Source organism: Kitasatospora sp. NPDC088134, assembly GCF_044741705.1.
Classification (GTDB): Bacteria; Actinomycetota; Actinomycetes; order Streptomycetales; family Streptomycetaceae; genus Kitasatospora.
The window spans coordinates 201,849-294,226 of record NZ_JBIUTD010000009.1 but is presented as its reverse complement, the minus strand read 5'-3'; the positions used below and the strand labels follow the sequence as shown (position 1 = coordinate 294,226).

Here is a 92,378-nt window from a genome sequence, read left to right as displayed (position 1 = left end):
GCCCGTCGTTGATCCGGATCCCGCCCGAGGACGTCACCTGGAACACATGCCCCACCCCGTTCACCATCACCGACGTCACCTGACCCGCCTGCACCGCCGACCCCGAAGGCGGAGCGGGGTAGGGGTCGATGCCGTCGTTGGTCAGCCCGGCGGTGCCCGCGCAGCTCCACTGGCCGGGGCCGGCGGCGCGCAGGACCTTCTCGGCGATCAGGATCTGCTGCTGCTTGGTGGCGAGGTCGGCCCGGGCGGCGTACTGCCCGCCGCCGTAGGCGAGCCAGGTGCTGGAACTGAACTGCAGGCCACCGTAGTAGCCGTTGCCGGTGTTGATGCTCCAGTTCCCGCCGCTCTCGCACTGGGCGACCCGGTCCCAGGTGCTCACGGAGGCGGCCTGGGCCGGTGCGGTCGCCGCGAGGGAGCAGCCGAGGGCGGCGAGCACGGCGGTGCCGAGAAGTGCGGACAGGCGGGTGCGGGTCTTGCCGGGCATGCGGAGTCCTTGGGTGAGGAGGAGGAAGCGGTTTGTGGTGCCGGCTGGCTCGGGTGGCGCGGCGTCGAAGGTCAGAGGTTGTACCAGCCGCCCCAGGTGGACCTGCCGTAGTCGGCGTCCTGGCTGTGGGTGAGGCCGTCGGTGGTGGAGGCGAAGAGGTGGACGCTGTCGCGGTCGGCGGAGGCGGCGAGCTGGGCGACCAGGCTGCCCGGCCGGGTGGTCCAGCCGTTCCACCGGCCCGCGGCATAGTCGCCGTCGACGGTGTGGAAGAGGCCGTCCTCGGTTCCGGCGTACAGGTGGACGGTGTCGTTGCTGCCGGCCGCCGCAAGGGAGGTGACCAGGCTGCCGTCCAGGTCGTGCCAGCCGTTCCAGGCGCCGGCGGTGTAGTCGCTGTCGCCCGTGTGCAGCCGGCCGTCCTGGGTGACCGCGTACAGGTGGACGGTGTTGCGGGTGACGGCGGCGGCAAGTTGGGAGACCTGGCTGCCGCCCAGGTCGTGCCAGTCGGTCCAGGCGCCGGTGGCGTAGTCCTGGTCGGCGGTGCGCGGCACGCCGTTCTCGCGCAGGACGGCGTACAGGTGCACGGTGCTGCCGGTGGCCGCGGCCGTGATCGTCTCGATCCGGCTCCCGGGCAGGTAGTGCCAGTCGGTCCAGGCGCCGGTGGCGTAGTTCTGGTCGGCGGTGTGCAGCAGGCCGTCCTGGGTCACGGCGTACAGGTGCACGGTGTCGCCGGTGGCCGCGGCGGCGAGGGAGAGGACCAGGCTGCCGGGCAGTTGCCGCCAGCCGTTCCAGGAACCGGCGTCGTAGTTCCCGTCGTTGGTCTCCAGGTGGCCGTCGGCGGTGACCCGGAACAGGTGGGCGGTGTGCCCGGTCATCGCCGAGGCCAGCTGCGGGCCCTGCGGGAGCGGAGCGCCGCCGGTGAACCAGCCGTTGCCACGGGCCTGTTCGAGCGCGGTGGAGAAGGCGCGCGCGATGCGGGCGTAGCCGAGGTCGTTGGGGTGCAGTCCGTCAACCATCTCCGGGTTGGGGGCGTTGTAGGGCACCAGCGCGGGTGCGTCGACGAAGCCGAGGTGCCTGCCCTGCTGCTGCTCGGCGGGGGCGAGCTGCCGGAGCCGGTCGTTGTACTGGGCGATCTGACCTGCCGTCAGCTGGTTGTTGAGGCCGGGCGAGGTCGGTACGAGGCCCTGCAGGATGACGGTGATGCCGGGACGGTCGGCGAAGATCTGGTCGATCAGCGCCGCCGTGCGGTCGGCGGCACCGGCCTGGGTCCCGTGGTCCAGGTCGTTCGCCCCGATGTGCAGCAGCACGACGTCGGGACGGGCCATGGCGAGCCAGCGGTCCACGCTCGCCCGGATCTGGTCGATCGCGTACCCGCTGTGGCCCTCGTTCTCCGAATCGGCCATCGGGCCGTTGTGCATCGAGCCGACGAAGTCGACGGAGTACGAGGACTGTTGGGCCGTCAGATCGGCCAGGGGCTGGCGGTAGCCCCCGCCGGTGGCACTGCCGACGCCCCAGGTGATGGAGTCGCCGAGCGGCATGACGCGGACGACGTGCGGCACGGCGGTGGTGACTGCGGCGGTGGTGGCCGCGGCGGGGACGGTCACCTGGGCGGCGGCGGGAACGGCGGCGGCTCCGGTCACGGCCAGCAGGCCGGCCGCGGCCAGGGCGGTGAGGCGCTTCACGGGTTCTCCTGGAACGGGGACGGGACGGGGCGAGAAACAAAAAGGGAAAGGCGGCCCGGGGCGGTGTTGAAGGCGCCCCGGGCCGGATGGTGGGTCAGAGGTTGTACCAGCCGGCCCAGGTGGAGTTGGTGTAGTTGGCGTCCTCGCTGTGGGTGAGGCCGTCGGTGGTGTGGGCGTACAGGTGCACGGTGCTCCCGTCGGCGAGGGCGTCGAGCTGGTCGATCAGGCTGCCCGCCTGCGTCGACCAGCCGCCCCAGCTGCCCGGGGCACTGCCGTCCGCGGTGTGGAACAGACCGTCGTTGGTCCCGGCATACAGGTGCACGGTGCTCCCGGTGACGGCCGCGGCGAGGGTCTTGACGTTGCTGCCGTCGACGTTGCTCCACCCGCTCCAGCCACCCGCGGCGTAGTTGCCGTCGTTCTCGTGCAGCAGACCGTCGTTGGTCACCGCGAACAGGCGCACCGTGCTGCCCACCGCCGCGGCCGCCAACTGCTTCACATTGCCACCCGTCAGGTCGTACCAGCCGGTCGAGAAGGTGTCGGTGGCCGGATCCAGGTCCGCGCTGCGCGGCGCACCGTTCTGCAGCACCGCATAGAGCCGGATCCTGCCCGCCACCGTCACCGCCTCCAGACTCGCGACCTGGCTGCCCTCGACGACGTGCCACCCGCCCCACGTCCCGGTGCTGTAGTCACCGATCGCCTCCCGCAGCGTCCCGTCCTGCATCACCGCGAACAGATGCACCCGACTCCCCTCCGCGGCCGACGCCAACGACGACACCTGGCTGCCGTCCAACGACTGCCAACCGGTCCAACCACTGCTCGGGTAGTGCCCGTCGTTGATCCGGATCCCGCCCGAGGACGTCACCTGGAACACATGCCCCACCCCGTTCACCATCACCGACGTCACCTGACCCGCCTGCACCACCGACCCCGAAGGCGGGGTGTCGTCGCGGCCGCCCTTCGGCGAGGCGTAGCCGCTGACGTGCTGGGAGCCGTAGTAGCCGCTCGCGCTGATCACACCGCGGCTGACGACGCCGCTCTGGTTGCCGCCGATGGTGCCGATGGTGCCGTCGGAGTTGACGCTGGCGACCAGGGCGACGTGCTGGGCCCAGCCGGCGCCGTTGTACTCGAAGACGACCGCGTCACCGACGTGCGGGGTGCTGGAGAGGCCACCGCGGTACTCGGCGAAGCTGGCGGCGCGGGCGTCGAGGCCGGAGACGTCGACGCCGTCCTGGGCCCAGACCCACTTGGCGAAGTCGGCGCACCAGTTCTCGTTCGCGCTGTTGTAGTAGCCGTAACCGCCCGCGCTGTTCTGGCCGGAACCGGTGTTGCCGAGGTTGGCGGCGGCGATCCCGATCACCGTCGTGCCGACGGAGGCGGAGGCGGGGGTCGCACCGAAGGCGAGCGAGAGCGGGAGTGCGGCGGTGGCGGCGGCCAGGCCGATGCGGGCGAGCTTGGAGCGGCGGGCGGAAGGCATGACGAGGTCCCCCTCGGGATCATTGGGTCGGTGGCGCGGCAGACGTGCGGAACAACTCGGTCAGGTGTCCCGGTGGACAGCCGCCTCGCAGGAGCAGCGGTCCGTGCACACCGGGACGAGCTACTGACGCCGTGGGCCGGTGTGGCTGAACTCCGTTTCGGTGGCGAGTGGTTGACACCTCATCCGGTTCGCCGTCCAGTCCGTTCCCCGGCGGCGATCACCAGCTTCGCGGGCTGCGGGGCCCACCGGAAGGCGTTCCTGCTGTCCTCAATCGGACTGTCCGGAAGCAGACAGGAAGACATGTCCATGCCATGAATGACGTCCTGCCGCCGTGGCTGCGGTCGAGCCACCGGCCGACGGGCCGTCAGGCCGGGGCGGGTTCCAGTTCGGCCCGGCCGGCCGCGTCGGAGAGCTTGAGCAGCAGGGCGACCAGCAGCCAGTTGGCGGTCAGCGAGGAGCCGCCGGCGGCGAGGAAGGGCAGGGCCTTGCCGGTCAGCGGGATCAGGCCGGTGACGCCGCCGACCACCACGAAGACCTGGAGGGCGAGCGCGGCGGCGAGGCCGGTGGCGAGGAGTTTGCCGAACGGGTCGGTCAGGCCGATCGCGGTGCGCAGCGCCCGTTGCACCAGCAGCCCGTAGAGCAGCAGGACGGCCATCGAGCCGGCCAGGCCGAGTTCCTCGCCGACGGTGGTGAAGATGAAGTCGCTGCGCCCGGCGAAGCCGATCAGGAACGGGCGGCCCTGGCCGAGGCCGGTGCCGAGGACGCCGCCGGAGCCGAGGCCGAACAGCGCCTGGGCGGGCTGGTCGGAGATCAGCGCCGGGTCGTGCACGGGTTCGTAGATGTCCAGGGGGTGCAGCCAGGCCTCGACCCGGCCGTGCACGTGCGGTTCGAGGTCGCCGACCACGGCCGCGCCGCCGACAGCCATCAGCAGGCCGATCACCACCCAGCCGGTGCGCTCGGTGGCGGTGTAGAGCATCACCACGAACACCCCGAAGAAGATCAGCGAGGTGCCGAGGTCGCGTTCGAAGACCAGCACCAGCAGACTGACCGCCCAGATCGCCAGCACCGGTCCGAGGTTGCGCCCGCGCGGCAGTTGCAGGCCCCAGAGCCGTCGGCCGGTGAGTGCGAGGGCGTCCCGGTTGGCCGTCAGGTAGCCGGCGAAGAAGACCGCGATGGCGAGTTTCACGAACTCGCCGGGCTCGAAGGAGAGCCCGCCGAGCTGGATCCAGCGCTTGGCGCCGAAGGTGTCGCCGGGGAAGAACGCGGGCGCGGCGAGCAGGGCGAGCGCCCCCGCCATGGTCAGGTAGACGTACTTCTGGAACAGCCGGTGGTGCCGGACGGCGACCAGCAGTACGGCGGCGGCCGCGCAGCCGATCACCGTCCACTGGACCTGGCCGGGCGCGGCGGGGAGTTTCTGCCAGTCGCCCTTGGCGGCGTGCCAGAGCCGGTAGGAGAAGTCGAGGCGGTCGAGCAGGACGAGGCCGAAGCCGCTGAGGAACACCGCGAGCGGCAGGATCAGCGGGTCGGCGTAGGGCGCGAAGCGGCGCACCGCCAGGTGCAGCAGCAGGGCGAGGCCGGCCAGTGCGGCGCCGTAGGGCAGCAGTCCGGGCGGGGGTGCGTCGCGCAGCGCGTAGCTCGCCGACGTCCAGCCCGCCAGGCACACCGTCACCGCGAACGCCAGCAGCAGCAGTTCGCGGCTGCGGCGACGCGCGGCGCGGCGGCGGCCGACGCTCCGTGCTCCGGCTTTCATCCACCCTCCCCCGGTCGGTAGATTCTACAACGGTGTAGATGTTGAGCCCGGGGGCAGGTACCGTCCGGCCCCGGGACGACGACGCCCGGGACCCGCCCGCGGGTTCCGCCGCCGGTACCGAAGCCGGCCGCTCCCCCTGTCCGCCCGTGAGGAGAACCACCGGCATGCACCGGCCCGCAGCAGCAGCCGTCCCCTGGCACTGGTCGGCGCTGGCCGACACCTGGACCCTCGAACCGGTGGTCGCCGCCCTCGCCGCCCTGCTCGCGGCCGGCTACCTGGCCGGGGCGCGCCGGGAACGGGGCTGGCCCCCGTACCGGACGGCGGCCTTCCTCGGCGGCCTGGCGCTCTGGGTCTGGACCACCTGCTCCGGCCTGGGCGCGTACGAGCGGGTGCTGTTCGCCGACCGGGCGGTGCAGCTGGTCCTGCTGCTGATGCTGGTCCCGCTGCTGCTCGCGCTCGGCGCGCCCGTCTCGCTGCTGGCCGCGACCCTCCCGGCGGCGGGCCGGGAGCGGCTGCGGGCGCTGCTGGCCGGGCGGACCTCCCGGGTGCTGATGTTCCCGCTGGTGTCCACCGTGCTGCTGCTCGCGCCGCCCTGGCTGCTCTACTTCACGCCCTGGTACGAGCACACCCTGACCAGCGGGCCCTGGAACACCGGCTTCCACCTGGTGCTGGTGCTGATCGGCCTGCTCTACTTCTGGCCCCGCCTGCAGCTGGACCCGGTCGCGCACCCGTACCCGCTGCTGATCGGCGTGGTGATCAGCTTCGTCGAGGTGGTCTTCGACGCCGCCCTGGCGCTGGTCCTGCTGTACGGCGGCCACGTGCTCGCCGAGCCCTACTACGCCTCGCTCGCCCGGGACTGGGGCCCGACCCCGGCCCGGGACCAGTTCGTCGGCGGCAACGCGATCTGGATCCTCGGCGACCTGGTCGGCCTGCCGTTCCTGTGCGCGCTGATCCGCCGCCTGATCGTCACCGGCCGGGCCGAGACGGCGGCGGTGGACGCGGCCCTGGACGCGGCGGAGGCGGCCCGGCCCGTCCCGGTGGCGGTGCTCTCCGAGACCTCGGGCCCGCCCGCCGGCGACCGGCCCTGGTGGCTGGACGACCCGAACCTGCGCCACCGCTTCGGCGGCCGGGACTGACGCGCCCGGACCGACGGAACGTCAGCCGAGCAGCGCGGCGACCTCCGCCAGCGAGTGCACCCGCGGCACCTCGACCACCTCGCCGCTCGGCTCGCGGTCCAGCCAGATGCCGAGCAGCCCGGCGGCGGTGGCCGCCCGCGCGTCCACGTCCAGGCGGTCGCCGACGTACGCGGTGCGCTCCGGGGCGACGCCGAGCGTCCGGCAGGCCAGGTGGAAGATCTCCGGGTCGGGCTTGGCCCGGCCCGCCTCGGCGGAGGCCGTGGTGTGCGGGGCGAGTGCGCCGAGTCCGATGGCGTGCAGCTTGCGGCGCTGGATGTCGCCCTCGCCGTTGGTGATCACCCCGAGCCGCCGGTCGGCCGCCAACTCCCGCACCGCCCGCGGCACGTCCGGGTAGGCCCGCCAGGACCGCTCGTAGCGGCGCAGGTACCCGGCGAACCAGGCGTCCGCCCGCTCCACCGGCCACTCCCCCAGCCCCAGGTGCGCGGCCAGCCCGGTCGCCCGGCTCCGACGCTGCTCCTGCAGCGTCAACTCGCCCGCCAGGTACCGGTCGTACTCCGAACGTTCCAGCTCGCGCCAGTGCCGCAGCACGCCGTCCCGGTCCAGCGGCCGCCCGGGCAGCTCGGCGGCGGCCGCGGCGAGCACCGCCGCCTCGGCCGCCCCGTCGTGGTCCAGCAGCGTCCCGTCGAGGTCGAACAGCACCGCCTCGATCACCATCCAGCCCCCTCCTCCGCGCTCCGGGCCAGGACCGTCCACCCTACCTGCCCCTGACATTCCGTCACCACGGGGCCACCTTCCGGCCCCGCCGGGGCCACGCCGCGCTCACCCCGCCGTGCTCGGTCCGCCGTGCTCGGCCCACCGCGCTCAGCCCGTCCCCGCGTCGAGCTGGAGCAGGGCCCCGGCCAGGGTGCGCGGGCCGGTGAAGCGGGCCGGGTGGGCCTCGACCAGGGCGGTGACGGGGTGCCAGGTGCCGTGCGGGCCGGGAGCGAAGGCGAGGGAGCGGATCTCGTGGCCGGTGGCGGGGTGGTGCAGGTGGAGGGTGCCCTCGGTGGTGCGGGTGAGCCAGTGCGGGGTGCGCAGGCCGGAGCGGTAGCGCTGCCAGTGGTGGTCGGACCAGCGCAGCTCGGGGACGGCGTCCGGGCGGGGCAGCAGCATCGGGGCGAGGTGCGCGGGCACGGGGCGCAGCGGGGGCGGGAAGGCCCAGGCGGGGAGGGGTTCGGTGGCGGCCAGCCAGTCGGCGGGGATGCCGTCGAGGCCGGTGCGGGCCGCGACCACGCCGCCGGTGATCGCGGCGACGGTGTCGACGTCCCCGCCGGCGGCGATCGCGTCCAGCACCGCCCCGGGGTAGTCGGTGAGCCGCCGCGCCGCGCACCACAGCGCGTAGGGGACGGTGTCGGCTGCGCTGGTGCGGCTGCCGTTGCCGAGGACGGCGGCCACCGCCCGGACGTCGGACTGCGGGAGCAGCCGGGCCGCTTCGAGCAGGCCGGTGCGGACGGCGCCCGGCGGGGTGAGCGCGGCGGTGTCGGCGAGCAGCCGGGCGCCGGTGGTGGGTTCGGTGCGGGCGCGGGCGGCGAGCGCGGCGGCGACGGCCACCGCGATCGCGCCGTCGACGGCCTGCGGGTGGGTGTGGGTGGGCAGCGCGGTGTCGGCCGCGGGCCGGACGGCGGCGGCCGGGTCGTGCGCGTACGCGGCCCCGAGCGGGGCCACCCGCATCGCCGCGCCGTTGCCGAACGAGCCCTGGCCGTCGAAGAGTTCGGCCGCCAGCGCGCGGGCGTCGCCGCCCTCCCTGATCAGTCGGAGCAGCCGGTTGGCGGCGGGCCCGTAGCCGCGGTCGAAGTCGTGCCGCCGGGCGAAGGCGTGGGTGAGGTCGAAGGTGTCGATCGCGCCGCGCTCGCGGTGGGCGGCGTGCACGGAGCAGGCCATCTCGGTGTCGTCGGTCCACGGCCAGGGGCCGGGCGGGACGGTGCGGGCGGCGAGGTGGGTCCGGGCGGTGGCCGGGACGAAGAACTGGGCGCCGAGGGCGTCGCCGACGGACAGGCCCCGGAGGGCGTCGAGGGCGGGGCCGGGGTACGGGGTCGGTGGAATGGTCATACGTGTCCCACCGAACCGTGCCGGGGCCCGCGCCGTCAAGAGGGTTTGTAGCCGTCCTGAACCCGCTGAACTCCGGCCGGGCGGGTCCGTTCAGTCCCGCTGAGCTGCGATGATCGGCGGGTACGTCCCTTTCGTGTGAACGGTGGTGGTCCCCGTGGTGGGTGCGGTGCTGATCCTCGTCCTGGTGCTGGCCCTCGGCGGCTGCGCGTGCGTGCTGTGGGCGGAGCGCGGCGGCCCGGCCTGGACCAGGACGGTGTCCCGGGCGACGCTGGGCGCGGGCGAGCTGGTCCGATGGGCCGCGCGCGACCGTCGGCGGCGGCACCGCTCGATCGGCGGCAACTCCTCGGGCGACAGCGACTGCTGACGGTCCGTCAGTCAGGGTCGGCGACGCCCAGCGGGTCGGGGGCGGCGGTCAGCAGTTCGGGGCCGTCGGCGGTGGCCCGGTTGACGGCGGTGGGGACCGCCCGGACGGCGAAGTCCTCGGCGGGGGTGTCCAGCAGGTGGCGCAGCTCGGCCCGGTCGGTGTTCGCCGGGTCGAGCCAACTGTCCAGCTCGGCGCGGGGGATGAGCAGCGGCATCCGGTCGTGCACCCGGGCCGCCGGGCCGGTGGCGGCGGTGGTGAGGACGGTCGCGGTGGCGAGCCAGGCGTCCGGGTGGTCCTCGGGCAGGCCGGCGTCCCGCCAGAACTCGTACAGCCCGGCCATCAGCAGCACGCCGCCGGTGGACAGGAAGTACGGCTGCTTGTAGCCCTTGCGGCCCTCGGCGGCGGGGACCGGCCGCCACTCGTAGTAGCCGTCGGCGGGGATCACGCAGCGGCGGGTGGTGAACGCCTTGCGGAACGAGGGCTTCTGGTCGACGGTCTCCGAGCGGGCGTTGATCAGCCGGGCCGCGCCGGACCGGTCCTTCGCCCAGGACGGCACCAACCCCCAGCGCAGCGGCCGCAGTTGGCGCACCACTTCGCCGGTGTCCGGGTCGACCCGCTCCAGCACCGCCGGGACGAGGTCGGTCGGCGCCACGTTCCAGCTCGGCGCGAGCGCCTCGGCCGGGTCCCAGCGTGTGACGTCGAGCAGCGAGACCAGCGTCTCGGGTTCGGTGGTGGAGACGAAACGACCGCACATGCGTCCCACCCTGCCACCGAACGCCGACCACCGCACGCACCCGCCCCCGGTCCGCGCCCCCGAGCCGCCGCCGGTCGCCGGACTACACTCCGCGCCATGGACCACCATCCGCCGCTCGACGCCCTCGGCCCGTACTTCGCCGTGCGGACCGGCGAGCCGCCCGCCGGGTTCCGGCCGCTGGCGGGGCTGTGGGCGCCGGACGGGCCGCTGGGGGCGCGGATCGCCGAGGTGGCACGGGTGCTGGGCACGGACGAGCGGCGGGTGGCGGCGTCGACGGCGCATCTGGGGCTGGCGGCCCGGCTCTGGTCGGTGGCGCTCGGCACCGCCGTGCTCACGGGCCGGGTGCCCGACCTGGACGGGGCCCGGTTCGCGCTGCCGCCGCAGGGCCCGTTCGACCTCTGGCTGCCCGCCGAACCGGGACCGCCCGCGAGCGCGGCCGCGCTGCACACCGCCGTGGTCGACCGCCTGCTGCTCCCGCTCGGCGCCGCCACCGGCCTCGCCCCGGGGCTGCTCGCGGGCAACGCGGCCTCCGCCCTGGTCGGCACGGCCCGCCAACTCGCCCGCTTCCCCGGCCTGGGCGCCCCGGCCGCCGCCCTGGCCCGCGACCTGCTCTCCTCCCCCGCCCTGTCCGGCGCCGGCACCGTCACCCCACCGGGCGGCCCGCCGGCCTTCCGCCGCACCTCCTGCTGCCTCTACTACCGCGCCCCGTCCGGCGGCCTGTGCGGCGACTGCGTCTTCACCCGCCCACCGGCCGTCCACCGCTGAACCCCGGCCGGTCCGGACGACCGGTCCGGGCGGCGCCGTCAGTGCCGCCGGTCGGCCAGGTGGGCGGCGAGGACGGCGGGGGCCTCGGCCAGCGAGGGGCCGTACCAGGTGAGGTGGCGCCCGGGGAGCAGGGCGTACGGGAGGGCGGGGAAGGCTTCGGGGCCGTCGGTGGCGGTGAAGGCGTAGGGCTCGTCCGGGAGGATCAGCAACTCGGGCGCCAGGGCGTGGAGTTCGGGCAGCGGCAGGCGCGGGTAGCGGTCGGGGTGCGCGGCCGGGAGCAGGTCGACGCCGAGGCGGCGGAGCAGGTCGGCGGCGAAGGTGTCCTGTCCGAGGACCATCCAGGGGCGCCGCCAGATCGGCGCGACGGCCCGGACCCGGACCGCCGGCGGCTCGAACGCCCAGGCCCGGCGGGCGGCCACCAGCCAGTCGGGGCAAGGGAGTTGCAGGGCGTCCACGAGCAGCCGGTGCAGTGAGTCGAGGGCCTGGTCGAGGTCGCGGACGCAGGTGGTCCAGACCGGGAGGCCGGCGGCGCGGAGGGCGGCCAGGTCGGGGGCGCGGTTCTCCTCCTCGTTGGCGATCACCAGGTCGGGGCGGAGCGCGCGGACCGCTTCCACGGCGGGGTTCTTGGTGCCGCCGATCCGGGCGACGTCCAGCCCGGCGGGGTGGGTGCACCAGTCGGTGGCGCCGACCAGCAGGCCGGGGGCGGTGACGGCGACAGCCTCGGTGAGCGAGGGCACCAGCGAGACCACCCGCCGGACGACGGCGGGCAGCCGCACGTCCTCGCCCTCGTCGTCCGTCAGCAGCCGCTCCATGCCGGACACGCTAGCAGCGGCCCGCGGGCGCACCCGCGGGCCGCTGCTTCGCCGACGGCGTTACTTCAGGTAGGGGCCGTCGGTGCCGATCTTGCCCGGGGCGGCGTTCCTGCCGCCCAGGTCGAGGACGTAGACCCGCAGGTTGCCCTTGCCGGGGGCGGCGACGGACAGGGTGCCGTTGGTGACGGTGCGGACGTCGCCGGTGACGGCGTCCTGGTAGGTGCCGTTGGGGACGCCGGTGAAGGTGGCGGCGTCGGTGACGGTGACCAGCGCGAAGGAGTCGACCCCGCTCGCGGCGTCGGTGTAGCGGCGCTTGAAGGACATGCCGCCGCTGACGCCCTCGGTGGAGTACTGGCCCATCTGCAGGGCGGGGATCGCCCGGCGGATCTGGTTGAGCCGCTGCACCTGCTTGACCAGCGGCTGCTGGAGCGTGCCGGCGACGGCGCCGTCCGCCGCCGAGACCACCGAGAAGTCACCGGCCGTCACGTTGCCGGCGATCTTGTCGCCGTAGTAGGCGCGGCCGGTGCTGGCGAGCGGGCAGGACGGGCCGCAGTCGATCTGCTTCCCGGCCTGGAACTCGATCTCGGAGCCGTAGTACAGGGTCGGGATGCCGCGGAAGGTCCACATCAGCGCCATGTTCTCGGCCCAGGCGTCCGTCCCGCCGGTGTAGCGCACGGTGGACTTGTTCGGCCCGTAGTCGTGGCTGTCGACGTACACCACGTTGTAGGTGGCGTCGTTGGTCGAGTCGTCGGAGTCCTTGCCGTTGCCGAAGGCGTTGTGCGCGTCGCCGAAGTTCATGTGCATCCGCATGTCGATGATGTTCATGCCGGAGAACTTCGAGTGGTCGGGCGCGTGGTAGGTGTTGCCGTCCAGGAAGGCGTTGCTGGACGTCGGCTGGTTGCCGGTGCCCGACTGCTCCTCGTAGGTGTACTGGTCGAGGGCGGCCTGCACGTCGTCGGCGGTGTAGTCCTTGCGCTCCTTCCAGGTGTAGAACTGCGCGGAGTGGTTGACCGAGCCGCGGTTCCACTTGTCGTTGACGAAGGCGGCGACCTCGCCGAAGACGAAGAAGTTCTGCGCCTTGGCCGGGCCCCAGTCCTGGGTGACGCGCTGCTGGATCGCGGGCAGGAAGCGCCGGTTCCAGGTGACCCGCGGGACGTGCACGGCGGTGTCGACCCGGAAGCCGTCGACGCCCATGTCGATGTACTTGTTGTAGGCGCCGATCAGGTAGTTCTGCACCTCGGCGTTCTCGGTGTTGAAGTCGGCCAGGTCGTCGGCCAGCCAGCAGGAGCGGGAGTCCTCGCCCTCCCAGTTCCCGATCCAGCACTGATGAAAATATTTAGACGGGAACATGCCCGAAGTCGGGCTCGGCCACTGGCAGTTGTAGAGGGTGTAGCCCTCGGGGCTCTTGTACTGGGTCGGGTTGCCCCAGCCGACGCAGGTCTGGCCGGTGGGCTGGGTGGTGGACCACAGGTCGCCGTTGTAGTACGACTTGCCGCTCTTCGGCTCGACGGTCAGGCCGTCGTACTCGAAGCCGGGCTGCTTCTCGTCGTAGTACCAGGACCACTGCGCGTCCCGGACGCCGTACACGGTCGGCACGAACAGGCCCTTGGCGCCCCAGCGGGAGCTGTGGTTGTAGACCACGTCCTGGTAGATCTTGATGCCCTTGGCGTGGGCGGCGTTGATCAGGTCCTGGTAGGAGGCACCGGCCGACTCCAGGCGCGGGTCGACCTTGTAGAAGTCGTAGCCGTGGTAGCCGTGGTAGTCGTAGTCGGAGCGGTTCAGCACCACGGGGGTGATCCAGATCGCCGAGAAGCCGAGGCCCTTGACGTAGTCGAGCTTCTGCACCAGGCCCTTGAAGTCGCCGCGGAACATCGGGTCGTCGTTGGCCGCGTTGCCGGACTTCACGTCCTGGTTGCCGCCCCGGTTGTTCGAGCTGTCGCCGTCGTAGAACCGGGCGGTGAGCACGAAGTAGATCGGGTCCTTGCGCGGGTCGGTGCCGATCATCTCGCCGGGCGCGGCGGCCGGCGGGGCGTCCCCGGTGGTGGCCACCGCGGCGGCCGAGGCGGCCGAGACGTTCCCGGCGGCGTCCACGGCCCGCACGGTGTACGTGTACACGGTGCGCGGCTCAAGTCCGGTGTCGGAGTAGACCGTTGAGCCGACGTTGAGCACCGAGCCGCCCTTGGTCCCACCGGTGCGGGTGATCTGGTAGCCCGTCACCTTGGTGTCGTCGGTGGACGGTTCCCAGGTCAGCACGATCGAGGTGCCGGTGGCGGCGGCGTTCACGGCCGTCGGCACGCTCGGCGCGGTGGTGTCGGGGACGACCGCCGCGCACGGGTCGGCGGCGCCGCCCGTCACCTTGCCGTTCTGCACGGTCGAAGTGCCCGCCGGGACAACGTAGTTGGCGCCGTTGTTGTTGTCCCAGGTGCCGTTGCCGTTGTTGAACGTGGCCGCCATGGTGGCCGCCGCGCCCAGCGACACCGTCCGCTTGTACCAGCCGGGGCAGGCGAGTTGCATGCCGACGCCGGGCACCGCCGTCCACGCGCCGCCCGCCGGGGCGTAGTGCAGGTTGACGATGTTCCAGCCGACCACGGCCGTCGAGTAGAAGACGGTGGCGCTGTTCCCGGCCGGTGCGGTGGCGCTCGCCGACGGGGAGGGAGAGGAGGACGGGGAAGGGCTCGAACTGGCGCTGGGGCTGGGGCTGTTGGTGGCGGTGGCGCACGGGTCGCCGGTGCCGGTCACGCCGTCCTTGACCGTCACCGCGCCCGTGCCGAGGGCGTAGTTCCCGCCGCCGTTGTTGTCCCACGTCCCGGAGCCGTTGTTGAAGGTCGCCGCCAGGCCGTTCGCCGTGCCGAGAGCGACGGTCTGCTTCACCCAGTCGGTGCAGGCGGGTTCCATGGCCACGCCCGGGACGGTGGTCCAGGTGCCGCCGTTGGGGGCGTAGTGCAGGTCGTAGGCCGCCCAGTTGCGGCTCTTGGTCCAGTAGTACACCGTCGTGCTCGTGCCCGTGCCGCCAGACCCGCTCGGGCTCGAACTCGGGCTGGCGGTACTGCCGTTGTCGGTGCCGCACGGGTCGCTGTGGGCGATCGTGCCGTCCTTGACCACCACAGTGCCGGTGCCCAGGGCGTAGTTCTTGCCGCCGTTGTTGTCCCAGGTGCCGGTGCCGTCGTTGAAGGTCGCCTGCAGGCCGGTGGCGCCGCCCAGGTCGACGGTCTGCTTCACCCAGTCGGTGCAGGCCGCCTGCATGGCGATGCCCGGCACGGCGGTCCAGTTCCCGCCGTCCGGGGCCCAATGCAGGTTGTAGGCAGCCCAGTTGCGGGTCTTGGTGTAGTAGAAGACGGTGGCGGTGTTGCTGCTCGCCGCCGCCGTGTCGGTCACCGCGCCCGCAGTGGCCCCGAGTGGGGCGGCGGACAGCAGGCCGGCGGCCAGTGCCGCCACTGCGGTCAGTACGGCGGCGGTGGGGCGCCGCCGGTGCCGTGCTCGTCTGGTCAAGGGAGTGTCCCTCGGTACGGGGCCGCAGGCGGTGGGGAAGAACTGCCTCGCGGCAGGAAATGGGTGGGGGATCTTGCGCAAGAGCATGCAAGAGCTTCCAGGAGGTTACTGAGGCATGACCGGGCTGTAAAGCCTCCTCGACCCCACCCGTCGGCGGATATTCCGCCCGAAATCCGCCCCTTCCGCCGAAAGATTTTTCCGCAACGACCAGCCCGGCACGGCGGGCACCGGCGGCTCCAGGGCGCGATCGCCCGCTGCGCCACCGGCGGCCGCCGACCCCGGCCGGTCAGCCGATCAGGAAGAAGAGCGTGTCGGAGTAGTGCTCGAAGTGCTCGACGCCGTAACGCCAGGAGTCGTCCTCGACGTCGAACAGTTCGGCGAGCGCGGCCACGTCCTCCCGGCACTCCGGGTCGACCAGGGGTGCGGCGGCCCGGTAGGCGTCCATCGCGGCGCCGGACAGGTCGAGTGGGAAGCAGCCGATGTCGGGGTGGCCGTCGGGCGAGACCCCGAGGTCGGGGAAGCCGGCCGGCGGGCCGCCGAACAGGGCGTGGAAGGGCAGCAGTTCGGAGGGCACCCCGGCGGCCTTGAGCTCGTCGTCGACGTGGGCGAACCACTGGACGGGACGCCGGTAGTGGCCGAGCACGCCGACGTCCGACCCGCTCTGGGCCAGGAGCAGTTGCAGTGCCCGCTTGTGCGCGATCCCGTCCGCCGGGCCGGGCCGGACGATCTGCCCGGTGACCAGTTGCTCCAACGCCTCGGGGACCGGCGGCTCCGACCGCACGCCCTGGCGCGCCAGCCGCTCCTCCAGCGCGACGGCAGTGGGGCGCACCCGCTCCATCACCTCGGCCTGCCGGTCGTTCAGCCGTCCCCCGGAGTTCAGCAGCCCCAGTACCTCGGCCTTGTTCGCGCTCATGTACCTGATCGGTGTCCCCATGCCAGGCGATCCTGCCACCCGGCACCGACGGTGCACGAACCGCCCCCGGCGCGGAAGTCGGCCCGGGTCACTCCAGCGGGTCGCGGACCACTCCGGGCAGGTGCAGGACGGCCTGCAGGGCGATGTACAACTCGGCGGAGTCCAGGCGGCGTTCGAAGGTGCGGCCGGAGAGCTGCTCGATCCGGCGCAGCCGGTAGCGGATCGTGTTGGGGTGGCAGAACAGCACCTTGGCGGCCTTGTCGGCGGAGCCGTCGACGGCGAACCAGGTGGCCATCGTGGTGAGCAGCTGCTCGCGCTGGCTGTCGGGGAGTTCCATCACCTGGCCGAGCACCTGGTTGCCGATCCGGGACGCGGTCGACGGGGCGCTGGCGACCAGCATCGGCAGCGGGTTGGCGTCGAAGAGGGTGACCGTCTCCTCGGGGCGGGCCGAGCTGGCGAGCGCGACCTGGGCCAGGTGCAGGGCCTGCGGGGTCTGGTCGAGCCGGGTGTAGCAGGGGCTGACGCCGACCCGGCGGACGGTCCGGCCGCGCAGGGTGTCGACCAGCAGGTCGATCGCGGCGGCGGCGCGCATCGAGACGATGCCGATGTGCGCGTCGGGGGTGAGCCGCCAGGCCGAGCCCATCTCCTGTTCGCGCAGGGCGGGTTCGATGTCGGGCAGCGCCTGCCGGGCCAGGCCGGGGGCGTGCGCGACGACCACGGCGAAGGTGCCGTCGTACGGGAGGGTGAGCATGTCGGCGGCCTCCAGCACGGAGCCGGGGTTGCCCATGCCGCCGCGCAGCACCACGTCGACCAGGGCGGAGCGCTCCTGGTCGCGGCGGACCATCAGCATCGCGGTGGTCTCGGTGAAGGCGTTCATCATGGCGGTGGTGGACTCCTCGTTGAACCGCCACACGTCGGTCGCCAGGTGCACCAACTCCTCGGCACCGGCCAGGCCGTGGCGCAGCGACTCGGCGGCCATGCTCTCCCACAGATTGGCGAAGCCGATCCGGAACGCGGACTGCACGGTGGCCAGCGGAACGCCCTGTTCGGCCCGCAGCCGTCCGGTGCGGCGGGGCGCCTCCAGGGAGAGCCCCTCCTCGTGGGCGAGCCGGCGCAGGGTGAACTCGATGTTGCTGCGGACGGATTCGGTGAGGTCCCCGGCGGGCAGCGGCCCCGCGGAGCGGTACACGCTCATGGTGTCGCGGATCCGGCGGACCGTTTCCGCGGTGAGCGCGTCCAGGCGGTCGAGCAGGTGGCCGGCCAGTCGCGCGGCCGAGTCCACCGGCGCGTCGGAGAGTCGGGTTCCCATGCACCGAGCCTAGGCGGCTCGGGGCGGCGCGTTCACCCGGCGCGGGGGCGCGTCCGGGGCGGGCACCCGGTGGGGTGCTGGGACGGGCGGGGGCCGTACGGGCGTTCCAAGGGTGAGACCCCCAAGGGGTGTTGACGGTGCGTCAGGCCGTTGGGGGGAGGGTTTTGTCGCGGCCCACAGCGCGGGGCGGGGCCCCGCTGTTCGCCGGGACAGCGTTGTGGCCCGGGGGCCTGCGGGGGCGCGCGGCGGTCCTAGTCTCCTGCTCAGACCGCCCGGAGCCGCCGGGCCGGACCGACCGGAAAGGACGTCCGCGATGGAGAGCCCCGCCGAACTGTGCCTCGACCTGGTGATGGATCTGCTGCTGTCGCCGGAGGAGGCCTTCCCCGTCGCGGCGCGGCTGGCGTACTCCCCCGACGACCCGTACGCGGTGCACGTGTCCTTCCACGTGGACTCGGAGCAGCCGATCGGCTGGTTCTTCGCCCGGGACCTGCTGGCGCAGGGCCTGCTGCGCCCGACCGGCCTGGGCGACGTCCGGATCTGGCCGGCCGTGGTGGACGGGCGGCGGATGGTCACCCTGATGCTCTGCTCCCCGGAGGGCGACGCCTTCCTGCAGGCCCCGGCCGTGCTGGTCGCCCCCTGGGTCCGGCAGACCCTGCGCGCCGTCCCGCCGGGCGGCCCCGCCGAGCGCGACCGGGTCGACCGCGCCCTGGACGCCCTCTTCGCCGGCACCGGCCGCCCCGACCCGGCGTTCTGAGCCCCGGTCGGACGTACGGGGCGTGCCGGGCCCCGGCCCGGCGTGCTGAGCGTACTGGGCCCCCGTCCGGCGCGCTGAGCCGTTCGGTGCCCCGGGCCGGGAACGCTCAGCAGTCCTTGAGCGCGGTGCAGACCGGCTTGGCGAGCGCGGCCAGCAGCGCGGCGTCGTCCTGCTTGCCCCACGGGACGTTCACCGCGCCGCCCCTGGGGACGTCGGTCCACACGTTCAGCTCGACGACCGCGCCACCGCTGGTGGTCAGGTACTCGTGGACCTCGACGGCGCCCGCGCCGGCCTTGCTGCTGGGCAGCGTGACCACGGCGGCCAGCGTCTCGCTGTCGTCGGCGACGATCTTGACGGTGGCGCCCGGCGCGGTGCTCGGGCACGCCTTCACCTCGTCCTTGAGCGCGTTCAGCAGGCCGAACGAGGACTGCTTGGCGGCGCTGCTCTTCGCCGCGCTGCCGAAGCCGGCGATGCTCTCGGACCCGCTCCAGCCCTTGGTGCCGCCGCCGTTCAGGGCGACCGAGTCGACCCCGGGGACGGCGTCCGCCCAGGCCGCGTCCCGCTTGCCCAGGCACATCTCCTCGATCGCGAACCGGTCCCGGGGGCCGCCGCCGCGCGGCTGCCCGACCGCCCACCCGAGCTGCGCGTCCAGCGGCAGCGCGGCGGCCGGCAGCCAGACCGCGAGCGGCAGCTTGGACGTGCCGCCCGAGGCGACCGTGCCGGAGCGCGGGCTCCCGGCCGGGGCGGGCGTTCCGGACGGCCCGCCCGCCGGACTGCTGGCCGACCCGCCCGCCGGACTGCTCGCGGCGGGCGGCGGCGCGGCCGCCGAGCCGGCGGCGGTGGAGCCGCCGCCCTCGGGGTCGCAGGCCGTGAGCAGGGCGACGACGGACAGGCAGGCCGCGGTGACGGCGGCGGGGCGGAGCGGGCGCACGGGATTCCCTCGGTGGACGCGGAAGAGGCGGTCGGGCGGCGGCTCAGTAGCCCCGGGGCGAGCGGTGCGGGTCGGCCTGCTGCACCTTGGAGGCCAGGTCGTGCCCGTCCGCCGACACGTGGTAGCGGCTCTGGATGTAGTTCATCGACGCGGCGACGTTCGCCACCGGGTCGTAGATGTCCGTCGAGGTGCCCTTGACGTGGTACGCCGCGAAGGTGCTCGGGATGGTCTGCCAGCCGCCGCGCGAGCTGTTCAGCGGCGCGCCGTCGGCCTGCTTGGCGCCGTGCGCGTTGGTGTCCCACAGGTTCACCTGCGAGGTGGGCGCGTTGTACGAGGACTCGCGCTTGGCGATGGTCAGCATGCCCTGGGTCCAAGCCTCGCGGGCCTTGGGGTCGGTGATGCCCATCGCGTCGAGCGCCTTGGCGATGTACTCGCGGCAGGCCGCCTCGCCGCTGCCGTACTTGCCCTTGCCGCCGTAGGTGACGTCGCCGGTGGCGATCTTCCCGGCGTGCGAGATCTCGGTCTTCGGGTCATCGCCGTGGTGCTCGGGCTGGTTCGGGCTCTTCGGCTGGCCGTGGTGGCCGCCGCCCGGCTTGTGCGAGCCGGTGCCGCCGCCGGGCTTGTGCTCCCCGGTGCTGTGCCCGGGGCTCTTCGGCTGCCCGGGGTGGCCGCCCTTGCCGGGCTTGCTGACGCCCTCGTGGGCGCGCCGCTCGGCCTCCTGGTAGTGCTTCAGGACGGCGCCGAGCTTCCGGGTGTCCTCCTGCAGGTTCTCGGTGAGCTGCTTCTTGGTGGCCTCCAGGGCCGCCATCCGCTCCTTGATGGCGTCGACCCGTTCGTACACCTGGGCGATCACCGCGCCCGCGCCGAGCACGTTGCCGAGCAGCCCCGCCGAGACGTCGGTGGCCACGGCCTTCGTCATCGCCGCCTTGATCCGGCCGCTCTGCTGGTTGAGTTCACCCATTCGCTGCTGGATCTGCTGGAAGTCCTTCTGGATCTTCGCCAGTTCGCCCAGTTCGACGCCGAAACCCGCTGCCATGCTGTGTCTGCTCCCCCGTAGGACCTGACATCCGCTCAGGTCGGTTATCCCATCACACCCCGCCGGTACGCAATGACCCGCCCCCCGGTACCCCGCCGGACGGCCCGTAAACCTCCCCACCCGGACGGGCTGCGCAGGCACCCCCGGGCGGGTCGCCGAGATGCCCCGCCGGGCCCGGCGGGCGATCATGGCAGGTGCGGACCGCCTCCCGGCGGCCCCGCGTTCGGTTCCGCGCTGTCGACCGGTTCGGCACCCGACCGGAAAGGCTGGGATTCGATGTTCCAACTCCTCTGGATTCTGCTGATCGGCTTCATCCTGGGCGTACTGGCCAAGCTGATCCTGCGCGGGCCGCAGGCCATCCCGTGGTGGCTGACGATGCTGCTCGGCGCGGCCGGCGCGCTGCTCGGCAACCTGGTGGCCGGGTGGATCGGTGTCCGGCACACCGGCGGCATCGACTGGATCAGGCACTTCCTGCAGATCGGCTTCGCGGTCGCCCTGGTCGCGTTCGTCGCCCCGGCCTGGAGCAACTCCCGCACCAACAGGTAGCGGCCCCGCCGCCGCCCGCCACGACCGCCCGCCGCGCCACCCGCGCGGCGGGCGGTCGTCGTGCTCCCCCTCTCCCGGTGGGCCCCCTCCCCGGTGGGGCTCTCGCGGCCTTCCGCAACAGCACGGTCACCGGGCGGCCCGGTGTGTCACCGTCCGGTACCGATGCGGTCCGGAATCGGCGCATCCGCCCCCGCGGGGACGGCCCCGGGCCCTAGCGTCCTGCTCCGTACCTGCCGGACCGCCGCGCCTGCCGCACCGCCGCCACGACCGCACCTGGGGGAACCCGCCGTGAACAGCCGTCCGCCTCTCGCCGCCCGCGCCCTGCTCGCCGCCGCCGCGCTCACCGCCACGCTCGCCCTCACCGCCTGCGACCCGGAGGGCACCGGCGACGCCGCCGCGACCGGTGCGGCGCCCACCGCCACCGCCCCGGCCTCCCCCGCCGCCAAGACCTCCGCCCCCGCCGCCGGCGGGAAGCACGGCCTGGTGGACGCGAAGACGGCCGGCGGGCTGCCCCGGGCCACCGGGACGCAGCAGCTGTCCGACGTGCCCGTCGACCCGGGCGAGATGCGCGACTCGATGCGCCTGATCGAGGCCAACTTCCAGCGCCCGGGGAAGGCCGCCGCCCGCCCGGTGCTGTTCGCGGGCGTCGACAACGTCCCCGAGGAGCCGAGCAAGCGCCGCGAGCACCTCTGGCGCGGCCTGATCGACTACGCGCTGGGCGAGGGCTCCACCGGCACCCCGGGCACCTCCACCCCCTACCCGGCCGGTCCGCTCGGCGGCAACCTGGAGTGCTTCGCGCTCGGCGCGGACGCCCTGTGCGGCTGGGTCGACACCTCCACCGCGGCCGTCGCGCTCTTCCCCGCCACCTCCCCGGCCGACGCCGCCAAGCTGTTCGCCGCGATGCGCGCCGACCTGGAGCACTGACGCCCCGCACACACACTATGACGTTCCGTCAACTTTCTTCAGTGGTACGAGTGTTGACGCAATCCACTCGTTCCGGAAGGCTTCCGGTCCGTTCCCGCGGCCGCCGGGCCGCGGCCGGCCGCGAGGAGACGCCGTGCGCTATTCGGGAGTTGCCTGGACCGGGGTCGGTTTCGAGGTCGCCGTGCTGGACGGGGCCGGGCGGCCGGTCGGACCCGCGGCCCGGTTCGCGGCCGGGCGGCTGGGCTCGCTGACCGACCACCTGCTGCGCCTGCAACGGGAGTTCGCCCGGGCGGGCCAGCACCTGGTGACGGTGGTCGACTCGACCAACGGCGTCGTGGACGGCGCGCTGACCGGCGCCGGCCTGACCGTCTACCGGGCCGATCCGTGGGTGCTGCCGGCCCGGCCCGCGTTCGGATCGGTCGCGGCGGCGGAGCTGGCGGGCGCCGCCGCCCGCGACCTCGGCTCGGTGGTGCGGCTCGAACCCGGCGCCGGCACGCTGGCGGGGCGCGGTACCGAGATGGTCGCGGACATCGACGCCAGCGCCGCCGACCTGGAGCGGATGCGCCTCGCCGGACGCTGCCGCTGGGCGGAACCGTCCGAACTCCCGGTGGTGGCACTGACCTTCGACGACGGCCCGAACCCGCCGTACACCGGCCGGGTGCTGGACGTGCTGGACCGGTACGGCGTGCCCGCGACCTTCTTCTGCGTCGGCCTGCACGCCCTCGCGCACCGCGCCGAGTTGGAGCGGATGGCCACCGCCGGCCACCAGATCGCCAACCACACCTGGTCGCACCCGTACCTGCCGGACCTGTCCCGGTCCGAACTGGTCGCCCAACTGGAGCGCACCGACCAGGCGCTGACCGCCGCGGTGGGCGGCGAAGGGCCCCGGATGTTCCGGCCCCCGTACGGCGGGCGGACCCCGCAAGTGCTGAGCTGGCTGCGCGAGTTGGACACCACCATGGTGCTCTGGGACGTCGAGCCCGCCGACTGGTCGATGCCCGGCGCGGACGCCATCGCCGCGGCCGTCCTGGCGCAGGCCCGGCCCGGCGCGCTGATCCTGCTGCACGACGGGGGCGGCGACCGCTCCCAGACCGTCGCCGCCCTGCCCGCCGTCATCGAGGGCCTGCTCGACCGCGGCTACGGCTTCGCCCGGGTCGACGGCCTGCCCGGCCCCGGCCGAACACCGTCCTGAGCCGGTGAACGGACGACGGCGAACGGACGACAGGGCACCCGGCCGCGGCGCGGCGCCGGCCCGGGCCCCGGGACAGACCGTCCCCGGCGGCCCCAGGGTCTGTCGTCGAACCCCCGGCGCGGCCCCGCAGTGTCCGGTGCGTGCTCTCGGCGTGCCGGCCGGAAGCCCTCGTACTGGGTGTACTCGGGTTTTCGGCCGGTGCGGCGAGAGGGCGTGCCGGGCTCCGTGGGGCAGGCGGGGGTTCGACGACAGGCCCTAAGGTCTGCTGCGACGCACCGTCATGGTGCGCGGGGTGGCGGCGGGATCAGCGGGGTCAGGGGGCTGGGCGTGGCGGAGAACGGCGACGGGGAACCGGCGCGGGTCGGGATCGAGGCGGGTGGTGAGCGGTCGGTGGCGGCCTGGTCGATCGACCGGGTCGACCAGAGCCGCCACTACTACGGCGTCTCCGGGGCGGCGGACGATCCGCTGGTGGCGGTGTCGACGGCCGCCCCGCTCGGCGTCCGGGACGCGGCGGCGCCGCTGCGCGGCCGGGACGGACTGCTGGCCGCCGTCGGGGCCGATCTGCGCGCGCCCGGCGCGGGGCGGCTGGTGGTGCTGTCCGGGATGGGCGGCTGCGGCAAGACCTCGCTGGCGCTGGAGATCGCCGCCGGGCACCCCGGCCGGGTCTGGTGGGTGGACGCCCGCAGCGACTCCGTCCTGGAGGCGTCGCTGCGCGCGGTGGCCCGGCAGGCGGGCGCCGACCCCGGCCAACTCGCCCACGGCGACGCGGCGGACGTCCTGTGGTCGGCGCTCGGCCGCCTGCGCGAGCCCTGGCTGCTGGTGGTGGACAACGCCGACGTCCCGGCCCTGCTCGACGGCCCGGGCCGGCTCGCCGCCGGGACCGGCTGGCTCCGCCCCACCACCGGCGCGGGCACGGTCCTGGTCACCACCCGCGACGGCTCCCCCGCCACCTGGGGGCCCGGTGCCCGCCACCATCGGGTCGGCCCGCTCACCGAGGAGGTCGAGGGCGGGCCGGACGCCGCCGCCCAGATCCTGCTGGACCGCGCCGGCCCCGCCGCCGGCGCCCCCGCCGAGGCCCGCGCCCTGGCCGCCCGCCTCGGCGGCCTCCCGCTCGCCCTCCACCTGGCCGGCACCTACCTGGCCCGGACCCTGGGCACCCCGCCCGCGTACCGGGCCGCCGACACCCCCGTCACCTTCGCCGGGTACCACTCCGCCTGGAACGCGGGCGGCCCCGCCACCCTCGACCACGGCCAGTCCCTGGCCCGCACCTGGTCGATGTCCGTGGCCCTGCTCGAAGAACGCGGCCACCCGCACGCCCGCGCCCTCCTCGAACTGATCGCCTCCTTCGCCGACGCGGACCTCCCCTACACCCTCCTCCTGACCCCCGACCTCCTCCCCGACCTGGACGGCCCCACCCTCTGGGCCCACCTCACCGCCCTGGAGTCGGTCGGCTTCCTCACCTTCTCCACCGCCGGGTCCCTCCCGCTGCTGCGCATGCACCCGCTGGTCCGGGACGCCTCGCACACCCCGCCGACGGAGACGACGGTGCGGCTGCTGGTGGCCGCGGTCCTCTCCGAGGAGATCGGAGAACCGGACGATCCCGCCGCCTGGCCCAGCTGGCAGGCACTCACCCCGCACGTCCTGGAGGCGTTCCACCGCGCGGAAGACCTCCGGACCGGCGAGCTGACGGAAGCCGCCGGCCTCGTTGCCGACCATCTCCACCAGGCCGGACTCCTCGGGCCGGCCCGGGCCGAGTACGAAGCCGTCCTCGCCGCGCAGCGCGAGCTCCTCGGCGACAACCACTCCGAGACCCTGGCCACCCGCCACAACCTGGCCGGCGTCCTGCGGGCCCAGGGCCACCTGCAGCAGGCCAGAGCCGAGCACGAAGCCGTCCTCGCCGTACAGCGCGACCTCCTCGGCAACAACCACGCCGACACCCTGACCGCCCGCCACAACCTGGCCAGCGTCCTCCATCTGCAAGGTCACCTGCCGCAGGCCCGGGCCGAGTTCGAAGCCGTCCTCGCGGCCCGGTGCGAGCTCCTCGGCGACGAGCACCCTCACACGGTGTCGACGCGCGAAGCACTGGCGTACATGGCGGCCGCGAGGTCCCGCCCCTGGTGGCGGCGGGTCTTCGGTTGACGCCCCGTCAGGGGGTGTCGCCCGTGTGGTCCCAGTGGCGGGGGTCGCCCTCGCGCGGGGTGTAGTGGGAGCGGCCGCTTCCGCCGTGGCGGCCGAGGTGGGTGGTGAGGGCGGCGCCGGCGGCGAAGGCGGCGGGGGGCCAGCCGGTGGTGTCGAGGAGGAGGCCGTCGAGGGGACCGCCGACGAGTTCGCGGTAGTCGTGGCCGGGGCGGGGGCCCGGGTCCTCGTGGTCGGCGCCGTAGACCCGGCCGCGGAGCAGCTGTTCGTCGTGGTCGTGCTTCTCGTCCATCCGGCCAGGCTGGCATCCGGGACCGACAGCGGCGGTCCCGGTCAGCGGCGGCGCAGCGCCGGGTCGAGCAGGGCGGGCGGGGTGTCGTGCTTCTCGTCGGGGGCGAGGTCGGTGCCGGGGGCGACGACGGCGTCGATCGCGTCGAGGACGTCGGCGCCCAGGACGGTGTCGGCGGCGGCGAGTTGGGCGGCCAGGTGTTCGGGGGTGCGGGGGCCGATCAGGGCGGCGGTGACGGCGGGGTGGGCGGTGACGAAGCCGAGGGCGAGCTGGATCAGGGTCAGTCCGGCCGCGTCGGCGATCTCCGCGAGCCGTTCGACGGCGGCCAGCCGGGCCCGGTTGGCGGGGAGGGCCGGGTCGAAGCGCTGCGGCATCGTCGCGGCGCGGTGGGTGGTGGCCGCGCGGCCGGCCCGGACGGCGCCGGAGAGCCAGCCGGAGGCGAGCGGGCTCCAGGCGAGGACGCCGAGGCCGTACTCCTGGGCGACCGGGAGGACGTGGGCCTCGACGCCGCGCTGGAGGGCGGAGTAGCTGGGCTGTTCGGTGGCGTAGCGGCCCAGCCGGTGTTCGCGGGCGGCCCACTGGGCCTGCACGATGCGGTGGGCGGGGAAGGTGGAGGAGCCGAAGCTGCGGATCTTGCCGGCCCGCCGGAGGTCGGTGAGGGCGGCGAGGGTCTCCTCGTCGCTCGTGCTCGGGTCCCAGCGGTGGATCTGGTAGAGGTCGACGTGGTCGACGCCGAGCCGGCGCAGGCTGGCGTCGAGCGCGGTGGTGAGCCAGCGGCGGGAGCTGCCGCGGTGGTTGGGGTCGTCGCCCATCGGCAGGCCGGCCTTGGTGGCGAGCACGACGTCCTCGCGGCGGCCGGCGACGGCGCGGCCGACCAGCTCCTCGGACTCGCCGCCGCTGTACACGTCGGCGGTGTCGATGAGGTTGATCCCGGCGTCGAGGGCGGCGTCGACCAGGGCGGTCGCCTCGGCCTGGGTGGTGCGGCCGATCCGGCCGAAGTTCATCGCGCCGAGCGCGAGGGTGCTGACCCGGATGCCGGTGCGGCCGAGGGTGCGGTACTGCATGGCTGTCGCCTCCGTGGGCGGTCGAGGGGGTGCGCGGGCAGGCGCGGGAAGGGCACCGCTCGACTAGACTCGAAGCGGAACCTTGTTCCAGATACGATACGGAACATGGTTCCGTTTGTCGAAGCCCCCGGAGACAGCGCCCCATGACCACCCCGCCCACCCCGCCGACCACCACCTCCCCTTCGGCCCCCGCCCGGGGCCGCCGCTCCGACGCCGTCCGCAACCAGCGGGCCCTGCTCGCGGCGGCCGCCGAGATGTTCGTCGCCTCGGGCGTCGACGTCCCGATCCGGGAGATCGCCGCGAAGGCCGGCGTCGGCGTCGGCACCATCTACCGGCACTTCCCCACCCGGGCCGACCTGGTCGTCGCGGTCTACCGCCACCAGGTCGAGAGCTGCGCCGAGGCCGGGCCCGCCCTGCTCGCGGCCGCCGACTCCCCGCTCGACGCGCTGCGCCGCTGGATCGACCTGTTCGTCGACTTCCTGGTCACCAAGCACGGGCTCGCGCACGCCCTCCAGGCCGACAGCGGCTTCGACGCCCTGCACGCGCACTTCCTCGACCGCCTGGTCCCGGCCTGCGCCGAACTGCTGGACGCCGCCGAGGCGGCCGGCCGGATCCGACCCGGCGTCGGCGCCTACGAGCTGATGCGCGGCATCGGCAACCTGTGCATCGGCGGCGGCACCGACCCCGCCTACGACCCCCGCCGCCTGATCGGCCTGCTGCTCGACGGCTTGAGCAACAGCGCTGGCACAGAAGGAGATTGACGGATCGTCAGCAGGCGCAGGCGATGCCCGAGCGCGGGGCGGTCAGGTCGTCGACGGGGCGCTGCTCGGTGCCGGTCGCGGTGTCGTGGGCGAAGCCCTCGCGGACCCAGTACTCGAAGCCGCCGAGCATCTCCTTGACCCGGTAGCCGAGTCGGGCGAAGGCCAGCGCCGCCCGGGTCGCACCGTTGCAGCCCGGCCCCCAGCAGTAGGTCACCACGGTGAGCGCCGGGTCGATCAACTCCGGTGCCAGTTCGGCGATCCGGGCGGTCGGGAGGTGCAGCGCCCCGGGGATGCGGCCCTGGTCCCAGGCGGCGGCGCTGCGGGTGTCGACCACCACGATGCCGGGCGCACCGGACGTGAGGTCGGCGTGCACGTCCGAGACGTCGGCCTCGAAGGCCAGCCGGGCCGCGAAGTGGGCGGCGGCGACGGCCGGTTCGGCGGCGGGAACGTTCAGGACGGCGCTGTCGATCGCGGGGGCGGCGGGGGCGGTGGTGGACATGCGGGTGCCTCGTCTCTGCGCTCGCGCGCTCTCGGGAGGGGGGAGCCGACCCGGGGTTCCGTCCCCGGCCGGCGTCGACGCGTCCCATTCTGGGCGGCCGGGCCCCGGCCCCACGAGTGGCGCGACCGCCCACGACCGTCAAGATCCCGCCAGCCGTCCCGGCAGCCCTCCCGCCGGGTCCCACCGGCCCTCACGCCAGCCTTCCCGCCGGCTCGGCCCGGCGCGCGTCCGCCCCGGTCGGGCTGCTAGAAATCCCTGGTGGACGATCACCCCGAGCCCCCGACCCGGCGCCTGTTCGTGGCCCTGGCCCCGCCCGACGCGGCCAAGGACGAGCTGGCCCGCGCCCTGCGGCCCGTCTACGACGCCCACCCCCGGCTGCGCCGGAACCGGATCGAGGACTGGCACATCACCCTGGCCTTCCTCGGTGAACTCCCCAGCGGCGCCGTCCCGTTGCTCCGCTCCGCGCTGTCCGGGACCGCCGCCGCCCGCCCGGCGCTGCGGCTGAACCTGCACGGCGGCGGCCACTTCGGCGGGCGCCTGCTGTGGAGCGGCGTCGGTGGCGACCTGGACGGGCTGCACGACCTCGCCGCCGAGGTGCGGCGCCTGGTCAGGTCCTGCGGGATCGACTTCCTGGAACGGCCGCTGCGCCCGCACCTGACGCTGGCCCGGGCCCGCCGCGACGACCCGGAGTCCGTCCCGGCGGCGGCCGCCGGACTGGCGGGCTTCACCGGCCGCGACTGGCACACCGCGCACCTGCACCTGGTCGGCAGCAACGTCGGCCGCGGCCCGGGCCCGATCCACTACCGCGACCTGACCGCCTGGCCCTTCGCCGCCCCGTCCGGCCGCAACCCCCTTGCCGATGAGGCCGATTGACCCGCGCGGTGCGCGAACGTTACATCGGGCCGCCCGCCCCCGAGCTGTGGTGAACGCCGTAGCGGCCGCCGCCGGGACCGGCCGCGGATTGACAGGCCCGGAACCCGCTCGGACGCTGGGGGCGCTCCGCCACCCCCACCCCACCCGTCCGGCCCCGCGGCGTGCCCCGGGACCGGCGCACCCGCCGGGAGGAACACCCCCATGCTGTTCCGCAGCAGACCAGCCGGGCGCCGTCGCCCGCTCGCCGGGGCGGCCGCCGCCCTGGCCGTGGCCGCCGCACTGCCGCTGTCCGTCGCCGCGCTGCCGCTCTCCCCCGCCGCAGCCGACCCGGTCGGCGGCGGCGACGTGACGGTCACCGTCGACGCGGGCGCGGGCCTGGGCACCCTCGATCCGGCCGCGCTCGGCGCCAACACGGCGATCTGGGACTCGGCCATGAACGACCCCGCGGTGGCCGCGCTGTACCGGGCCGCCGGGATCGGCGCGCTGCGCTACCCGGGCGGCTCGTACGCCGACACCTACCACTGGGTCGACAACTCCGCGCCCGGCGGCTACGTCGCCCCGGGCACCGGGTTCGACGCCTTCATGGGGACGGTCCGGGCCACCGGGGCGCAGCCGATCCTGATCGCCAACTACGGTTCCGGGACGGCCCAGGAGGCCGCGGACTGGGTCCGGTACGCCAACGTCACCAAGGGCTACGGGGCGAAGTACTGGGAGATCGGCAACGAGATCTACGGCAACGGGGTGTACGGCAGCGGCTGGGAGCACGACACCCACACCGACAAGTCGCCCGACCAGTACGCCCGGGAGGTGAAGGCGTACGCGGCGGCGATGAAGGCCGTCGACCCGAGCGTGAAGATCGGCGCGGTACTGACCATGCCCGGCAACTGGCCGGACGGCATCGTGGCGGCGGGCGACAGCGGCGACTGGAACCACACCGTGCTGGCCGCCGTCGCGCACGACGTCGACTTCGTCAGCGTGCACTGGTACCCGAACGCCGGTGGCGGCGACCGCTCGCTGGACGCGGTGCGGCAGCTGCCCGGCGAGCTGCGCGAGGTGCGCGACCTGCTGGACCGGTACGCGGGCGCGGACTCGGCGCGGATCGGCATCGCGATGACCGAGGTGAACTCCGACTCCGGCAACGGCGCGCTGACCAGCCGCCCGAACGGGCTGTTCGCCGCCGAGGCGGTCAGCACCGCGCTGGAGAACGGCGTCTTCACCGTGGACTGGTGGGACACCCACAACGGCGCGGGCCCGATCAGCACCGTGAACGGCGAGACCGACTACGGCGACATGGGGATGCTCTCCAACGGCAGTTGCACGGGCGCGGTCTGCGAGCCCGCCGTGCACACCCCGTTCGCGCCGTACTACGGCATCAAGGCGGTGGGCGCGCTCGGCGATCCGGGCGACACCATGGTGGCCGCCGCCCCGGCGGGGCCGGCCGGGGCGGAGGTCTCCGCGCACGCGGTGCTGCGCGCCGACGGCAGCCTGGGCGTGCTGCTGCTGAACCGGAGTGCGACCGCGCAGCACGTGGTCGACCTGCGCTACACCGGCTTCACCGCCGACGCCGCCGCCCCGGCGGTGCTGCGCTGGGCGCCCGGGGACACCGGCCCGGTGGACGCGACCGGCACCGCCACCGCCGCCTCGGCGACCCTGGCGCCGTACTCGCTGACCGTGCTGACGGTCCGTCCGCAGGCCGGCACCGGCTCGTCCGCGTCCGCCGTGGGTGCCCCGGGCACCCCGCGGACCGCCTCGGTGGGCGCGAGCACCGTTGCGCTGGAGTGGCCGGCCGCGACCGGGGCGGTGGACCGCTACGAGGTGTACGAGCAGCTCGGCACCCACACCCAGTTGCTCGGCTCGTCCACCGGCACCTCGGCGACGCTGTACAACCTGCCGCCGGGTTCCCGGCACACCGTCAACGTGCTGGCCCGGGACCGGGCGGGGCGCCTGTCCCGGCCCTCCGTCCCGCTGGCCTTCACCACCGGCACCCCCGCCGACAGCACCTGCGCGGTCTCGTACCGGCTGACCGCGGGCTGGGGCAACGGCTTCGTCGCCGACGTGGCGGTGAGCAACCTCGGCCCGGCGGACGTCGACGGCTGGACGCTGGACTTCGACTGGCCCTCGGCCGGGCAGTCCGTCGGCTCCTGGTGGAACGCGAACGTCACCGCCGCGGGGCAGCACGTCCGGGTGACCAACGGCTCCGGCAACGCCCGGCTCGCGCCGGACGGCGGCACCGCGGCCTCGTTCGGCTTCGTCGGCGCCAACAACGGCGCCAACCCGTCCCCGACGGTGTTCCGGCTGAACGGGACGGTCTGCCGGACCGTCGGCTGATGCCCCCTCGGGTGCCGCCCCGGACCGGTCGACCGGTCCGGGGCGGTCGGCCGGTCCGGGGCGGTGCCGTCAACCCCGGTGGGCGGGGCGTCCTTCGTGCGGATGAACCGGGGGCCGACGGGTTGTGGCGGCGGCGGCCGGGGGCAGAGAGTCGACCGTGGCCGTAACCGGCCGACCGTCCTCCGTTTTCCGATCCCGTGGAGCAAGTGATGTCCTCGACCCTCAAGCCCGGTGAAGCCCTCGCTGTCGACGAGGAGCTGCTGTCCGACAACGGTCGCTTCCGGCTCTCCCTCCAGTCGGACGGGAACCTGGTGCTGTCCGACCTCGGCACCGGGCAGCCGCTCTGGGCCACCGCCACGGACGGCCGCGGCGCCACCAGCGCGCAGATGCAGGGCGACGGCAACTTCGTCCTCTACGGCGGCCCCGGCGAGGTCCTCTGGTCGACCGGGACGGACGGCAGCCCCGACGCCTACCTCCGCCTCAACGACGACGGCAACCTGGTGGTCGGCGGCGACCGCACCCGGTGGGAGTCCGGCACCCGGGTCGCCGACGTGCGGGCCGCCGAACCCGCGCCCGTCCAGGCGTTCGAGCCCGAGCCGCAGCCGGAGCCGCAGCCCGAGCCGGTCCAGCAGCAGACGTACACCGTCCAGAGCGGCGACAGCCTGTGGGCGGTCGCCGAGCGCTTCTACGGCGACGGCAGCCAGTACCAGCGGATCGCCGACGCCAACGGCATCGCCAACCCGGACCTGATCAACGCCGGTCAGACGCTGGTCATCCCCTGACCGCGCCGCACCCCGGCCACCCGGGCGGCCCGTCCTCGCGGCGGGCCGCCCGTCGGCTTTCCCGACCCTGCCCCTGTCAGGCCGCGCAGCCGAGCACGGCCCCGTCGGCGTGCTCGGCGGCGGCCAGCCGGCGGATCAGCACGCCCCGGGCCCGGCTGACCCGGGAGCGGACGGTGCCGACCGGACAGCCCGTCAGCTCGGCCACCTCCTCGTAGGGCAGGCCGAGCAGCGCCGTCAGCACGAAGGCGGCGCGGCGCTCGGCGGGCAGCGCGTCGAGCAGTTCGCCGAGCGCCACCCCCTCCTCGAAGCCGGGCAGGCCGCGCGGCTGGACCCGCTCGGCGGCGGACTGCCAGTCCTCGGTGTCCAGCAGCCGGGGCCGGCACGCGGCGAACCGGTGGCGGTCGACGACGGCGCGGCGGGCGATGCTCAGCAGCCAGGTCCGGGCCGAGGAGCGCCCCTCGAACCGGGGCAGCGCGCGCAGCGCCCGCAGGTAGGTGTCCTGGGTCAGGTCGTCGGCGGCCTGCGGCTCGCCGCTCAGGTGGGTGACGAACCGTCGGACGTCGGCGCGGGTGGCGCGGACGAACCGCTCCACGGCCGCCGGATCGCCGCCGCGGGCGGCCAGCGCCCAGGCGGTCACGTCGCCGTCGTCCTCGCGCCCGCGCACGGCGGCGGGGTGCGACGGCTGGAAGGCAGGGGTCATCTCCGGGTGTCCTCGCTCGGGAGACGGGAGCGGCCTCCGGCGGCCGGTCCTCGAACCCCCGCCGTCGCCCGGAGGACGGACCGGGACCGGAGGACGGGCCGGGCCCGTGGGGCGGGCGGGGGTTCGAGGACGGGCTTCGGGGCCGCGGGGCGGTCCCCGGGCGCGCCGCACCGGCACCGCGGTCGCAGCGTCCGAACATGGACGCGGGCGCGGGCACGGTGGCGGCCGGGGCGGCACCCCGGGGGTGACGGTCCGTCGGGCGACGGGCCGTCAGGCGGCGGCGGACACCGCCGGCGGGCCCCGGGTGGCGAGCGAGTGGACCAACAGCCGCACCCGCGGCCGGAGATGCCCGGCCCGGGGGCGGCGACCGCGCGGCGGGGGCGTCGGGCGGGCGACGCCGAGCACCAGCAGGACGGGCGCGAACAGGCGGGCCGCGGCGGTGCGGGCCAGGCCGTGCACGGCGCGTTCGCCCGCCGCCAGCCACAGGCCGAGCAGCAGCGCGGCCAGCAGGTGCGCGCCGAGCATCCCCAACCCGCCCGCGCCGCCGCCGTGCTGATGGAACGTCAGAGCCATCGCATGCTGCGCCGGCTCCGCCGGGCCAGGGGCGTCGTCGAGCGGGACGACGGCGAACCCGTCCACGGGGGCGAGCCCGGCCGCCTCGGCCAGTTGCGCGGCCCGCTGCCCGCTCACGGGGCCGGCGCCGCACAGCAACTGCGCCCACTGGGCGGCGAGTCCGCCGGGGGCGGGCGCTACGTCCCCGCCGAGCGAGAACACCGCGTGCAGGACGGCCTGGACCCCGACGGTCAGGCCGGTGACCAGCAGCGGCCCGCGCTCCCGGCCGGCCGTCAGCCAGCCCAGCAGCCCGGCCCCGCCGAGCCCCGCGGCCAGCCCCCACCCCGGCACCGGGGCACCGGCGGCGAGCACGTGCGCGACGGCCGCGAGCAGCACGCAGGCCGCCGCGAACACCGCGGCCCGCCCTGCCCGTACCACCCGTCCCGATTCCATGGCGGGCCCATCGTCGCACCCGCCCCGCCCTCCGGAGGCCGTCCGCCCGCGAGTTCCACCCGACCTCGTGAATGTGACTCACATCACACCAACCCTCCGGGAACCCGCCCCTCCCCCGGGCCGACCACTGCTCCGACCCGATCCTCAGGAACAGGAGAACCACCGCCGTGCGCGAACCCGCCCTCCCCCTCGCCACCTTCTGCGGCAACTGCAACTGCGGCTGCCCGCAACTCTTCCTCGACCCGGACGCCCCCGAGGACCGGCGCGTCCGCCTCACCGACGACTTCGGCCAGCAGATCCAGATGAGCCTCGACCAGTTCACCGACCTCATCACCCAGGCCAAGTCCGGCGCCCTCGACACCCTCACCCCGGCCTGACCCCCACGCCCGACCGCGCGTCGCACCCGACCGGTCGAGGCAGCCCACCCCGAGTCGGCGCCGCGTTCCTGCCGCCCCTTCACGAGCCGGTGGGCACCGCGCTCAGACCGCGTTCGAGATCTGTCCGCGTTCAAGATCTGCCGGGGTCGACGGGCCGGCAGGGCGATCCGCCTCGGTGCTCGATAGGACCGGCCGGTCGGAGGGGATGTGATGGTGCAGGTTCTGTACAGCGGGGACCCCGGAGAACTCGAACTTTCCGGGACGCGTCGAGAACTCCTGGCGCTCGGGCAGTTGTTGCGGGGGAAGGCCGGCAGCTGTGACCTCTCGGAGAACCAGCACCCCTTCCCCTACGAGGGGTCGCTGTCCGGTGTCGCGTTCCGGGAGGACCGGGAGCACGACACCGTTTCGATCGTGGCGGAGGACCGGATCCTGTGGATCCGGGGAGGGCGGGAAGCCCTCTACATCCTCGCCGAGAACATCGAGGACTTCGCGGCCGAGGCGGACGCGAGCCATCACTGCCACGTCGACTTCCCGACGTACGACTACATCGCGCCGGAATCGAACCCGCTGGTGATCACGTTCATGAGGTGAGCGGAGAGCCTACGGCCACACGGCGATCGAGCCCGCCGGGCGCAGCGCGGGAAAGCGATCATCGCCCCGGAACGGGCCGGGCCAGTCGCGTAAAACGACGATGCCCTGAGCCACTTCCTTCGCATCCTCGCCGATGCGTCAGCCACACCAAGAGCCTTGTTGGCGGAGGAAGTCGAGATCCGACGATTCGCCAGCAAGGCAATATTCAGGCGGACGACCACGTGTTGATCATGCCATCGTTCGATCTTGGAGTGAGACTGCCATATCAGGTGATTCACTCTTGTTCATGACACCTCTGAACGCCATCGTTGCCCTGTGGATCGTATGGATACTCGTCACCATGCTGTTCATATCGCCGGCATGGACATATACCGTCCGACGCCCCGGTCGACTCATACAGAGCCGGCTCCGCCCGGTGCGCACCCGTGCCGAAAATCGGAACATCGAAAGTGCAGACCGGGTCCGGCTTGCACTGGTGGAATGCAGTGTTCCCGAAGGCGCGCTACTCGACTTCACCATGGTGGCCTTCCGATCCACGGCATTCGGCGTCCACAAGGTCGGCGTGCTGGCCACCTGGGCGGTGCCGTTCCTGTTGGCGCCAGCAGCAGAAGGAGCTGCAGACCCTACTGCACGCCAGATCGCTGTCGTCTACGCCATGATCCTCATCACTGGGGCACTGGCCATTGCCGATGCTCGGGCCACCGCCCGCAGTACTGTCTTCGCCTCGACCACACGGGCAGCCGTGAACGTGGTCGAACTCCTCGCCGCCACCGGTGAGTCCGCCCGCCGGGCGAAGCGCCACCAGAGTCTCACCCAGGCACTCTCCGACGCCATCAACACCCTGTGCCAAGCGGTGCTGACACAGGCGACAGCCCTGTCGGCTCATGCAGATCCGCACGCGAGGGCCGAGAGCATCTCCATCGCACAGCGCCTGGTCGCCAATCTCAAGGACGAGCGCTCAAAGTTCCTCCAACGTCCCGAGGAGAGCAAGACACGCATCGCCCAACTCTGCACAGCCGTCCTTGCCCAAGCCACCCAACGGCACGAGAGCGGACTGCACTCGACCCTGGTCGTCGACCCCGCCGTCCTGCGCCTGGAGCTCGACTGGCGGCCCGTCCGATCGTCACGCCGCCGCGTCGTCCTGGCCGTTGCGGTCCAAACAGCCATGCTCGCCGTTCTGCTTGGCGTCATCATCACACTGACGCACTTTCAGGTCCCGGAGGCCGTGGTCCTGCTGGTCTTCATGCTCGTTGCGGCTCTGTTCGCACGAATCCTGATCGCTCTGGACCTACCCGCCACGGAATGGTTGAGGATCGCCCGCCGCTGACCGGACATCCGTGCACCCCCGCGTCCACCGCACCGGGCCTCGAAGGGCTTGCGCCGCGGCCGGGAGATCATGATGTGGTCAACGTGTACTCCTGGAGTCCGCTCCGGGATGGTTCGGTCGAGTGGAACAGGAAACAGGATGAAGGTCGCGTTCGGGTGGAAGCTGCACGGGGACGGGAGGTCGCCGCGGCCCGGGGCGGTGGTGAAGCCGGACGAGCGGCTGTCCTGGGGGCGGACGGTCGGGCTCGGGGCGCAGCACGTGGTGGCGATGTTCGGGGCCACCTTCGTCGCGCCCGTGCTGATGGGGCTGGACCCGAACCTCGCGGTGATGGTGTCGGGCGTGGCGACGGTGTTCTTCCTGCTGGTGACGCAGGGTCGGATTCCGTCCTACCTGGGCTCCAGCCTGTCGTTCGTCGGCGTGGCGGCGGTGATCAAGACCCAGGGCGGGGACGCGTCGACGCTGACGGGTGCGCTGCTGGTGGTGGGCGCGGTGCTGGCGGCCTGCGGCGCGGTGGTGCGCGGCTTCGGCGCGCGGGTGGTGCACGCGGTGCTGCCGCCGGTGGTGACGGGCGCGGTGGTGATGCTGATCGGATTCAACCTGGCGCCGGTGGCGGCGGGGACGTACTGGCCGCAGGACCAGTGGACGGCGTTGCTGACGATGGTGTTCACCGGTCTGGCGCTGGTGGTGCTGCGCGGGTTCTGGTCGCGGATCGCGATCTTCCTGGGGCTGGTGTTCGGGTACGCGGTGTCCTGGCTGTTCGACCGGGTCTTCGGGCGGATCCACTCGGCGGTGGGCGGCAGCGCGGCCACCGACCACTGGCGGCTGGACTTCTCGGGCGTCGGGAAGGCGGACTGGATCGGCCTGCCCTCGCTGCACGCGCCGAGCTTCTCGGCCTCGGCGGTGCTGGTGGCGCTGCCGGTGGTGGTGGCGCTGATCGCGGAGAACGCCGGGCACGTGAAGGCGGTCTCGGAGATGACGGGCGATCCGCTGGACGACCGGCTGGGCGACGCGATCATGGCGGACGGCGCGGCGACGGTGCTGTCGACGGCGGTGGGCGGCCCGGCGACGACCACGTACGCGGAGAACATCGGCGTGATGGCGGCGACCCGGGTGTACTCGACGGCGGCGTACTGGTGCGCGGCCGGGTTCGCGGTGCTGTTCGGCCTGTGCCCGAAGTTCGGCGCGGTGGTCGCGGCGATCCCGGGCGGGGTGCTGGGCGGCATCACCGTGGTGCTGTACGGCATGATCGGCCTGCTGGGCGCGCAGATCTGGGTGCACAACAAGGTGGACCTGACCAATCCGCTGCACCTGGTGCCGGTCGCGGCGGGCGTGATCGTCGGCATCGGCAACGTGACGCTGAAGTTCACCGACTCCTTCGAGCTGGGCGGCATCGCGCTGGGCACCTTGATCGCGCTGCTCGGCTACCACGGCCTGCGCGCCCTGGCCCCGGCGCACCTGAAGGACCCCGGGCCGGCGAACACGCCGCTGCTGGACGAGGGCACCAGCGCGTACGAGGACTGAGCACGCGCCCGGCCCCGGGGCGGCGGACCATCCCGGGGCCGGGCAACTGCGGTGCAGGTCAGGAGAGTTGGGCGCCCGCCCAGTCGGCGTGGTCGCTGTTGATGCCGTTGCCGCCGTCGGTGACCCGCAGTTCCAGCGTCTTCACCCCCGCCACGCTGATGTCGACCGACTGCGTCGCGCTGCTCGGCGTCAGCACCCCCGAGCTCTGGTACAGCCGCACGCCGTCGCCCCACACCTCGAAGACCACCGACCCGTTCGCCGTGATCTCGTCGTCCACCCCCACGTCCGAACGGAACCGGCTGTAACCGCCGTTCAGGTTGTAGCTGATTGAGCCGTTGGCGTGGGTGCCGATCCCCTTCGGGTAGACGGTGCCGTTCAGGGTCAGCGGGTGGCCGTCGACGCTGCGGTCGCGCTGGACGCTGCCGAAGTCGCTGCGGGCGGTGGCCCACGGCACGTCGCTCAGGTCGGTGGCGGCCCCGGCGGCGCCGGTGGTGACGGTGGCGGTGTTGCTGGCGCCGGAGAGGTTGCCGGCCGCGTCGACGGCCTTGACGGTGTAGGCGTAGGAGGTGCCCGGGGTCAGGCCGGTGGCGCTGTAGGTGGTGCCGGTGGTGGTGGCGACCTGGACGCCGTCGCGGTAGACGGTGTAGCCGGTGACGCCGACGTTGTCGGTGGCGGCGCTCCAGCTCAGGTCGGCGGTGCTGGTGCCGACGGTGGCCGCGGTCAGCCCGGTGGGGGTGCTGGGCGCGGTGGTGTCGGCGGTGGTGCTGCCGGCGTCGGCGGTGACGGTGGCGCCGGGGGCGACCGGGACGCTCACGTAGGAGACGGTCTGGCCGTAGAGGGTCTTGGTCTGCGGGGTCTGCGCGACGCCGTTGACGGTGATCCTCGACGGGGTGCCGTAGAACTGGGCCTCCCAGGTGATGCTGCCGCCGCTGTTGTTGGTCAGCGTGGAGGCGGTGGTGCCGTTGTGCTTGAGCTTGAGGTCGTTGCCGCCGACCTTGAGGTGGTCCAGCTCCACGTAGGGGGTGTCCGCGGTGAGCCGGGAGACGGTGGCGACCTTGCCGTTCGGCGCGTCGGGCTGGACGCCCATCATGCCGTCGACGACGCTGCTGACCGCGAGGAAGGAGATCTCCGGGTAGCTGTCCCGGCCGGTCAGCAGCTTCTTCAGCCAGGACCAGCCCTCGGCGGAGCGGTTGTACTGGTAGAACGTCTCCGGCAGGTAGGAGGTCGCCTCGACGTTCAGGTCGTTGTCGTTGGCGGCGATGAAGTCGAGGTAGCTGCTGGTCCGCGGGCCGTGGTCGCCGAGGCCGGTGAGCATCATCAGGAAGCTGGCCTCGTGGCCCCAACTGCTGTAGCCGTTGCCGGCCGCGTCCTTGCCGCGGTAGTAGCGGTTGTTGGCGGAGTCGAACCAGTTGGCCTCGAAGTAGGCGCGCAGCCGCTCGGCCCGGCCGGTCCAGGTGGCGCTGCCCGCGCTGTCGCCCTTGGCCTTGAGGATGGCGGCGTAGGCGACCATCGACTGGTACTGGTAGCCGAGCGAGTCGCCGGCCGAGACCAGGTTCTCGTTCGGGAACTCGAAGAAGGTGGCGGTGTACTCGCCGTTCTGCTTCTTCGCCACCGGCTGCTCGGCGGCCGGGTTCGCGTCGTTCCAGCTGACCTCGTGACTCGCCAGGAACGGGCCCATGGTGGAGTCGTAGTACGCGGACAGCGTGGGGTCGTTGATCCAGTCCGCGTTGCCGGTCCACTGGTACTGCTTGTACGCCTTGGCCATCAGGTTGAACGGCGAGGGCAGTTCGCGGAAGCCGGTGCCGTCGATGTAGTACATCGCGCCGGTGGGGCTGTGCGCCCACAGCGGCCAGCCGTTCTGGCCGGGGGCCGAGGCGTCGGCGGCGAAGGTCTTCATCATGCTGTAGGTCTGGGCGTCCAGGCCGAGGACGTGCGCGCCGTCCGACTGGTGCGAGATGTCGCGGTTGTAGTACGACTCGCGGCTGGTGTAGGCGCCCCAGTAGCCGGGCTGCACGGTGCTGTGGTCGGCGTTCTGCAGGCGCCACCACTCGGGCTCGTGGCCCATCATCGGGTTGCCCGGGTAGAAGGCCATCCCGAGGGCGCGGTCCTTGCCCCAGTTGAAGCCGTCGTTCAGCGTGCTGTTCGGCGAGTTGATGCTCAGCTGGCTGGTCGGCGCGCCCACGTACTGCTGGACGGTGATCCGGTCGATCCGCGGCACCTCGCCCGCCGAGACGGCGGTCAGTTCGATGGTGTCGCCCGGCTTGAGGTCGACCTTGCTGCTGGTGCGGGTGTCGAGGTTCTTCGGGTCGGTGTAGTCGGTGCCCCAGCGCCGGTTGTTCGACCAGCTGTCCACCTGCACGGAGTTGACGGCCAGCCGGTACGCGACGCCGTTGGCGGTCATGCCGTTGTAGCGGGTGATCAGGTCGTACGTGCCGGCCGTGCCGGCGAACGCGGAGCGGGCCGAACTGGTCTGCCCGGCCACGCCCTTGGCGTAGGTGACGGTCTCGACCGGGTTGCCGTAGGCGCTGTGGGCGACCGTCTCGGTGGTGAAGTTGGTCAGCGACATGCTCTCGGCCTGGAGCACGTAGGGGCCGGCGGTCGACGCGGCGGCCGTCGGCGCGGGGGCGCCCGCCGCGAACGCGGGCGGTATCGCGACGGCGGTGCCGGCCGAGGCGACGAGTAGGGCGGCGGACAGGGCACAGGCCAGTCGGCGCATGCGCGGTCGATCCTCTCGGGGTGGGGGGAGCCCGGGGCCGTGGGGGACGGCGACGGGTGTTGGTGGAACGTGTGGGATTGCGTTGCCTATTGAGGGCTTTCCGGTGAAGATCTGTCAATACGATTGCACTGGACGACAGAAGACTTGCATGCCTCCCATGACTTTTATCCTGCAAGCTTTCATTCAGTATTGCGTGACATGTCACATGCGAGTAAGGTCCGGGCCGGTGCCTTGCCTTCGAGCGGACTCCAGCTCCTAGGGTGACCGCGGCGCGCCCACCCTGGGCACCCGGAGAAGGGGAACCACCATGCGTTACCGCGTCCTCGGCGGCACCGGCATCGAAGTCAGCACGCACTGCCTCGGCACCATGATGTTCGGCGCCGTCGGCAACCCGGACCACCAGGAGTGCGCCCGGATCGTGCACGCCGCGCTCGACCGCGGCGTCAACTTCGTCGACACCGCCGACATGTACTCGGCCGGGGAGTCCGAGGAGATCGTCGGCAAGGCCCTGCAGGGGCGGCGGGACGAGGTGGTGCTCGCCACCAAGGTGCACTTCCCGATGGGCGAGGGCCCCAACCGGGGTGGCAACTCCCGGCGTTGGATCGTCCGCGCCGTCGAGGACAGCCTGCGCCGGCTGCGCACCGACCGGATCGACCTCTACCAGATCCACCGCCCCGACCACCGCACGGACGTCGAGGAGACCCTGTCGGTGCTCGGCGACCTGGTCCGGGCCGGCAAGATCCGCTCCTTCGGCTGCTCCACCTTCCCGCCCGCCGACCTGGTCGAGGCGCACTGGACCGCCGAGCGCCGGGCGCTGCCCAAGTTCCGGACCGAACAGCCCCCGTACTCGCTGCTGGCCCGCGGCGTCGAGACCACCGTGCTGCCGGTGGCCCGGCGCCACGGCATGGGCGTGCTCACCTGGTCGCCGCTCGCCTCCGGCTTCCTGACCGGCCGCTACCGCCGCAGCGGCACGATCGACCTGAGCAGCGGGCGGGCCGCGCTGACCCCGCACCGCTTCGACCCGGCGCTGCCGGAGAACCTCCGCAAGCTGGACGCCGTCGAGCAGTTGATCGAGCTGGCCGAGGGCCTGGGCCGCACGCTGCCCGAACTGGCCGTCGCCTTCCCGCTCGCGCACCCCGCCGTCACCTCGGTGATCATCGGCCCGCGCACCCTCGACCAGCTGACCGGCCTGCTGGACGGCGCCGACCTGGTCCTCGACGACGCCGCGCTGGACCGGATCGACGAGATCGTCCCGCCCGGCACCGACCTCTACCGGGCCGACGGCGCCTGGCAGTCCCCCGCCCTGGCCCCAGCCGCCCGCCGCCGCCCGCTCGCCGAACGGGCCGCGGCCGACGCCTGACAGCGGGTCAGCCCGCGGCGGCCTCCCGCAGGGTCCGGGAGAGCGCGCCGCGCAGGCGGGCGAACTCGGCGCTGCCGCGCAGCGCCGCCGGATCGGTGGCGCCGTCGCGCGGCAGGTCGATCGGCAGGTCGGCGACCACCCGGCCCGGGTCGGCGGCCATCACCAGCACCCGGGAGCCGAGCAGCACCGCCTCGTCCACCGAGTGGGTGACGAACAGGACGGCCGTGCCGGAGCGGGCGGTCAGGGTGCGCAGCTCCTCCTGGAGGCGCTCGCGGGTGAGCGCGTCCAGCGCCGCGAACGGCTCGTCGAGCAGCAGCAGCCGGGGCCGGCCGGCCAGCGCGCGGGCGATCGCCACCCGCTGCTGCTGGCCGCCGGACAGCTCCCAGGTGCGCCGCCCCGCGTACCCGGCCAGACCGACCAGGTCGAGCAACTCGGTGATGCGGTCCGGTCGTTCGGCCCGCGGCAGGCCGTGCCGGGCCAGCGCGAACGCCAGGTTCCCGCCGACGGTGCGCCACGGGAACAGCCGGGGCTGCTGGAACACCAGCCCCGTGCCGCCGCCGGGCGCGGGCGGCGCGCCGTGCACCAGCGCGCTGCCCGCGGTGGCCCGCTCGAACCCGGCGACCACCCGCAGCAGGGTGGTCTTGCCGCACCCGGACGGGCCGACCAGGACGACGAACTCCCCCTCCCCCACCGTCAGCGACACCTCGGCGACGGCCGTCACCGCCGGCGCCCCGCGCCGCCCGCCGTACCGGACGCCCACCCCGTCCAACACGACGGCGGGCGCGGCGGGCACAGCTGACTCGGCGACGGACGCGACGGACGCGACGGCGGGCACGGCTGACTCGGCGACGGCGGGCGCGGGGTCAGCCGGCGGCACGGGACAGCTCCTCCACCGCGAGCGCCTTGGCGAACACCGAGGCGTCCGGCACCGCGTCGACCTTCTGCTGCCCCTTCAGGAAGACCGCGGCGTCGTGCAGGTTGTCGGCGAGCTTCCCGGGCGCGCCGGGCCGGCCCAGGTAGTCGGGCCCGGCCTGCTCGGCGGCGGTCAGCAGGACCAGCTGCTTCAACTGGGCGAGCGCGTCGGCGGGGCTCAGGTTCAGCTGCTTGGCGATCGAGTCGGCGGCCTGCTGCGGGTCGCTCTTCGCCAGCTGCACGGCCTGGTCCTCGGCCTTCAGCCAGGCCGTGACGATCTCCGGGTGGGCCTGGGCGAAGGCGTTCGTGACCACGCCGAGGTCGGCGGTCCGCTTGCCCTGCTCGGCGAGCTGACGGCTGGTCACCAGCACCTTGCCGTCCTTCTCCAGCTCGGTGAGGGTCGGCGTCCAGGTGTAGGCGGCGTCGATGTCGCCGCGCTTCCACGCGGCCAGCGCGTCCTGCGGCTGCAGGTCGACGACGGTCACCTTCGCCGGGTCGACCCCGGCGGCCTGCAGCGCGGCCAGCAGCGAGTAGTGCGAGGTGGAGCCGAACGGCGTCGCCACCTTCTTCCCCACCAGCTGCCGGACCTCGGTGATCCCGCCGCGCGCCACCAGCGCCTCGTTCTCGCCGATCAGGTCGTGCACCCAGAGCACCTTGTACGGGATGTTCAGCGGTGCGGACAGTCCCTTGGTGACGGGGCTGGACCCGGCCAGTCCGAAGTCCACCGACCCGGCCAGCACCGCCGTGTTGACGTCGCCGCCGGAGTCGAACTTGACCCACTTGACGTCGGCGTCCGGCAGCGCCTGCTCCAGCAGCCGCCGGTCCTTCACCACCAGGTCGGCGTTGGGTATCTCCTGGTAGGCGATCCGGACGGCGGTTCTCTTCTTCCCGTCGGCGCTGCCGGACCCGGCATCGGAGCAGGCGGTGGCACCGGCCAGCAGCAGGGCGGCGGAGGCGAGCAGGGCGGAACGGCGGAAGGTCATCGTGACTCCGTTGGGGCAGAAGGAAATTGACGATCGGTCAGGAACGGCCGCGCCACGGCACGGTGAGGTGTTCGACGGCCCGCAGCAGGCCGTCCAGGACGATGCCGGACAGGCCGACCACGAGGATTCCGCCGATCACCACGGCGGTCTGGTTGTAGCGCTGGGCGTCGCGGATCATGCCGCCGATGCCGGGCACGCCGTTGATCGTCTCGGCGGCCACCACCGAGGTGTACGCGACCCCGAGGGCGATCCGCACGCCGGTGAGGATCTCCGGCAGCGCGGCGGGCAGCACCACCCCGCCGAGCAGCGACCAGCGGCCCGCACCGAGCGCCCGGGCGGCCTCCACCAGATCGGCGGGCACCCCGCGCACGGCGGCGGCCGTCGAGGCGGCCACCGGCGGCAGCGCGGCGATCAGCAGCAGCCACACCTTCGGCGCCTCGTCGATGCCGAACCAGATCACCAGCAGACTCAGGTAGGCCAGCGGCGGCAGCGTCCGCAGGAAGGTCACGGCGGGCTCCAGCACCACCGCCACCGGCCGCAGCGTGCCGATCGCCAGCCCCAGCGCGGTGCCGAACAGCACCGCCCAGCCGGTGCCCTGGGCGATCCGGCCCAGGCTCGCCGCCAGGTGCTCGCCCAGCAGGTGGCCGCTGTAGCCGCGCACCCCGTCGTGCACCGTGGATGCCAGTACCAGCTGGTGCCAGACCTCGCCCGGCGCGGGCACCAGCACCCGCGGCCACACCTCCAGCCGGACCACCAGCTCCCAGGCCGCCAGCAGCACCGCCAGGGCCAGGGCGCGCAGCGCGGTCCAGCGCAGCGCGCCGCCGCGCGGCCCCCGGACGGCGGCGGGGCGCGCCGGTGCGGCGACGGCGGCGCTCATGCCGCACCCCCGGCGGCGACCAGGGCGCGCACCCGGGGGACGACCTCCTCGCCGACCCGGTACGCCTCCTCCAGGTGCGGGTAGCCGGACAGCACGAACTCGTCGACGCCCAGCGCCCGGTACTCGGCCAGCCGGGCCGCGACCTCCTCGTGCGAGCCGACCAGCGCGGTGCCCGCACCCTCCCGGACCAGGCCGATGCCCGCCCACAGGTTCGGGGCGACCAGCAGGTCCTCGGCGGTGCCGCGGCCGTGCAGCGCGGTCATCCGGGCCTGGCCGGTGGAGTCCATCGCGGCGAACCTGGCCTGCGAGGCGCGGACCGCCGCCGGGTCGAGGCCGGCCAGGATGCGCTCCGCCTCCGCCCACGCCTGTCCGGCGGTGTCCCGGGCGATCACGTGCAGCCGCAGCCCGTACCGCAGCGTCCGGCCCTGCCCGGCGGCGATCGCCCGCAGCCGGGCGATCCGCTCGCCGATCGCCACCGGCGGTTCGCCCCACAGCAGTTGGACGTCCGCGCGGCGGGCCGCGACCTGCTCGGCGGCGGCCGAGGCCCCGCCGAAGTACAGCGGGACGGGGTGCTCCAGCGCCGGGTCGACCAGCTGCGCGCCCTCGATCCGCAGGTGCGCGCCCGCGTGGTCGACCCGGTCGCCGTCCAGCAGTCCGCGCAGCACCGCCATCACCTCGTCCGTGCGGGCGTAGCGCTCGTCGTGGACCAGGTGGTCGCCGTAGGCGCGCTGCTCGGCCGGGTCGCCGCCGGTGACCACGTTCAGCCGGAGCCGGCCGCCCGCGAAGCGGCGGAACGCGTCGGCCTGCTGGGCGAGCAGGGTGGGGCTGGCGAAACCGGCCCGGAACGCCACCAGGAACCCGATCCGCGAGGTGTGCTGGGTCAGCGCCGAGGCCAGCACCCAGGGGTCCACGCAGCCGAGCCCGACCGGGGTCAGCAGCGCGGCGAACCCGGCCTGCTCGGCGGCCCGCGCCACCTGGGCGAGGTAGCCGACGTCGGCGGGGCGCCGGGTCGCGGCACCGGTCCGGCCCTGCACGGCGGTGACGCCGCCGGGGTCGCGGCCGTCCCCGCCGGTCGGCAGGAACCAGTGGAAGACGGGGGGTTCGGGCGGGGTCGGGGCATGGGAGGGCACGGTGGGTCCTCTTCTCCGGCGGCGGGCCGGGGGCGGGGCAGCGGCGCGACGGCCGCGCGGAGCGGCGACCGGGCGCGGTCAGGACGTGGCAGGGGGACGAATCGCTATCGGCCGGAACAGGACACGGCCGGACGCGCGGTCAGGCGCGGCGACAGGCAGCGGAACACACCCGGAGGAGGTCGATGTGACCCCGGGTGGTGAGAAAGACTCGCTGCGACATGCCGGGGAAGCTACCACGTCCGGGCCGGTCGGAGGCAGGTCGTGTCCGCATCGTGGGCGGCCGCGTCCCGCATGGTGTCACGGGGCGGGTCGGCCGGTCACCGTGACGGTCCGTTGGCTCCCCGGGCCGGCGACCGGACCGGAAGCACGCGTTTCGCCCAAGCCCTTGACCGCCTCCGGTACGTCGCTATCGTCTCCCTCAGTATCCGGTCTAGACCTATGGCCGTCTCCCCGACCTGTCGCACCGGTCGCACGGAGGTCCCGCACGTGACCGCACCCCGCGCCACGGCGGCGTCCGACGTGTCCCCAGAAACCGGCGCGTCCGGACGGCCCGGACCACCCCCACACCTGCGAAGGGCACGGAAACGATGCAGACCAAGAGAAAGGTGACCGTCGCCGTCGGCGCGCTGGTCGCCCCGCTCCTCGGACTCACCATGTCCGCGGGCACCGCGAGCGCGCACGGCTGGGTCACCGACCCCGCCAGCCGCCAGGCGCAGTGCGCCAACAACGTCGTCAGCTGCGGCCAGATCAAGTACGAACCGCAGAGCGTCGAGGGCCCCAAGGGCCTGACCAGCTGCAGCGGCGGCCACCCCGAGTACGCCGAACTCGATGACAACAACAAGGGCTGGGCGGTCACCAACGTCTCCTCCACCCAGACCTTCAGCTGGCACCTGACGGCCCGTCACTCCACCGCGAGCTGGCAGTACTTCATCGGCTCCACGCTGATCGCCCAGTTCCCCGGCAACAACGCCCAACCCCCCGCCGACCTCAGCCACTCGGTCAACTTCGGCAGCTTCACCGGCCGCCAGAAGGTCCTCGCGGTCTGGAACGTCTCCGACACCGCGAACGCCTTCTATTCCTGCATCGACGTCAACATCGGCGGCACGGGCGGGACGACGGGCGGAACGACCGGCGGCACCACGGGCGGGACCACCGGCGGAACGACGGGCGGGACGACCGGCGGCGGCACCGGCGGGACGGGCACCTGCACCGCCCCGGCCTGGGACGCCGGCCGCGTCTACAACGGCGGCGAGACCATCTCCTACGCCGGCCACAACTGGCGCGCCAAGTGGTGGACCCAGGGCGAACAGCCCGGCACCACCGGCCAGTGGGGCGTCTGGGACGACCTCGGCGCCTGCAAGTAACACCGCCCGACCAGCCCGCCCGGCGACCTCCTGTGGGGGAAGGCCACCGGGCGGGCACCACATTTCCCCCCAGGGGCCCGGGAGCGAAACTCCGTCCCGGACCCGCTGGGAGCGAAGCTCTGTCCCGGGCGCGCTGGAAACGAAGCTCCGTCCCGGGCCCGCTGGGAGCGAAGCTCCAGGGGCCCGGGGAACGGCGGGGCCGAGGGGCGGGTGACCGACGGGCCGCGAAGCGCCGACCCCGTTTCGGGCCGGAGGTCTTTTGGCCGACGCCCCGTAGCGCCCCACTGTCCTCCGGCCCCGCGCCTCTCGGCCCCGCCGTTCCCCGGGCCCCTGATTTCGTCCCCTCGTCTGCCGAAGAGTTCCCCCGGGCTCCTACACGCCCAGCTTGGCCAGCAACTTCGCCCACCAGCCGCGCCGTTGGGCCGGGACGGCGGCTGTCGGCGGGGCCGACGGAGGCGGCGGGGGCGTGTAGGTGGGCTGGGCCGGGATGTGGACGGCGGCCGGCGGCGGGGTGGTGATGGCGGGGGCCGCGGTGCTGGCGGTGGGGGCCTGCGGCTGGAGGGCCGTCCGGGGGGTGAAGCGGGCCGGGAGGGCGGTCAGGTGGCGGGACATCCAGTTCCCGCGCCAGCGCAACTCCTCCTCGCCGACCGAGAGTTGCAGGTCGGGCAGCCGGGTCAGCAGGATGTCGATGCCGGTCTCCGCGATCGCCCGGCCGATCTCCTGGCCGGGGCACTCGTGCGGGCCGCTGCCGAAGGCCAGGTGGGAGCGGTTGCCGAAGAGGGGGGTGTCCAGGTCGGGGCGGACGGCGGGGTCCGCGTTGCCGGCCGCCAGGCCGAGCAGGAGCATGTCGCCGGCCTTGATCGCCCGGCCGCCCAGCTCGGTGTCCCCGGTCGCCCAGCGACCGGGGACGAGCATGAAGGGCGGCGAGTCCCACAGCACCTGGTCCAGCGCGTCCGGCAGGGTCATCTGACCGCCCGACAGGTGGGCCCGGAAGCGCCGGTCGGTGAGCACCATCTTCAGCGTCTCGGAGATCAGGTTGCTGGTGGTCTCGTTGGCGGCGAGCAGCACCGAGCGCAGGTGCTGCAGCACCTCGTCCTCGGTGAGCGCCGAGGTGTGCTCGATCAGCCGGGTCACCAGGTCGGGTCCGGGCTCGGCCCGCTTGCGCTCCATGGTGCGGCGCAGCGACTCGACCACGTACTCGTTGCTGGCGTACGCGGTCTCGGTGCCGCGGACCAGGTCGCGGGCGGCCTCGACCAGCCGCGGGCCGTACTCCTCGGGCATGCCGACGAGTTGGGTCATCACCAGCATCGGCAGGTGCTCGGCGAACTGGGAGACCAGGTCGACCCGGCCGCCGTGGCCGAAGCCGGCGATCAGCTGGTCGGCGAAGCGGGTGACGTAGCGCCGCATGCCGCGCCGGTCGAAGCCGTTGAGGCCGTCGGTGACGGCGGTGCGCAGCCGGCGGTGCTCCTCGCCGTCGACGAAGGAGCAGGTCGGCTGCCAGGCGATCACCGGGAGGACGGGCGAGTCCGGGGCGACCCGGCCCTGCTGGAACTCGGTCCAGCGCCGGGAGTCGCGGGAGAACCGGGAGGGGGTGCGCATCGCGGTGAGGTTGGCGGAGTAGCCGAGGACCAGCCAGGCGGGCAGGTCGCCGTGCAGCCGGACGGGAGCGACCTCGCCGTACTCGGCGCGCAGCTTCTCGTAGAAGCCGGCCGGGTCCGCCTCGGCCTCGGGGCCGAACAGGCTGAGCAGCGGGTCGCCCTGCGGGGCGGTGGCGCCGCGGTGGGCGGGGCAGCCGGGCGGCGGGACGGCGGCGCCCGGCTGCGGCGCGTACGGGTCGTACGCGGGTTCTTCGTACGTCACGGGGGGACTCCGGGGAAAGGCGCGGTGCGGACGGGGTGACGGGGGGTCAGCCGACGGGCTGGGCGGCGAGCTCGTACAGGTACCGCATCAGGGCCATCAGGACGTCGCGGCTGGACTCCCGGGAGCGGGCGTCGCAGGCGACGATCGGGACGTGGTGCGGCAGGTCGAGGGCGGCGCGCAGTTCGTCGACGGGGTAACCGGGCGACTCGGGGAAGGAGTTGATGGCGACCACGAACGGCACGCCGCGGTCCTCCAGCCGTCCCAGCACGTCGAAGGAGACCTCCAGGCGGCGGGTGTCGACCAGCACGACGGCGCCGAGCGCGCCCTCGAACAGGCCGTTCCAGAGGAACCAGAAGCGTTCCTGGCCGGGGGTGCCGAAGACGTACAGCACGAGTTCGTCGCTGATGGTGATCCGGCCGAAGTCCATCGCCACCGTGGTCGAGCTCTTGCGCTCCACCCCGGCCAGGTCGTCGACACCGACACCGGCCTCGGTCATGGTCTCCTCGGTGGTCAGCGGGCGGATCTCGCTGACCGAGCCGACCAGGGTGGTCTTGCCGACCCCGAAGCCGCCGACGATGACCACCTTGACGGCGTTGGCCATGCTGGCCGGGAGCAGTTCGGCCTCGCGCGGCCCGCGCACCGGTTCAGAGCCGCTGAAGTCCATGGATGACTGCCTCCAACAGGGAAAGGTCGGGAAGGGCGGCGCGCGGGATGGGCGCCCGGGCCTCGATCCGGCGCTCGGCGAGCAGCTCGGCCAGCAGGACGGCGACCAGGCTGTTCGGCAGGCGCAGGTACGCGGAGATCTCGGCCACCGAGAGCGGGGAGCCGCAGATCCGCAGGATCGCGGCGTGCTCGGGCTGCATGGTGGGTTCGGGGCGGGAGCGGGCGATGATCAGGGTCACCAGGTCGAACCCGGCGGCGCCGGCCTGCCGGCCGCGCCCCCGGCTGATCACGTAGAGCCGTTCCGGGTTGGCGTCCGCCCAGTCCTGGTCGCTCATCCCCGCCCCTCGTTGCGGCCGGCGCCCGGGGGGCACGCCGGCGGGTTCTCCGGACGGTCGGCCCGCGGCCCGGTCGGACCCGCTGCCGGGCCGCGCCTCCGACGCCCGGTCGGTTCCGCGGCCGGACAGCCCCCCGGCGGTCCGTCGGGTCGGGTCGCCCGAATCACGCGATCTGCTCGCCGCTGCGGGCGGGCGTGGTGAGGTGCTCGCCGATCCGGGCGACCAGGTCGCGCATCCGCTGGCCGACCAGCCCGGCGTCCACGCCCTCGTCGGCGAGCACCGCGAGGAAGGCCCGGGAGCCGGCCGCCATCAGGTAGAAGAAGCCGCCGCCGACCTCGATCACCACCAGGCGCATCCGGCCGTCGCCGTGCGGGAACTCGTGGCCGACGGCGTGCGCCAGGCTCTGCAGGCCGGCGCAGGCGGCGGCCAGCCGGTCCGCGGTGTCGGGGTCGGTGCCGTACTGGGCCAGCCGGAGGCCGTCGGCCGACAGGACGATGGCGTGCCGTGCGTGCGGGACGCTCTCCGCGAGGTCCCTGAGCATCCAGTCCATGTTGGTCCGTTGCTGAATCACTTCTCGCCTTTCCCTGCTGACTCTTCACTGGCGTGGCGGCCGCCGGACCCGCCGGCGGACGGCTGGTGGCCGTTGACCCCGTCGGTGAAGGCGGCCAGCCACAGGCCGGGTTGGACCGGCTCGGGGGCGGGTTCGGGGGCCTGCGCCGCGCGGGGCGCCGGGGTGCCGAAGCGCGGCGGGGCGGCGTGGCGGCGGCGCTGGGGCAGGCCGTTGGCGGTGCGTTCGACGACCACGGGCGCGTCGTCCTCTGCTGCGGGTGCGGGGGCCGGCACGGCGCGCGGGTGGCCGCCGGCCCGGGGGAAGGCCGCGGCGGCGGCGAAACCGCCGGCGGGCGTGTGGGTCGCGGCGGGCGCCGGGGCGGGGGTGTGGACCGGGGCGGGCGCCGGGGCCGGGGCGGCGGGGTCGCGGTACGGCTGGCCCTCGGGCTCCATCCGGCGCGGCGGGACCGCGGTGGGGGTGCTGCCGGCGAGCCGGCCGATGCCGTGGGCGCGGCTGGGCGCGGGCGCGGTGGTGATGTAGCGCTGCGGGACGATCAGCACGGCCCGGACGCCGCCGTACGCGGACGGGCGGAGCGAGACCTGGAAGCCGTAGGCGCGGGCCAGCCGGCCGACCACGGCGAGGCCGAGGCGCGGGGTCTCGCCGAGGTCGTTCAGGTCGATGCCGGACTGGGCCTCCTCCAGCATCCGTTCGGCCCGGGCCCGGCCCTCCTCGCCGAGGCTGAGGCCGCCGTCCTCGATCTCGATGGCGATGCCGGTCTGCACCTCGACGGCGGTGAGGTGGACGTCGGTCTGCGGAGGCGAGTAGCGGGTGGCGTTGTCGAGGAGTTCGGCGAGCGCGTGGATCAACGGTTCGACGGCGGGGCCGGTGACGGCGACCTCGGAGACCGGGTGCAGTTCGACCCGGCGGAAGTCGAGGATGCGGGAGATGCCGCCGCGCAGCACGCTGTACAGCGGCACGGGGTTGTTCCACTGGCGGCCGGGGCGGGCGCCGCCGAGCACGGCGATGGAGTCGGCGAGCCGGCCGATCAGGGCGTTGCCGTGGTCGATCACCAGCAGGTCGTCGAAGACCGCCGGGTCGTTGCCGTGCCGGTCCTCCATCTGCCGCAGGTCGACGGCCTGGCGGTGGACGATGGCCTGCACCCGGCGGGCGATGTTGACGAAGGCGCGCTGCGCGGACTCGCGCATCGCCTCCTCGTTGTCGACCGCGTCGAGGACGGAGCGGAGCACGGCGAGCCGGGCGTCGTGGAAGTCGTCGCCGGCGTTGGGGACGTGCTGCTGCTCGTAGGAGCGGAGCACGTCGGTGACGTACTCGCCGCCCTGGAGGCGGGCGACGGCGGCGGGCAGTTCGTTCTTGGCGAGTTCGAGCATGCCGGCCTGCTGGCGGGCCAGCCGGTGGCGCAGCTCCTCCTCGCGGCGGGCCAGTTCCTCCTGCGCCAGCTCCAGCGCGCGGCCGCGGCGGACCGCCTCGAACCCGGCCGTCGCCACGGCCGCCGCGCCGACCAGGCCGCACCACAGGACCGCCGCGGCCCGCCCGGGGGCGCCGGCGGCGGCGAGACCGACCGCCGCGCCGATCACCACCGCGGGCAGCAGGCCGACGAGCACGGCTGCGGGCAGCCGGTTTCCTGGTGACGATCCGGCTCGAAGCATCAGCATCCTCAATACGGTCTGGGACGGGACGGCGGAACGGGCGGGCGGGCCGGGCGGCGCGGCGGGGCCCGGGGCGCGCAGCAGCATAGCCGGTGCGCGATCGGACTGACGGTCCGTCAGCTCCCTTTTCCACCAGGAGGGTTGACCTGGCGGGCCGGGATTCCCGACGCCGGGCGGAGCGGTTCCGCCCCCGCACGCCCGGCTCATAGGCTTGTCGCATCACGCGCTCCCGCGCGCGCTGCGCCGCCGGATTCACCCGGAAGAGCGGTGCTCACGACAAAACTCCGCCCACGACCCGGCCCGGGTGGTAGGGCCGCACCCGGAAGAGACTACTGACGGACCGTCAGTTCGTCATATCCACCGAGAATATTCACGGGGCGCAACACGGTCGGCCCGGTGCGGTTTCACCGGTCCTCCGCGCGCCCGTGGGCCCCTCCTCACCCCCGGTTCACCGGGCCGGGTAGGGGCGCGGCGAACCGCCCGCCCACCGAGGGGAACCCGCATGAGCACCGCACCGAACCGCCCCGACCGCCGCACCCTGCTGCGCGCCGGACTCGCCACCGGCGCCGCGACCGCCGCCGGGGTCGCCGCCCCGCTCGCCGCCGCCGGACCGGCCCGGGCCGCCGACGCGCCCGGCACCGACACCCCGCCTGCCGACACCGCGCCCGCCGGGGCCGCGCCCGCCGACCGGGTGATCACGATGACCGGCCACCTCCCCACCGGCGCGCCCGACTTCGTCCTGCTCCCGGTGGAAGTGCCGCGCGGGGTGCGCGAGATCGCGGTGTCGTACAGCTACGACAAGCCCGCCGTCCCGGCCGGCACCCCCGGCAACTCCTGCGACATCGGCCTGTTCGACCAGCGCGGCACCGAGCTCGGCGGCCGGGGCTTCCGGGGCTGGTCCGGCGGCTTCCGCAGCTCGTTCGCGGTGTCCCGGGAAGCCGCCACCCCCGGCTACCTGCCCGGCCCGGTCGACCCCGGCACCTGGCACGTGGTGCTCGGCCCCTACCAGGTCGCCCCGCAGGGCCTGACGTACTCGGTGCAGGTCACCCTCCGGTTCGGCGAGCCCGGCCCGGCCTTCGTCCCGCAGTACCCGGCCGAGCGGGCCCGCGGCCGCGGCCGGGCCTGGTACCGGGGCGACTGCCACCTGCACACCGTGCACTCCGACGGCCGCCGCCTCCCGGAGGAGGTCGCCGCCGGGGCCCGCGCCGCCGGGCTCGACTTCCTCGTCTCCACCGACCACAACACCACCTCCTCGCACGCCGTCTGGGGCCCGCTGGCCGGTCCCGACCTGCTGATCGTCACCGGCGAGGAGGTCACCACCCGCAACGGCCACTGGCTGGCCCTCGGCCTGGAGCCCGGCCGGTTCGTCGACTGGCGCTACCGGGCCCGGGACGGGCAGTTCCCGCGCTTCGCCCGCCAGGTCCGCCGGGCCGGCGGCCTGGTCGTCCCCGCCCACCCCTACTGCCCGTACGTGGCCTGCCAGTGGAAGTTCGGCCTCCAGGACGCCGACGCCGTCGAGGTCTGGAACGGCCCCTGGACGTACGACGACGAGTCCGCCGTCGACAGCTGGGACGCGGGCCTCGCCACCGCCCTGCACGAGGGCCGGGACTGGCTGCCCGCGATGGGCAACAGCGACGCGCACAGCTCCCCGCAGGTCATCGGCAGCCCGCACAACGTGGTGCTGGCCGACGACCTGAGCCGCCCCGCGATCCTGGCCGGCCTGCGCGCCGGGCGCAGCTGGCTGGCCGAATCCGCCGCCGTGCGGCTGGAGTTCACCGCCACCGGGCACGGCCGACAGGCCGGCATCGGCGAACGCCTGACCGTCCCGGCGGACGCCCCCGTCGACGTCCGCCTCACCGTCTCCGGCGTCCCGGGCGGCACCGTCCGCCTGCTCACCGACGAGGGCCAGCTCCACCAGGAGTCCCTCCCCGCCGACGGCAACGGCACGGTGGTCTGGCGCACCACCGCCTCCCTCGCCGCCTACGTCCGCGCCGAGGTCCGCCACCCCCGCCCCGACGGCACCCCGGGCAAGGGCAACTCCATGGGCCCCGACCTCCCCTGGGGCCCGATGGCCGCCCTCACCAACCCGATCGTCCTGCACACCGCCTGACGGCCGGTCAGCCGCGCCAGAGGCGCACGCCCCCGCCGGCCGCGCCGCGCACCCCCAGCAAAAGCAAAGGTGCACGGCCCGGCCGGCGAGGCTCAGGTCAGCTCCAGCACCTTCCGGCTGCACCCCCTCGCTCCCCCTGCGCGAACTCACGCTCCGCGCAGGACGGTTCAGGTCGACTCCCGTTCCCTCCGGCCACCGCCTTCCGCCCCGCGCGCAGCGCGAACCTCGGGGATCAGGTCAGCTCCAGCACCTTCCGGCCGCAGCGCAGGAAGATCCGGCGGGTTGCGGTGGGCCTGGTGAGGTCGTGGGTGGCGAGGACGACGTGCAGGCGTTCGTCGGCGTCGGTGCGGGTGAGCGGGACGGTGCGCTGCCCGCCGTCGGTGGTCTCGACGACGAGTCTCAGGCCGCCCGCCCCGGCGACCCGGCGGACCTGGTTGAGGCTGGGCAGTTCGCCGGCCGCCTTGACCAGGAGTTCGCCGAGCGTCGCCGCGCCGTGCGCGGCCGGATCGGCGGCGGGCAGCGGCCCGGCCGCGGAGAACCGGCGCACCGAGTAGCGGGCGCGGAAGGCGTCCCGGGCGGCGAGCGCCGCCTCCGCCCCGTGCACGGTGGCGGTGACGGCGGCGGCCAGCAGGGTCTTGACGGCCATCGGGTGGCGGCGGCCGCCGTCGACCTGGGCGAGCAGCAACTCGACCTCCTCGTCGAGCAGTTCGGTCAGGGCCCGGAGGTAGTCGGGCAGCAGCCGGTCCGCGCAGGACATCAGGCGGCCGAACATCTCCTCGGCGGGGAAGGCCAGTCCGACGAAGTTGTTCTTGGACTTGCTCATCTTGGCGCCGGTGCCGTCGGTGCCCTCGATCAGGGCGGTGGCCAGCACCACCTCCGGCCGCTGTCCCCGCGCGGCCATCACCCGGCGGCACATCTGCAGGTTCAACAGCTGGTCGAGGCCGCCGAGTTCGAGGTCGGCGACGATCTCCACCGAGTCCAGCGCCATCACCACGGAGTAGACCAGTTCGGCCAGCGTCAGCCCGCTGCCCTCGGCGAGCCGGGTGCGGAAGTCCTCGCGCTGGAGCGCGGCGGAGGCGGGCAGGGCGGCCAGCACGTCGAGGAAGCGCGGCAGCGTCATCGGCGCGAGCCATTCGCTGTTGAACCGGAACTCGGCCCGCTCGAAGTCGAAGAACGGGCCGACCTGCTGCCGGTAGGTGGCGAGGTTGCGGAGCACGTCCTGCTCCGTCAGCGGGGGGCGTTCGGCGCTGCGGCCGGACGGGTCGCCGATCCGGGCGGTGATGTCGCCGACCAGGAACACCACCCGGTGGCCCATCCGTTGCAGGCGGCCGGCCAGGATCATCGGGACGGCGTGCCCGAGGTGGACGTCCGCCCCGGTGGGGTCGATGCCGAACTTGACCGTCAGCGGGCGGCCCTCGGCGAGCAGCGCGGCCAGCCGGTCGGTGCCGGGGAGCACCTGGGCGGCGCGGGCGCCGAGCAGTTCGGCCTGCCGGGCGGGCGGGAGGCCGGAGAGGTCGGCGGCGCGGCGTTCGGCGAGCAGGCCGAGCAGGCGGCCGAGTTCCGGGCCCTCCCGCAACTCCCCCTCGGAATCGATGAGTTCGCGGATTCGGGTGACGGTGCGGTCGAAGGCGGTGGCGGCCATGGCCATCCTCTCGGGGCGTGGCGGCGCGCGGCGGCGACCGGCCGCGCACCACGAACGAGAACGGGGGTTCGAGGGTGGCCGGGACGGCGGGGTGCCGGCCGGCCCGCGAAGGGGCGGCCGCCCAGGGCTCACGGCGGGTGGCGGCGACCCGGCGACGCAAGGGCCGGGCGCGCTCAGGGGCGGCGCGCGGCAGGCGTCGGCGGGGTCGTGCGGAGGGCCGGGAAGCCCGGCCGCCCGGGAAGCGGGCAGGCCGGAGGGCGGTGCGAGCCGCCACTAATATCGCTTCACCACGCGAGCCTCCGGGAACAGGGAACGGCGGGAGCGCTCGTGCGCCCGGCACCGCCGTCGTCGCCCATCCTGTCCCAGCCGCCGTGCCCCGCGCACCCGTTTTTCTCCCGAGGGACGGAACCGGCGGTCGGCCCATGCCGGGGCCGACCGCCGGTCGCGGGCGGGTCGGTTCCGCGGGTGGATCAGTTCAGCGCGTACCCGAGGACGCCCTCCGCGAACTGCCCCTCGCAGTTGAGGTCGTTCGAGTCGAAGTGCTCGCCGTTGACGGTGCAGCGCCGCACCGGGCGGCTCGCCAGGCCGGCCGGCGGCGCGTCGTTGATGAAGCCCAGCTGGGCCACGTACTGCTGGCCCTCGCAGTTCCCGGCGACCGAGGTGAAGGTGTCCGTCGAATTCCAGACCTTGCAGGCGTACAGCGCGTGGGTTCCGGCCACCTGGCCGGTGTAGAGCCAGCCGAGGCTGCTCTCCAGGTAGTACCCGGCCGGCGTGGCCCCGGTGCCGCTCAGGTGTTCCTGGCCGTAGTAGCGCTCCAGCGCGACCGTGCCGGCCACCGGCTGGGTGAGGCACTGGACCTGCGCGGAGCCGTCCCACACGCTTCCGGGCGGCGGCAGCAGCGCGGCCGCGGGGCGGACGGTCCGGGGGGCGCCGAGGTCGTCCCGGTAGGCCGTCGGCACGCCGAGGGTGCGGCACTGGGCGGCGCTGAACCCGGCGGCGGCGGCCGATGCCAGCGCGTCGTTGACGGCCGCCTGCTTGGCGGCCGTGGCGGTGGAGTAGCCGTAGGACTCGCCGGAGTAGTTCGCCTGGGCCGGGGTCGCCGAGGCGGGTATCGCGGCGGCGAGCAGCATGGTGCCGGCGACCGCGCCGGTCGCGAGCAGTCGGGAGAGCGCCTTCATGGGGTGTCCTTCCGTCGTTGAACTGGACAGATCAATTAGCGCACCGCCACAACCGGCTTGTCATTAGCTGAGATGAATCGTGAACGCTTTTGGCTTGTTCTCAGTTTGCGTCGGCCGATCTGCTTCGCCCTCGGGCGCGGCGTCTTCCGGCCGGGCCGACGGGCTGTCAGAGTGGACGCCCCGTCCCGACGAGAGGATGAGATGACCGGATGACGATCAGTCAGGAATCGGCGGTCGACCGAGCGGTCGACCGGATGGCGCAGCTCGCCGCCGAACTGCCCGCCGCCGACGGGGTCGCCGTGTTCAACGCGATGTACCTGACCGTGACCCGGCTGGTCCGCGACCACCTCGCCGACGAGTACTTCACCGACCCGGCCGCGATGGCCGAGCTGGACGCCGTGTTCGCCGGCCGCTACCTGGCCGCGGTGGACGAGGACCGGGCCGGCCGCCGCCCGGCCGCCTGCTGGCGCCCGCTGTTCGAACTGCGCGGCGCGCCCGGCGTCCACCCGCTGCAGTTCGCGCTGGCCGGGATGAACGCCCACATCGAGAACGACCTGCCGCTGTCCGTGCTGGACACCTGCCGGCGCACCGGGTGCGACCCCGGGCGGCTGGCGGACGACTACCTGCGGATCAACACCCTGCTGGCGCAGGTCGAGGCGGAGGTCCGGGCCGCCCTGCTGCCCGCCCCCGCCGAGCTGTCCGCCGCCGACCCGCTGCTGCACGTCCTCGGCGTCTGGAGCATCGACCGGGCCCGGGACGCCGCCTGGGCCTCGGTACTGGCGCTCTGGGAGCTGCGCCGCCTGCCGCCCGCCGCCCGGCTGGCCGCCGAGGCGCTGTCCGGCTCGGTCGGGATGGTCAGCCGGGCCCTGCTGGTCCCGCTCGGCCCGAACTGACCGCCCCCGGCCGGAGGTGACCGGCCGTCAGCCCCCCGCTCCCCGGTAGCGGGCGTGGTCGACGTGCCAGACGTAGGAGTGCGCGATGGTCTCCAGGGCGGCGGCGTGCCGCGCCAGCGGGGCCGGGCCCGCGGCGGCCAGCGCGTCGATCCCGCGCCGGGCGGCCGCGGCGCGCTCCTCGGCGAGCCGGGCGGCCGCGGCGTACCCGGCGGACAGGTCGCCGCCGTGCGCCCGGACCAGCAGCGGGACCAGGTTCAGCGAGGCCGGGGCGCCCTTGGCGGACTCCCGCGCGTAGGAGCAGAGGTCGTTGAGGACGCCGGCCAGGTCGGCGACGGCCTCCTCGGGCTCCCGCACGGCCGACGTGTCCCGGTCCGCCGCGGGCAGTTCGTAGCCCAGGACGACCTCGGCGAGGGCGAGCAGGGTCCGGGCGAACACGGTGTGCGGGCGGACCTCCCGGTACTCCCGCAGACCGCTCCCCCCGGCCCCGAACCCGACCGAACCGTCCCCGGCCCCGCCCGAACCGTCCCCGTCCCCGTCCCCGGCGGGCCGGTGCGCCTCCCAGACCATGCCGAACAGGACGTCCCGCAGGCAGCCGGCCACCCGCAGGTACTGCTCGGCGGTGGCCCGGTCGCGCAGCCGCGCCAGCAGGTCGCGGAGCGCCGCGTCGAACGGGTCGGCGCCCAACGGCGCCGCGCCGCCGCCCAGTTGGTGCACGCAGGGCTGGATCCGGCGCACCAGCCCGGCCGGGTCGGCGGCGGCGGCCTCCTCACCGTGGACGTCGTCGAAGGCCGTGAGCCAGAGGAAGAGGTCGGCGGTCAACCGGAGGCCGTCCGGGTCGGCGGTGGGGAAGGTCCGGGCCACGCCGTGCGCCACGATGTCGCACAGCACCCGCCGCTTGCCGGACGGAGCGAGCAGCGGGAAGCGCTCCAGCCACTCCTCCAGGTGCGCCCCGACCTGCTCCGCGTGCGGGCTGCTCGGGAAGGGGCCGGGGAAGGCCGGGGCCAGGTCGGGCATGGTCAGGCGGGCGGTGGCGCTCACACCGCCTCCCGGGCCGCCACGGGCCCGCGCGCCTCGACGGTCATGTGCAGCGCGGAGGGGTGGACGGTGATCGCGGGCACCGGCCGGACGGTGCTGCCGGGGACCTGCCGCAGCGTCCAGCGGGAGGCGATCAGCGCGGTCAGGACGGTGGCCTCCGCCCAGGTGAAGCCGTCGCCGATGCACATCCGCTTCCCGGCGCCGAACGGGATGTAGGCGCCCCTGGGCGGCTGCGGGCGCTCGGGCAGCCAGCGGTCCGGGTCGAAGCGCAGCGGGTCGGGGTACAGCTCCGGGTCGCGGTGCAGCGCGTACGGGCTCCACAGCAGGTCGGCCCCGGCGGGCAGCTCCGCGCCGCCGAGCCGGATCGGCACGGTGGTCTCGCGGGTGACCACCCAGCCCGGGTTGTGCAGGCGCAGCGTCTCGGTGACGAGCCGTCGGGTGAGCGGCAGCCGGGGCAGGTGCTCGGCGGTGGGCGGGCCGCCGGCCAGCACCTCGTCGACCTCCCGGTGCAGCTGTTCCTCGATCTCCGGGTGGCGGCCCAGTTCGTGGAAGAGCCAGGCCATGGTGACGGCGGTGGTCTCGGAGCCGGCGGCCAGCAGGGCGGTGATCTCGGACAGGATCTCCTCGTCGTCCAGCGGCCGGCCGTCCTCGTCGCGGGCCTCCAGCAGCAGGGTGACCAGGTCGTCCTTGGGCTCGGGGTCGGCCCGGTGGGCGGCGACGATGTCGCCGACGGTGCGGCGCAGCAGGGTGCTCGCGGCCCGGAGTCGGCGGTTGCCGGGCAGCGGCAGCCGCTCCCAGCCGGAGAACGGGACGACGGCGCGGCGGATGGCGGCCTGGAAGACGGTGTCGACGCCGTTCATGACGGCCTGCGCCGGGTCGCGCGCGGGGTCGTCGGAGAACAGCACCGACATGACGACGCCCTGGGTCATCAGCTGCATCTCGTTGAGCACGTCGAGCCGCTGCCCGGGCCGCCAACCGCCGATCGTGGCCTCGGCGGTGCTGCTCATCCGGTCGATGTAGGAGTTGATCCGCTCGCGGTGGAAGGCGGGCTGCATCAGGCGGCGGCGCTCCAGGTGCTGCCGGCCCTCGGCGATCGGCAGCGGGGCGCCGCCGAACAGGCGGAGCTTGTCGAACAGCCGGCCCTTGCCGAGGTTGCCGGACTGGGTGGTGAGCATCTCCCAGATCAGTTCGGGCGCGTTGACGACGTACACCGGGCGCGGGCCGACCTGGATGCGCACCACGTCGCCGTGGCCGCGCAGCCGCTGGAGGAAGCCCAGCCGGTCGCGGAGCAGCGGTCCCACGTGTCCGAGGCCGGGCAGCCGCCCGGGGGCGTCCGGGACGGGCGCGGCAGCGGCGGTGGCAGCGGTGGCGGTGGTCACGGGCGGTGCTCCCTCGGCGGGCGGGTGCGCAGGAGTTGGCGGGCGGCGAGGACCTCGGCCCGGATCATCGCCTCCGGGGCGTACAGGGTCTTGTCGTGCCAGAGCGCGGGGTGCCGGGGGGTGTCGGCGGTCGCGGCCAGGAACTCCTCGGCGCGGTCCAGCGCGCGGGCGTGCTCGGGCCGCCGGGCCGTTCCGGGCGTGCTCAGCAGGATCTTGACGGCGTAGGCGGTCTCCTCGGGGGTGCCGCCCCAGACGCCCCAGGACCCGTCCGGGTGCTGGGTGTCCAGGGCCCAGCCGGCGGCGGCCGCGACGGCGCGTTCCGCCCGGGGGCCGGGGAGGCCGGCCAGCGCGGTGACGCACCGTTCGGTGGCGTAGTACGGGGAGGCGTGCCACTTGTCGCTCCAGTGGCCCTGCGGCTGCTGGTGCTCGGCCGTCCAGTCGGCGACCCGGCGGATCACCGGCAGGTGGGTGTCCGCGGCCCCGGGGTGGTGGCGGAGGTGGGCCCGCAGGGCCTGCAGGGCGTGCGCGTTGGCACTGAGCGAGCCGGTGTCCTCGCCGATGTAGCAGTCGTAGTGGCGGCCGTTGTCGAAGGCGGCCAGCGGGGCGGGGTCGCGGGGCCGGTCGACCAGGGCGGCGACCAGCACCGTCATGGCGGTGTCGTCGGCGTCGACCATCAGCCCGGGCGCGCCGCGGACGCCCTCGGGGTCGTAGAGGTGGTCGACCCAGCGGCGCAGGGTGGGGACGCCGACCGGGGGCAGGCCGGGGCGGGCGAGCGCGGCGGCGACCCAGAGCCGTTCGAACACGGTGATCGGCGCGGCCTCGGGCAGCAGGCCGCCGTAGCGCCGGGCCGCCGCGGCGAGCGCGTCGGCCGCGCCCTGCCGCCACGGGCCGGTGCCGGGGGCGGCCAGCCGGGCGGCGGTGGCGGCCGGGGAGCTGCCGAGCAGGCCGTCCGCCGCGGGCAGCAGGGCGTCGGGCAGCAGGCGGGCGACGCCCTCGAAGGTGTGGTGGAGCTTGAACGGGACGCCGCCGGCGGCCGCGCACTTGCGGGCGACCGCCTCGGGCGCGGCGGCGTGGTAGCCGCCGGGGACGGCGGGGCGCGGGCCGAGCGGCGGGCGGCCGTCGGCGGCCCGCCGGTCGAGCTGCTCGCCGATCCGGGCGACCAGGCCGGGGACCAGGATCTCGGCGGCGGCGGTGTCCGGCCACGGCCCGGCGGGCGGCAGGCCGGCCAGCGCGGCGAGGCCGCGGGTGGCGGCCGCGGCGAGGCGGTCGGCGGCGTCGCCGGTCGCGGGCCGCCGCTCCAGCACCGCGAGCAGCGCCTCGACGGCGCTGAGGGTCGGCAGCAGCCGGTAGGGCGCCGGGCCGTCGCCCCAACTGCCGTCGGCGGCCTGCCCGTCGAGCAGGTAGGCGATCCGGGCGGGCTCGCCGGGCAGCCAGGGGGCGGCGGACAGCACCCGGGCCGTCTCGTACGGGGACGGGCGGACGCTGCCCCAGGGGTCGGCGTCGACCGCGTCGATCAGTCCGGCCGCCGCGGCGAGGTGGGCGCGGTCGGCCGGGCGCTCGGCGAGGGCCGTCGCCCGGGCGGGGCCGGCGTCGGGGTGCTGCTGGTCGTTCATGCGTGCCTCGTGGTTGCGGAGCGGGCGATGTCCCGCAGCGCCGCGCGGGCGCCGGCCGGGAAGGGGGCGTGGTCGAGGGCGGTCAGCGCCTGGGCCAGCCTGGTCCGGATCAGTTCCTCGACGGCCTGCCGGGCCCCGGTGGCCTCCAGCACGGAGCGGACCACGGCGGCGTCCCGCTCGGTGAGGTTGGGGCGGCCGAACCGGGCCTGCAGGGAGCGCAGTTCGCGGTGCGAGGCGCGCTGGACGGCGAGCGCCATCAGCACGGTGGCCTTGCCGGCCCGCAGGTCGTCCAGGACCGACTTGCCGGTCCGCTCGGGGTCGCCGAAGACGCCGAGCAGGTCGTCGCGGAGCTGGAAGGCCTCGCCGAGCGGCAGGGCGAAGGCGCTGAGCGCGGCCTCGGCCTGCGGGGTGGCGCCGGCCAGCGCGGCGCCGACGTGCAGCGGCCGTTCGACGGTGTACTTCGCGGTCTTGTAGCGGATGACCCGGAGCGGGGTGTCGACGTCCGCGGAGAGCCGGCCGGTGGTCTGCAGGTCGAGGTACTGGCCGTAGAGCACCTCGCTGCGCATCTCGTCCAGCAGCGGCAGGACGCGCTCGGGGCGGCGGGCCGCCAGGCTCGCCCCGTTCAGCAGTTCGTCGGACCAGATCAGCGCGAGGTCGCCGACCAGGACGGCGGCGCCCTGGCCGTGCTGCGCGGCACGGGCGGCCGGGCCGCCGCGGTCGGCGAGGTAGGCGGCGGCCATCGCCCGGTGGGTGGAGGGGCGGCCGCGCCGGGTGTCGCTGGCGTCCATCACGTCGTCGTGGATCAGCGCGAAGGCCTGGAAGAGCTCCAGGCCGGCCGCCGCCCGGACGGCCGTCGCGTGGTCGCTCCCGCCGCCGGCGGCGTGCCAGCCGGTGACGCAGAGCAGCGGGCGCAGGCGCTTCCCGCCGGCCAGGAAGGTCCGGACCCGGTCGGTCAGGGCCCGCAGTTCCGGGCCGGGCGCGGACTTCTCCTTGGCGTCCAGGAACGCGGCCAGCGCCGCGTCGACCTCCCGCCGCACGGCCCGGAGGTCCGGTGCGGCGGGAGCGGGTATGACCTCGGGCGCGGACGCCTCGCGTCTCTTGTGGTCAAGAACGGCCAATGGGTGTTCCTTAAGCAGCTGATTCGGTCAGGAACGCACTTCCCCAGGCGTTTCGGCTGTCACGCCTGGTCCTGGTGTGGCGCAGAACACGCCGTTGGTACGGTTCGATCCGTCGATGCCACGTCACCCCCATTGGTGCGTACACATCCTGACGCGGCCTCAGACCGGTAGGCGCTCCCCCGCCGCCCGGCCCCGGGGCCGGGCCTCCTGGATCGGGGTGAACGCGGCGGGCAGGGCCTTCAGGCCCCGGTAGATCGGCCCGCCGTGGTACACGAGCCGCGACGCGGGCACGGCCAGCCGGATGTCCGGCAGGTACGAGGTGAGCCGCTCGATCGCCGCGGTGGCGACCAGCACGGCGGTGGACCGGGCCGGGCAGGCGTGCGGACCGGCGGCGAAGGCCAGGTGCGCCTTGTTGCCGGACCGGTGGTCCTCCTTCGGCGGGTTGCTGTGCGGGCAGGTGTTGGCCGCCGCGTAGGAGACCATCACCGGCGCGCCCGCCGGGATGAACGAGCCGTGGAACTGCACGTCGTACCGGGGGAAGTGCAGGCTGTAGTTCGCCAGCGGCGAGTCGTTCCACAGCGCCTCGTCGATCGCGTGCTGGATCGGCAGGCTGCCGCTGGTGAGACTGCCGAAGTAGCGGTCGTCCGAGAGCATCCGGGCGAGCGTGCTGGCGATCAGGTTGGTCAGCGGCTCGTTGCCCGCGCCGAGCACGATGATGACCTGCTGGAGCACGTCCTCCGGGCTCAGCCCGTTCGGGTGGTCGATGAACCACGAGGTCAGGTCGTGCCCGCGCTGCTGCGCCTTGGTGGCGTACAGGGTGCCGAGGTACTCGTTCAGCGACTGCGCGCCCAGGGCCATCTGCTCCGGGTCGGAGCCGACCATCGCGCTCAGCGCCTCCAGCAGCCGCTGCGCGTACTCGTCGGGCATGCCGAACAGCGCGTTGAAGACCATCAGCGGGAGCTGCTGCGCGTACTGGGCGACCAGGTCGGCCTCGCCGTCCGCCCCGAACCGCTGGATCAGCGTGTCGGCGTAACGGAAGGTCAGGTCCCGGACGTCGTGCGGGTCGAGCAGGCCGAAGCTGTCGGTGATGACGCTGCGCAGGTGGGCGTGCTGCTCGCCGTCGGCGAAGAACAGGCTGGGGCGCCACTGGACGTGCGGCATCAGCGGGCTGTCCGGCGGGACCAGGTCCATCCAGGACCGGGTGTCCTTGGTCCAGGTCGCCGTGTCGTGCAGCAGGTCGATCGCCGCGCGGTAGTCGGTGACCAGGTGGACGACCACGCCGGGGGAGATCTCCGCGAGGCCCACCGGCCCCTGCAGGCGCAGCAGGTCGTAGCTGCGCGCGGGGTCCGCGTCGTGCTCCGGCCCGTGGATGCGCACCGGGGTGGCGGGCGGGGTGCGGGTCACGAGGCGTTCTCCCCGGCTCGGGCGATCAGGTGGGCGGTCAGCGCGATCAGCGCGTCCAGGGTGGAGTTCTTGTCCCGGGCGTCGCAGGTCACCAGCGGGGTCCGGGCGTCCAGGTCGAGCTTGGCGCGCAGGGTCTCCAGGTTGTGGTCCGGCGAGGTCGGGAAGGTGTTGACCGCGACCGCGTAGTCCAGGCCGCGCTCCTCGATCAGGTCCATCACCTCGAAGGACTGGTCCAGCCGGCGGGTGTCGGCCAGCACCAGGGCGCCGATCGCGCCGTCGGCGATGTCCTCCCACAGCGGCAGGAAGCGGCGCTGCCCGGGGGTGCCGTACAGGTACAGGACCACCTTGGCCTGCGGCACGGTCAGCCGGCCGAAGTCGATGGCGACGGTGGTGGTGGTCTTGTCGCGCAGGCCGTCCAGGGTGAGGTCGTCCGCCGAGGCGGCGGCGTCGGTCATCACCTCGTCGGTGTGCAGCGTCGGTATCTCGGACAGCGTCCTGATCGCGGTGGTCTTCCCGATGCCGAGCGGCCCGGCCACCAGGATCTTCAGCCGCTGGTGGTCCTCTTCCGGCAGGTAGACGGGGCGGGGGCTACTTCCTGAGCGCGCGGAGTCCACTCAGCACCTCTTCCAGGAGTTCTTTGGACGGGCGGCCGGCGCTCGGGTCGGGGAGCAGGGCCTCGGGGGCGGGGACGCGGACCTGCAGGTGCCCGCCGTCGAGGAGTTGGGAGACCAGGACCTTGCACACGCCGGTCTGCAGCCTCAGGTACGCGGCCGTCTCGCTGACGGTCAGCGCGCCCCCCGTGAGCAGCGAGATGATCCGCTGCTGCACGGGGGTGTGGTGCGGGGCCGGCGGGAGCCCGGTGGCGACCACGGCCATCAGCGAGTGGACCGTGTTGCGGGTCGGCGTGCCGACGCCCCGGGTGGCCAGGTAGCTCGGGATCATCCGCCGGCGCGGCAGCGGGCGGCTCATGACGCCCCCTGTGTCCGGGCCGGAACAGACATCAGTTGTTCACCGAGCTTCTTGGCCTGACGGGCCATGATGTGCGCGACCGTGCCCATGGGCATGTCGAGACCCCCGGCGACGGCGATGAAGGTGTTGGTGCGGGCACCGGCCGGCATGATCATGTAGGTGCCGTGGGTGTTCTGCACGGTGATGGTGGTGACGGGGGTCCCGTCGGGGGCCTCCAGCGCGGCGTTGGCCGCGGCGCGGGCCGCGCCGTGCAGGGCCGCCGTCATGGCGGAGATGCCCTCCGCGGTGTCCCGGCCGAGTCCCTCCGTCGCCCCGATCACCATGCCGTCGCTCGACAGGATCAGGGCGTGCTTGACCTCTTTGCTGACTTCGGTGAGGGGGGTCAGGACCCACGACGGGTCCTCGATCACCGGGCGCGAGGGGGAAAGGGTCACTGTTCTTCCTTCGAGTCGGTGGCGGCCTGGCCGGCGGCGAGGCCCGCCTGGAACTGGCTCCAGGTGTCACGGGCCGTCTCGGGATCGGGGTTCAGATCCTGCGGTTCGAGGCCGGGGGCGTCGCCGCGGCCGCGCTCCGCGCGGGGGCGGCGACGGCGCTGGGGCAGGTCGTCGGCCTCGTCCGGAGCACTGTCCGGAGTGCTGTCCGGGGTGCTGTCCGGGGTGCTGTGCGGGGCGGCGTTCGGGGCGGCCTGGGCGGGCCACTGCGGTGCCGCGGGGGCCGCGGCGGGCATCGCGGCCATCGCCGAGATCGGCTCCTGTTCCTCGTCGATCTTCGTCAACAGGTGCGGGGGGACGGTCAGGACCGCGCGGACCCCGCTGTAGGGCGAGACCTGGTCGATCGAGACCTGGAAGCCGTGGTCGGCGACCAGGCGGCCGATCGCGGCCAGGCCGAGGGCCGGCGGGTCGCCGAGCTCGGTGAGCAGGGTGTCCTGCTGCTCGGCGCCGGAGACCAGGCGGGCGCCGCGGCGGACGGCCTCCGCGCTCATGCCGGTGCCGGCGTCGTCGATGGTGATGCAGACGCTGCCGGTGCCGGTCTGGATGACGCCGACCTCCACCGCGAGGTCGTCGCGGGAGTGCTCGAGGGCGTTGGCCATCAGCTCGGTCAGGGCCACCGCGATCGGCTCCGCGGCGCGGCCGACCACGGCGAGGTTCGAGTCGAGCAGCCGCGAGCTGATCTTGATCCGCTCGTAGCCGTGCAGCCGGGAGGAGGCGCCGCTGACGATCTCGACCACGTAGGTGTCCGGGCGGACGTGGCCGGGCCAGGCGCCGCAGACGATCGCGGCCTTCTGGACCAGGCGGATCGCCTGCTCGTTGAGGTGGTCGACCTTGAACAGGCTGTCCAGCAGCCGCGGGTCGTCGAAGTCGCTCTGCAGGCTCTCGACCTGCGTCTGCAGCCGGTACGACAGCGCCTGGATGTCCTGGCAGGCACCGCGCAGCGCGGCCCGGGCGGAGGCGTCGATCCGCCGGCGCTCCTTGGTCACGGTGTCCGTGTAGTGGCCGAGCACGGCCTCGTACAGCGGGGCGTACGCCGTCCCGGCCAGGGCCTCGTGCTTGGGGCCGGGCACCGGGTGGTGCGCGCTGACCAGGTGCAGCGCCAGGCCGGGGAGGCGGTTGGCGACCAGGTGCTGGAGCTCGTCACCGAGCTGCTGGAGCTGGTCGTGGAACGCCTGCCCGCGCAGTTCGGCGGCGGTCAGCGCCTCGGACTGCGCGGCGCTGCGCGCGGCCAGGGCACGACGCGAACGCGCCAGCAGCGCCGTGGCTACGGCACCGGCCGCGGTCGTGGCGCCCAGCACCACAGCGGCGGTCTCGGGAATCGAGGTCAACGGTCGGGTCCTCGGGCTAGAGCCGGCTCCGGAGGCCAGACGTTGCGGAGCAGCCGTTCCTCGTGAACGGGTGCCCGACCTAGGGAGTCCCGGCGTATTGCGGACGAAAACTGCTCGGAGCGGCACCGGGTGCGGCCGGGATGCCACGACCGATGTGTCATGCACGCGACAGAATGCCACGTCCACCGGTGCATATGCACCTCGCGCCGACCGGCTCGCCGCCGAACTGCCACTCCCCCAGGGCCGCCCGGCCACAACTGGCCACGCAAACACCGCTTCTGAGCGATCATTAGATCATATTGACCATCTCGCTCACTATGTCCGCCCACCTGCTGGGACGCGGCCAGGCGGCCCCGCCGGAGCCCTGCGGCGCCCGGGCCGAGCGGTCCGGCGGCGGTAGCGGGAACAGCATCGCCCAGACCGGTGTACCGGTCCGGGCGATGCTGTGTGGATCTTGCGCAGATGTGGCGGAGGGGCCGGGCCCGACCGCGCAGGTGTCAGGCCCAGCTGGAGTGCAGCGGCTTGCCCTCGGCGTAGCCGGCCGCGCTCTGGATGCCGACGATCGCCTTCTGGTGGAACTCCTCCAGGCTGGCCGCGCCCGCGTAGGTGCAGGAGGAGCGGACGCCCGCCACGATCGAGTCGATCAGGTCCTCGACGCCCGGGCGGGCCGGGTCGATGAACATCCGGGAGGTGGAGATGCCCTCCTCGAACAGGCCCTTGCGGGCCCGGTCGTAGGCCGACTCGTCGGAGGTCCGGTTGCGCACGGCGCGGGCCGAGGCCATCCCGAAGCTCTCCTTGTACTGGCGGCCGTCGGCGGTGGTCTGCAGGTCGCCGGGCGACTCCAGGGTGCCGGCGAACCAGGAGCCGACCATCACGTTCGAGGCGCCGGCGGCCAGCGCCATCGCCACGTCGCGCGGGTGCCGGACGCCGCCGTCCGCCCAGACGTGCTTGCCCAGGCGGCGGGCCTCGGCGGCGCACTCCAGCACGGCGGAGAACTGCGGGCGGCCGACGCCGGTCATCATCCGGGTGGTGCACATCGCGCCGGGGCCGACGCCGACCTTCAGGATGTCCGCGCCGGCCTCGACCAGGTCGCGCACGCCGTCGGCGGAGACCACGTTGCCCGCCACGATCGGGACCTGCGGGTCCAGGCCGCGCACCGCGCGCAGCGCGCTGATCATCGACTCCTGGTGGCCGTGCGCGGTGTCCACCACCAGCACGTCCGCGCCCGCCTCCAGCAGCGCCTTGGCCCGGCCCGCGACGTCGCCGTTGATGCCGACGGTGGCGGCGATCCGCAGGCGGCCGTTCGCGTCCACGGCGGGGGTGTAGAGGGTGGCGCGCAGCGCGTTCTTCCTGGTCAGGATGCCGACCAGGGTGCCGTCGGCGGCGACCACCGGGGCGAGCTTGCGGTGCGCCTCGTTCAGCCGGTCGAAGGCGGTGCGCGGGTCGATGCCCTCGTCCAGCAGCAGCAGGTCGCGGGACATCACCTCGGCCAGGCCGGTGAACCGGTCCACGCCCTGGCAGTCGCCCTCGGTGACCACGCCGACCGGCTTGCCGCCCTCGACCACCACCAGCGCGCCGTGGGCGCGCTTGGGCAGCAGCGAGAGCGCGTCGGCGACGGTGTCGCCCGGGGCGAGGGTCAGCGCGGTGTCGTGCACCAGGTGGCGCTGCTTGACCCAGCCGATCACCTCGGAGACGACCTCGATCGGAATGTCCTGCGGGATCGCCACCAGCCCGCCGCGGCGGGCCACCGTCTCGGCCATCCGCCGCCCGGCGATCGCGGTCATGTTCGCCACCACCAGCGGCACGGTGGTGCCGGTCCCGTCCTGCGAGGAAAGGTCGACACCCTGCCGGGAGCCCACGGCGGAACGGCTGGGGACCATGAAGACGTCGTCGTACGTGAGGTCGTACGCGGGCTTGAGGTCGTTCAGGAAGCGCATGAAGGGGCTCTCTGGCTGGGGAGAAACGTTTCGGCGCGTCGCGGCCGAGCCGCGCACACCCAACGTTCGATTCTCGGTGTTTCCCCACCTCGGAGCCAGCGCACGCCGGAATCCTGAAGGTCAGCACAATCGGAGGGGGCCGCTCCCGCCGCCCCTTCGTACGATCCTCCAAGCCCGGCGCGCGGCCCCGGGGCCGGACGCGCCGCCGCTCCTGCGGCCCCGGCCCCGATCCGTGCCGTGCGGTGCCGCCCGTCAGGGCACGACGACCAGCTTGCCCCGGGTGTGGCCGGTGCGGCTGGCGTCGAAGGCGTCGCCCACCCGCTCCAGCGGGAAGGTCTGCGCCACCTCCACGGTCAGCGTCCCCCGGTCGGCCAGCGCCGCCAGCTCGGCCAGCTCGGCGCCGTCCGGGCGGACCCAGATCCAGTGCCCGCCGTACTGCTCCACCCCCGGGTCGGCGACCGAGACCTGCCGGCCGCCGTCGGCGAGCACGGCCAGCGTCACCTCCAGCTGACCGCCGACGAAGTCCGCCACCGCCGACACGCCGTCGGGCGCCAGCGCCCGCACCCGGTCGACCAGGCCCTCGCCGTAGCTCACCGGTTCGCCGCCCAACGCCTTGACGAAGGCGTGGTTGCGCTCGGAGGCCGTACCGATCACCCGGGCCCCGAGGTCCCGGCCGAGCTGCACCGCCAGGCTGCCCACGCCACCGGCCGCGCCGTGCACCAGCAGCACGTCGCCGGGCCCGACCTCCAGCCGCTTCAGGCTCCGCAGCGCGGTCAGTCCGGCCAACGGCAGCCCGGCCGCCTGCGCCCAGTCGAGCGCGGCGGGCTTGCGCGCCACCGCCGGCGCGGCGACCGCGACGTACTCGGCGAAGGTGCCGGCCTGCACCACGTCCTTGCGGGCGTAGGCCATCACCTCGTCCCCGGGCGCGAACTCGGGGGTGTCGGGACCGGTCCGGACGACCACGCCGGCCACGTCCCAGCCGGGGACGACGGGGAAGACCGCGTCCATCATGCCGTCCAGACCGCCCGCCATCACCTTCCAGTCGACCGGGTTGACGGCCGCCGCCCGGACCTCGATCAGCACCTGCCCGGGGCCCACCTTGGGGTCCGCCACCTCGCCGTAGCTCAACCGCGAGTTGTCCGGGGCGTACGAGTCGTAGGTCACCGCGCGCATGAACCGACCTCCAGGGGTGCCGTTGTCACCGTCCGGCGCGCCGTCAGCCGAGGTGCGGGCGCCACCGCCCACGCTATCCAGGCAGGGGCGTCCGGCCTCCCCGACAGGCCGTCGGCGCGCCGGAACTGTGGTCGAACGGCCCGGTGGCGGCCGTCGGGGTGAAGGTGCGTACCCGCACGGGTGTGGTGTCGTTGGGCCCCCGGAAGCAGGTGGCGGGCCGCTCCCGGCGGGAGCGGCGGCGCCGGACGACGACGGAGGGAAAAGCGTGGACGTGAGGAAGTCACTTCGGGCGGGCGGTGTCGCGGGCGCGGCCCTGGCCCTGCTGGCCGGCGGCCCGGGCGCCCAGGCGCTGGCCGCGCCGACCGTCCGCGCCGCGCAGTCCCGGGAGTTCACCGAGAACGGCACGTTCGTCGTGCCCGACGGGGTGAGCGGCTTCACCGTGGAGCTGTGGGGGGCGGGCGGCGCCGGAGCGCGCGAGGGCGGCGGCGCGGCGGGGGGCACCGGCAACGGGGCGGCCGGAGGCGGAGGCGGCGGCGGGGGTGGCGGCGGAGGCTACTACCTCAAGTGCCGGTTGACGGGCGTCGAACCCGGCACCCGGTTCTGGGTCCGCATCGGCGCGGGCGGCGCCCTCCCCGAGACCGGCGGGTCCGAGGAGGACGCCCCCTCCAGCCCCGCCGGTGGTGACTCCTCGATCACCGTCCGGAACGGCCGCACCGTCGCCTCCGTCAAGGGCGGCTACGGCGGCGCCGCATCCTCCCGCTGGGCGACGAACGGCAACGGCCGGCAGCGCGGCCTCGGGGGCGGAGGGGGAATCGGCGGACCCTACGGGCCCGGCGCGAACTGCACGGACACCGCGGGCATCCACACGAACCGCCTCGCGGAGCAGAACGGGGGCAGCGGCGGCGCGGGCGCCGACGGGACCGACGGCGCCGACGGCTACTCCGGCTTCCTCGGCCTCAAGCACTACGGCGGCCGGGGCGGCGACGGGGGCCGGGGTGGCGACGGCGGAGCGGGCGTCAACGGCCACGGTGGCGGAGGCGCGGGCCGGGGCGGAGCAGCGGGCACCGGCGGCAGCGACACCTCCCGGAGCGGGGAGGACGGGACCGACGGCAGCGACGGCACCCCCGGCGCCGGAGCGGCCTCCACCAAGGGGGCCGACGGCTACGCCGTGATCACCTGGTAGGCGTACAGCGCCCCGGCCGGGGTCGCGGTCGCCCGGAGCGCGCACCTCGCCGAGCTGCCGGTGGTGGCGCCGTGGCGCGGCCGGACACCAGGGGGAAGGACGGCACGCTGGGGGCAGGCGCCCTCGTCGGCGGGCGTCCTCCCCGTGGGCTGCGGTTCCTGCGCTCGGCGATCCGGCCGGTCGGCGATCCGGCCGGTCGGCGGGCTGCGGGAGCACCGCGCGGATGCCGCGCCGCCGCAGGTGGGGTGCCGAACGGCGGGTGAGGGGCAGGCGCCTGGTCCCCCAGGACCGCGTCCGGCGTCGTGCGCGGTCGGCCGACCGGTCGGGGAACCCGGGTACGGGCGCCGTCACCTGCCCGAACGTGGGGGCGTCGATCACCTGCCGGTGGTCAGGCCACCGCCCGCCCCGCCGAGGCGTCCGGCCCGGTGGCAGCGGCTCTGTCCGCGCCCCCTGGGGTCCGGTCCACGACGCACCGGATCCGGCGAGCCGATGACCTGAAAGAAACGGCCTAGTAGCCGCGCCAGTTCGAGCCGTAGCCGCGGGCGGCGGCCATGTTGTCCATCGAGCCGTAGCGGGCGTCGCAGTAGCGGGAGCTGGCGATCAGGTTGTCGACGGGGTTGCGGATGTCCGTGTGGCCGGGCAGCGCGTAGGCGCGGAAGGTCGGCTGGATCATCTGGGTCAGGCCGATCGACGGGGTGCCCATCTTGGCGTTCGAGTCCCAGTTGTTCTGGGCGTTCGGGTTGCCGGAGGACTCGGCGATCGCGGCGGCCCGCATCGCCTTCGCGGACGGGACCGGCTTGCCGGCCGCGGCGAGCGCGTCGCGGGCCTCGGCGATCCAGCCGTCCAGGTTGTTCGGGTAGCTCTTCTTGGCCGGCGCGGCGGGCTGCTGCGGCTGCGGCTGCGGCTGGGCCGGCTGCTGGGGCTGCTCCGCCTGCTGGGGCTGGGCCGGCTGCTGCTGCGGCTGCTCGGCCGGCTGGGGCTGCGGGGCCTGCTGGACGGGCTGCCGCTCGGCGCTGCGCGAGGCGGCGCCGTCGGTGGCCCGGCCGTCCGCGGCGACGACGGCGTGGTCGGTGCGGTCGGGGTGCGCGGGGGCGGCGATCGCCTGGGTGACGGGCACCAGGGTGCCGAGCGCGATGGCGCCGGTCACGCCGAGGCCGAGGACGGCGTCGGGCATGCGGTGGTGGCCCATCCGCAGCTGGGGCAATCGGCCGAGGTTGTGCTTGATGCGTCGCATGTCGGGTACCTCCGAGAGTCGGTTCCAGGTCATGCCGAGGCCCGGGCGGACATGCGGGACTCCCGCGCGGTGCGGGTTCTCCTCGGCCCGGGACGGCCGGCCCGGCGGCTCCTGCTCACCGGGAACGCCGCCCCGCGGTACTCGCGGTCGGCGGCGCCTTGGGCCCCGTGAGCAGGTGGTCCGGCTCGGGGCACAACCACGAGACTGCCGGAGGCCCAACGGCGCGGCAAACATCCGGGATTCACGCCTGCACAGCTTCTTCACATGCCGGAATCCCTTGTGCCGCAAGGGCTTTCGCCGCTCCGGCACCTCCGTATTCCGACCCGCCTGTGAAGAAGGCCACAGCAGGCCGCAGGGGTGCCCAACACCCCTACCGGAACGGGAATTTGGGCCTCGGCCAGTCCCGCCAAGGGATTTCGCCCCGGCCGGGCCCGCCCGCCCCGCCACCGCCGTGTGACCCCCGCCACCGCCCGGCCCTGTGACGCCGCTCTCGCCCCGGCCACGCAGCGCAGCCGCCCGGCCACCGGGACGCACCGGCCGGTGACCCGGCTCACTCCGCGGCGCGCCGACCGGCCTCACCGGACCCCACCGAACCTCACCGACCGACCCCGCCGTACGACTGCGCCGTACGACTGCGCCCCACGACCCCGCCGACCGATCGTTCGGGAGCGCCTGGTTGACTGCGGCGGGAGGTAAGAGGGTGGAGGCGTTGGCCGCGGCGTTCGCGCCGATCTGGGTGTTGACGGCGGTCGGCTGGCTGGCCGGGCGGACGGGGCTGCTGGGCGCGCAGGCGGAGGCGGTGCTCGGGCGGTTCGTGTTCCACGTCTCGATGCCGGCCGCGCTGTTCACCGTGGTGGCCCGCACCGACCTGGCCGGGTTCGCCAACACCTCGATGCTGGCGTTCGCCGCCGGAACGCTGGTGGCGACCGTCCTCGGCCTGGCCGCGAGCCGCCGGCTGTTCGGCCGCCAGCCCGCCGAGCGGGTGGTCGGCGCGCTGGCGGCGGGCTACGTGAACTCCGGCAACCTGGGCATCCCGGTGGCGGCGCAGGTGCTCGGCGACGCGTCCTTCGTCGCGCCGGTGCTGCTGTTCCAGGTGCTGCTGGTGACCCCGGTCATGCTGGCGGTGCTGGACGCGCGCACCGGGGCGTCCGCCGCCGCCCGGCCCGGCGAGCGGCTGCGGCGGCTGGCGCTGCTGCCGCTGCGCAACCCGGTGATCCTGGGCGCGGGCCTCGGCGCGCTGTTCTCCGCCGCCGGCTGGCACCTGCCGGGCGCGCTCGCGCACGCCGTGGACCTGCTCGGCGGCGCGGCCGTCCCGACCGCGCTGGTCACCCTCGGCCTGTCCCTGCACACCCCGCCCGGCGAGACCGCGGAGCGCCCGGGCCGGGCCGAGACCGCCGTCGCGGTGCTGCTGAAGACCCTGGTCCAGCCGCTGGCCGCGCTCGCCTTCGGCGCCCTGGTGCTCGACCTGCCGCGCCCGCAGCTGCTCGCCGTGGTGCTGCTCTCGGCGCTGCCGACCGCGCAGAACGTGTACGTCTACGCCCGGCTGTACGGGGCGGTGCCCGCGCTGGCCCGCTCCGCCGTCCTGGTCTCCACCGTGCTGTCGATGGGCACCCTCTCCGGCATCGCCTGGGCGCTGGGCGGCCGTTGAGCCCGCCCGCCGGCGGGGTGCCGCGGATCACGGCTTCGCCCCGGGCGGCGCCGCTCACGTAGAGTTCGACCGGTACGCATGGGGCGATCGAGGAAGCATCAGGCAGTGACGAACCCGCAGACCGGCCCGGACGCCACCCCGGACGCCACCACCCCGGAGACCGGACTCCCGGACACCGGACTCCCGACCGCCGACGGCACGGCCACCGACGACACAGCCAGCGCCAGGAACCCGGCGGTCGCCGCGGCCGACGGGATCGACTACGGCAAGGGCATCGACCCGGACCGCCTGGAACTCTGCCTGAGCGTGATCGCCGAGCTGGACGAGATCCACGTCGACCACCCGGACGCGATCCGGGTCCGGCTGGCCGTCGGCGGGATCTTCCGCACCCTCAAGCAGCGCCGCCGCCAGGAGACCCGGGCCCGGAAGACCGCCAACGACCGCGCGGTGACCGCCCGGACGGCCACCGGCGCGGCCGGCCGGATCGACGACGAGACGGCGGGCGCCTTCGGCCTGACCACCGAGACCACCACCGAGCTGGCCGGCATCCTGGAGCGCCCGCGCTCCTGCTACACCTGCAAGCAGCGGTACGTCGAGGTGGACGCCTTCTACCACCAGCTGTGCCGCGACTGCGCCGCGCTCAACCGGGCCCGCCGGCACGCCCGCGCGGACCTCACCGGCAAGCGCGCGCTGCTCACCGGCGGCCGGGCCAAGATCGGGATGTACATCGCGCTCTGCCTGCTCCGCGACGGCGCGCACACCACCATCACCACCCGCTTCCCGAACGACGCGATCCGCCGCTTCACCGCGATGCCGGACAGCGCCGAGTGGATCCACCGCCTGAAGATCGTCGGCATCGACCTGCGCGACCCGGCCCAGGTGATGGCGCTGGCGGACGAGGTCGCCGCGGACGGCCCGCTGGACATCCTGATCAACAACGCGGCGCAGACCGTCCGCCGCTCCCCCGAGGCGTACCGCGAGCTGGTGGCCGCCGAGTCGGCGCCGCTGCCGGCCGGGGCGCTGCCCGCCTCCACGGTGATCGGCCGGTTCGGGTCGGGCGCGGTGGACGTGCCCGCGCTGCCCGGGCAGAGCCGGGTCGAGCGGCCGTCGGTGAGCGCCGAGCAGGTCACCGCGCTGGCGCTGGTGACGGGTTCGGCCTCGCCGGAGCGGATCGCTGCGGGCACCGCGATCGACGCGGGCGGCCTGGTGCCGGACCTCGCCCCCACCAACAGCTGGGTGCAGACCGTCTCCGAGGTCGGCCCGATCGAGCTGCTGGAGGTACAACTGTGCAACTCCACCGCCCCGTTCATCCTGATCTCGCAGCTCCGCCCGGCGCTCTCCGCCTCCTCGGCGCGGCGCAAGTACGTGGTGAACGTCTCCGCGATGGAGGGCGTCTTCGACCGCGGCTACAAGGGGTCCGGCCACCCGCACACCAACATGGCGAAGGCCGCGCTGAACATGCTGACCCGCACCAGCGCGCAGGAGATGTTCGAGAGCGACGGCATCCTGATGACGGCCGTCGACACCGGCTGGATCACCGACGAGCGCCCGCACCCCGAGAAGATGCGCCTGCACGAGGAGGGCTTCCACGCCCCGCTCGACCTGGTGGACGGCGCGGCCCGGGTGTACGACCCGATCGTCCGGGGCGAGTCGGGCGAGGACCTGTACGGCTGCTTCCTGAAGGACTACCAGAAGGGCAAGTGGTGACCGACCCCGGACTCCCGCCGCTGCCACCGCTGGTGGGCGCGGGCGTGATCGTGCCGACCGGGGACGGGCGGGTGCTGATCGGGCGCCGCACCGCCGCCGGGGAGCCGCCGACCTGGAGCCTGCCCGGCGGCAAGGTCGACCACCCCGGCGAGTCCTTCGAGGCCGCCGCCGCACGGGAGTTGGCCGAGGAGACCGGCATCGTGCTGCCCGCCGGGCGGATGCGGGTGCTGGCGGTGCTGGTCGACCACGAGCTGGGCCGGACCCGGGTGACGGCGGCGGTGCTCGCCCCGCCGAGCCTGGCCGAGGCGCTGGTCACCGAGCCGCACGCCTGCGCCGGCTGGGAGCGGGTCGCGGTGGACGCGCTCCCCGAGCCGATGTTCTACCCGTCCGCGCAGGTGCTGGCCTGCTGGCTGCCCGACTACGCGGCGCCGGACGGGACTTGGCGCTATCCGGTGGCGCCGTCGCTCGCCTGACGATCCGCTCGCCCGACGAAGCGTCGGCCCGCCCCCGGACCGGGGGCGGGCCGTCGGCGTCGGGGCGCTCAGCGGCGGGCGGCCGCTCCGGCGCGGGCGCCGACCCGGCGGACCAGCAGGACGAAGGTCCGGGCGTGCGCGGTGCCCTCGGCGACCCGCGGCCAGTCCAGCGCGGCCAGTGCCTCGGACGCGGCCGGGTGCACCTCGCCGTGCACCCGCACCTCGGCGTCCGCGCCGCCCTCACCACTGCCCAGCAGCACCTGCACGCCGACGAGTTGGTCCCGTCCGAGGTCGCCGCCGAGCGCGGGGGCGAGGGCCGGCAGCACCGGGTTGCGCACCAGCCAGTCCTGCACGTCGTGGAAGCGCCCGCCGGTGCCCCAGCCGACCACACCGCCGTGGATGGCGTGCCAGCCGGGCAGGCCGTCGGGGTCGCCCGGGTCCAGGTGGCCCGCGAACCGGCCGTTGTGGGCGACGAGTTCGATGAGCGCGACGCCGGTGGTGGCCGCCCACACCTCGATGCCGCGGCGGACCGGGTCCCGGTCGGCGCCGTCGATGCCGGTCACACAGCCGGGGACGGCGGTCTCCGGGCGGTCCCGGTCGGCCAGCAGGAGCAGATCGAGGTGGTGCGGGTGCGCGTCGTGCGATTCCCCGAGCCGCACCGCCAACGCGCCCGGCCCGCGCACCTCCTGCCCCTCGACCCGCCACGACTCCCCGTGCAGCGAGGACAGTTCGTCTACCACCGCACCCAACACGACCTGCGCGGAAGGCCGTTCCGGCCGCTTGCCGGCGGCCTCCGGACCGGTCCCGGACCGGCCGCGCCACCATGATCCCCATGCCATGGCGCACACCGTAACGGTGTCCCGGTTCGTCGACAATGCGGGAACGACCGCCCCGGGCAAGGTGGTCGTTGTCGTCCGCTATGTGTATCGTCGCTATGCGCGATCAGGGACTTACTCGGGGGCTGCAGCTGGGGGCGGCATGGCGCTACAACTACCATCGGGACTCAACCACTTGCTCGGCCTGCTGGGCGTGCGATTCCCGAGTGCCAATGAAGACGAACTGAACCAGCTGGCAGACCAGTTGGAGAAGTTCGCGAGCGCGCTCGACTCCGCCCAGATGACGGCGGACAAGGCGCTCACCATGCTCCACGAGGTCTACCAGGGCGATTCGGCGGACCGGCTCTCCGAGCTGTGGAGCACCATCACCAAGTACTCGAAGGTGATCGTCGAGCTCTGCCAGACCGTGGCCAAGGTGCTGCGGGCGGCCGCGGTCGTGGTCGAGCTGGCCAAGACCCAGTCGATCACTCAGCTGTTCTCCATCCAGGCCCAGTTGGCGGCGGCGTCGTCGACCGGCCCGTGGAGCGCCGCCGCGGTGCTGCAGATGGGCCGCATGATCATGAACCAGCTGCTGGACGCCGCCGTCAGCAAGCTGGCGAGCACGCTCACCAAGCCGATCGAGGACATGATCGACAAGGCGGCGCAGCAGATCGCGCCCACCCCGGCGGCCCGTTCGAACAGCCAGGGCTTCAACATCGACCTCGCCCAGCTCGCCAGCTGCGCGATGGACCTGCGCCGCGGCTCGGACGACATCGAGTCGCACGGCCTGTCGTTCCAGCGGATCGCGCAGGGCCTGAAGATGGGCGACTCCGGCGACCGCTTCGGCAAGATCGTCATCGAGATCGCCCAGCACATCCTGCAGACCATCGCCGAGACGGTGCTCAAGCGCATCCTCGGCTCGTTCCGCAGCACCGCGGACAAGATGGACAAGATGGCCGGGAACCTCGGTGAGAACGAGGACAGCAACCGGATGTCGCTGAACAGCATCGCCTCCACGGTGGCGAACCCGTACAGCCCCGGCACCGCGCTCAACGCCGCGGGCCACCCCGGTTTCACCGGCGGCGGTTCGTCGCGCGGCTCGTCGGACGCCGGGCTGGGCGCCTTCGCCGCGCTGATGCCCAAGCTCGGGCCGGTCGGCTCCCGCTCCGGCGGGACCGGCGGCCCCGGCGGCGGCAACCGCAGCGGGGTCAACACGCTCGGCCTCAGGGAGCCCAACCTGGGCGCGGCGACCGGCGGCCACGGCGGCGGCGGGGGCTCCGGCTCCGGCTCCGACGGCGGGCCCGGCGGCTCCGGCGGCGCGCACGGCCCGCTCGGCGTCGGCACCCGCCTCGCCGTGCCGGGCAGCGGCGGCAGCGGGGGCAGCGGCACCCGGGTGAGCACCAAGCTGGAGACCGACCACCGCCTGGACGGCGGCGGCTCCTCCGGCGGCTCCGGCTCCGGCACCGTCGGTACCTCCACCAACAGCGCCGGCTCCGGCGCCCGCCCCGGCGGCATGGTCGGCAGCCCGATGGGCATGGGCATGGGCATGGCCCACGGCTACGGCCCGGTCGGCGGCGGCTCGCGCGGCGGCGGCAGCGGTGCCGCGGGCCGCCGCGGGCAGCACGTCACCGGGGAGGACGAGGAGGAGCAGTACTCCGACGGCATCGTCGCCGAGGACCCGCTGCTCAACATGTACGCGGCCCTGCAGCTCGGCCGCGTCATGCCGGTCCGCCAGGACGCCGCGGAGAACGAGCACCACGAGCGCGACGGCCGCTACGACGGCGAGTTCGACGAGGAGTACGACGAGATCTGAGGCACCACCCGCACGACCGGACGGGCCCGGGGGAGCACCCCCCCGGGCCCGTCCGGTTTCCCGCTCCGGTCAACCGTTCGCTTGACGCATTGCACCCCATGAATTGACCGTGAACGGTAAACTTTCGCCCGTGGTGGTATGGACCACGAACGAATCCGCTGGTTAGGGTCGGAACAGGCCCGCCCGGCCGGGCGTCCGTGGCCGCACCGAAGCCCCCTCCCGACGGGACGAGTCCGTGACCGACACCTTGGTGGCCGCCGAAGGCGATCGCTACGAGGAGGCGCTCCTGGACGCCACCGCCGCCTGGGTGGCCCGGCACCGGCCGCCGGGCAGCGGGGCGCTGGCCGAACTCGGCGCGCGGGAGGGCGCGTTGACCCGGCGGCTGCTGAAGGCCGGGTACACGGTGCACGCCGGGGAGGCCGACCCCGACCTGCGGGCCCGGCTGTTCGCGGCGTTCCGCGGCCGCGCCCGGCTGCGGCTGAGCGCGAGCGACCTGGCCGACCCGCCCCCGGTGCGCCGCCGTTTCGGCGCGGTGCTGCTGATCGACGCCCTGCGCCCGGGCCAGGACCTGGAGTTGCTGCACGCCCTCCCGACCGACCTGCTGTTCGTCGCCCTCACCCCGCCCGCGCTGGACGGCCGGCTGCGCCCGTGGCTCTCGACGCAGCAGGGCTGGCTGCTGGTCGAGGAGATCGACCTGGCCGCCCCGGGCACCGGCCCGCGGGCCCCGGGCAGCCGCGGCGTCCTGCTGCGCCGGGCCTGCTGACACCCCGTCGGGCGTGAGGGGATGACGTCCCGTCGGGCGTGGGGATGACGTCCCGTCGGACGTGGGGGTGACGTCCTGTCAGTCGTGCCAGACCTCCCGGACGGGCCGCAGCGGGTCGGACTCGGTCCGGGGCGGGTCGTCCCAGCGCATGGTGGCGCGGTTGTCCGCGTAGGGCTGCCAGTCCTCGCCGGGGTCGAGGTCGCGGACGAAGGCGACCCAGGCGGCGTGGAGCCGGTCGGCGAGGGCCTGCGGGGGCTCGGCACCGAGGGCGGCCTCGACGCCCTCCGCGCCGAGCAGGTCGAAGGCGAACGGCAGGTCGGTGCAGTGGTAGGCCTGGCCGGTGCGGCCCTCGGCGGTGCCGGCCCAGTCGAACTGGTAGAGCCAGGTGGGCAGTCCGCGCTCCCGCCGGGCCTCGGCGAGCGCGGTGCCGGGGGCCCGGAACAGCAGGTCGGTGAGGAGGTCCCCGAACCCGGCGTCCGGCCGTCCGGCCCGGAACCGTTCGGCGCGGCGGGCGTCGATGCCGAACGCCGCGAACAGGCTCAGGAGAGCGGCCGCCCCGGACTCCCCGTCATCGGACTCCCCGCCGTCGTCCGGTTCCCCGCCGTTCGGGGCGGTGAACTCGTCGGCGGTGAAGCCGAGCACCAGCGGCACCGCGGACTCGGCGGCGGCCTCGGCCACCGGCCGGGGCAACAGGTCGCCGTCCACGGCCGGGGCGAGCGACTGCAGGGGGTCGCCGAAGGCGCTCAACGCGTCCTGCAGTTCCAGGAGTTCGGCGTCCTCGGCGTCCTGCAGCGCGGTGGCGGTGAGGGTCTGTCCGGTGCGGGCCGCGAGGGCGGCGGCGACGGCGGGGGCGGCGGGCTGGAGGAGAGCGCCGGAGACCGAGATCGCGGCGCGGAACAGCCCGGCGGCGGCGGGGGTGGCGAGCAGGGTCTGCACGGCGCCGCCGCCCGCGGACTGTCCGGCGACGGTGACCTTGGCGGGGTCGCCGCCGAAGGCCGCGATGTTGTCGCGGACCCACTCCAGGGCGGCGATCCAGTCCCGGACGCCCCGGTTGTCGGGGGCGTCCGGGAGGTGCAGGAAGCCCTCGATGCCGAGCCGGTAGCCGACGCTGACCAGCACCACCCCGTCCCGGTTGAACGCCGCGCCGTCGTACCAGGGGCTGGCGGCGCTGCCGGCCACGTACCCGCCGCCGTGGATCCACACCAGGACCGGCAGCCCGGCCCCGGCGCGGGCCTCGGGGGTGAAGACGTTCAGGTTGAGGGTGCCGCCGCCGGGGATGCTCGGCTCGGGGATGGTGGTGACGGCCGAGAACGGGCGGCGCTGCGCGGTCGGGCCGTAGGCGGTGGCGTCGCGGACCTCCGTCCACGGCTCGGGCGGCACCGGGGCGGCGAACCGCAGTGCCCCGACCGGGGGTTGGGCGTAGGGGATGCCGAGGAAGCGGACGCTCCCGTCGGCGCGGCGCTCGCCGCGCACGGGGCCGCTGCGGGTGGGGACGACGGTCATGGCTGCTCCTGGGGGGGCTCGCGGTCTCGGTGGCGGACGGGTGGTGCGCGGTGCGTCTTCTCATCCTGGGCTCTCTTCCCACGCTGCCGTCACAGGCCGTCGGCGAGATCGCGGCCATCAGCGAGGCCGCTGCCGAGATCTCGACCGCTGCCGAGGTCCAGGCCGTGGCCGTGCGGGAAGACCGGGTCGGCGGTGTCGTTGGGCACGTCGGGGCGGGAGGCTTCGACGGCGGCCATCGAGCGCGGGAGTTCGAACGGCAGGCGGCCTTCGGGGCGGGCCAGACCGAAGACCGCGTCGAGCAGGGCCTCGTCCTCGGCGCCGTAGTCGGCGATCAGGGCGTGGGCCCGCTCGGCGATCTCGGGGAGCACGGCGGGGCGTTCCAGGTTGATCAGGACCACGGTCGGGACGGTGTCCAACACCCGCAGGATGTCGGCGAGTTCGGAGCGGGTGAAGTCGAGCCGACCGGAGTGGAACAGCGACTCGAAGCGGTTGGGCCGGTGCTCGTAGGGGGTGTGCAGGCGCAGCAGGGCGAGGTCGGCCTCGGCGGGGGTGGCGGCGGGGCGGCCGTGGCGGGCGACGGCGGCGGGGTCGAGGCCCTCGGTGTAGAGGCGGGGGGCGGGGCGGGTGACGGGGAGGGTGCGGTCGCGGTTGCTGAGGACGGTGAGCGAGCGGCGCTGGGCGGCGGCGCCGGCGGCGCGGAACTCGGGGTTGCCGACGATGAGTTCGGCCCGGTCGGGGTCGACGTGGCGGCGGTCGTCGAACAGGCCGAGGACGAACTTCTCGCGGAGCAGGCGGCGGACCGAGTCGTCGAGGCGGTCCTCGGCGATCCGGCCGGTGCGGACCAGTTCGACCACCAGCTCGGGGCACTCCTCGCCGCCGAACTGGTCGACGCCCGCGTCGAGGGCCTTGGCGGCGCGTTCGGCGGGGGTGAGGTGTTCGACGCCCCAGGCGCGGGCCTGGTGCGGTTCGCCGAAGATCTCGTCGTCGTTGAGCAGGCCCCAGTCGGTGCAGACGACGCCCCGGAAGCCGAGTTGTCCGCGGAGCAGGTCGGTGACGACGCCGCGGTTGAAGCCGAAGCCGACCTCCTCCCAGTCGGTGCCGATCGGCTGCCCGTAGTAGGGCATGATCTGGGCGGCGCCGGCCGCGATGGCGGCCCGGAACGGGGCGAGGTGCAGTTCGCGCATGCCGCCGGGGTAGACCTGCTCCTTGCCGTGCGGGAAGTGCGGGTCCTCGCCGTCGCGCTGCGGGCCGCCGCCGGGGAAGTGCTTGACCATGGCGGCGACGCTGTCCGGCCCGAGGCGTTCGCCCTGCAGGCCGCGGACGTAGGCGGCGGCGAGTTCGGCGGTGAGGACGGCGTCGGAGCCGAAGGTGCCGGTCTGCCGGGACCAGCGGGGTTCGGTGGCGAGGTCGAGCTGCGGGTGCAGGGCGACCCGCAGGCCGACGGCGAGGTATTCGCGGCGGGCGGTGTCGGCGAAGCGGTGGACGAGTTCGGGGTCGCGGACGGCGGCCAGCCCGATCGGTTCGGGCCAGGCGGAGAAGGCGCCGGCCCGGACCGAGGCGCCGATGTTGGCGGTGAAGGAGTGCCGGGGGTCGGTGGACAGCGTGACGGGGATGCCCAGGCGGGTGCCGGCGGCGATCTCCTGGACGGCGTTGTGCCACTCGGCGATCCGGCGGGGTTCGGCGGTCCCGACCAGGTTGAAGTGGCTGAGCCCCTGCCGACGGATCAACCCGCTGGTGTCGGCGGGGAATTCGCCTTCGTCGCCGTCCTCCACCGGCCGCCCGTCGGCGTGCATCGGGATCATGGTGTGGAACAGCAGTCCGGCCTTCTCCGCCAGAGTCATCCGGCCGAGCAGGTCCTCGACGCGCTCCGCGACCGGCCGGGCCGGGTCCTGGTAGGGGTGGCCCGTGTGTGCTGCTGCCATGGGTGGTGCTCCAAAGGGGGGTTCGCGGCCGACGGGGTGCCGGGCGGAGGGTCGGACGGGGTGTCGGCGCACGGGTCGGCAGCGGACGGACCATCCGGTCGGGGCTGCCCCGGGGGCCGGGGCCGGGGCCGGGGCCGGGGTCAGTCCACCAGGGCGCGCCGCCCCTCGGCGATCCGGTCCGGGTCCCAGCCGCGGTGCGGGACGGAGTCCAGCAGCAGCCGGGTGTAGGCGTGCCGGGGGTCGGTCAGCACGGTGGCGGTGGGCCCGGACTCGACCACCCGGCCCTGCCGGAGCACCACCAGCTGTTCGGTGACGTGCCGGACCACGGCGAGGTCGTGGCTGACGAACAGCAGCGCGATGCCGTGCTCGCGGCGGATGCCGGCCAGCAGGTCGAGGATCTGCGCCTGGATCGAGACGTCGAGCGCGGCCACCGCCTCGTCCAGGATCAGGACGCGTGGCCGGGCGGCCAACGCCCGGGCGATGGCGACGCGTTGGCGCTGGCCGCCGGAGAGGGCGCGGGGCAGCGCGGCGGCCTCGCGGGTCCCGAGGCCGACCTGGTCGAGGAGTTCGGCGACCCGCCCCTTGCCGTCGCCGCCGTGCAGCCGCAGCACCTCCTCGACGGCCGCGCCGACGGGGATGCGCGGGTCGAGCGACAAGTACGGGTCCTGGAAGACCAGTTGGATGCCGCGGGCGTGGGCGAGGCGGGCGGTGCGGCCGCGCGGGCGGACCAGGCGGTCCGCGCCGTCCAGGGCGACGGTGCCGGCGTCGGGGTGTTCCAGGCCGACCAGCATGCGGGCGGTGGTGCTCTTGCCGCAGCCGGACTCGCCGACCACGCCGAGCGCCCCGCCGGGGGCCAGCGCGAAGGAGACGCCGTCCACCACGGTCCGTTCCCCGAAGCACTTGCGCAGCCCCTCGACGACGAGTCCGGCGGTGTCGGCGGCGGGCCCGGCAGCGGCGGCTCCGGCGGTCGTGGTCACGGGATGGTCCCTTCGTCGGCCCGCAGGCAGGCAGCGAGGCCGTCGCCGTACGGGAGGAGGAGCGGTCGCTCGGTCTCGCAGCGGGGGCGGACGTGTCCGCAGCGGGCGGCGAAGGCGCAGCCCGGCGGGTTCTCGGCGAGCGAGAGCGGGCGGCCGGGCACCGGCCGGGGCGGGGGCGCGCCGGGGTCGAGGCGCGGGGTGCAGGCGATCAGTCCGGCGGTGTAGGGGTGTCGGGGGCGGGCGAACAGGTCGTCGGTGCGCCGGGTCTCGACGATCCGTCCGGCGTACATGACGTAGACCCGGTCGCAGACGGCGGCGGCGAGTTCGAGGTCGTGGGTGACGAGGAGCAGGCCGGTGCCGCGTTCGCGCTGCAGGCGGGTGAGCAGGGCGATCACCTCGGCCTGGGTGGTGACGTCGAGCGCGGTGGTGGGTTCGTCGGCGAGCAGCAGGCCGGGTTCGCCGGCCATGGCGGCGGCGATGACGACGCGTTGCAGCATGCCGCCGGAGAACTCGTGCGGCCTGCGCCGCAGGGCGCCGGCCGGGTCGGGGAGGCCGACCGCGGCGAGGAGTTCGACCGCTCGGGCGGTGGCGGCCGCGGCGGGGGTCCCGGCGGCGCGCAGGCCCTCGGTGAGGAAGTCCCCGATCCGGTGCAGCGGGTTGACCACGGCCCGCGGGTCCTGGAACACCATGGCGACCTGACGGGCCCTCAGCTCGCGCAGCTCGGCCGCCCCGGCGGTGAGCACGTCGCGCCCGCGGACCAGGACCCGCCCCTCGGTGACGGCCCGGTCGGGCAGCAGACCGAGCACGCTGCGGCAGGCCACCGACTTCCCGGAGCCGGACTCGCCGACCAGGCCGACGGTCTCCCCTGCGGCCACGTGCAGCGAGACCCCGTCGAGCAGCGGCCGGGCGGCCCGCCCGCCGGGCAGCCGCACCGTCAGCCCGTCGATCCGCAGCAGTTCCCCGGACGCCGCCGGACCGCCGGAGCCAGGGCGCCCGGAGGTCCGATCATCAGACATGGGAGGTCCGAAAACCGGATGATCGCCAGTCCGATCGTCCGAGGTCGGATGAATGTCCGTCATATCAACGCTCCCGTCGGGCGAGCCGGTCGGCGATGCCCTCGCCGACGATGCCGAAGGCGACGACCGCGATCACGATGCACGCGGAGGGCGCGAGCGCGGGCATCATCGCGCCCTGCTGGAGCGCGGACTCCCCCTCGTTGATCATCGCGCCCCAGTCCGCGGTGGGCGGTTGCACGCCGAAGCCGAGGAAGGAGAGCGCGGCCAGGTCCATCAGCGCGTAGCCGAAGTTGATCGCGGACTGGGCGAGCACGGTCGGCGCGATGTTGGGCAGCAGGTGCCGCAGGCAGATCGTCCAGCCGGACCAGCCCTGGACCCGGTAGGACTCCAGGTAGGGGCGGGCCTTCTCCTGCTGGGCGAGGCCGCGCACCAGGCGGCCGACGTACGGGGTGTAGGCGACCGACATGGCGATCACGGGGGCGGTCATGCCGGGCCCGGAGAGGGTGACGAACATGACGGCGAGCAGCAGGCCGGGGACGGCGAAGACCAGGTCCAGGGCGCGGGAGAGCAGGGTGTCGGCCCAGCCGCCGCACCAGCCGGCGACGGTGCCGAGCAGCAGGCCGCCGGCCGTGGACAGGGCGATCACCAGCAGGGGCCCGAGCAGTCCGGTCCGGGCGCCGTGCAGCAGCCGGGAGAGCACGTCCCGCCCGGACTGGTCGGTGCCGAGCAGGTGGTCGGGGCCGGAGCCGGCCAGCGGGTCGCGCAGGTCGACGGCGTTCGGGTCGTGCGGGGCGAGCAGCGGGGCGAGGACCGCGACCAGCACCAGCAGGGCGAGGACGAGCGCGGCGGCGGTGAACAGCGGTCCGCCGCCGAGGCCGCGCAGCCGGCCCAGCAGCGGCCGGCGCACGGGTGCGGTGAGAGCGGCGGCGGTCATGCGGCTCCTCCCGCAGGGGCGCCCGGCACGACGGCCGGCCCGGTGCCGGGCCCGGTCGGCCCGGCCTGGGCGGCCCCCCGGCCGCGCCGGACGGCCCGCGCGGTGCGCGGGTCGATCAGCGGTCCGAGCAGGTCGACGGCGAGGTTGACCAGGCCGAAGCAGAGCACGGTGAGCAGGGTGACGGCCTGGACGACCGGCAGGTCCTTGGCGCCGACGGACTGCACCAGCAGCGAGCCGACGCCGGTGGTGTTGAACGCGGTCTCCACGACCGAGGTGGAGACCAGCAGCCCGGCCAGCGTGGTGCCGCCGACGGTGACGACGGGGCCGAGGGCGCCGCGCAGGACGTGCCGGCGGATCACCTGCCGTTCGGGGACGCCCCGGGAGCGGGCGGCCTCGACGTGGTCGCGGCCGAGTTCGTCGAGCATCGCGGAGCGGGTGACCCGGGCGAGCAGGCCGGCCAGGGTGACGGCGAGCGCGAACGCGGGCAGGGTGAGGTGGTGCAGCCGGTCGGCGAGCCCGGTGCCCTGCGAGCCGGGGCCGGGGAACCAGCCGAGCCGGACGGCGAACAGCGAGACCAGGGCGATCGCGGTGACGAACGGCGGGGTGGCGGTGGCGATGCCGGTGCCGATCAGCACCAGCCGGTCGAGCGGGCCGGGGCGGAGCGCGGCGGCGGCGCCGACCAGGGTGCCGCCGAGGCAGACCAGCACGGCGGCGTACCCGATCAGCAGCGCGGTGCCGGGCAGCCGGGAGCCGATCAACTCGCCGACGTCCTGCCGGAATTGGACGGACCGGCCGAAGTCGCCGTGCAGCGCGCCGCCGAGCCACTTGCCGTACTGGACCAGGAAGGGGTCGTCGAGGTGGTACTGGGCGGCGATCGCGGCCCGCGCCTCGGGGGTGGCCGGGTGGCCCTTGAGCAGGAAGGAGACCGGGTCTCCCGGGGCGAGGTGCACGGCGCTGAAGACCAGGAAGCTGGTCACCAGCAGCACCGCCACCAGTCCGAGGACCCGGCCGAGCAGGTAACGGGCCATCAGCGGGCGGCGCCGATCGTCGCGGCCCACGGGTAGTAGAGCTGGGGGATGCCGGTCGGCGCGCCGGTGATCCGGCTGCCGAGGAAGACCGAGAACGGGGCCTCGTACAGCGGGATGCTGGGCAGTTCGCGGACGGCGATCTGCTGGAGCTTCGCGGTGAGGTCGGCGCGGGCGGCCGGGTCGGCGGTGCCGGCGGCCTTGTCGAACAGGTCGTCGAACTCGGGGTCGCTCCAGCCCGCGTAGTTGCCGAAGTCGCCGGTGCGCAGCGACTGGTAGAACTCCAGCGGGTCGGGGGTGCTGTCGTAGCCGTTGGTGACGACCAGGTCGATGCCGGCCCGGGCGGCGGGGTCGGTGAACAGGGCGGTGTAGGCGTCGGGGGCGACGGGGCGCAGTTCGACGTCGAGGCCGATCTCGCGGCCGGCGGCCTGCACGGCGTTGCCGACCACGCTGATCTCGGGGGCGAGCGAGCTGGTGGCCATCACCACCTTCTTCCCGGTGGCGCCGGCCTCCTGGACCAGCTGCTTGGCCTTGGCCACGTCGTGGACGGGGGCGGGCAGTTGGGCGAAGTACCCGGCGGTGCGCTCCGGGACGAGGGCCCAGGCGCCCTGCGCGGCGGGGGCCTTGGCGGGGACGCCGACGCCGCCGGCCGCGGACTTGACGATGCCGTCGCGGTCGAGCGCCAGCGACAGGGCCTGCCGGACCTTCAGGTCGCGCAGGGTGCCCCGGAGGTCGAGCACGGCGAGGTCGGCGGCGGCGGTGTTGGGGCCGAACCACACCTTGCCCTTGTCGGTGCCGTTGAGCTGGGCGAGCGAGGCGGAGGGCACCATGTAGCCGCCGTCGACCGCGCCGGAGAGCCAGCCGTTGGCGCGGGCCGCGGAGTCGCCGACGAAGACGAACTTCACCTTGTCGGACTTCGGCGCGAGCGCGGCGTCCCAGTAGGCGGCGTTCTTGCGCAGGGTGATGCTGTCGCCCTGGGCCCAGGTGTCGATCGCGTAGGGGCCGGTGCAGTCGACGCCGGTGCCGGGGCTGCCGTAGTCCTTCCCGGCCTTCTCCAGGAACTTCGCGCTCTCCACGGTGCCGGGCGAGGCGGCGAGCAGTTCGTCGAGCAGCACGTCCGGCTTGCTGAGGGTGACGGTGACCTCCAGCGGGCCGCTCTTGCTGACCGCGACGACGTTCTTGAACGCCGAGCCCCAGGCGGAGCCGGTGGCGGGCAGCAGGTGGCGGGTCAGCGAGGCGACCACGTCGTCGGCGGTCATCGTCGAGCCGTCGTGGAACTTCACGCCCTCGCGCAGGGTGTAGACCCGGGTCAGCGGGTCGGGGCTGGCGGACTTCACGGCCAGCCCGGGTTCGATCTTCAAGTCCGGGGTGACCCGGAACAGTTGCTCGCAGACGTTGGCCAGCACGGTGTTCGGCGGGTAGTCGTAGGCGAGCGCGTAGTCGAGGGTCTGCGGCTCGGCGTACAGCGACCAGGTGAACGAGGGCAGCGGGCCCTTGGCGGCCGGGGCGAGCGGGGTGGTGGCGAAGCCGCTGCCGTCGGAGGCGGTGGCCGGGCCGGGTTTGCCGGTGGCGCCCGAGCAGGCCGTCAGCAGCACGGTGCAGGCGGCCAGCAGGGCGGTGGAGCGGACGGCCGTGGAGCGGAGGAAGGCGGTGGAGCGGAAGGCGGATCTCGCGGAACGCGGCAGGAGGCGCACGGAAGAACCCACCCCTTTCGAGTCGGGAGGGCTGTGGGTTGCGTTGGAGTATTGATGCGGGAACGTTCCCGCACAACCCTCCGCGGGAACGTTTTCGGATCACGGTGCGACAACGGTCCGTCCCGACTGCGGGAACGATTCGGCACAGCGTGCGGCGTCGGGCCGCCGCGCCGTCCGCGGGGGGTGACGCGCCCTCACCCGCCCTGGCAGCATCGGCGCATGAGCGACACCCCGCCCGCCGGGGGCCCGGCCCCCCGCATCCGCCTGGTCGACGTGGCCCGCGAGGCCGGCCTGTCCAAGACCACCGTCTCGGCCGCCCTGAACGGCACCGGCCGGATGTCCGAGGACGTCCGCCGCCGCGCCCGCGAGGCCGCCCGCCGGCTCGGCTACCGCCCGAACGCCACCGCCCGGCTGCTCCGGGCCGGCCACGCCCGGCTGATCGGCTACGCGGTCGGCGAGTTCGCCGCCGACCCCGGCACCTACCTGGGCTCCCCGTACTTCGCCCGGCTCACCAGCGCCACCGCCGCCGCGGCGCTGGAGCGCGGCTACGCACTGGTCCTGCTGCCCGCCGGCTGCGGGCCCGAGGAGTGGGCCGACCTGCCGCTGGACGCCGCGATCGTCGCCGACCCGATCGACCACGACCCACTGGTCGAGGACTTCCTGGCGGCCCGCGTCCCGCTGTTCACCGACCGCTCCGTGGAGGGCCGCCCGGGCGCGCACTGGGTCGACGTGGACGCCGAGGCCGCCGTCCGCGAGGTCCTCGACCACCTGCACGGGCAGGGCGCCCGGCGGGTGGCGCTGCTCTCCCCCGGCACCGCCACCCGCTTCCACCGCGCCGTCACCGACACCTACCTGCACTGGTGCGCCGAGCACGGCCTGACGCCCCGTCAGGCGTACACCGACGGGCCCGGCGACGGCCCGGTGCTGGCCGCCGTGGACGCCCTGCTGACCGGCCCCGGCGACCCGCCGGACGCGCTGTTCGTGCTGGCCGAGGCCGGGCCGCCGCTGGTCCTGGACGCGGTGCGGCGGGCCGGGCTCGCCGTCCCGGAGCAGCTGCTGCTGGTGTGCGCCAGCGAGGAGCCCTCCGCGGAGCACACCCGCCCGCCGGTGAGCACGCTGAGCATGTCGCCCGCCGCCGTCGCGGTGAAGGGCATCGAGCTGCTGATCGCCGCGCTGGAGAGCGGCAGCCGGGAGCCGACCGGCGCGCTCGTCCCGACCAGGCTGGAGATCCGCGCCTCCTCGCTCCGCCCGCCGGACTGAGCCCGCCGCGCCGGGCGCCGCCCCTTACGTCAACGGCATTGACGTTGACGGCGGGCGCACGGTCTGATGGCCGCGTCCGGGCCCCGCGTCTCCGCTCCGGGGCCCGGACCGCCCCCATGCACCGAAGGAGCACCCGCCATGGCCGACCCCGTCCACGCCCTCCGGGACGTCCGGTACACCCCGTTCTGGCTGGACCGCCCCGACCGGCCCGAGCCCGAGTCCGCCCTGGTCGGCGACGCCCGCTGCGACCTGCTGGTGGTCGGCGGCGGCTACAGCGGCCTGTGGACCGCGCTGATCGCCAAGGAGCGCGACCCCGCGCTGGACGTCGTCCTGCTGGAGGGCCGCGAGATCGGCTGGGCCGCCTCCGGCCGCAACGGCGGCTTCTGCGAGGCCAGCCTCACCCACGGCCTCGGCAACGGCCACCAGCGCTGGCCCGGCGAACTCGCCGCCCTGGAACGCCTCGGCCGGGCCAACCTCGACGCCATGCAGGACGCCGTCCGGCGCTACGACATCGACTGCGACTGGCGGCGCAGCGGCTCCCTCACCGTCGCCACCGAACCCCACCAGGTCGACGAACTGCGGGAGTTCGCCGCCCTCGCGGCCCGCTACGGCACCACCCTGGACGTCCTCGACCGGGACGCCGTCCGGGCCGAGATCGACTCCCCGACCTTCCTCGGCGGCCTCTGGGACCGCGAGGGCGTCGCCATGCTCGACCCGGCCCGGCTCGCCTGGGGCCTCAAGCGCGCCTGCCTCGCGCTCGGCGTCCGCATCCACGAGCACTCCCCCGCCACCGACCTCGCCGACGGCCCCGCCGCGCTCACCGTCCGCACCCCCTACGGCCGGGTCGCCGCCCGCAAGGTCGCGCTCGCCACCAACGCCTTCCCGTCCCTGCTGCGCCGCCACCGCCCCTACACCGTGCCGGTGTACGACTACGCGCTGATGACCGAACCGCTGACGGCGGCACAACTCGCCTCGGTGGGCTGGCGCAACCGGCAGGGCTGGGCCGACAGCGCCAACCACTTCCACTACGTCCGGCTGTCCGCCGACAACCGCATCCTGTTCGGCGGCTACGACGTGGTCCACCAGTACCGGAGCCGGGTCGGCGACGAGCGCGACCGCCGCCCCGAGACCTTCGCCACCCTGGCCCGGCACTTCGCCCGGACCTTCCCCCAGCTCGAAGGCGTCCGGTTCAGCCACGCCTGGGGCGGCGCCATCGACACCTGCACCCGGTTCTCCGCCTTCTTCGACCTCAGCCACCGCGGCCGGGTCGCCTACTCCGCCGGCTACACCGGCCTCGGCGTCGGCGCCACCCGCTTCGGCGCCGAGACCGTGCTCGACCTGCTGGCCGGGGAGCGGACCGAGCGCACCGCCCTGGAGATGGTCCGCCGCAAGCCCCTCCCCTTCCCGCCCGAACCGGTCCGCTCCCTCGGCATCGGCCTCACCCAGTGGTCCCTGCACCGCGCCGACGCCGACGCGGGCCGTCGCAACCTCTGGCTCCGCACCCTGGACCGCCTCGGCCTCGGCTTCGACAGCTGACGGATCGTCAACTCTTTTTCTCCGCCGGCGAAAGGAGCGGGCCCGGGGCTACCCCCGGGGCCAGAGCGGTTCGGTGGCCCGGGTCTCCGCCTCCCGCAGCACCCGCAGCACGTTCCGTCCGGTCAGCGCCTCCAGTTCGCCGACGGACCAGCCGCGGGCGGCCAACTCGCCGAGCAGGACGGGGTATCCGGAGACGTCGGGGAGGTCGACGGGCAGCCGGTCGACGCCGTCGAAGTCGCCGCCGAGGCCGATGTGGTCGAGTCCGGCGATCTCGCGGGCCCGCTCGACGTGGTCGGCGACCTGGGCGGCGGTGGCCTCGGGGCGGGGGTTGGCGTCGAGCCAGCGCTGCAGCTCGGGCGGCGGGGGCGCGCCGGGGCCGGCGGCGAACGCGGCGGCGGTCTCCGCCGCGACGGCGGCGGGGTCCTCGCCGGGGGCGGGGTGGCGCGGCCAGGACCAGGGCTGCTCGGGCAGGCCGAGCCGGGTCCGTTCGGCGGCGAGCGCGGCCCGCCAGGCGGCGGCCTCGGTGGACACGAAGTCGGGCACGAAGGTGAGTTGGACCACGCCGCCGTTGCCGGGGAGCAGCGCCAGCACCTCGTCGGAGACGTTGCGCGGGTGGCCGGTGACGGCCCGGCAGGACGAGTGGCTGAAGATCACGGGCGCACCGGCGGCGGCGAGCGCGGCGCGCTGGGTGGACTCGGCGGTGTGCGAGAGGTCGACCAGGACGCCGATCCGGTTGAGTTCGGCGACCACGGCCAGGCCCTGCGCGGAGAGCCCGCCGACACCGGGGGCGTCGGTCGCGGAGTCGGCCCAGGGCGTGTTGTGGTTGTGGGTGAGCGTCACGTAGCGGACGCCGAGCCGGGCGTAGGCGCGCAGCACGCCGAGCGAGGAGGCCAGCGAGTGGCCGCCCTCGATGCCGAGCAGCGAGGCGATCCGGCCGTCGGCGATCGCGGCCTCCGCCTGGTCGGCGGTGACGGCGGCGCGCAGCCGGTCGGGGTAGTGGGCGATCAGCCGGTGGGTGAGGTCGAGCTGTTCCAGGGTGGCGACGGCGGCCTCGGGCTCGGGCAGGTCGGAGGGGACGTAGACGGACCAGAACTGGGCGCCGACCCCGCCGGCCCGCAACCGGGGCAGGTCGGTGTGGAGTTCGGGCCGGTGCGCGTCGAGCCCTTCGACGCTGCCGCCGGTACGGGCCCGGAGCGCGACCGGCAGGTCGTTGTGGCCGTCGACCACGGGGGTGCGGCGCAGCGCGAGCGCGGCGCGGGCCTGCGGGGAGTCGTCGTCGGGCTGCGTCCCCCGGGTTGTGCCGTCCACCTGTCCACCCTCCCGTTCCGCGCGGAACCTGGCCCGAAGCTAGATCAACAACTCGCGGCGGGTCAAGGACTGTTGACACTCCCGCAACACTGCGGCCGCCGGGGCCCCCCCCGGGGGGGGGGGGGCGGCGGGGCCGGGGGTCTACGGCACTGCATTGCACCGGGGACGAGTGCAGGGTCGAAGGGGGGGGGCCGGGGGCGGGGGTGGGGGGGGGGGGGGCGTTGGCC

At 74.5% G+C, this 92,378-nt stretch carries 79 protein-coding genes; 28 read left to right on the top strand and 51 right to left on the bottom strand.

The features are described 5' to 3' along the window. From ACIOHG_RS17700 to ACIOHG_RS17685, 4 genes are all read right to left on the bottom strand, one after another. The coding region (locus ACIOHG_RS17700; protein WP_400951180.1) for a transglycosylase family protein at positions 1-484 on the bottom strand (484 nt) is incomplete at its 3' end. 71 nt (positions 485-555) lie between these two features. Beyond that, complete coding sequence (locus ACIOHG_RS17695; RefSeq protein ID WP_400951177.1) at positions 556-2,163, bottom strand: GDSL-type esterase/lipase family protein; 1,608 nt, start codon at positions 2,161-2,163, stop codon at positions 556-558. A 94-nt stretch (positions 2,164-2,257) separates the two neighbouring features. Beyond that, a complete protein-coding gene (locus ACIOHG_RS17690) occupies positions 2,258-3,637 on the bottom strand; it encodes a CHAP domain-containing protein (protein WP_400951174.1) in 1,380 nt (459 codons plus the stop codon). Positions 3,638-4,001: 364 nt separating this feature from the next. Then, complete coding sequence (locus tag ACIOHG_RS17685) at positions 4,002-5,387, bottom strand: FtsW/RodA/SpoVE family cell cycle protein (protein WP_400951171.1); 1,386 nt, start codon at positions 5,385-5,387, stop codon at positions 4,002-4,004. A gap of 164 nt (positions 5,388-5,551) precedes the next feature. Between ACIOHG_RS17685 and ACIOHG_RS17680 the strand changes: the two genes are divergently transcribed. Beyond that, the gene (locus tag ACIOHG_RS17680; protein ID WP_400951169.1) at positions 5,552-6,523 is read left to right on the top strand and encodes a cytochrome c oxidase assembly protein; all 972 of its coding nucleotides are present in this window, start codon (positions 5,552-5,554) and stop codon (positions 6,521-6,523) included. 21 nt (positions 6,524-6,544) lie between these two features. Here the strand turns inward: ACIOHG_RS17680 and ACIOHG_RS17675 are convergent, their stop codons facing one another. Then, complete coding sequence (locus ACIOHG_RS17675; protein WP_400951167.1) at positions 6,545-7,237, bottom strand: HAD family hydrolase; 693 nt, start codon at positions 7,235-7,237, stop codon at positions 6,545-6,547. Positions 7,238-7,384: 147 nt separating this feature from the next. Further along, the gene (locus ACIOHG_RS17670; protein ID WP_400951165.1) at positions 7,385-8,611 is read right to left on the bottom strand and encodes an ADP-ribosylglycohydrolase family protein; all 1,227 of its coding nucleotides are present in this window, start codon (positions 8,609-8,611) and stop codon (positions 7,385-7,387) included. 142 nt (positions 8,612-8,753) lie between these two features. On the opposite strand from ACIOHG_RS17670, the gene ACIOHG_RS17665 reads away from it, so the two are divergent. Further along, positions 8,754-8,975: a hypothetical protein gene (locus ACIOHG_RS17665; protein WP_400951163.1), complete on the top strand. Its 222-nt coding sequence runs from the start codon at positions 8,754-8,756 to the stop codon at positions 8,973-8,975. Positions 8,976-8,982: 7 nt separating this feature from the next. Here ACIOHG_RS17665 and ACIOHG_RS17660 read toward each other — a convergent pair whose 3' ends face one another. Further along, the gene (locus ACIOHG_RS17660; RefSeq protein ID WP_400951161.1) at positions 8,983-9,729 is read right to left on the bottom strand and encodes an SOS response-associated peptidase; all 747 of its coding nucleotides are present in this window, start codon (positions 9,727-9,729) and stop codon (positions 8,983-8,985) included. 96 nt (positions 9,730-9,825) lie between these two features. Here ACIOHG_RS17660 and ACIOHG_RS17655 point away from each other — a divergent pair, with 96 nt between their 5' ends. Continuing rightward, the gene (locus tag ACIOHG_RS17655) at positions 9,826-10,494 is read left to right on the top strand and encodes a (2Fe-2S)-binding protein (protein ID WP_400951158.1); all 669 of its coding nucleotides are present in this window, start codon (positions 9,826-9,828) and stop codon (positions 10,492-10,494) included. Positions 10,495-10,532: 38 nt separating this feature from the next. Here ACIOHG_RS17655 and ACIOHG_RS17650 read toward each other — a convergent pair whose 3' ends face one another. The 4 genes from ACIOHG_RS17650 to ACIOHG_RS17635 all read right to left on the bottom strand — a co-directional run bounded on the left by ACIOHG_RS17650 (position 10,533) and on the right by ACIOHG_RS17635 (position 17,017). After that, complete coding sequence (locus tag ACIOHG_RS17650) at positions 10,533-11,306, bottom strand: helical backbone metal receptor (RefSeq protein ID WP_400951157.1); 774 nt, start codon at positions 11,304-11,306, stop codon at positions 10,533-10,535. Positions 11,307-11,366: 60 nt separating this feature from the next. Beyond that, positions 11,367-14,795 carry a carbohydrate binding domain-containing protein gene (locus ACIOHG_RS17645; protein ID WP_400951155.1) on the bottom strand — a complete coding sequence of 1,143 codons (3,429 nt, stop codon included), beginning with the start codon at positions 14,793-14,795 and terminating at the stop codon, positions 11,367-11,369. A gap of 286 nt (positions 14,796-15,081) precedes the next feature. Continuing rightward, positions 15,082-15,729: a hypothetical protein gene (locus ACIOHG_RS17640; RefSeq protein ID WP_400951152.1), complete on the bottom strand. Its 648-nt coding sequence runs from the start codon at positions 15,727-15,729 to the stop codon at positions 15,082-15,084. Positions 15,730-15,796: 67 nt separating this feature from the next. Further along, positions 15,797-17,017: a PucR family transcriptional regulator gene (locus tag ACIOHG_RS17635; protein ID WP_400951150.1), complete on the bottom strand. Its 1,221-nt coding sequence runs from the start codon at positions 17,015-17,017 to the stop codon at positions 15,797-15,799. Positions 17,018-17,330: 313 nt separating this feature from the next. Here ACIOHG_RS17635 and ACIOHG_RS17630 point away from each other — a divergent pair, with 313 nt between their 5' ends. Next, positions 17,331-17,771 (top strand): SsgA family sporulation/cell division regulator, encoded by a 441-nt coding sequence (locus ACIOHG_RS17630; protein WP_400951148.1) that lies wholly within the window; start codon positions 17,331-17,333, stop codon positions 17,769-17,771. A gap of 106 nt (positions 17,772-17,877) precedes the next feature. Here ACIOHG_RS17630 and ACIOHG_RS17625 read toward each other — a convergent pair whose 3' ends face one another. Both ACIOHG_RS17625 and ACIOHG_RS17620 read right to left on the bottom strand, forming a co-directional pair. Beyond that, positions 17,878-18,702, bottom strand: a complete 825-nt coding sequence (locus ACIOHG_RS17625; protein WP_400951145.1) for a hypothetical protein — start codon at positions 18,700-18,702, stop codon at positions 17,878-17,880. Positions 18,703-18,745: 43 nt separating this feature from the next. After that, positions 18,746-19,738 carry a transglycosylase SLT domain-containing protein gene (locus ACIOHG_RS17620; RefSeq protein ID WP_400951144.1) on the bottom strand — a complete coding sequence of 331 codons (993 nt, stop codon included), beginning with the start codon at positions 19,736-19,738 and terminating at the stop codon, positions 18,746-18,748. 276 nt (positions 19,739-20,014) lie between these two features. Here ACIOHG_RS17620 and ACIOHG_RS17615 point away from each other — a divergent pair, with 276 nt between their 5' ends. From ACIOHG_RS17615 to ACIOHG_RS17600, 4 genes are all read left to right on the top strand, one after another. Next, on the top strand, positions 20,015-20,284 hold the full coding sequence (locus tag ACIOHG_RS17615) for a GlsB/YeaQ/YmgE family stress response membrane protein (protein WP_400951141.1): 270 nt from the start codon (positions 20,015-20,017) through the stop codon (positions 20,282-20,284). 288 nt (positions 20,285-20,572) lie between these two features. Continuing rightward, positions 20,573-21,208: a hypothetical protein gene (locus ACIOHG_RS17610; RefSeq protein WP_400951139.1), complete on the top strand. Its 636-nt coding sequence runs from the start codon at positions 20,573-20,575 to the stop codon at positions 21,206-21,208. Between the two features lie 133 nt (positions 21,209-21,341). Further along, entirely contained in the window at positions 21,342-22,400 is a 1,059-nt protein-coding gene (locus ACIOHG_RS17605) for a polysaccharide deacetylase family protein (protein ID WP_400951136.1), read from the top strand. Positions 22,401-22,727: 327 nt separating this feature from the next. Continuing rightward, positions 22,728-24,539 carry a tetratricopeptide repeat protein gene (locus ACIOHG_RS17600; RefSeq protein WP_400951133.1) on the top strand — a complete coding sequence of 604 codons (1,812 nt, stop codon included), beginning with the start codon at positions 22,728-22,730 and terminating at the stop codon, positions 24,537-24,539. 7 nt (positions 24,540-24,546) lie between these two features. On the opposite strand, the gene ACIOHG_RS17595 is transcribed toward ACIOHG_RS17600, so the two are convergent. Then, positions 24,547-24,828: a hypothetical protein gene (locus tag ACIOHG_RS17595; RefSeq protein WP_400951131.1), complete on the bottom strand. Its 282-nt coding sequence runs from the start codon at positions 24,826-24,828 to the stop codon at positions 24,547-24,549. 41 nt (positions 24,829-24,869) lie between these two features. Then, complete coding sequence (locus ACIOHG_RS17590; RefSeq protein ID WP_400951128.1) at positions 24,870-25,889, bottom strand: aldo/keto reductase; 1,020 nt, start codon at positions 25,887-25,889, stop codon at positions 24,870-24,872. Between the two features lie 143 nt (positions 25,890-26,032). Here ACIOHG_RS17590 and ACIOHG_RS17585 point away from each other — a divergent pair, with 143 nt between their 5' ends. After that, the gene (locus ACIOHG_RS17585) at positions 26,033-26,650 is read left to right on the top strand and encodes a TetR/AcrR family transcriptional regulator (RefSeq protein ID WP_400951125.1); all 618 of its coding nucleotides are present in this window, start codon (positions 26,033-26,035) and stop codon (positions 26,648-26,650) included. Between the two features lie 7 nt (positions 26,651-26,657). Here ACIOHG_RS17585 and ACIOHG_RS17580 read toward each other — a convergent pair whose 3' ends face one another. Further along, a complete protein-coding gene (locus tag ACIOHG_RS17580) occupies positions 26,658-27,149 on the bottom strand; it encodes a rhodanese-like domain-containing protein (RefSeq protein WP_400951123.1) in 492 nt (163 codons plus the stop codon). A 258-nt stretch (positions 27,150-27,407) separates the two neighbouring features. On the opposite strand from ACIOHG_RS17580, the gene thpR reads away from it, so the two are divergent. From thpR to ACIOHG_RS17565, 3 genes are all read left to right on the top strand, one after another. After that, positions 27,408-28,022, top strand: coding sequence for an RNA 2',3'-cyclic phosphodiesterase (gene thpR / locus ACIOHG_RS17575; RefSeq protein WP_400951120.1), 615 nt, complete (start codon positions 27,408-27,410; stop codon positions 28,020-28,022). 201 nt (positions 28,023-28,223) lie between these two features. Then, positions 28,224-30,350, top strand: coding sequence for a cellulose binding domain-containing protein (locus tag ACIOHG_RS17570; RefSeq protein ID WP_400951117.1), 2,127 nt, complete (start codon positions 28,224-28,226; stop codon positions 30,348-30,350). Positions 30,351-30,559: 209 nt separating this feature from the next. After that, complete coding sequence (locus ACIOHG_RS17565; protein ID WP_400951114.1) at positions 30,560-31,132, top strand: LysM peptidoglycan-binding domain-containing protein; 573 nt, start codon at positions 30,560-30,562, stop codon at positions 31,130-31,132. A 76-nt stretch (positions 31,133-31,208) separates the two neighbouring features. Here the strand turns inward: ACIOHG_RS17565 and ACIOHG_RS17560 are convergent, their stop codons facing one another. Beyond that, the gene (locus ACIOHG_RS17560; protein ID WP_400951111.1) at positions 31,209-31,832 is read right to left on the bottom strand and encodes a sigma-70 family RNA polymerase sigma factor; all 624 of its coding nucleotides are present in this window, start codon (positions 31,830-31,832) and stop codon (positions 31,209-31,211) included. A gap of 270 nt (positions 31,833-32,102) precedes the next feature. Beyond that, on the bottom strand, positions 32,103-32,837 hold the full coding sequence (locus ACIOHG_RS17555; protein ID WP_400951108.1) for a hypothetical protein: 735 nt from the start codon (positions 32,835-32,837) through the stop codon (positions 32,103-32,105). 167 nt (positions 32,838-33,004) lie between these two features. Between ACIOHG_RS17555 and ACIOHG_RS17550 the strand changes: the two genes are divergently transcribed. From ACIOHG_RS17550 to ACIOHG_RS17535, 4 genes are all read left to right on the top strand, one after another. Beyond that, complete coding sequence (locus tag ACIOHG_RS17550) at positions 33,005-33,214, top strand: hypothetical protein (protein WP_400951105.1); 210 nt, start codon at positions 33,005-33,007, stop codon at positions 33,212-33,214. A gap of 210 nt (positions 33,215-33,424) precedes the next feature. Continuing rightward, positions 33,425-33,805 (top strand): hypothetical protein, encoded by a 381-nt coding sequence (locus ACIOHG_RS17545; RefSeq protein ID WP_400951103.1) that lies wholly within the window; start codon positions 33,425-33,427, stop codon positions 33,803-33,805. Positions 33,806-34,091: 286 nt separating this feature from the next. After that, positions 34,092-35,132, top strand: coding sequence for a hypothetical protein (locus ACIOHG_RS17540; RefSeq protein ID WP_400951100.1), 1,041 nt, complete (start codon positions 34,092-34,094; stop codon positions 35,130-35,132). 138 nt (positions 35,133-35,270) lie between these two features. Beyond that, positions 35,271-36,653, top strand: coding sequence for a uracil-xanthine permease family protein (locus ACIOHG_RS17535; RefSeq protein ID WP_400951097.1), 1,383 nt, complete (start codon positions 35,271-35,273; stop codon positions 36,651-36,653). 58 nt (positions 36,654-36,711) lie between these two features. Here ACIOHG_RS17535 and ACIOHG_RS17530 read toward each other — a convergent pair whose 3' ends face one another. Further along, positions 36,712-39,369: an NPCBM/NEW2 domain-containing protein gene (locus ACIOHG_RS17530; RefSeq protein WP_400951094.1), complete on the bottom strand. Its 2,658-nt coding sequence runs from the start codon at positions 39,367-39,369 to the stop codon at positions 36,712-36,714. Between the two features lie 307 nt (positions 39,370-39,676). On the opposite strand from ACIOHG_RS17530, the gene ACIOHG_RS17525 reads away from it, so the two are divergent. Then, on the top strand, positions 39,677-40,729 hold the full coding sequence (locus ACIOHG_RS17525; protein ID WP_400951092.1) for an aldo/keto reductase: 1,053 nt from the start codon (positions 39,677-39,679) through the stop codon (positions 40,727-40,729). Between the two features lie 7 nt (positions 40,730-40,736). On the opposite strand, the gene ACIOHG_RS17520 is transcribed toward ACIOHG_RS17525, so the two are convergent. From ACIOHG_RS17520 to ACIOHG_RS17505, 4 genes are read right to left on the bottom strand one after another with little or no spacing between them, the layout of a single operon-like run. Further along, positions 40,737-41,564, bottom strand: a complete 828-nt coding sequence (locus tag ACIOHG_RS17520; protein WP_400951208.1) for an ABC transporter ATP-binding protein — start codon at positions 41,562-41,564, stop codon at positions 40,737-40,739. A gap of 28 nt (positions 41,565-41,592) precedes the next feature. Further along, positions 41,593-42,624: an ABC transporter substrate-binding protein gene (locus ACIOHG_RS17515; RefSeq protein WP_400951089.1), complete on the bottom strand. Its 1,032-nt coding sequence runs from the start codon at positions 42,622-42,624 to the stop codon at positions 41,593-41,595. 37 nt (positions 42,625-42,661) lie between these two features. Next, positions 42,662-43,501, bottom strand: coding sequence for an ABC transporter permease (locus tag ACIOHG_RS17510; RefSeq protein WP_400951086.1), 840 nt, complete (start codon positions 43,499-43,501; stop codon positions 42,662-42,664). Then, the gene (locus ACIOHG_RS17505) at positions 43,498-44,631 is read right to left on the bottom strand and encodes an LLM class flavin-dependent oxidoreductase (protein WP_400951085.1); all 1,134 of its coding nucleotides are present in this window, start codon (positions 44,629-44,631) and stop codon (positions 43,498-43,500) included. The genes ACIOHG_RS17510 and ACIOHG_RS17505 overlap by 4 nt, the downstream gene beginning before the upstream one ends. A 587-nt stretch (positions 44,632-45,218) precedes the next feature. Between ACIOHG_RS17505 and ACIOHG_RS17500 the strand changes: the two genes are divergently transcribed. Next, complete coding sequence (locus tag ACIOHG_RS17500) at positions 45,219-45,995, top strand: lytic polysaccharide monooxygenase (RefSeq protein WP_400951083.1); 777 nt, start codon at positions 45,219-45,221, stop codon at positions 45,993-45,995. Between the two features lie 372 nt (positions 45,996-46,367). On the opposite strand, the gene ACIOHG_RS17495 is transcribed toward ACIOHG_RS17500, so the two are convergent. The 5 genes from ACIOHG_RS17495 to ACIOHG_RS17475 form a co-directional block, all read right to left on the bottom strand. Next, entirely contained in the window at positions 46,368-47,855 is a 1,488-nt protein-coding gene (locus ACIOHG_RS17495) for a cytochrome P450 (RefSeq protein WP_400951081.1), read from the bottom strand. Between the two features lie 46 nt (positions 47,856-47,901). Further along, entirely contained in the window at positions 47,902-48,519 is a 618-nt protein-coding gene (locus ACIOHG_RS17490; protein ID WP_400951078.1) for a GTP-binding protein, read from the bottom strand. Continuing rightward, the gene (locus ACIOHG_RS17485) at positions 48,500-48,853 is read right to left on the bottom strand and encodes a DUF742 domain-containing protein (protein WP_400951076.1); all 354 of its coding nucleotides are present in this window, start codon (positions 48,851-48,853) and stop codon (positions 48,500-48,502) included. Before ACIOHG_RS17485 ends, ACIOHG_RS17490 begins: the two co-directional genes overlap by 20 nt. Before the next feature lie 163 nt (positions 48,854-49,016). Next, entirely contained in the window at positions 49,017-49,424 is a 408-nt protein-coding gene (locus ACIOHG_RS17480) for a roadblock/LC7 domain-containing protein (protein WP_400951074.1), read from the bottom strand. After that, positions 49,421-51,070 (bottom strand): ATP-binding protein, encoded by a 1,650-nt coding sequence (locus tag ACIOHG_RS17475; RefSeq protein WP_400951207.1) that lies wholly within the window; start codon positions 51,068-51,070, stop codon positions 49,421-49,423. The genes ACIOHG_RS17480 and ACIOHG_RS17475 overlap by 4 nt, the downstream gene beginning before the upstream one ends. Positions 51,071-51,572: 502 nt before the next feature. On the opposite strand from ACIOHG_RS17475, the gene ACIOHG_RS17470 reads away from it, so the two are divergent. Beyond that, positions 51,573-53,180 (top strand): CehA/McbA family metallohydrolase, encoded by a 1,608-nt coding sequence (locus ACIOHG_RS17470; protein ID WP_400951073.1) that lies wholly within the window; start codon positions 51,573-51,575, stop codon positions 53,178-53,180. A 232-nt stretch (positions 53,181-53,412) separates the two neighbouring features. Here ACIOHG_RS17470 and tyrS read toward each other — a convergent pair whose 3' ends face one another. Both tyrS and ACIOHG_RS17460 read right to left on the bottom strand, forming a co-directional pair. Continuing rightward, complete coding sequence (gene tyrS / locus ACIOHG_RS17465) at positions 53,413-54,822, bottom strand: tyrosine--tRNA ligase (protein WP_400951071.1); 1,410 nt, start codon at positions 54,820-54,822, stop codon at positions 53,413-53,415. Between the two features lie 470 nt (positions 54,823-55,292). Further along, the gene (locus ACIOHG_RS17460) at positions 55,293-56,000 is read right to left on the bottom strand and encodes a hypothetical protein (RefSeq protein WP_400951068.1); all 708 of its coding nucleotides are present in this window, start codon (positions 55,998-56,000) and stop codon (positions 55,293-55,295) included. 209 nt (positions 56,001-56,209) lie between these two features. On the opposite strand from ACIOHG_RS17460, the gene ACIOHG_RS17455 reads away from it, so the two are divergent. Next, entirely contained in the window at positions 56,210-56,893 is a 684-nt protein-coding gene (locus tag ACIOHG_RS17455) for a DUF5995 family protein (protein ID WP_400951065.1), read from the top strand. Between the two features lie 27 nt (positions 56,894-56,920). Here the strand turns inward: ACIOHG_RS17455 and ACIOHG_RS17450 are convergent, their stop codons facing one another. The 11 genes from ACIOHG_RS17450 to ACIOHG_RS17400 all read right to left on the bottom strand — a co-directional run bounded on the left by ACIOHG_RS17450 (position 56,921) and on the right by ACIOHG_RS17400 (position 69,340). Continuing rightward, positions 56,921-57,931, bottom strand: a complete 1,011-nt coding sequence (locus tag ACIOHG_RS17450) for a hypothetical protein (RefSeq protein WP_400951062.1) — start codon at positions 57,929-57,931, stop codon at positions 56,921-56,923. Continuing rightward, positions 57,928-59,307 carry a cytochrome P450 gene (locus ACIOHG_RS17445; RefSeq protein WP_400951060.1) on the bottom strand — a complete coding sequence of 460 codons (1,380 nt, stop codon included), beginning with the start codon at positions 59,305-59,307 and terminating at the stop codon, positions 57,928-57,930. Before ACIOHG_RS17445 ends, ACIOHG_RS17450 begins: the two co-directional genes overlap by 4 nt. Next, a complete protein-coding gene (locus ACIOHG_RS17440) occupies positions 59,304-60,920 on the bottom strand; it encodes a prenyltransferase/squalene oxidase repeat-containing protein (protein ID WP_400951057.1) in 1,617 nt (538 codons plus the stop codon). The genes ACIOHG_RS17445 and ACIOHG_RS17440 overlap by 4 nt, the downstream gene beginning before the upstream one ends. Further along, positions 60,917-62,038: a polyprenyl synthetase family protein gene (locus ACIOHG_RS17435; RefSeq protein ID WP_400951054.1), complete on the bottom strand. Its 1,122-nt coding sequence runs from the start codon at positions 62,036-62,038 to the stop codon at positions 60,917-60,919. The genes ACIOHG_RS17440 and ACIOHG_RS17435 overlap by 4 nt, the downstream gene beginning before the upstream one ends. 159 nt (positions 62,039-62,197) lie before the next feature. Next, positions 62,198-63,442, bottom strand: coding sequence for a cytochrome P450 (locus ACIOHG_RS17430; RefSeq protein ID WP_400951052.1), 1,245 nt, complete (start codon positions 63,440-63,442; stop codon positions 62,198-62,200). Beyond that, positions 63,439-64,056 carry a GTP-binding protein gene (locus ACIOHG_RS17425; protein ID WP_400951049.1) on the bottom strand — a complete coding sequence of 206 codons (618 nt, stop codon included), beginning with the start codon at positions 64,054-64,056 and terminating at the stop codon, positions 63,439-63,441. Before ACIOHG_RS17425 ends, ACIOHG_RS17430 begins: the two co-directional genes overlap by 4 nt. Beyond that, the gene (locus tag ACIOHG_RS17420; RefSeq protein WP_400951047.1) at positions 64,031-64,411 is read right to left on the bottom strand and encodes a DUF742 domain-containing protein; all 381 of its coding nucleotides are present in this window, start codon (positions 64,409-64,411) and stop codon (positions 64,031-64,033) included. Before ACIOHG_RS17420 ends, ACIOHG_RS17425 begins: the two co-directional genes overlap by 26 nt. Further along, positions 64,408-64,845: a roadblock/LC7 domain-containing protein gene (locus tag ACIOHG_RS17415; RefSeq protein WP_400951045.1), complete on the bottom strand. Its 438-nt coding sequence runs from the start codon at positions 64,843-64,845 to the stop codon at positions 64,408-64,410. Before ACIOHG_RS17415 ends, ACIOHG_RS17420 begins: the two co-directional genes overlap by 4 nt. Next, entirely contained in the window at positions 64,842-66,230 is a 1,389-nt protein-coding gene (locus tag ACIOHG_RS17410; RefSeq protein ID WP_400951042.1) for an ATP-binding protein, read from the bottom strand. The genes ACIOHG_RS17415 and ACIOHG_RS17410 overlap by 4 nt, the downstream gene beginning before the upstream one ends. 497 nt (positions 66,231-66,727) lie before the next feature. After that, positions 66,728-68,167, bottom strand: a complete 1,440-nt coding sequence (locus ACIOHG_RS17405; protein WP_400951039.1) for a GuaB1 family IMP dehydrogenase-related protein — start codon at positions 68,165-68,167, stop codon at positions 66,728-66,730. 252 nt (positions 68,168-68,419) lie between these two features. Next, on the bottom strand, positions 68,420-69,340 hold the full coding sequence (locus ACIOHG_RS17400) for an NADP-dependent oxidoreductase (protein WP_400951036.1): 921 nt from the start codon (positions 69,338-69,340) through the stop codon (positions 68,420-68,422). 271 nt (positions 69,341-69,611) lie between these two features. Here ACIOHG_RS17400 and ACIOHG_RS17395 point away from each other — a divergent pair, with 271 nt between their 5' ends. Continuing rightward, positions 69,612-70,523 carry a hypothetical protein gene (locus ACIOHG_RS17395; RefSeq protein ID WP_400951033.1) on the top strand — a complete coding sequence of 304 codons (912 nt, stop codon included), beginning with the start codon at positions 69,612-69,614 and terminating at the stop codon, positions 70,521-70,523. A 508-nt stretch (positions 70,524-71,031) separates the two neighbouring features. On the opposite strand, the gene ACIOHG_RS17390 is transcribed toward ACIOHG_RS17395, so the two are convergent. Further along, positions 71,032-71,757 carry a transglycosylase SLT domain-containing protein gene (locus tag ACIOHG_RS17390; protein WP_400951032.1) on the bottom strand — a complete coding sequence of 242 codons (726 nt, stop codon included), beginning with the start codon at positions 71,755-71,757 and terminating at the stop codon, positions 71,032-71,034. A gap of 700 nt (positions 71,758-72,457) precedes the next feature. Here ACIOHG_RS17390 and ACIOHG_RS17385 point away from each other — a divergent pair. The 3 genes from ACIOHG_RS17385 to ACIOHG_RS17375 all read left to right on the top strand — a co-directional run bounded on the left by ACIOHG_RS17385 (position 72,458) and on the right by ACIOHG_RS17375 (position 75,585). Continuing rightward, complete coding sequence (locus ACIOHG_RS17385; protein ID WP_400951029.1) at positions 72,458-73,405, top strand: AEC family transporter; 948 nt, start codon at positions 72,458-72,460, stop codon at positions 73,403-73,405. Positions 73,406-73,660: 255 nt separating this feature from the next. After that, positions 73,661-75,112 carry an SDR family NAD(P)-dependent oxidoreductase gene (locus ACIOHG_RS17380; RefSeq protein WP_400951205.1) on the top strand — a complete coding sequence of 484 codons (1,452 nt, stop codon included), beginning with the start codon at positions 73,661-73,663 and terminating at the stop codon, positions 75,110-75,112. Further along, on the top strand, positions 75,109-75,585 hold the full coding sequence (locus ACIOHG_RS17375; RefSeq protein WP_400951027.1) for an NUDIX hydrolase: 477 nt from the start codon (positions 75,109-75,111) through the stop codon (positions 75,583-75,585). Before ACIOHG_RS17380 ends, ACIOHG_RS17375 begins: the two co-directional genes overlap by 4 nt. Positions 75,586-75,653: 68 nt before the next feature. On the opposite strand, the gene ACIOHG_RS17370 is transcribed toward ACIOHG_RS17375, so the two are convergent. Further along, positions 75,654-76,424, bottom strand: coding sequence for a DUF6348 family protein (locus ACIOHG_RS17370; RefSeq protein WP_400951024.1), 771 nt, complete (start codon positions 76,422-76,424; stop codon positions 75,654-75,656). A 190-nt stretch (positions 76,425-76,614) separates the two neighbouring features. Between ACIOHG_RS17370 and ACIOHG_RS17365 the strand changes: the two genes are divergently transcribed. Together ACIOHG_RS17365 and ACIOHG_RS17360 are read left to right on the top strand one after the other, a co-directional pair. Beyond that, positions 76,615-78,213 (top strand): hypothetical protein, encoded by a 1,599-nt coding sequence (locus ACIOHG_RS17365; protein WP_400951022.1) that lies wholly within the window; start codon positions 76,615-76,617, stop codon positions 78,211-78,213. Between the two features lie 235 nt (positions 78,214-78,448). After that, positions 78,449-78,976, top strand: coding sequence for a hypothetical protein (locus ACIOHG_RS17360; RefSeq protein WP_400951020.1), 528 nt, complete (start codon positions 78,449-78,451; stop codon positions 78,974-78,976). Positions 78,977-79,054: 78 nt separating this feature from the next. Here the strand turns inward: ACIOHG_RS17360 and ACIOHG_RS17355 are convergent, their stop codons facing one another. From ACIOHG_RS17355 to ACIOHG_RS17325, 7 genes are all read right to left on the bottom strand, one after another. Further along, positions 79,055-80,479, bottom strand: a complete 1,425-nt coding sequence (locus tag ACIOHG_RS17355) for a carboxylesterase/lipase family protein (protein ID WP_400951018.1) — start codon at positions 80,477-80,479, stop codon at positions 79,055-79,057. Between the two features lie 89 nt (positions 80,480-80,568). Next, complete coding sequence (locus tag ACIOHG_RS17350; protein ID WP_400951016.1) at positions 80,569-82,401, bottom strand: glycoside hydrolase family 3 N-terminal domain-containing protein; 1,833 nt, start codon at positions 82,399-82,401, stop codon at positions 80,569-80,571. A 140-nt stretch (positions 82,402-82,541) separates the two neighbouring features. Continuing rightward, positions 82,542-83,378: an ABC transporter ATP-binding protein gene (locus ACIOHG_RS17345; RefSeq protein ID WP_400951013.1), complete on the bottom strand. Its 837-nt coding sequence runs from the start codon at positions 83,376-83,378 to the stop codon at positions 82,542-82,544. Further along, positions 83,375-84,394, bottom strand: a complete 1,020-nt coding sequence (locus tag ACIOHG_RS17340; protein ID WP_400951011.1) for an ABC transporter ATP-binding protein — start codon at positions 84,392-84,394, stop codon at positions 83,375-83,377. The genes ACIOHG_RS17345 and ACIOHG_RS17340 overlap by 4 nt, the downstream gene beginning before the upstream one ends. A gap of 64 nt (positions 84,395-84,458) precedes the next feature. Continuing rightward, entirely contained in the window at positions 84,459-85,328 is an 870-nt protein-coding gene (locus ACIOHG_RS17335) for an ABC transporter permease (RefSeq protein WP_400951008.1), read from the bottom strand. Next, entirely contained in the window at positions 85,325-86,356 is a 1,032-nt protein-coding gene (locus tag ACIOHG_RS17330) for an ABC transporter permease (protein ID WP_400951202.1), read from the bottom strand. The genes ACIOHG_RS17335 and ACIOHG_RS17330 overlap by 4 nt, the downstream gene beginning before the upstream one ends. Then, positions 86,356-88,047, bottom strand: a complete 1,692-nt coding sequence (locus ACIOHG_RS17325) for an ABC transporter substrate-binding protein (protein ID WP_400951006.1) — start codon at positions 88,045-88,047, stop codon at positions 86,356-86,358. The genes ACIOHG_RS17330 and ACIOHG_RS17325 overlap by 1 nt, the downstream gene beginning before the upstream one ends. Positions 88,048-88,266: 219 nt before the next feature. Here ACIOHG_RS17325 and ACIOHG_RS17320 point away from each other — a divergent pair, with 219 nt between their 5' ends. Continuing rightward, a complete protein-coding gene (locus ACIOHG_RS17320) occupies positions 88,267-89,307 on the top strand; it encodes a LacI family DNA-binding transcriptional regulator (RefSeq protein ID WP_400951005.1) in 1,041 nt (346 codons plus the stop codon). Positions 89,308-89,445: 138 nt separating this feature from the next. Further along, a complete protein-coding gene (locus ACIOHG_RS17315) occupies positions 89,446-90,843 on the top strand; it encodes an NAD(P)/FAD-dependent oxidoreductase (RefSeq protein WP_400951002.1) in 1,398 nt (465 codons plus the stop codon). Positions 90,844-90,891: 48 nt separating this feature from the next. Here ACIOHG_RS17315 and ACIOHG_RS17310 read toward each other — a convergent pair whose 3' ends face one another. Next, on the bottom strand, positions 90,892-92,151 hold the full coding sequence (locus ACIOHG_RS17310; protein WP_400951000.1) for a dipeptidase: 1,260 nt from the start codon (positions 92,149-92,151) through the stop codon (positions 90,892-90,894). Between the last annotated feature and the right edge of the window lie 227 nt (positions 92,152-92,378).

Coding starts and splice junctions, on each gene's coding strand:
- ACIOHG_RS17690 (WP_400951174.1), bottom strand. CDS start 3,637: ATGCCTTCCGCCCGCCGCTCCAAGCTCGCCCGCATCGGCCTGGCCGCC.
- ACIOHG_RS17685 (WP_400951171.1), bottom strand. CDS start 5,387: ATGAAAGCCGGAGCACGGAGCGTCGGCCGCCGCCGCGCCGCGCGTCGC.
- ACIOHG_RS17680 (WP_400951169.1), top strand. CDS start 5,552: ATGCACCGGCCCGCAGCAGCAGCCGTCCCCTGGCACTGGTCGGCGCTG.
- ACIOHG_RS17675 (WP_400951167.1), bottom strand. CDS start 7,237: ATGGTGATCGAGGCGGTGCTGTTCGACCTCGACGGGACGCTGCTGGAC.
- ACIOHG_RS17670 (WP_400951165.1), bottom strand. CDS start 8,611: ATGACCATTCCACCGACCCCGTACCCCGGCCCCGCCCTCGACGCCCTC.
- ACIOHG_RS17660 (WP_400951161.1), bottom strand. CDS start 9,729: ATGTGCGGTCGTTTCGTCTCCACCACCGAACCCGAGACGCTGGTCTCG.
- ACIOHG_RS17655 (WP_400951158.1), top strand. CDS start 9,826: ATGGACCACCATCCGCCGCTCGACGCCCTCGGCCCGTACTTCGCCGTG.
- ACIOHG_RS17650 (WP_400951157.1), bottom strand. CDS start 11,306: ATGGAGCGGCTGCTGACGGACGACGAGGGCGAGGACGTGCGGCTGCCC.
- ACIOHG_RS17640 (WP_400951152.1), bottom strand. CDS start 15,729: ATGGGGACACCGATCAGGTACATGAGCGCGAACAAGGCCGAGGTACTG.
- ACIOHG_RS17635 (WP_400951150.1), bottom strand. CDS start 17,017: ATGGGAACCCGACTCTCCGACGCGCCGGTGGACTCGGCCGCGCGACTG.
- ACIOHG_RS17630 (WP_400951148.1), top strand. CDS start 17,331: ATGGAGAGCCCCGCCGAACTGTGCCTCGACCTGGTGATGGATCTGCTG.
- ACIOHG_RS17620 (WP_400951144.1), bottom strand. CDS start 19,738: ATGGCAGCGGGTTTCGGCGTCGAACTGGGCGAACTGGCGAAGATCCAG.
- ACIOHG_RS17615 (WP_400951141.1), top strand. CDS start 20,015: ATGTTCCAACTCCTCTGGATTCTGCTGATCGGCTTCATCCTGGGCGTA.
- ACIOHG_RS17595 (WP_400951131.1), bottom strand. CDS start 24,828: ATGGACGAGAAGCACGACCACGACGAACAGCTGCTCCGCGGCCGGGTC.
- ACIOHG_RS17590 (WP_400951128.1), bottom strand. CDS start 25,889: ATGCAGTACCGCACCCTCGGCCGCACCGGCATCCGGGTCAGCACCCTC.
- ACIOHG_RS17585 (WP_400951125.1), top strand. CDS start 26,033: ATGACCACCCCGCCCACCCCGCCGACCACCACCTCCCCTTCGGCCCCC.
- ACIOHG_RS17580 (WP_400951123.1), bottom strand. CDS start 27,149: ATGTCCACCACCGCCCCCGCCGCCCCCGCGATCGACAGCGCCGTCCTG.
- ACIOHG_RS17570 (WP_400951117.1), top strand. CDS start 28,224: ATGCTGTTCCGCAGCAGACCAGCCGGGCGCCGTCGCCCGCTCGCCGGG.
- ACIOHG_RS17565 (WP_400951114.1), top strand. CDS start 30,560: ATGTCCTCGACCCTCAAGCCCGGTGAAGCCCTCGCTGTCGACGAGGAG.
- ACIOHG_RS17560 (WP_400951111.1), bottom strand. CDS start 31,832: ATGACCCCTGCCTTCCAGCCGTCGCACCCCGCCGCCGTGCGCGGGCGC.
- ACIOHG_RS17555 (WP_400951108.1), bottom strand. CDS start 32,837: ATGGAATCGGGACGGGTGGTACGGGCAGGGCGGGCCGCGGTGTTCGCG.
- ACIOHG_RS17545 (WP_400951103.1), top strand. CDS start 33,425: ATGGTGCAGGTTCTGTACAGCGGGGACCCCGGAGAACTCGAACTTTCC.
- ACIOHG_RS17540 (WP_400951100.1), top strand. CDS start 34,092: ATGACACCTCTGAACGCCATCGTTGCCCTGTGGATCGTATGGATACTC.
- ACIOHG_RS17535 (WP_400951097.1), top strand. CDS start 35,271: ATGAAGGTCGCGTTCGGGTGGAAGCTGCACGGGGACGGGAGGTCGCCG.
- ACIOHG_RS17530 (WP_400951094.1), bottom strand. CDS start 39,369: ATGCGCCGACTGGCCTGTGCCCTGTCCGCCGCCCTACTCGTCGCCTCG.
- ACIOHG_RS17525 (WP_400951092.1), top strand. CDS start 39,677: ATGCGTTACCGCGTCCTCGGCGGCACCGGCATCGAAGTCAGCACGCAC.
- ACIOHG_RS17515 (WP_400951089.1), bottom strand. CDS start 42,624: ATGACCTTCCGCCGTTCCGCCCTGCTCGCCTCCGCCGCCCTGCTGCTG.
- ACIOHG_RS17510 (WP_400951086.1), bottom strand. CDS start 43,501: ATGAGCGCCGCCGTCGCCGCACCGGCGCGCCCCGCCGCCGTCCGGGGG.
- ACIOHG_RS17500 (WP_400951083.1), top strand. CDS start 45,219: ATGCAGACCAAGAGAAAGGTGACCGTCGCCGTCGGCGCGCTGGTCGCC.
- ACIOHG_RS17490 (WP_400951078.1), bottom strand. CDS start 48,519: ATGGACTTCAGCGGCTCTGAACCGGTGCGCGGGCCGCGCGAGGCCGAA.
- ACIOHG_RS17485 (WP_400951076.1), bottom strand. CDS start 48,853: ATGAGCGACCAGGACTGGGCGGACGCCAACCCGGAACGGCTCTACGTG.
- ACIOHG_RS17475 (WP_400951207.1), bottom strand. CDS start 51,070: ATGCTTCGAGCCGGATCGTCACCAGGAAACCGGCTGCCCGCAGCCGTG.
- ACIOHG_RS17470 (WP_400951073.1), top strand. CDS start 51,573: ATGAGCACCGCACCGAACCGCCCCGACCGCCGCACCCTGCTGCGCGCC.
- tyrS (WP_400951071.1), bottom strand. CDS start 54,822: ATGGCCGCCACCGCCTTCGACCGCACCGTCACCCGAATCCGCGAACTC.
- ACIOHG_RS17460 (WP_400951068.1), bottom strand. CDS start 56,000: ATGAAGGCGCTCTCCCGACTGCTCGCGACCGGCGCGGTCGCCGGCACC.
- ACIOHG_RS17455 (WP_400951065.1), top strand. CDS start 56,210: ATGACGATCAGTCAGGAATCGGCGGTCGACCGAGCGGTCGACCGGATG.
- ACIOHG_RS17440 (WP_400951057.1), bottom strand. CDS start 60,920: ATGAACGACCAGCAGCACCCCGACGCCGGCCCCGCCCGGGCGACGGCC.
- ACIOHG_RS17420 (WP_400951047.1), bottom strand. CDS start 64,411: ATGAGCCGCCCGCTGCCGCGCCGGCGGATGATCCCGAGCTACCTGGCC.
- ACIOHG_RS17405 (WP_400951039.1), bottom strand. CDS start 68,167: ATGCGCTTCCTGAACGACCTCAAGCCCGCGTACGACCTCACGTACGAC.
- ACIOHG_RS17400 (WP_400951036.1), bottom strand. CDS start 69,340: ATGCGCGCGGTGACCTACGACTCGTACGCCCCGGACAACTCGCGGTTG.
- ACIOHG_RS17390 (WP_400951032.1), bottom strand. CDS start 71,757: ATGCGACGCATCAAGCACAACCTCGGCCGATTGCCCCAGCTGCGGATG.
- ACIOHG_RS17370 (WP_400951024.1), bottom strand. CDS start 76,424: ATGGCATGGGGATCATGGTGGCGCGGCCGGTCCGGGACCGGTCCGGAG.
- ACIOHG_RS17355 (WP_400951018.1), bottom strand. CDS start 80,479: ATGACCGTCGTCCCCACCCGCAGCGGCCCCGTGCGCGGCGAGCGCCGC.
- ACIOHG_RS17350 (WP_400951016.1), bottom strand. CDS start 82,401: ATGGCAGCAGCACACACGGGCCACCCCTACCAGGACCCGGCCCGGCCG.
- ACIOHG_RS17340 (WP_400951011.1), bottom strand. CDS start 84,394: ATGTCTGATGATCGGACCTCCGGGCGCCCTGGCTCCGGCGGTCCGGCG.
- ACIOHG_RS17335 (WP_400951008.1), bottom strand. CDS start 85,328: ATGACCGCCGCCGCTCTCACCGCACCCGTGCGCCGGCCGCTGCTGGGC.
- ACIOHG_RS17330 (WP_400951202.1), bottom strand. CDS start 86,356: ATGGCCCGTTACCTGCTCGGCCGGGTCCTCGGACTGGTGGCGGTGCTG.
- ACIOHG_RS17320 (WP_400951005.1), top strand. CDS start 88,267: ATGAGCGACACCCCGCCCGCCGGGGGCCCGGCCCCCCGCATCCGCCTG.
- ACIOHG_RS17315 (WP_400951002.1), top strand. CDS start 89,446: ATGGCCGACCCCGTCCACGCCCTCCGGGACGTCCGGTACACCCCGTTC.